The organism is Ruegeria sp. BB6 (assembly GCF_056539385.1).
Map to the genome: position 1 here is coordinate 112,397 of NZ_JBQFUW010000007.1, position 112,453 is coordinate 224,849.

The window sequence follows — 112,453 nt, forward strand, 5'->3', positions numbered from 1 at the left end:
ACTGTCGCGCTTGCAAGATCGCTGAGTGACCAATCGCGAAATGCGCCGCCGCTGGCCGTGATGATGACCCGTTCAACGGCACTCATGTCCTCGCCAACCAAAGCCTGAAAAACGGCTGAATGTTCACTGTCAACCGGTAGCAACCGCGCTCCGTTCTTGCGGGCGGTTTCCAGTACCAGCTCACCTGCGCAGACCAGTGTTTCTTTGTTGGCCAGCGCTAGCGTTGCACCCTGTTTCAAGGTTTCTAACCCCGGAGGGAGGCCAGCAGCACCAACAATGGCGGACATGACCCAGTCAGTTGGGCGCGTCGCAGCCTCTTTGATCGCCTGCGATCCCGCAGCGACTTCGATTCCGGTTCCTGCCAAGGCATCCCGAAGATCATTCAGGCGATCTTCATGGGCAGTGACGGCCAATTCAGCACGCAGACGTCGGGCATCCTTGGCCAGTTGTTCAATGTTGGAGCCACCAGTCAGCGCCACGACATCGTATTTGCCAGGATCGCGGTCAATCAGATCAATTGTGTTCTGTCCGATTGAACCCGTCGCACCAAAAATGGAAATTTTGCGCATTACATTGCACCCGGAGCGTATATCAGTCCGGCAATCAGCACGAACAGAGCGGCCCCCATCATCCCGTCAAACCGATCAAGGAATCCTCCGTGCCCGGGGATCAGGTTCGAGCTGTCCTTGACGCCGAACTTCCGCTTGGTCGCGCTTTCGACAATATCACCGGCCTGGCTTGCCATGGACGCAAGTACGGACACTGCGACAAACAAAGCTCCAAAACCGGCGTGCAGCGCGAAAATAATACCGACCAAAGCGGCAGCGGCCCAACCGCCAGCGGTTCCAGACCAAGTTTTCTTTGGGCTAACTTTCGGCCAGAACTTAGGACCACCAAAGGTTTTTCCGACGAAGTAACCAGCCACATCCGTCGCTACGACGACCGAGATCAGCCACACCATCCAGCCAAACCCCATGTTTTCGCGTATGGAAATAAAGCCAAGACCCGCTGCCGCAATCCAGGCGGCAAACAAGGCGTATGTTCCCTTGGCGCGGCTCACCTGCCCTGCGCCGACTAAAGCAGGCGCCAACAGCAGCGGCAACTTGTAGAGAGGTGGCACGTGATAGCTGAGGACAACGGCAACGCCAGTCAGTATTGCCAATTGCACCGCGACTGCGATCCGATCCGGGTCGATCATCCGGACCAGTTCCCACGTCATCAGGCCGCACGCTATGGCGATAAAACTTTCAAACCAGAGACCGCCCAGCCAAACCTCGACCGAGCCAATAGCAACGAGAACCGCTGCTGACAGAACGCGCGCTGTCAGGTCAGACCATCGGCCTTCACTCATGCCGAAATTGCTCCGAACCGACGCTCTCGTGTTCCAAAGTTCCGGCAAAGCCGCTCAAGTTCGGCAGCCGTGAAATCGGGCCAGAGCGTATCGATGAACTCGTATTCGGAATATGCGGACTGCCACAACAGAAAGTTGGAAATCCTCGCTTCGCCGCTTGTTCGGATGACGAGGTCAGGGTCAGGAAGAACGTGCGTGTCCAGATACTTGGGCAGGGTTTCTTCATCCACATCTTCGGGTTTCAAACGACCCTCTGCGACGTCTCGTGCCAGCCGTTTTGTGGCGCGCGCGACCTCGTCCCGGCCGCCATAGTTGATGGCGATGGTCAAGTGCACCAGATCGTTGTCCTTGGTGGCATCTTCCAGCGTATCCATCAGATCGATCAACTTGGCGTCCAGACGAACACGATCACCGATAAAGCGAACGCGCACACCGTTGCTGGTGAGATTCCGCGTTTCCTTGATGATATAGCGCCTAAACAGGCTCATCAGCCCGGCGACTTCGGCCTGTGTGCGTTTCCAGTTTTCGGTCGAGAACGCAAAGACGGTCAGATATTTGATGCCGAGGCTCGGGCACGCCTCTACCACGTCGCGTACGCGGCGCGCGCCTGCCTGGTGTCCGAACAGGCGTGGCCTGCCCCGCGCTTGCGCCCAGCGGCCGTTACCATCCATGATTATGGCGACGTGGCGAGGGCCATCAACTGGCGCGGTATGAGCGGTGTCGGGCATTATAGCGTCAAACCTGCATGATTTCTGACTGTTTCGTCTCAAGCGCGGCGTCGACGGTCTTGATCATCTCGTCGGTCAGGTCCTGAACTTCACTTTCCCAGAATTTCTGGTCGTCCTCGGACATGCCGTCAGCTTTGGCTTTCTTAATCTGATCCATACCGTCCCGTCGCACATTGCGGATCGAGACCCGCGCGTGTTCGGCATATTGCCCCGCGACCTTGCCAAGCTCGCGACGGCGTTCTTCGTTCAGCTCGGGGATCGGCAGCATGATGATCGTGCCGTTTAGCTGAGGGTTGATCCCCAACCCGCTTTCACGAATGGCTTTTTCGACTTTGCCGACCAGCCCTTTGTCCCACACGTTTACCGTGACCATACGCGGTTCGGGAACATTCACCGTACCAACTTGGTTAATCGGGGTCATCGAGCCGTAGGCGTCCACCATCACCGGCTCGAGCATCGACGCCGACGCGCGCCCGGTGCGCAGCGACGCAAACTCGGTTTTGAGGTTGGACATTGCGCCCTCCATGCGGCGCTTCAGATCGTCTGTGTCCAGTTCGAAATCGTCAGACATGCTGCTCACTCCCCGTCTTCAGGTGCTGTTTGCTAGGCTCATAAGCCATCGCAGTTGGGATGTATAGCAATGATGATGGGGAATTGCGCCAATGACCAGAGTTGTTTCCGGCATTTTGGGGTTCTTTAAAGGGCAAAAGGACCGGTCAACCTTATGGCTGGCCGGTCCCCTGAAAATCTTTGAGGTCAGGCGTTTACGTCAACGACCACACGACCCTTTACCTGTCCTTTAAGGATTTCAGTGCCCAATTGTGGCAGATCACCCAAGGTTGCGGGCTGAATCATCGCTTCGAGCTTGTCCATCGGTAGGTCTGTCGCCACCCTCTGCCACGCGCGCACGCGGTTGTCATATGGCTGCATGACACTGTCGATGCCCAGAAGGTTCACTCCGCGCAGCAGGAACGGAATAATTGACGCGGGCAGACCTGCGCCTCCGGCCAGACCAACCGCGGCGACGGAAGCGCCATATTTCATCTGCCCCAAGACGCGGGCCAGCATCTCGCCGCCAACCGCGTCGATGCATCCGGCCCATGTTTCGCTTTCCAGCGGGCGCTTAACCGTCTCGTTCAAATCTTCACGGGGCACGATGGTGGTCGCGCCCAGTGATTTGAGGTACTCGCCTGCTTCGGGGCGCCCGGTAACGGCTGCGACTTCATAGCCAAGGTTGGCTAGAATCGCTGTCGCGACGGACCCAACACCGCCCGCAGCGCCGGTCACCAATACAGGGCCGCTATTCGGTTTCAGACCGTGATCCTCCAGCGCCATCACGGATAGCATCGCAGTGAATCCCGCCGTTCCAACCGCCATTGCCTGACGCGTGTCCAACCCGTCTGGCAAGGGCACCAGCCAGTCCGCCAATGCGCTGGCCTTTTGCGCGTACCCGCCCCAATGAGCCTCGCCAACGCGCCAGCCTGTTGAAACGACCTTGTCACCGGGCTTGTACCGATCGTCCGTTGAAGCCTCGACCGTGCCGCTATAGTCCACGCCGGGCACATGAGGATAGTTACGGACCAGCCCGCCGCCTTTGGGTGACATGCAAAGACCGTCCTTGTAGTTCACCGTCGAATACTCCACCGCGATTGTAACTTCGCCGTGCGGCAAGTCTTCGACGGAAAGCTGCTTTAGCGAGGCGCTCGCCAGGCCGCTATCCTCGTCCTTTTCCATGACCAAGGCATTGAACATCTAACTTTCCTTTCATTTACAACAGGTCATAGATCGGTCTTGATCCGATCAAATCCAAAATTTTTCCTGCACCACAGCCCTTCGCATGCCTGTAGGCGTTTCGACTTCGACTTCGGTTCCGGCGTCCCAATGACTCAATCTCAACATCCCAATGGAAACGTTGGTTGAGAAATCAGGCGACCATGCTGACGAGGTGACCTGCCCAACGCGTTTGCCGCTGGCAAAAACCGGCCAGGGGCGGTCGCAGGCTGGCACGGGTTCCCCATCAATCGCGATTGGACGTATCTGCTGAACCGGACCTTCCTTTGCCACGCGCAGCAAGGCGTCGCGTCCGATACAGCCGATAGCAGTATGTGTGTTGCAGAACTTACCCAATCCACATTCATGAGGAGTATTGTCGTCGGTCATGTCATTGCCGTACGACAGTAACCCCCCTTCGATCCTTTCGATCAGGTTCGGGCACCCTGCACGGACATCAAGATCCTTGCCTGCCTCAAAAAGCTCATTCCAAAGCGGCATTCCAATATCTGTGCCTTCGACATAGATTTCAAAGCCGCCCTGCTTTGAGTAGCCCGACCGTGCAACGGCCAGATCTCGCCCCTGAAACTCGAACATGTCGAATTTGAAGAAACGAATATCCTTAACACGATCACCGAAGACTCTGGACATCAACTCGTCCGACTTTGGCCCTTGAACGGCAAGCGGAGATACGTCGGGTTCGTCAACCAGTACGTCCAGCCGGTACCCATTGGCTATTCCTTTAACCCACAGCAACAAGTCACTGTCCGCAATGGAAATCCACCAACGATCATCTGAAAGTTTGACGGCCACGGGATCGTTCAACATGCCGCCCGTCTCATCGACAATCGGCACGTAGTAACATTGCCCCGGTAGCATGCCCCGCAGGTCACGCGGTGTCAGCATCTGCATAAGTCGTGTGGCATCCGGCCCGCGCAATTCCACTTGCCGTTCACACGAAACGTCCCACACCTGAACATGAGACTTCAGATGCCGATAGTCGGCCTCGACAGATTCAAAAACGGTGGGCAATAACATACGGTTATAGACCGTAAATGCCTTGGCTCCGGCAGCCTCTACGCCTTCGGAAAATGGGGTGCGGCGCAAACGGCGGGAAAACGATATCTGAGCCATCAGATGTCCTCGCTACTTGGGGCCGTGCCAGTCGATTGGGCAAATTTCGGCAGATTTTCCGCCAAAGTCCCAGACACGGCCATAGTCGCGAACCTTGGATTTTGTTCCGCGCGCAACGATGATGTCCGGCCCCATCCAGTACTTGGAGTTGGAAACCATGACCGGGTGATCAGCATCTTTGCCAGCCATCATTTCAATTTCGCCCTGAATTTTGCGGCCAATCATGATGCGGCGCTTGTTCCCGTCACGCTCGATCTGGACCGGAGCACGCTCGGCACCGATGATTTCGCTGACCAGCATGGTGAAAAGACCCGTTGTGCCCCCGGCCTGTCCGCTGAATATCTGCAGCAAACCGTTGTAGGCTTTGCCGCTTGAGCGTTCGTCCACATACGCAGCGACCTTCCACTGGCCTTCACCCATCCGCCCTGGAATATCGACCAACAGCCCGACATTCAGGCCCGAAAGGTCTTCGCCTTCGTAGTGACCTTCGTCGATGATGACGCCCATCCAAGCATGGCAGTGCCCTTCCGTCGGAGGGTGCGCCCCCAATGAAACGACGCACGGGCAGAACACATCGCACGAGCAGTTTAGGATCAGCTCACCCTTGATTGCCCAGTCTGTCGGGCTCATTTCGCGCCGTTTCGGATTGGGCATACGGCTGTCGATGCGCTGACTGATCGGCAAGCGGTCCGATTCCGGTTTTCTGTTTTTTGCCATAGGCTTATCCTCCGTAAGCAAAGGGATACACGAGCAGCACAAGACCGCCCGCGATAAGAGCAAACCCCAGCGGCCGCGTCACCGCGTGCCCGATCTGAGGGAGTTTTTCGAGAACCATGAACAGGGTCGCCAGACCCATCCACAAAAGGCTCATCACGCCGCCAACAAACCCAAGCGCCATGAAGCCCCAGCAGCAGCCCACGCAAAACGCGCCAAGACCCAGACCCATGCGTAAACCGCCCGAAAACCCAGTTTTCCAGTGTCCAAGGAAATAGGTCATCGGGGCTTGGCAGACACCGTGGCAGACTTCCTTCGCGCGGGTGAACTGAAACGCGCCGACGGCGATCAGGAGCCCTGCGGCAAGTATATTGGACTTGGAAATGCCCAGCATATCGACCACGCCACCATACAGAAGCACAAGCTGCACGCCGGTAATGATTGCCGCGAAGCCGACCCAGACCAGAAAATAGCCGCTCAGAACACCAACCCACCCCGCACGTGTTCCATCGGCGCTGCGGATCAGGTCATCGTAACTGCGCAAGGTTGGAACTAGCGTGGGCAACATCATGGCTGCCATCATAATTGCCCACATCCAAAACAGAGGGCCAAACTCGGCCATGGGCATGTACATGTCCATGCGTGGGTCCATAGCCGCCATCGCCTGACCCATCGGACCCGGACGGCCAATCCAATCAACATCCATGTTTTGACTCATGGTGAACATCATCCACCACGCCCACAGGATCAAAGCATAAAAGCCCAGCCAAAAGCCGTTACGTAGAACTGCGCGACTCACTTGTTCCTCCCGACTCAGTCCTTGCTTTTCAAATGTCAGACTTTTAAATGTCAGACAAATAAAAATTCGCCAATGGTCCCCGATTATGAAAATCGACCCCCAAAAACCTGCAGATCTGTCCGCGCAGATCGCTCAGGCTATCCGTGACGCAATCATCTCAGGGCAGTTGATCGTGGATGAGCGTTTGCCGTCCGAAGCCGAACTTGCGGATCAATTCCAAGTCTCACGCCCGACCGTTCGCGAAGCCTTGAAACGCCTTGCAGCTCAATCGCTTATCCGAACGCAGCGAGGTGCGACTGGCGGGGCATTTGTCAATCGGTTGAGCTTTGAAGACGCTTACACTCAGCAAATCACAACATCGACCCTATTGCTATCCATGAACGCCGTGGCCTTCGATACGGCTTGTGAGGCGCGCTATGCGCTGGAACGCGCCTGTGCGCCTTTGTCGGCGCAGCGCCGAACTGCGGATCAATTGGCAACAATGCGGGCTGAAATATTCAGGCAAGCGCAGCCCGGCCTTACGGATGAGGCGTTCTGCGCGTCGGACGTTGCTTTCCACCGTGCGCTGGTCGACGGCGCGGGAAACCCGGTCCTGTCCTATCAATTGGCTGGTGCAGTCGAGGCGATGCAGCCCTTGATGAACATGATCACCTTTTCGGCCAGATCGCGCGAGGAGATTATCTCACTCCACAATCAGATAGTGGATGCCTTGCAGGACAGAGATTCCGAAGCTGTTGATGAAACGCTTGTTAAGTTGGAAAACTACACTCGAAAACTGGCGCAGGATGTTGCGGACCAGCGCAGAAAAACTGTTTGATGAGGGCATGATGACCACAGGACTTAATGTAATTGCAGCCATCCTGACCATTGGTTTTGGCTTGTTTGGGTTCCTGGCCCCCGCCTTCACCGCCGCCTCGCTGGATCTGGCGCCAACCGACAGTACTATGGGGCTGAGCGAAATGCGCGCCTCGGTCGGAGGGTTGTTTGTCGTGACCGGAGCCGTGGTTCTGCTGCTGAATAATCCGATGGGTTATGTGATGCTGGGCGTTGTCTATGCCGGTGCCGCGCTGGGACGGTTTGTGTCGGTCGCGCTGGACAATCCACCGCTGGTCAAAGCGCTGACCTTTGGTGGAATCGAATTGGTTTTGGCGTTGTGGTTGATACTCGCGAACTTCAATAAAGCCACTTAAATCTTTAAAAATAAATGATAAGATTGCGAGCGTTTCCCCGTTTGCATCCGCGCGTTTGCTCACCTATATAGAGAGTGTCCTTCGGGACTATGGACATAAACGCGCTCGTAATAAGCGGATCGGACCCGGGGGCGGTACCCGGCGGCTCCACCAATATCTCTCGTTTGGGGATCATGGGGCCGAAACAGGATCGACGAACGTCTAAAGGGGTTAGCTTTGTCTCGGCTGTCTGCCACCGTTATCGGCGAAACTAGTACAATTGCAAACGACAATCGTGCTCCGGTTGCAGTTGCTGCGTAAGCAGTAACAAGACCGAAACTTAAGCCCTTGCGCCTAGCCGCGTAAGGCGGGGTTCGCAGGTACCTGGCAACAGAAACCTGCATTTTCCCCGCGTCATACCGAAAATCTCCTGCTGGAATTTTCAGAGTTTGTTCACTCATTGCGTCCATGTTCTGTCCACGAAGACAGGAGAACTGAGATGTCACACGCAGAAGTGCTCAGAGAGTGGTATTCCGAGGTCTGGGAAAACGGCAATACCGATGCAATCGACAAGTATTTTGCCCCTGAAGGCATGGCCGAAGGGCTTATCCCCGAAATGCAGGTTGGTGCGGATGAATTTCGCGATCTGGTCATGGCATTCCGGCATATTCTTGGCGACATCAAAGTCGAAATCCCGAAAATAATTGAAGAAGGTGACTGGGTTTCCGCGATCCTTCACGTGAGAACAACCCGCGCCGACAATGGCGCACCCCTTCAGGCCACAGGCAGCCTGATCGGGCGCATAAAGGATGGCCGCGTTGTCGAGGCGTATAATCAGTTCGACTTCGTTTCCCTGTTCGAGCAACTCGGCCAATTTCCACAAGACACCCTGCCCGTCTGCATGACGGGCCAACGGCTGGATTGGGCCTGAGCTACTCATGAAATCTTGACCCCCTTGTCCCATGCGCTGTAGCAAGGGGCATGGGGTAAGATTGCGAACGCCCCGTGAGGCGCAAGCCCAAGTTTCGCATGTATCCGCTTGAGACAGGAAACATGCTATGCCCGCGCCGAACTCGATAACGCCCAAACAACTTTCACGACTCATCGGAACTCCAACCGCGCCTTTGTTGGTCGATGTGTGTCTAGACGCAGACTTCGACGCGGACCCTTACCTTATTCCGGGTTCGTGCCGACATCCCGCAAATGATCTTGCCGGTCTAAGGAAAATGATCGGAGATCAAGCCGCGGTCATTATTTGCCAAAAAGGAAGGAAACTTAGTCAAGGTGTGGTTTCATGGCTGCGTAGTGACGGTGTGCAGGCCGAATACCTAGAGGGCGGGATGTTCGCGTGGAAGGAAACGCCGGATGCACCCCGCATACCTGCAGCAACCCTTTCCGCGTTGGGGTCGCAAGGATCCCTATGGGTAACACGCCACCGGCCAAAGATAGATCGCATCGCTTGCCCCTGGCTGATACGCCGGTTCGTGGACCCCAAAGCACAATTTCTTTTCGTCGCTCCGGGCGAGGTTGAAAATACAGCCGAAGCCTTCAGCGCGACGCCCTTTGACGTAGAAAACGTGTTCTGGAGCCATCGCGGGGATCGCTGTACTTTTGACACGATGCTGGATGAGTTCGCCCTGCACTCTCCTCCTCTTGATCGGTTGGCGACTGTTATTCGCGCTGCGGATACCAATCGTCACGACTTGTCGCCCGAGGCAGCGGGGCTTTTGGCGGTGTCCGTCGGCCTATCGCGGCAATACCGAGACGACCATGAAAACCTGGAGGCAGGGTTGCACCTTTACGACGCTCTTTATCGATGGGCGCGTGATGGGTTCGAGGAACAGCACGATTGGCCTACAGGTCGCAAATCATGATCCCAACATTTGCAGAGTTGTTCCGCGTTTTCGGGCGCATCGGATTGCTGTCTTTTGGCGGTCCTGCGGCTCAAATCTCGCTCATGCACCAGGAGTTGGTCGAAAAACGTTCCTGGCTGGACGAACAGACATACCTCAGAGCCTTGTCCCTGTGCATGATGCTTCCTGGACCAGAGGCGATGCAGTTGGCGACCTTTGCGGGCTGGCGGATTCGCGGGGTGCCCGGCGGCCTCATCGCTGGTGGACTGTTTGTCCTGCCGGGCGCAATCGTGATTTCGGTTCTGGTCGGACTTTACGCGGCCTACGGCGACTTGCCTCTTGTTCAGGCGGGGTTTCTGGGGGTCAAGGCAACGGTGATTGTCATCGTGTTACAGGCGCTATTCAGGTTGTCGCACAAGGCGCTCACGGATATTGAGCACCGCATCGTCGCGGGATTGGGGTTCCTGTCGATATTCGCACTGAACCTGCCCTTTCCCCTTATTATTCTGGCAGCAGCGGCCTGGGGTTTCGCTCGGTTCAATCAGGTGGGCGTGCCCCCTCTGCCATCCCCGCCTCCGCCGGCCATTAAACCAGTCAGAACCTGCGCGCTTTGGCTGATCCTTTGGCTAGGGCCATTGTTCATCTTAGGGGCTGCAGGACAAAAAAAACTGCTGAGTGATCTGGGCTGGTTTTTTGCGCGACTTGCGGTCGTCACTTTTGGCGGTGCCTACGCTGTGCTGGCCTATATGACGCAGACCGTTGTTGAAAAGTACCACTGGATCACTACGGATCAGATGATCGACGCGCTTGGGTTGGCGGAAACGACACCGGGGCCGCTTATTCTGGTTACACAGTTTGTTGCCATGCTGACAGGTCAATCAGAGGGAGGAGCTGGCCTGGCAATCGCGGCCGGAGCGGTCGCTCTTTGGGCGACGTTCGTACCGTGCTTTTTGTGGATTTTCCTTGCCGCACCGTATTTAGAGCATTTGGCGGCGCGCCCAAGGCTTTCGGCAGCACTGCAAGGCATAACCGCAGCAGTCGTCGGTGTGATTCTCAACCTGTCAGTCTGGTTTGGTCTTAACGTTCTTTTCACCAACATCCCTGACAAACACTGGTGGATCATTTCCGTGCCGTGGCCTAACTTTTCTTCGCTGAATCTGGCGGCGGCAATGCTGACTTTGCTGGCTGGGGTGTTGATATTTAAGTTGAAATTTGGCATGGGGCTGACGCTGGCTGTTATGGCCGTCGCCGGTATCGGGCTTCAATATCTTTGAACAATCATGGTGCGCCCGGCCTTTCGTTTCCGAGGGAATCCCTTATGCTTGGGGCAACCACTTTTGAGGATGACAAATGTCGCAGGACATCGACTATGGGAACTTGATGCACACAGCCATGCGTGGCCTAATCAAGACCGTTTTGACAAATGTTTCCGAAAATGGCCTGCCTGGGGCGCATCATTTTTTCATCACCTTTGACATCGGCCATGACGGAGTCGAAATCGCCGATTGGCTGCGCGAGCGGTACCCGGATGAAATGACAATCGTCATGCAGCATTGGTTTGAAAACCTTGAAGTGGGCGACAACGGCTTTGCCATCACGCTCAATTTCGGAGATGCGCCAGAACCGCTCTATATCCCTTACGGTTCGATTAAGACTTTCGTGGACCCTTCGGTCGAATTTGGCCTTCGATTTGAAAGCCCAGATGACGACGAAGAACCCGCCCAGATCGTCGAAGAAACGATCGAGGTGGACGAGCAAGAAGACCAGCATGATGCTGATGTCGTCTCGTTGGATAGTTTCAGAAAATAGCCCTTACGGGATCACTGTTTTTCCAGGAAAGTTTCCACGGAACGGGATTTTATTCCGTTTCGGAATCTTGAGAAAGACAGGTTCAATCCGCCCTCGGCAAGTGTGCGATCGAACTGCTGCAATTCATAGCCCCCGTCCTCGTCTATGAACAACGAGAAAACAGTCAGCGTGTCGCCGACAATTCTACCCCAGACAAAAGGCTCACCCCGCATGGGATCCAAAGGAACTTCGTGACCGAAGACATTCCGCTTCATTGCAGCGGAATACACGTCTGACCGCTCAGATTCCTTAAAATCTATCGAGAATGACTGCTCTTTCACCCGACCATCCAGTTTGTAGGTCGTGGTTTTCCAACTGACATTGAAACCGTCTTTGGTCTCTTGGATCGAGACGCTCATGTCCCGAGGGGTTTCAGTTCCATCCTGATCTATAACTTTGGCCGAGCCTACGTAGTCGCCGACAAAAGAGCCAATATCTGCGGCGTGGGCCGAAACGTTTGAAAGAGCCACACAAAAGAGTACACCCATTGATAAGGCGAACAGTTTTAGTGGGTTAATCCTTGCAGATTGGGGCACGTTAGCCTCCAAATTGATGACCCTCGCAGTTTAGCCAAGCCGTCGTCACTGACAATGGTGCGAATTGTCATTCGATCAAGAAAAATGACGCAGCTACTTATCTATACCTTTCCAGTCGGTGAGTTTAAGGTGCGCGAAACTGGCCGATTGCACGGCAGCAATGCTGCAGGTAAACGGCAAACGACTGCTTATACGACGGAGTGACCGATGTCTCAGACCCGCACCGAATCCGACAGCTTTGGCCCGCTGGAGGTTCCTTCCGACAAATATTGGGGCGCGCAAACTCAGCGTTCGATTATGAACTTTCCGATTGGGTGGGAAAAGCAACCTGTCGCCATCGTTCGTGCGCTTGGTGTGATCAAAAAAGCCTGTGCGATGGAAAACAAGGCGATCGGCAAGCTGGACGCCAAGATCGCCGACGCAGTTATTCAGGCCGCTGGCGAAGTTATCGAGGGCAAGTTTGACGACAACTTCCCGCTGGTCGTCTGGCAAACCGGATCGGGCACACAGTCCAACATGAACTCGAACGAGGTGATCGCGAACCGCGCGATTGAGATTCTGGGCGGTGTGATCGGATCAAAAGACCCGGTTCACCCCAACGATCATTGCAATATGGGTCAATCGTCCAACGACACCTTCCCGACCGCGATGCACATTGCCACCGCCATGAGCGTCCGCGATGTTCTGCTGCCCGGGCTGGAAAAACTGGCGTCGGGGCTCGAAAAGAAATCCGAAGAATTTGGCGACATCATCAAGATCGGGCGCACGCATACACAAGATGCCACGCCTCTGACACTGGGTCAGGAATTCAGTGGGTATGCGCATCAGATCCGTCAGGGCATTGAACGGGTCAAGGCGGCGATGCCCGGAATTTACGAGCTGGCCCAAGGCGGTACGGCCGTTGGAACCGGCCTGAACACGCATGACGGCTGGAGCGAGGCCGTCGCCGCAAACATGGCGGAAATTACCGGCCTGCCCTTCGTCACCGCCCCCAACAAGTTCGAGGCTTTGGCGTCGCATGATGCGATGGTTTTCCTGTCCGGCGCTTTGGCGACCATTGCGGGAAGCTGCTATAAAATCGCGAATGACATCCGCCTGCTGGGGTCCGGTCCCCGCTCGGGTCTTGGGGAACTGATCCTGCCGGAAAATGAGCCGGGATCTTCGATCATGCCGGGCAAGGTAAACCCGACCCAAGCCGAAGCGATTACCCAAGTTGCCGCCCATGTGATGGGCAACGACGCCGCGATCAAATTCGCGGGCAGCCAGGGCCATTTTGAGCTGAACGTTTATAACCCGATGATGTCCTATAATCTGCTGCAGTCCATTCAGTTGTTGGGCGACGCCGCCGACAGCTTTACCGAGCGCATGTTGATGGGCATTCAGGCCAACGAGCCGCGGATCGAAAAGCTGATGAAAGAATCTCTGATGCTGGTGACCGCTCTGGCCCCCACGATCGGGTATGACAACGCGACGACCGTCGCGAAAACGGCCCACAAGAATGGGACGACCCTCAAAGAAGAAGCGATCGCTCTTGGGTTTGTCGATGAAGAAACCTTTGACGCCGTGGTTCGTCCTGAACACATGATCGGACCCAAAAGCTGATGGGCAAACCGGTTAACCTCAACCGGTATCGAAAAGAAAAAGCGCGGGCTGAGAAAAAAGCCCGCGCGGATCAGAACTCTGTCGCTTTCGGGCGCAGCAAGGCTGAGAAAGAAGTCCTGCAAAAACAACAGGACAAGCAACGCTCTGACCTCGACAATCACGAGTTGGACAAATGAGCGGCCGCCCTGTCAAACGGTCACTGACACTCAAAGGGCATCGAACCTCCGTTTCGTTGGAGGATGAGTTTTGGCAGGCATTTAGGGATATTGCCAAGTCAAAGAATACTCCGATCAACGCGTTAGCAGCAGAAATTGATGTGGCGCGTGATCCAGATGTGGGGCTTGCTTCGGCCATCCGCGTTTTCATTCTGAATTGGTATCGGTCCTAACGGAAAACAGTTGTGTTTTTCGTGCAAACTTTACTAAAGTTTATGAGAACAAATGGGGTACAAGTGATGAGCAAAACCGTAGTTGGACCAGACGGAAAACCACGCTGCGCATGGTGCAGTTCTGCTCCAGAGTTTTTTGATTACCATGATCAGGAATGGGGTTACCCGGTGGCGGATGACCAGCGGTTGTTTGAAAAACTGTGTCTTGAGAGTTTTCAGTCCGGCCTAAGCTGGCGCACGATCTTGTCCAAACGCGAGAACTTTCGGAAAGCGTTTAAGCACTTTGATTTCAATCAGGTGGCCGAGTTTGATGAGGCTGACGTCGAACGCTTGCTTAAGGACGAAGGGATCGTTCGCCATCGCGGAAAAATCGAGGCGGTCATCAACAATGCCCGGCGTGTTCAAGAGTTGGTTGCCGCCGAAGGGTCCCTTGCTGCTTACGTCTGGGGGTTTGAGGCTGAAATGCCTGAAAATCCGCAGACGGCTTCAACTTCCCCGGAATCCATTGCGATGTCCAAAGACCTCAAGAAACGCGGATGGAAATTCGTAGGGCCAACAACGGTATTTGCCTTCATGCAGGCGATGGGTCTGGTAAACGACCACGCTGTTGATTGCGTCATGCGCGAAAAAGCGGCGCAACTGCGCCGCGATTTCACGAAGCCAGTAAGTTAGCGAACCTTAGACGGACGCCTTGAAAATCTTGTCGATGTTCCCACCCAAAGCGGTGTTGAACTCTGCGTCAGACTGTTGTTTTGACAGACCTTCGGTCAACGCGCGTGAGAAAGACGCGATCATCTTGTCGTTCTGATCCAGCAGGTCGCAGGCTTGTTCGGTCGAGTATCCGCCCGACAAGGCCACAACACGGACCACCCGCGGATGATCGGCCACTTCGTCATACAGGTTAGCCTGGCTGGGAATGGTCAGCTTCAGCATCACATCCTGCCCGTCCTGCAGTTGATCCAGGTTCTTCAGGATTTCAGCTTTCAGAATGTCTTCGGCTTCGGCTTTGGTTGCAGAGTTAATGTTCACCTCAGGTTCAACAATCGGAACCATCCCGGCGGCGACAACCTCGCGGGCGACGTCGAACTGTTGGGCGACGACTGCCGCGATGCCTTCGGCGTTTGCTTCGTGAATGACCGAGCGTTCTTTGGTGCCAAAAACACCCTCAGCCTTGGCCAACGTATCAGCAAGGCCCGGGATCGGCTTCATCATCTGAACGCCGTTCGCTTCGTCTTCCAAGCCTTTGTCAATCTTGAGGAAAGGAACGATGCCTTTGACTGACCAAAGGTAGTCGGCCACGGTTCGACCGTCGATTTGTTCGGAAAGTGTACGTTCAAACAGGATTGCGCCTATCACCTTGTCCTTGGTGAAGTCAGCGCCCAAAATGATCCGCGCGCGCATCTTCTGAATCTCACCGAACATTTCTTCATCCGAGGAATAGTCCGATGCCTCTACCCCATAAAGCGCCAGTGCCTTGGGGGTTGAACCGCCACTTTGATCCAGCGCAGCAATGAAGCCCGCACCGTTAGACATTTGTTCGCGCTGTTCAGATTTGGACATAAGGTTTTCCCGTTTGAAATGATTCCGCTGTTTTGAACCGCATACATCATGGCGCAAGGCGATGGTAGTTGTTTAGCGCTCACCCACGCGCAACCAAATGCCATCTTTCGACCGGACGGTAAGATGTGCAACTGGAACAGGCACTCGGTCCTTCACCAACTCAAAGCGAAATGACCGCAGCAACACGGACAGCAACAACGGACCTTCTGCCATCGCGAATCCAGCCCCGGTGCAAACACGTGGCCCAGTGGAGAATGGAATAAACGCATTGCGTTGGCACGACTTGCCGTTCTCGGTCTCCCACCGAGATGGGTCGAATGCGTCGGGCTGATCCCAAAGGCGCTCGTGCCGGTGCAAATGCCAAGGGCTGATCACGATCTGCGAACCCCTATCGATTTTTCGATCTCGAAACGTTTCTGGGCAGGTGTTTTCGCGGACCATCATTGGCACTGGTGGGTAAAGCCTCAGCGCTTCTCGATACACATCCCGGCTTATCTTTAATCGGGACAATGACGAGAAACTCCGCTCATCAAACGTTTGCGCCTCAGCCGCCACTTTGTCTTGCCATTCCGGATACAGCGCCATCAAATAAAGCGTCCACGCCAAAGCGGAAGCACTGGTTTCGTGACCTGCCAAAAAGAAAATAGCGACCTGATCGACCATCTCGCTGGTATCAAAACACTTTCCGGTCTCTGGATCAGGCGTCGTCATGATCTTGGTGGCAAGGTCATCCGGCGCTTTGTTCTGGGCTAGCTGTGATGCGCGATCCGCGGTTAAGCGTTCAATTAAAGATCGAATTTCTCTGGCATTTCTTCGAGTCTCGGCCGAATGAAAACGCGGGAACCATCTTGGCAATGGTACGAACGCAGCGATGTTCAGCAATGGCTGAGCGCGCTGATAACTTTTAAATTTTTCAAATACTTGCGCGGCGATCCTGTGTTCTATTGGAACGGAAAACAGGGTTCTGAAAATCACATCCGCCGCGGCGTGGCTGGTGAATTCCTCAATTTCAACGCAGGTGCCCGAAAGTGGCCGCATGCGTTCGACTGCAGCGTTAGAAGCATCCAACATTGCGGGATACGTGTCCTTCAGGCGACCGCCTTCAAATGCAGGGTCAATGATACGGCGTTGCCGTTTCCAGGTTTCTCCGTTCGTCAGGAACACTGACTCGCCCAATAAGGGGCGCAACCCTTCGCTGATCCGGTTTGATTTTGGGAAGTCGCTGGCCTTGTTTTTCAGCACCTTCTCAATGAGATCGGGCTGATTGATCAAGTATGACCTGAAGTAAAACGTTCTGAATTCGGCCATCCAAGCCCGGTAGAGGCGTTGTGGCTGCGCTGACAGGATGTCCTTGCGGAATAGCTTGAGATACTGCCACAGCGATACTTTGTCCGGTCGCGCAGCGGGCTTTGGTGGCGTCATGCCTGCACCGAACGAAACTTGGATACGGGTTCGGCAATCCGAGACTTGGAGGGCGCGCGTCCCTCGAACCTATCGCCCAAGGTCAGCGGCCCCGCCGTGATGCGGAAATAGTCATACGTTCCTACTTGATCAAAAGCACACAAGTATTGGAAATGTAGTCGAAAAAAGCGCCACCTCAGCTCTTTCCAGCGATTGGCTGAAAGGGTCCGGGTGAAAGCTGCCGATAGAACAAGGGGCCATTTTGACCCCTCGGAACTGACCCCGGAAACCGCCACTGGATCGCACAAAGCGAATGAGCATCCGTCTCCTGGGGCGGAAACGTCAACCCACGTCAATTCGTTCTGCTGGGATAGATAACGTAAATCCGCGCGTAGGTCATGCGCGTTGGGTAGGAACGATACCATGGGAATGACCTGGCCCAGCGTCAGAAAAGACAGCACGGGTCGGTTTGCGGTGCCAGGGCCGGACCGAAGAACCTCGGCCAAGACACTCACCCCAAGATGCGCGCCAGAACTGTGGCCAACGATCAGGACTTCGTCTGTATCGCTCTTAAGCGCGTCGAGAACTTGTTTAGTGAAATCTGAAAGGCGATGCCCTAGTGGTTCAGGAATTTTCCCCTTATTTTCAGCAGAATACGCATAATCATGCATCAGGTAATACGCAAAAAACCTGCTATCAGCCCGTCGAAACCAGCGCAGGGTAAAATACGCGACAATCGCCGCAGGCAGGATGGAAGACCAGCCAACAACCGCATACAGCAAAGCAGCCACACTCCAGCCCAGAAACATGGCAATCAACAGTTGAGCAAGCAACATCGCAACAGGATAAAGCGCTGCAATAACGGGCCCTTTTCGCAGTTTCATCAACCTCCAAAGAGTGCCGGTCGAAATGTATATCCAAGCGGTTTGGATCAGTTGCCGATACGTAGCGATGATAGAGTTGGACATACTGTCGCGAACAATATCCGACCAGTGAAGAACCTCTATGTCGCTAGTAACCTCGGTTCCGTCCTGAATCGAGCGCACGTGCCATCCATACGGACCGTCACCTGATTTGGCCGAGACCGAAATTTCATATCCCGAGATCTCGGCCTGTGCGCGACTTTCCTTGCGGTACAGCTCGCGATACCTGCGGGGATGGATCGGATCGTAGCCGGGAATGTAAAACACCCGGCGGCGTCGCACCTTGGACTGACTTGTGTGACTGCTCATAACCCCACCTTTTACCACGCAAGTTAACGCAGCATTTCCGACAAGGTAAGCCAGTTCTGGAGGCTATCCAAAATTCGCCAGCATGGGAAAGGTTTCCAGTAACCACCAGCTAAACTCTGTAAACAGGCCAGTAATCAGCATTATGCCGACGAACAAAAGCAGGCCGCCCATCACTTTCTCGATTGCGCCCATATGGGGCTTGATCCGGTTCATCAAAGTCATTGAGCGATTCAGGAACATCGCAGCCAGTAGAAACGGAATACCCAGACCTGCGGCGTAAACACCCAGCAGCAATGTTCCTCGTGCCACTGATGCCTCAGACGCTGCGAGAGACAGGATTGCGCCCAGCTGTGGGCCGATACATGGCGTCCACCCAAAGGCAAAGGCCAGCCCCAGAATGTAAGCGCCGAAAACCGAGCCTCCGGTTTCACCAGTGTCGATACGAGCTTCGCGATCAAGGAACGGAATTCGGAAAACGTTCAGAAAATGCAGCCCAAAAACAATTACAACCGCGCCCGACAGTTTCGCAAACAGCACCTGGTTTTTCAGCACAAATGCGCCAAAGGCCGAGGCTGTAAATCCCAACAACAGGAAAACGGTCGACAAACCCAGTACAAAGAATAGCGCCGTCAGAGTCGCCTTGCGCCGCGCCTGCGCCTGATCCTGCATGTCGTTGATCGAAACGCCGCTCATATAAGCCAGATATGGCGGCACGATTGGTAGGACGCAGGGCGAAAGAAAACTGATCAATCCACCAAGCAGAGCGATGAACATGGCAGGCAAAAGGCCCGCGTCTATGATGTCAATTCCGAACATGACTCAGCACATATGATATGACTCTGTCCGCGTCACGGGGCCATTCGGTCACATCCTCGTGGTTGCAAGCTGGACACTTCTCCAAACTGGAAATATTTGGTCCTTATGTCAGATTCATCCGAAACCCTTGATGCGCTGGGGCTTCTGTGCCCCCTGCCCGTTTTGAAGGCGCGCAAACGCCTAAAGTCTATGCCCGCAGGCGCGTTGCTGCGCGTTTTGGCGGATGATCCCGCTGCAATCATAGATGTACCGCATTTTTGTGCCGAGAGTGGCCATTTGCTGATTTCCCAAGAGGATGCCGACGGGCACCAAGTCTACGTTATTCAAAAAACGGGGTGAAACCGGACGCCGTTGAACAACAAAAAAAGGCGGGCTGAGTTGACCGCCTTTACTTTTATTGTCCCAACGACCACCAGCCGCGTCTTTTTGGTTTGGCCGGTTCGCTTGGCTTCTCGGGTTCTTCAGCCACCGCTTCCAGAACAGGTTCCGGGACAGATTGTTCCGCTTCCACTTCTGGCGCAGGTTCTGGCTCTGCAACTGGTTCGTCCACTTGTTCAGTTTCTTCAGGCGAAATTGCTTCTGAAACTTCCTCGGCAACAGGTTCCGCTTCAGGTTCGACTTCGACAACAGGTTCGGCTTCCTCGGCGGCCACGGTTTCGCTGGCCTCAGATACCGTTGCTTCGGGTTCCGCAGCCTCTTGTGTGGTTTCCGTCTCTACCGCGTCGCTGGTCGCTTCGACCACTTCGGCATCTTTTTTCTTGCGGCGCGGAGACCGGCGGCGTTTTGGCTTGACCGGCTTTTCTTCTTCGGTCGTGTCATTGCCTTCGGTTTCTACAATCGGCTCGTCTGCTGTCTCAACAGCGGTAGCTTCGCTTTCCTCGGTGCTAACTTCGGTCGCCTCACCCGAACCATTGTTCTTCTTGCGGCGACGACGGCGACGCTTGCGTTTGGGTTTATCTTCTTCCTCGGACTGAGGGGCGTCTTCCTCAACCTGCACGTCTTCATCAGCATCCACCAAATCCATCAGCGAAGCATCTACCGACACGACCGGGGCGCTGGCTTCGGGAACGATCCGACTTGCTGTCTTGAACTTCTCCAACGAGAAGTCCGGGCTGACCAAGTGCACGTCACCTTCGATCCGCACGGACAAACCATACCGAGCTTCAATCTGCGCGATATGCTCACGCTTTTGGTTCATCAGGAAGTTGGCAATGCTTACAGGGCACCGCACAAGAACTTCGCGCGACCGGCGGCGCGTGCCTTCTTCCTCGATCTGGCGCAGGATTGTAAGCGCCATGTTGTCGTCAGACCGGATCAGACCAGTTCCGTGGCAGGACGGACACGGCTGCGTCGTCGCCTCAAGCATGCCTGGGCGCAGGCGCTGGCGGCTCATTTCAAGCAGTCCAAAGCCCGAAATACGACCCACCTGGATACGTGCGCGGTCCGTTTTCAGCTTATCCTTCAGACGCTTTTCTACGGCGGAATTGTTCTTCCGCTCATCCATGTCGATAAAGTCGATAACAATCAAACCCGCAAGATCCCTCAGACGAAGCTGACGCGCAACTTCCTCGGCGGCCTCAAGGTTGGTCTTGAGCGCGGTTTCCTCGATCGAGCCTTCCTTGGTCGCTCGGCCCGAGTTCACATCGATCGCAACCAACGCCTCGGTCACGCCAATCACGATATAACCGCCGGACTTGAGCTGCACGGTCGGGTTGAACATCCCGGCCAGGTAGCTTTCGACTTGATAGCGCGCGAACAGAGGCAACGCGTCCTCATACCGTTTCACGTTCTTGGCGTGCGACGGCATGATCATCTTCATGAAGTCCTTGGCGATGCGATAGCCCGCCTCGCCTTCAACCAGAACCTCATCAATATCACGGTTATAAAGATCGCGGATCGACCGTTTGATCAGGTCGCCTTCTTCGTAAATCTTGGCGGGCGCAATGGACTTGAGCGTCAACTCGCGAATCTGCTCCCACATGCGCTGTAGATATTCATAGTCGCGCTTGATTTCGGACTTGGTGCGCTTGGCTCCGGCCGTCCGAATAATCAGACCAGCGCCGGTCGGCACGTCTATGTCGGCTGCAATTTCCTTCAGCTTCTTTCGGTCCGGCGCATTGGTAATCTTGCGGCTGATCCCGCCACCGCGCGCCGTGTTTGGCATCAGAACGCAATAACGACCAGCCAAAGACAGGTATGTCGTCAAAGCAGCGCCCTTGTTCCCGCGTTCCTCTTTTACGACTTGAACCAGCAGAACTTGGCGAACCTTGATGACTTCTTGAATCTTGTACCGACGCGGGCGCGGCTTACGCGGAGGACGGATATCTTCGCTGTCATCCTCATCTGCGACAGATTCGATCGAGTCGTCTTTGGCCGCCGCATCTGCGCGGGCTTCCGCCTCGTCCGTATCTTCCTTGGCCTCACCTTCAGCCGACGCGTCCTCGGATTCTGCGGCTGCAGCCTCAGCGACGTCACCGTCAGAGCTTTCTTCGACGGCACTTACTTCGTCCGGCGTTTCGATGGTCGCATCTGTTTCCTCGGCCTCCGAAGTCTCATCAGATTTGGTTTCAACGCCTTCGTCCACAGTGTCTTCGGATGCTTCAGGCGCGTCGTCAATGGGTTCCTCGACAGGCGTCTCGGCTACGCGATCCGCAGGAGATGTCCCTTCCGGTACTTCAAGATCGGGATTTTCGTCACTGTCGTCCAGATCAATTGTTTCCATGCCGGTGGGTTCCGACGACACTTCGACCGACTCGACTGCATCATCAGATTTTACATCCGCAGCCTTGGTGCGCGAGCGTGAGCGACGCTTCTTGGGCTTGGTTTCCTCGGCCTCGTCTCGCGCTTTCATCGCCTCGGCGTAAGCGCGCTCCTCCTCCATCAGCGCCTCACGGTCAGCTACCGGAATCTGGTAGTAGTCCGGATGGATTTCCGAAAACGCAAGAAACCCGTGACGGTTGCCACCGTAGTCTACGAAAGCAGCCTGAAGGGACGGTTCGACCCGCGTTACTTTTGCCAGGTAGATGTTGCCAGCAAGCTGGCGTTTGTTTTCGGATTCAAAATCGAACTCCTCGACCTTGTTTCCGTCGACCACCACAACGCGGGTTTCCTCCGCGTGGGTGGCATCGATAAGCATTTTCTTAGCCATGTGTCCTTGGTGCACCGCGCCAAACGCGTTTTCCTTACCCGTCCGGGGGGACAGGCGCTTTTGGGGTGGTGTCTTGTCAGGGCGATTTCGGACGGCGCGCGGCAGGGTTTGGCGCTTTGGCCCCCTGCCCGTAAAGTCAATCGTTGCGCGCGCGTCATCGCGGTTCTTCTCCGACAGGCGCGACCTTGCGCTGCCTGCCCATTTATTCCTTTCGCCCGCAACCACGGGCTCAGGCGTTCAACTGCCCCAAAAAGGGGCACAATCGGTCTGCGCAGCCTGCGTGGGAGTAGGTCACCACCTGCGGCATTGCAGCGAAACTCAAAGATTCGGGTCTTAAAAGCGCAATAACGGCTCGGCCCGCTCGGTTACAATAAAAGCAGTCCTGTGGAAAAGACAATGGGCAAACTGCACGACAGCGCCTCTAGGCACGCATCAACACCTTCTTCTGTTCAAAAATACTTCGGGGGTGAATTGAGCCAAAGGCTCAAGAGGGGGCTGGCCCCCTCCTCGCCCCTACAGGTAATCGGAACGCTGAAGGCCGTACTTGGCCATTTTCTCATTCAGAGTCCGACGTGGCAGACACAATTCATCCATTACCGAAGCGATCGAGCCCTTGTGACGCCGCATGGTGTTGTCGATCAGCATACGCTCGAACGCTTCGACATATTCCTTCAAAGGTTTCCCTTCGGTCGTCATGACTGGCTGCATTTCTTCATGGTCCGACATCAGCAACGACGCGATGGTTCCCGACCCACGACGCGACTGCAGCACCGCGCGCTCAGCAATATTGATCAACTGACGTACATTGCCCGGCCAAGGAGCTTGCAGCAACTGTGCTGCTTCCTGAGCACTGACTTGCGGCGCATCACATCCATATTCTTCGGCAAATTGTTCGCTCAGGCGAGTGAACAGGGTCAGGATATCCTCACCACGCTGCCGCAGCGGAGGCATGGTTATCCGCAACGCCGCCAAACGGTAGAACAAGTCAGGGCGCAGCACGTCCTCGCTCGTTTTACCTGCTTCCTGAAGGTTTGAAATCGCTATGATCCGCGTTTCGGCCGGCGTCCCCTGATCGTTCATCACGCTCAGCAGCCGCGCCTGCAGCGTGTCACTCAGGGCTTCTATATCTTCCAAAACCAAAGTCCCGCCACGCGCTTCTTCGATCGCAGGCAGTTGAGCGTCTTCTGGCATCATCGGCCCGAACAGACGTTTCGACAGCGCCTCCTCCTCCAGCGCTGCGCAAGAGACCAAAACGAACTTCTTTCCTGCCCGGCTGCCAACGGCATGCAGGGCATGGGCCACAAGCGTCTTTCCCGTTCCTGTTTCGCCGTCAATCAGGACGTGACCATCGGCCTGCCCCAGATCCAGAATATCTTCGCGCAGACGGTCCATCACCGGGCTAGCGCCGATCAGCTTGTTCATGATCTGCGTGCCGTCCGACAGTTCCCGTCGCAGGGCACGGTTGTCAAGCGTCAGGCGTCGCGCGTTGCTGGCGCGCTTGGCCAGTTCAGACATCCGATCCGGATTGAACGGCTTCTCAAGGAAATCGAAGGCTCCGACCCGCATGGCCTCGACCGCCATCGGCACATCGCCGTGGCCGGTGATCATGATCACAGGCAGAGTGCTGTCCGCCCCCATCAGTTTTTTGAGCAACTGAATACCATCCATGCCCGGCATCTTGATGTCTGATATGACGATCCCGGGGTATTCAGGCCCAAGAACCTTAAGCGCATCTTCGGCGCTGGAAAAAGTTTCCGTGTCATATCCAGACAATGCCAACCACTGACTGATCGACTGGCGCATGTCCTGTTCGTCGTCCACAATGGCAATTTTCATGGCTTGTGCCATAGTCTTTCCCCGTTATTCCGCGGCCTCAAGGCCGTCGCTTCCTAGTGTCGGCAGCTTCATCTCAAACACGGCACCCCCGTTCGGGCTGTTGCGCGCGGTCAGCCGACCTCCATGGTCGTTTACGATCCCGGACGAGATGGCAAGCCCCAGACCTACACCGTCGCCGGGCTGTTTGGTGGTGTAGAAGGGCTCGAACAGATTTTCGATGTCCTCGATCCCATGACCGTTATCCCTTACAGTCAACACCGCCATGTCGCCCACGGCCAGAATTATTTCGACGTCCGGCTCAGTTACAGATTTGGTGGCATCGAGCGCATTCCGCAAGAGGTTCACCATGACCTGTTCGATCCGCATCCGATCCCCCATCACAAACACGGGTTCTTCCGGCAGAATCTGAGTGATCTTAACATGGCGCTGACGCAATTGCGGCTCCATCATCGACAGGGCCGAGGCCAGCGCTTCGCCAAGGTTTACAGGGGAAAACGCATCCGCGCCCTTGCGCGCGTAGGACTTGAGCTGCCGGGTGATGGCCCCCATCCGCTCAATCAGGCCATCGATGCGGCCAAAGCTGGCCAAAGCCTCCTCGGGGCGGTTTCGACGCAACAGCAGCCGTGCGCCCGCCAGATAGGTTTTCATTGCAGCCAAGGGTTGATTCAGCTCGTGACTAACGGCCGCCGACATTTCACCCAAGGCCGCCAGTTTCGAGCTTTGCGCAAGTGTCTGTTCGGCCACTTCCAGTGTCTTTTCAACCCGCTCGCGTTCAGCAATTTCCCGCTGCAGCCGGGTGTTCAGTGCGCGAAGCTCTGCCGACTCGCGCTGGAACAGGGCCATGCGCAACGTCGCCCGGCGGCTGAGCGCGTAGAATGCAAGCGCCAGAAGAATCGCAAAACCCATAATTTCCAGCGCAATGACGCTGTTCACCTTGTCCCGGATCGACGCGTAGGTCGTGAACGAGGTCATTTGCCAACCCCTAAACGGAATCCGCGTATCCATGCGCATGACACCTTCGCCCTGCAAATAGGCATCCGGCGGCAAGGCCGTCCAATCCGTGGTCGCGCGAATGGCGCGCTCGATTGCGCCTTCCGGCGGTTGGCGAACCAGCGCGGCGCTCTCCTCTAGACCGCGCCATTTTGGTTCCGTTGACAGGATGATCGTGCCCGTGCTGTCCGCCACCATCACAGCATCGGAAATCCCGGCCCAAGCCCGCTCAAATTTATGAAGGTCGACCTCAACGACGATTACCCCGAGAATATCCGAGCCTGCGTCCATGCGTCTGGAGTACACAAAGCTATATCCACCGGATTCGTTCTGGATGACCGTGAAAATCGTAGAGTTCGCGCGAACCGCATCAACGTAATACGCCGAGTTCCGATGCGCTTCGCCCAGGCGGTTCCGGTCGGTGGCGGCAACGGTTCGCCCATCACTGTCCAACAACATCAACGAAGCAGCGCCGATTTCTTCGACAAACGAGATAAGACGCTGCGTGGAAAGTGAAAAATCACTGGATTGCAAGGCCGAGATCAGAGTGGGATCGCGTGCCAAAAGTTGCGGTACAATGGCGTTCCGCCGCAATTCGCTCAGCAAGTTGCCCGAGTATAATGCAAGGCGCAGCTCAGCCCTGTTCCGCGTGGATTCAGTGAAACGATCCGTAAGCAGCCGGTTGGTGACCCAAATCGTTGCCACCGTCGCAATCAGCAGGATCGAGACGGCAACACGCAGGCGCCAACCCAATGGCGCGCCGCGGAATGGTTTTTTCAAAGAAGACCAGCCAGAACGGTTGTCGGAACTCATACCCGGAAACTACGCGGGCTTGGCATCGACCTCAAGTCATGCGGGTGTCAGCACACCTGACAATGCGCGGAACAATGCCGTTCCATCAGTCCCGCCGTGACCTTCATCGGCCGCGCGCTCGGGGTGCGGCATCATTCCAAGTACTCTGCGGTTTTCGGAAAGGATACCAGCTATGTCACCGACCGACCCATTGGGATTCTCGGTATAGGTGAACGCAACGCGGTCTTGGTCTTTCAGCGTCGCAAGAGTGTTTTCATCCGCGAAATAGTTGCCGTCGTGATGGGCTATGGGAATACCGATCACGTCGCCTGCATTGTAGCCTTCGGTAAAGGCGCTATCGCTGGTTTCAACCTTTAGGCCAACGGTGCGGCAGATGTATTTCAGACCGGCATTTCGCAGCAGCGCGCCCGGAAGAATTCCGGTTTCGGTCAGAATCTGGAAACCGTTGCAAATTCCCAAGGCATAGCCGCCGCGCTGCGTGTGATCCACGACTGCCTTGCAGATAGGCGATTGCGCGGCAATTGCACCGCAGCGCAGGTAGTCGCCGTAAGAGAAACCGCCGGGCACACCAACGATGTCCACCCCATCGGGCAGAGCGGCGTCCTTGTGCCAAACCATATCGACCTGAAAACCCGCCTGCTCAAAGGCTACGGCAAGATCCCGGTCGCAGTTTGATCCGGGGAAAACGATGACTGCTGCGCGCATGGCGGGCCTCCGGATAAAGGGTCAGACCAGTTCGATTTCGTAGCGCTCGATGACCGTGTTGGCCAACAGCTTTTCGCACATCTCGGTGATGTCGGCTTCGGTCGCGCCGTCGGCCAGCTCAAGGTCGATCACCTTGCCTTGGCGAACGCCTTCGACCTGATCAAAGCCCAGGGCGCCCAATGCGTGACGTACCGCTTCACCCTGCGGGTCCAGAACCCCGTTCTTGAGCATCACATGCACCCGTGCTTTCATTCCTGCAACTCCAGTTGAGGGCCAGCGCGTGCGGCCCGTTCCGTTGCGCGGGGGGATAACGCGCTCAGAGCCGTTCGACAACCCTTGTCCGCAAGCAGTTTGCCGCAGGATCGTCGATAAACAAAAAACGCCGCAATAAGGTGCGGCGTTTCATGGTCAAGTGCAGAGCTGACAAATCAATTGATGAGCGTCGGTTTGGTCACATTGCTTTTGGGTAGAACCCCAAGGCGTCGGGCAACTTCGGAGTACGCATCTGTCAGATTGCCCAGATCACGACGGAACACGTCTTTGTCCAGCTTCTGACCTGTTTCGATGTCCCAAAGACGGCAACTGTCTGGGCTGATTTCGTCAGCGACGATCAGGCGCTGGTAGTCACCTTCAAACACGCGGCCAATCTCGATTTTGAAGTCGACCAGACGAATGCCAACCGCCAGCATGAGACCGCTCATGAAGTCATTCACACGCAGCGCCAGGCTCAGGATATCGTCCATGTCCTGCTGACTGGCCCATCCGAAGGCAGCGATATGTTCTTCGGTGACCAGCGGGTCGCCCAGAGAATCGTCTTTGTAGCTGTACTCAACGATGGGTCGCGGCAGTTGCGTGCCCTCGTCTATGCCAAGTCGCTTGGACATCGATCCGGCAGCATAGTTCCGCACGATCACTTCCAGCGGCACGATCTCGCAGCTACGCACCAGCTGCTCGCGCATGTTGAGGCGGCGAATGAAATGGGTCGGAACGCCGATCTGGTTGAGGCCGTTCATGAAAAACTCGCTCAGGCGGTTGTTCAGAACACCCTTACCGTCGATGACATCCTTCTTTTCCGCGTTGAAGGCCGTGGCATCATCCTTGAAATACTGCACGATGGTGCCCGGCTCTGGGCCTTCATACAGAATCTTGGCCTTGCCTTCGTAGATTTTCTTGCGACGCGCCATAAGCGACCCTTCCAGACTGTTGAGCCGGGGATTTCCCCTGCTTCTTGGCGCTCTCATAGTCCAAGCCCCCCTTTCCCGCAAGTTCGACGACCCGAGGGGCTTTGACGCAGCGCAAATACCTTGCGTCCGGGCGCGGCTATAGTCATATCATCAATTAAGAAGATGTAATCCAAGGGGTCCCCAACCAATGACCACGTTTGACGAACGCGAAAACGCCTTTGAAGCCAAGTTTGCGCATGATGAAGAAATGCAGTTCAAGGCTCAGGCGCGCTGTAACAAGCTTTTGGGCCTCTGGGCCGCGGAAAAGCTGGGTAAGTCCGGTGCAGAGGCAGACGAATACGCGAAAACCGTAGTCATCGCTGATTTTGAAGAAGCTGGCCACGAAGACGTTGTTCGCAAAGTTTCCGGCGATCTGGGTTCGCTTTCCTCTGATGAGGAAATCCGCGCGAAAATGGCGGAACTTTTGCCCGAAGCCAAAGCACAGGTTCTGAGCGAGACTCAGTAAGGGCAATGCCCTCCTCATGATCTTCATGAGATTTATGGATTTGATTTGATGCCCCGCCCATGAGAGACGGGGCATCTTAGTTTTTCTCGGCCTTGCCGACTTTTGGGAAGCCCCAATGACAAACGCGCTCAACAAACTTCTGGAAACCAAAGACGCGATTCTGGCCGACGGTGCCACGGGAACGAACCTGTTCAACATGGGTTTGCAATCTGGCGACGCGCCCGAGCTGTGGAACGTGGACGCGCCTGAAAAGATCATCGCGCTGTATCAAGGCTCGGTCGATGCAGGCAGTGATCTGTTTCTGACCAACACTTTCGGTGGAACGTCGGCGCGGCTGAAACTGCACGATGCCCAAAACCGTGTGGCCGAACTGAACCGCGCAGGCGCTGAATTGGGTCGCGAGGTCGCGGACAAGGCTGGACGCCCCGTAATCGTTGCCGGTTCGGTCGGTCCGACTGGTGAGATTATGGAACCCGTCGGCAGCCTGTCTCACGCTGGCGCTGTTGAGATGTTCCACGAACAGGCCGAAGCGCTCAAAGAAGGCGGTGCCGATGTTCTGTGGCTCGAGACGATCAGTGCTCCAGAGGAATTCCGGGCCGCAGCCGAAGCCTTTGCAATGGCTGACATGCCTTGGTGTGGCACCATGAGCTTTGATACCGCCGGGCGGACCATGATGGGTGTCACTTCGGCTGATCTGGCTCAATTGGTCGAGACACTGCCGAACCCGCCTGTAGCCTTCGGCGCGAATTGCGGCACCGGTGCATCTGACATTCTACGCACCGTTCTTGGCTTTGTGGCTCAAGGGACCGAGCGTCCGGTAATCTCAAAAGGTAATGCGGGCATCCCGAAATATGTTGATGGCCACATCCACTATGACGGTACGCCCGAATTGATGGGTCACTACGCCGCGATGGCGCGCGACTCGGGTGCGACCATTATCGGCGGCTGCTGTGGGACAATGCCTGCGCACCTACGCAAAATGCGCGAAGCGCTGGACAGTACGCCGCGCGGATCTCGCCCGACATTGGATCAGATCACCGATGCATTGGGCCCGTTCTCCTCAGCCTCGGACGGCACCGGAGAAGACGCCGCGCCCGAACGCAGGACGCGCCGCCGCCGCCGCGCTTGAGATTCAGCGCCCCTCGAATTTCGGGGGGCGTTTTTCCAGAAAGGCCACTACGCCTTCGGCAAAGTCGCGTGAGCGCCCACATTCACCTTGCAGATGTGCCTCAATCTCTAATTGCTGGCTTAGCGACTTGTCGTAGGTTCCTCGGATAGCCTGTTTGATAGCACCGAACCCTGCGGTCGGACCCTTTGCAAGATACATCGCACGCTTGCGCCAATGTGCCTCGAACGCGTCGTCCGGCACTGCCTCCCAGATCAGCCCCCAGTCGTCGGCTTGCCGTGCGCTGATCTTGTCGGCGAAAAGGGCCGCGCCCATAGCCTTTGCAAACCCCATTTGGCGCGGAGTGAACCAGGTTCCTCCGGCATCCGGCAGCAGGCCGATACGCGCAAAAGCCTGAAGGAAATACGCACTTTCGGCTGCAATCACTACGTCGGCGCAAAGGGCAAGGTTTGCTCCGGCACCCGCAGCCGCGCCGTTTACGGCCGCAATGGTCGGGACCGGGCAGTTGTAAATCGTTTCAAGCATCGGCTCGTATTCGTCCCGCAACGTGCGCTCTAGGTCGATTTTGCCAGTGCTCGACGAGTCACCCAGATCCTGACCGGAACAAAATGCACCGCCCGCTCCGGTCAAAACGATTGCTCGAGCGTTGCGCGCCGAATGTTTCATCGCATGGGTGACCTCTGCGCGCATCTGCGCGGTCATTGCGTTCATCTTGTCCGGCCGGTTCAAAATAACCACTGCCAAATCATCGGCGATGTCCAGCAACAGAGTTTCGTAGTCCATATATTCCCCCCAAAAAAGCGCAGTGCTCGTCAGAACCCTGACTCAAATGCGCAACGAGGAAAAGGCCAACGAAAGATCAGTCTTTAAGAATCTGTTTCAACCGCTCTTTTTCAGCGTCGGTCAGGGTATCGCTACCCCCGGCCGGTTGTGCTTGGGACCGTTTTCGCAAAAAACTCCACCCCATACCTGCAGCGATCAGCAACATGACAGGTCCGGCGAGCCACAGCATCAAGTTTGCACCTGATGTTGTCGGCTTTAGCAACACATACTCACCATAACGCTCTACGATAAAATCGATCGCTTCGTCATCGGTATCACCGGCGACAAGCCGCTCTCGTAGCAAGATACGCAAGTCCCGCGCAAGTTCGGCATTGCTTTCATCAATGCTCTCGTTGCGGCAGACAAGGCAGCGTAAACCGGTGCTCAGATCGCGCGCGCGCTGCTCAAGCGCGGGATCATCAAGAACTTCGTCCGGTTGGACCGCCCAAAGCGGAGACGCGCAAACCATGAGGATCAGAAGTAGCCGCTTCATTCTGCTGGCACCCCGCCTGCTGGTGCCTTGCGCGCGCCTGCCGCGACGCGGAACCGCCGGTCTGACAGGCTGAGCAACCCGCCAAGAGCCATGAGAATGCACCCGCCCCAGATCCAGTTGGCCAGCGGTTTGATGTAAGTCCGCATGACCCAGCCGCCATCCTCCTGCCGGTCTCCGATCACGACGTAGACGTCACGCAAAAAGCGATAGTCGATCGCAGCTTCGGTGGTCGGCATTCTGGCCACCGGATAGTCTCGTTTTTCAGGGTTCAGAGTGGCGATTGGTTGTCCGTCCCTTTCCACCAAGACATCCGCCATCGTGGAAAAGTAGTTCGGCCCCTGAACGCGTCGGACGTTCTCCAGTGTGAAGGTAAACTGCCCAACGTCAAAGGGTTCACCGGGTTGGGCGACGCGAATGTCTTCGACCTCCCACGCGGTCAATCCAGCGATTGCAAACATCGTTACGCCAAGCCCTGCGTGAGCCGTCGCCTTACCCCAGTCGGCTCTTGGAAGGCGAACCAGCCGCGCAAAGCTGCGCTTGCGTCCGGTGCGGCTCCACAAATCCATGGCAGCGCCAAAGGTAATCCACGCGCCAAGAAACAGACCAACCGGCCCCAAGGCGCTGCGTCCTGTCTGCATCGCCCAGACCGCCAAGGCCAACGCCACGGCCAGCACAAAGGCATAGCGCAGAGAATACGCCGTTTTTCCCAGTTTCCCGCGTTTCCACGGAAGCATGGACCCAACAGGTAGGGCTATTCCCAAAGCGATCATGAACGGCGTGAAGGCCGCATTGAAGAACGGAGGTCCAACCGAAAGTTTCCGGTCGAATGCCATTTCCGCCACCATTGGCCACATGGTTCCGAAGAAAACAACAAAGCAGCTAACAGCCAGCAAAATGTTGTTTAAGATCAAAACGCTTTCTCGGCTAACCATGCCAAAGACGCCCTTTGCCTCCATCGCTTGGGCACGGGCAGCAAAAAGGGTCAGTGCTCCGCCGATAAAAATCACTAGAATGAACAGGATGAATACCCCGCGTTCCGGGTCGTTCGCGAAAGCGTGGACTGATGTCAGCAGGCCGGACCGAACGATAAATGTACCGATAAGCGAAAACCCAAAAGCGATGATGGCCAGCAGAATGGTCCAGCTCTTGAGGGCTTCTCGTTTTTCGACAACGATGGCTGAATGTAGCAGCGCGGCAGCCAGCAGCCACGGCATGAACGAGGCATTTTCCACCGGGTCCCAGAACCAGAAACCACCCCAGCCCAGCTCATAGTAGGCCCACCACGATCCCAGCGCGATACCAATGGTCAGGAAAATCCACGCTGCCAAAGTCCAAGGTCGGACCCAACGGCCCCAGGCTGCGTCAACCCGCCCCTCAATCAATGCGGCCACGGCAAAACTGAACGCCATGCTCAGGCCCACATAGCCCAGATACAAGAACGGAGGGTGAAACGCGAGGCCCGGATCTTGCAGCAATGGGTTCAGGTCTTGCCCGTCGAAGGGCGCGATTGCCAGCCGGTCGAACGGGTTAGATGTGAACAGGATGAACGCATAAAACGCGACACCAATCGCGGCTTGAACAGCCAAAACGCGCGCCTTCAGCGTCGGCGGCAACCCGGCGCCGAAAAACGCGGCCATTGCTCCGAAAATCGCAACGATGAGAACCCACAGCAGCATCGAACCCTCGTGGTTGCCCCAAGTCCCGCTGATTTTGTAGAGCATCGGCTTCAGAGAATGGCTGTTTTCTACCACGATGCGCAGGGAAAAATCCGATGTTGCAAAGGACCAGACCAGCGCACCAAAAGAAAACACGACCAGCGCAAATTGTGCGACTGCGGCCGTTTCGCCAAACTTCATCCAACCAATCCATCGGTTGGCAGCGCCGATCAGAGGGAAAACCGTCTGAACGATCGCAACGAGAAACGCAAGGATTAGAGCGAAATGGCCGAGTTCTGTAATCATGACGTCGCATATAATCCTGATGCGAGACAATCACCAATCACTTTCATGGCCCAGAGCCGAACATAGTGTCGCGGTCAGCGCATATTCTGGCGTCTCCAATCCTCAAGTGCGCGGTTGGGTTCGGGAACCAGCGAACTTTCAGTTAATGTGGCATCGGTGCCGGGGTCTGCTGCACCAAGCTGCTTGCTACGCAAATCACCAAGAAGCGTCAGGTTGTCGACGACCTTCGGAGCGCGGAGCACCGTGGCCGAAATCTCTCGCTGCAGATCCTGTGATTTGGCCTGATGACGTGCGCCAAAGTAGAAGGACACAATGACCCCTAGCAGCCACCACAACGGTTCGGGGACAAGCGCGATCCCCTGCATTCGCGCTGCGAACCAAAGGGGATCGGCCATCGCAGAAATAAACAGGCCAAGCGTGCCAAACGCCAAAGCCGGCCTTGGCAGGCGATTGAGGCCATCAATAAACTTATCGTATGCGCCCTTCCGAGAAGGGGCGAACTCGGAACCGAATTGAATCATCGCCTGTTTTTGCAGGGTTAAATCCCTTGCTGCACCGTTTTCAGCATTCTCGCGAAACACCTCGGCAGTTTCGCGCACGACATTCCGGCCACTTCCAAACAAGAATGTCAAAATCTCCGAGATCAGCCCCATGACGACACCCTTTCCTGGAATTCCCGTTCACTCAGGTGGTATCTCGGCGAGAGAAATTCCTCGGCCCGACGTATCCACCCGCCTTTTCCTCCCGCTCGGGTCTGCGCGTATTTTCTGGCAGATGGTCGTTGGTCCGCCACACGGAAGTAATAGTTGCGCCGGGCGACGCCATGGGCATCTCTCAGCGCAAGGGGTGACGGGTCCGCTGCCTTGTGGCACGCTTGCGCGGTTTGAGGGCCAATCACGCCGTCAATAGATATGGTGAACCCCATTTCCCTTAGCAAAATCTGTAGAATCTTAACGGCTTGAGAGCCTGCGTTTACGTACATATCGAATACCGACGACTGCAAGTCCGAGGGCAACAAGGCCAGCCTAGGCTGGTCAAAGTAGTGAGCAACGAAGATATCGATGGCCTTGGATTTAGTCAGCATTTTGACATCCATCCGGTTCACCATCCCATCACCGGACACATCCAACCCAAGGCGACGCAGGGTATGTATTGTCACGCCATACTTGGTTGCTCCGCCCGGGTCGTCTGGGTCGTCAACAAATCCACCCTCCCGGGCCACGATTTCTGTTGCAATCTCTCGAACTGTCTGCACTGAACCCTCCGCGTTTGGATGGGGAAACGGTCAGACAAAATCGTTAAAGCAGTAAAACGAGAAAGGACGCTGCCTGCATACTACAGGCAACGCCCCGTGGGAAAATCAGCATTGGATAGGGGTTCACCCCTCGTCGGCGTGTTGGTAAACGCCTTGCTCCTTGAGCGCGTCTACAACCTCTTTCGGCATATATGTTTCGTCATGTTTTGCCAAAATTTCAGTGGCTTCAAAGACACCGTTCACGTAGCTGCCGGTGCCGACCATGCCTTGGTTTTCAGAGAACAGATCAGGCAAAACGCCCGTAAAGGCGACTGGAACGCTTTCACCGCCATCGGTGACGACAAAGCGCACGGTTTCACCCTGTCCCCGCACGATCGAGCCTTCCTCAACCAAACCACCGATCCGAAAAACCTCGGTCGGCTTCGGGGGCTCTGCGATCACTTGGCTGGGAGACCGAAAAAAGTTGATGCCATCCCGCATCGCGTATCCAATCAATACCGTCGACAGAGTCAGAGCAACAACCGTCAGCAGTAAGATTTGAACGCGACGACGTTTCTTGAGCGTTTTCATGTCATCCTCACGGGAACAACGGGGCCATCAACAGGCCAGAGGTTTCGTCTTCACCTAACATCAGGTTGGCGTTCTGCAAGGCTTGGCCGCTGCTACCTTTTGTCAGGTTATCCAAAGCACCAATAACGATTGCGCGACGCTCAATCCGGTCGGCCACTACCCCGATATGGCAATAGTTCGACCCCCGCACGTGATGGGTCGATGGCGTTTCGCCAAAGGGCAGCATCTGGATGAACGGCTCGTCCGCATAAGCCTTGACCAATGCCTCATAGACACTGGCCGGATCGCCCTTGACGTAAGTGGTCGCCAGAATTCCCCGGTTCGCCGGTATCAGGTGAGGCGTGAACTGCACGTGCACAGGACGTCCTGCCAAGGCTGAAAACTCTTGGTCGAATTCGCCCAGATGCCGGTGCGTACCGCCAACAGCGTAGGCGTTGTACCCTTCGCTGAGTTCCGCGTGCAGCAGATTTTCCTTGAGCGACCGCCCTGCCCCCGAAACGGCGCATTTGAGGTCCAGAACGATGTCGTCCAGATCAATCACCCCGGCCGAAATCAGCGGACGCAACACATATTGTCCCGTTGCCGCATTACAGCCGGTGCCTGCCACCAAACGGGCACTGCGAATGTCATCGCGGTAGAACTCGGTCAGACCATAGACCGCTTCGTCTTGCTGTTCCAAAGCCGCATGCGGATTGCCGTACCACTTTTCGTATTCGTCGGGGTCACGCAGACGGAAATCTGCGGACAGATCAATGATCTTCAAATCCTTTGGGAGATCGCGAATGACCTCCTGACTGGTTTTGTGCGGCAGTGCGCAAAAACACAGGTCGATCTGCGAAAAGTCGATTTCCGATATTTTGCACAAATCCGGCAGGTTCATGTGGCGCAGATGAGGAAAGACCTGCGCCATAGACTGCCCAGCCTTTCGCTCGGCTGCGAGTGCCGTGATTTCCATATTCGGATGTTCGGCGATCAACCGAACCAGTTCAGCGCCGGTATATCCCGAAGCGCCCAGAATTGCGATTTTATGGGTCATCTGAGACCTCTTGTTTCTGAATGTCACATATCATGACCGCCGATGCGACGGCCTTTGAACTAAGGCAGTAGCCTGGAACAGTCCTTGACCTAAGTCAGACAGACTCGAAGGTGATTTGTCGTCGGAGGAATTGAGTCGCCCGATCACTGACGAAATCCGGTTTGCCTGTGGTCAGGAACCCGCCCTTGCCCCCTCCCATCATATTGGGATGACGATGAAGGTAGTCGGCCAGACTTTCGGCAACCAGATCACCTTGGCTATAGACCTGCACGTCAGAACCCAGAGCTTGCTGAAACGTTTCGGCCATCAACGGATAGTGTGTGCAACCAAGGATAGCGGCTTGCGGTTCCGGCATTTTGCGTTTCAGCGCGTCGACATGGCTGCGTACCAGTGCTTCGGCCAGGATCATGTCGCCATCCTCGATCGCGTCTACAACCCCGCCACACGCCTGAGCCTCGACGTCTACGCCGATCGCCCGGAATGCCAGTTCGCGCTGAAACGCCCGACTGGACACGGTTGCAGGCGTTGCAAACAGGGCAACATGTTTCACGGCGACCTCGCGCGGGGGGCTGTTGTCGCCCCACTGACGTTCTGTCAGCGCCTCAATCAAGGGAACAAAAACGCCAAGAACCCGCTTGCCTTCCGGTACGCCCTCTTCCTGCATCCGGCGCAGCGCGGCAGCGCTTGCCGTGTTGCAGGCCAGAATCACCAGATCGCAGCCGCGATCCCACAGATCGTTCACGGCACCGCGTGTCAGATCATAGATGTTTTCGGCATCCCGCACACCGTAAGGCGCATGCGCGCTGTCTGCGTAATACAGAAAATCCACGTCGGGCAGACGTTTCTGCGCGGCGTCCAGAACGGTAAGACCGCCCAAACCAGAATCAAAAATACCTACTGCCATTTGCCCCTTCAGGCGCGATGCCGTTCCTCGAATTCATAGCCGTAGTCATAGGACTTTAACGGCTTCGGAGACAGCTCATACGTGGCTTTGCGCAGGAAATCCATCATCTTGCGCGTATCCTTTGCCAAAGGGTCCAGAACGTCGCGGCCAATCGGCTCTCCGACGACGACTTTGACCGGTGTATCCACGCGTTTTTTGAACTCTTTGATCAGCAAACCCATGCGCAAGGTGCTGTGCAGATGGCTGGCGATCTGGAACAGACGCGAGGTGTGGCCGTCGAAAAAAACAGGCACCACGGTGGCATTCGACTTGGCAACCATCCGCGCGGTAAACCCGCGCCATCCCGGATCTATCGGGTAAGAGAACGGCTTTGCGCCCGTGCTGACGGTGCCACCGGGAAAAATGCCGATTGCGCCACCCTCACCCAGATAGTTCAACGCCGTCTTCCGTGTTTCGAGGTTTAGCTTCATTGCCTCCTTCGTTGCATCGAACGAAATCGGCAGGACGATGCGGTTCAGGTCCTCTGCCTTGCGAAACACTCTGTTGGCAAGAATGCGGAAATCGCCCCGCGTTTGGGAGAGGATATGGCCCATCATCATCCCGTCCAGAATGCCATAGGGATGATTGGCAATCAGGATCAGCGGCCCCGTCTTTGGAATATGCGACAGCGATCCGCCGACCACATCCAGAGAAAGCCCGTACCGATCCACCATAACCGACCAGAAGTCGCGCCCGTTGGCGACGTCCCTTTCGTACCCGTCGGCCCGCTTGATCAGCCGCATCCGGCCTGTGGTATTTTCCATCAACCTGATGACCATGCGTCCGCTTTTGGTTTCCGCGGAATAGGCATAAGAAATGTCACGAGCGACATGGCGGCGCGAGGGCATGGACGTCTCCGGGGTTTGTTGCCTGCTATTTATGTGCAGGCGACAAGTTTGCCTAGAGATCGTGACAGGGCTGTGACGATTTACTCGGCTGCTGCGCGTAAGTCTGGCCCTCCGCTGCGGATCGTTGCCAACAGTTCTTCGCGGCGCTTGGCGGCCTTGGCCTCATTTTCCTTCAATACCGGCCCGAACCCCCGAATATCCAATGGCAATTGGGCCAGCGCAACAACGGCGTCTTTTGTCTGCGGTGTTATCAGCGAAGACACCTCTTTGAAATCGCGCTCATATTGCTTGATCAAGGCACGCTCCATACGACGTTCCGCGCTATAGCCGAAAAAATCCAAAGGCGTACCGCGCAGGAACTTGAGCTTGCTCATCATCTTTAGCGGACCCAGCATCCACTCGCCAAAATCCCGTTTGCGCGGGCGTCCGTCAGGTCCGGTACCACCCAGCAACGGAGGGGCCAGATGGAACGTCATCTTGAAATCCCCGTCGAATTCTGCAGCGGCCTTTTCGCGGCTTGACAACAACACGCGGGCAACCTCGTATTCATCCTTATATGACAACAGCTTGTGATAGCCTTTTGCGGCGGCCTCTTTGATTTCCGCATCGTCAAGCGAGTCAATCAGTTTCCGATATCGTTTTGCCAGCCGAGCACTTTGGTACTCGGATAGATGGTTTGCCCTGAACTCGATGAGTTGATCCAGGGTTTTAGGCAGTTCAGCGACCTTCGGACGTAGAATTTCACTGACCTTTTCTGGATGTAAAACGGCCCAGCGTCCGATGTCGAACGCCCGTTTGTTACGCTCGACCGCTGTTCCATTCAGCTTGATGGCCGTCAAAACGGCCTCATGGCTGATTGGCAACAACCCGCGCTGCCACGCAGCCCCAAACACCATCATGTTGGAATAGATCGAATTCCCCATCACCGCACGCGCCAGTTCCGTGGCATCAAACAAGGAAACGTCGTCTTTCAACCGCGCCTGCAATGCCAGTTCCAGCCTGTCCCCCGGGATGCGGAACTTGGTGTCTCGGGTGAAATCACCCGTGACCGTTTCGTGGCTGTTTACCACCGCCCCTGTCTGGCCTGCGCGGGTCAGGCCAAGTGTCTTGGACCCGGCGGACACAACAAGGTCACCGCCGATCAATGCATGCGCTTCACCTGTGGCCACGCGGATTGCGCTGATGTCTTCGGGTCGATCGGCGAGACGACAGTGAATGTGGACTGCGCCACCTTTTTGCGCCAGCCCTGCCATCTCCATCATTCCGGCCCCTTTGCCATCGACCTGAGCTGCCTGTGCCAGCACAGCGCCCAAGGTAACGACGCCAGTTCCGCCAATACCGGTGATCACCACATTATGGGTGCCGTGGATCGTTGGCAGAGTGGGCAACGGAAGGTCGGGAAGATCAATCTCAGTTGTGGCTTCCTTACGGATTTCCGCACCTTCCAAGGTAACAAAAGACGGGCAAAACCCTATTAGGCAGGAAAAGTCCTTGTTGCAGCTGGATTGGTCAATCGCGCGCTTGCGCCCCAGTTCCGTCTCTTGGGGCACAATCGACACACAGTTCGACTGAACGCCGCAATCCCCGCAGCCCTCGCAGATATCGGTGTTGATGAAGACCCGCTTGTCCGGGTCGGGGAAAGTACCGCGCTTGCGACGCCGACGTTTTTCGGCAGCGCAAGTCTGTACGTAGACGATGACGGAAACGCCTTCTATGTCACGGAACCGTTCCTGAACCTGCATCAGTTCCGCGCGTTCAAATGTCTCTACCCCGGCAGGCAGAGCTTTTAAGTTCACGTCCTCTTTCTCATCATAGACCAAAGCGACATCTTTCACGCCCATCGCTTTGACTTCGGCCACGATCCGTTCGGCGGTCAGGTCGCCTTCATTTCCTTGCCCGCCGGTCATGGCAACGGCGTCATTGAACAGGATCTTGAAGGTGATATTCGTTCCCGCAGACAATGCCGCACGAATGGCCTGCACCCCGGAATGGTTATAGGTGCCATCACCAAGGTTCTGGAAAACGTGCTGCGTGGTCGAGAACGGTTCTTCGCCGATCCAATTCGCGCCCTCTCCGCCCATTTGGGTAAAGCCGGATGTATTCCGATCCATCCACTGAACCATATAGTGGCACCCGATACCGGCATAAGCACGGCTGCCGTCAGGCACTTTGGTCGAGCTGTTATGCGGACAGCCCGAGCAGAAATACGGAAGGCGGGTCGCGATCTCTTCGGCGTTGTCGGCGCGGCGCGCTTCGGACAGCTTGGCGAGGCCACCGCGAATGCCGTCTGTCTCACGACCTTCCTCAATCAGAATCTCACCCAGTTTCTCGGCGATCATGATCGGGTCAAGCGCGCCACGGGTCGGGAAAAGCTCCTCCCGATGCAGCGTACCTGCCCCACCCTTGTACCAACCGTAAACGCGGCGTCCCCGGCGATCGTCGAAAATGGCCTCTTTGACCTGTACTTCGATCAGCTTGCGCTTTTCCTCGACGATCACGATCAGGTCCAGCCCCTCGGCCCATTCGTGGAACCCGGTCATGTCCAGAGGGAAAGTCTGCCCCACCTTATAGGTTGTAATCCCAAGCCGTTCGGCCTCGGCCGCGTCGATATTCAAAAGCGACATGGCGTGAACGAGGTCGAGCCAGTTCTTGCCCGCCGCGACAAAACCGATCTTGGCACCCGGCTTGCCCCACACCCGCTTGTCCATCTTGTTCGCGCGCGAGAATGTTTCCGCCGCAAACCGTTTATAGTCGATGATCCGCGCTTCTTGCAGGTGGGGCGTGTCGCCCAACCGGATGTTCAAGCCGCCTTCAGGCATCTCAAACTCCGGTGTCACCACTTTCATTCGGTCTGCACTGCCATCCACGACCGATGTGACTTCGATCGTGTCCTTCATCGTCTTCAGACCAACCCAGACACCGGCAAACCGGCTGAGTGCAAATCCGTAGACGCCATAATCCAGTATTTCCTGAACTCCGGCCGGGCTAACCACGGGCATATAAGTATCGACCAGCGACCATTCAGATTGATGCAATACGGTCGAGCTTTCGCCTGTGTGGTCGTCCCCCATCGCCATCAGAACGCCGCCGTGCTTGGCCGTCCCAGCCATATTCGCATGGCGCATCACGTCGCCCGACCGGTCAACCCCAGGCCCCTTGCCGTACCACAACCCGAATACACCGTCGTATTTACCGTCACCGCGCAGCCCAGCTTGCTGGCTCCCCCACAGCGCAGTAGCCGCGAGGTCTTCGTTCAAGCCGTATTGAAATGTGACGTCGCTTTCGGCCAGTTGTTTTTGCGCGCGGACCATCTGTTGATCCACTGCGCCAAGCGGAGAACCCCGATACCCGGTCACCAAACCCGCGGTATTTAGCCCGGCCTCTTTGTCCCGTGCCTTTTGAATCAGCATCAAGCGAACCAACGCCTGAGTGCCGTTTAGCAATACGGGATTTTTCTCCAGATCGAACCGGTCGTGTAGCGATATCTGTGGCTGACTCATCAGACGCCTCCCCTCGTCAGATCAGTGTGCTTCATTTATATTCATTTTAGGTCACTATTTCTGACCTGTATAGTGTTTATCCTCTGAAACATAAGGATTTCACCGTTTGAATGTGGAAGTTGTTACCTATTTCATATAGTCATTCCGAAGGATAACGAAAGTTGCGGTAATGGACTGGGATAAGCTTAGGATATTTCATGCGGTCGCCGACGCAGGCAGCCTGACCCATGCGGGTGACAGGTTAAATCTATCGCAATCGGCCGTCAGTCGGCAAATTCGGGCACTGGAAGAAACACTTGATTCGACCCTGTTTCACCGTCACGCCCGCGGTCTGATCCTGACCGAACAAGGTGAGCTGCTGTTCGATGCGACCTCGGCCATGTCCAAACGCCTCGACGCCGCAGCTGCGCGTATCCGGGACAGTGAAGAAGAAGTCTTTGGCGTGCTTCGCGTTACAACGACATTTGGGTTCGGAACGCTCTGGCTGGCGCCGCGTCTTCCAAAGCTCTACGAGCAATATCCTGACCTGAATATCGACCTGATGCTTGAGGAACGCGTTCTAGACCTGCCAATGCGCGAGGCAGACGTTGCCATCCGAATGAAAGAACCCAGCCAGGCCGACCTTGTGCGCAAACGCCTGATGACCGTGCAAATGCAGCTTTATGCGACAAAGGAATACCTGGCCGAAAACGGCCGACCCGAAACGCTTGAGGATATTTCCACCCACCGGCTGATCTGCCAAACGCCAGCAGCCCCGCAAGTTGGTGCAAGCGCTTCTATGGTTCGGCATCTTATGACCTACAACCCCGGTTCATTGCTTACGGTGAACAACTATTTCGGCGTATTGCAGGGTGTCTTGCACAATCTTGGTATCGGCGTGCTGCCGGACTACGTGACCCAGGATTTTCCGCATCTGGTTCCGATTTTGTCGGACATTGATGCCGCCGACGTGCCTGTCTATCTCGCCTACCCCGAGGAATTGCGCCACTCAAAACGCGTGGCTGCGTTCCGCGACTTTGTGCAGGATGAAATTATTGAACAACGCAAGCAGTTGAAGCAGATGGGAAAACTGTAGGTATGCGCGGCGATCATAGCGGACATTCCCGAAATCACACCGAAAAATCTTGATCGTTCACAAACTGATCCCTAAATGAGCACTCGAAGGCGGTGATGCTGAAACGCTCATCACCTTCATACCTCCCTGTTGGACTTCGGCCGAGCTTAGTGCTCGGCCTTTTTTTTTGCTTTCCGCAATGAGGGCTGCGTCGAACCGGCAAAACATCTGGGAAAGCCGGGCACTTAAACCTATGATCACAAAAAAATATCAAGACTTGTGTTCGAGGACAGATTCGATGTTTCACCCTTTTCGTCTTTTGCTGGCGATACTTTCAGTTTTAGTGCTTTCAGGGCCAATCGCCGCGCAGGAAATTGGGGCCAATGGTTCCTCTGCAACAATCTCAATTCCCGAGGATTTAACCCCCGAGCAGGTCGACGACCTTGTTGCGCGCATGTCAGACGATCAGGTCCGCGCGATCCTTCTAGAGCGATTGGATGCCGTGGCTACGCAACAAGCTGAAACCACCGCCTCGAGAAAAGGTTTGATCGAAACCATTTCCGATACCGTGACGACCATGACCGCTTCATGGATGGACGTTATCCGTAAGGTTCCATTGCTGGTGACAGCTCAGACCGAAGCATTTTCAAATTTCGGAGCGACTTTTGGCTCGAATGGGCTGATCACCCTCTTTGGGTATACCTTCCTTGCGTTGGCCATCGGCTATGCCGCAGAAAAACTGGTTGGTTTGTGGACACGTCGTTGGATCAAGGTCGTAGACGGGGACGCTTCGTCCAACTTGCGTGGCGCCTTGACTTATCTTTTCAAACGGTTCTGCGGTGAGTTTCTGGGCCTTCTGGTCTTTTACTACACCCTGGTTTTTGTTGGTCGCCAGCTATTGGACGAACAGCAGATCGCGCAAGCTGCCCCGTTCGTATTCTACTTGATCTGGTTCCCGCGTCTGGGCGCGGCGATTTCGCGGTTCATACTTGCTCCGAACCAACACAATCTTAGACTGGTCAACGTTGACGATCACTGGGCAAAGTACCTTCATCGCAACCTGATTGGCCTGTTTCTGTTGATCGGGTTGACGATGTTCATTCTGGACTTCAACGCCCTTAACGGAGTGCCGCCGGGCGAATCCCGCCTTGGTTTCTGGCTGAACACCGCGATCCACATCTATATCGGCCTGATTGCATGGCGCGCGCGCGATGGCCTTTCCGATATGATGCGGGGTTCTGACCCCGATAGAACCCGTTTCGATGAGGAAGTAGCGCGGCTATATCCATATATGGCCATTGGCGTCTCGGCGGGCACTTGGCTGCTGGTCGAATACCTTGCTGCGCAAGGCAGCCCGGTCATCTTTGACCTGCTAGCACATGGAGCGCATTTCACAACAATGTTCTGGCTGCTGATTGCACCGGCACTGGATACACTGATCCGGGGGCTTGTCCGTCACTTGCAGCCGCCAATGCTAGGCGATGGACCCGTTGCCGAACGCGCGTACAAATCCACCAAACGCAGCTACATTCGTATCGGACGTGTTCTGGCCGGTATCCTGATCATTTTGTTGATCGCGAACGCCTGGGATCTTGATCTGCAAGAGATCGCTGGGGGCGGAACGGAATCCGGTAGCAAGGTCATCCAGTTCTTCATCATTATTGCGATTGGCTACATCCTGAACGAGGTTGTCTCGCTCTGGATCAACCGCCGATTGGCGAAGGAACAGACTGCTGCCGAACAAAGTCCGGACGAAGAAGCAGGCGAAGGCGGAGGGTCTGGAGGCTCGCGCCTGGCGACAGTCCTGCCTTTGCTACGTGTCACTGCACAGGTCGCGATCGCGGTTATTTTTACCCTTCTCGCGTTGGGTGCATTGGGGCTGGATATCACGCCGCTGCTGGCTGGTGCTGGTATCCTTGGTCTTGCCATCGGTTTTGGTGCTCAAAAACTGGTATCGGATATTGTTGGCGGTATCTTCTTCCTGATCGACGACGCCTTCCGCGTTGGTGAATATGTAGATGTTGGCGGCACGACCGGCACGGTCGAAAAAATCTCGATCCGTTCGATGCAGTTGCGCCACCATCGTGGGCCAGTCCACACCATTCCTTACGGCGAAATCCAGAAGCTAACGAACTATAGCCGTGACTGGGTGATCATGAAGCTCAAGTTCACGGTTCCGTTCGACACCGACCCAAACAAGGTCAAGAAAATCTTCAAGAAGATTGGCGCCGAGATGATGGAGGACGAAACCCACAAAGATGGGTTCCTGCAGCCGTTCAAATCTCAGGGTGTTTTTGACTTTGACGATGTCGGCATGATCATCCGCGGCAAGTTCATGGCAAAGCCCGGCAAGCAGTTCACGCTGCGCAAAGAGATATTCAATCGCGTCAAGGCCGCGTTTAAGGAAAATGGTATTGATTTTGCGCGCCGCGAGGTTCGCGTTGCAATTCCGGGCCTCGAAGAAGCCGAGCATCTGACCGACGACCAGAAAGCTGCTATCGGCGCGGCGGCCGGGGATGCGGTTGCGCAACAGGCCCAAGAACAACAGGAACAACAGGAACAGAAGAAATAGTTCTACTCTGGTGCGCGGCTCGATCGGGCCGCGCGCCGCCTTTCCTTTAAACACGGCGAACCACGTACCTTGGGTTCAAAGAATGCGATCGTGGCAAGAGTACGCACCGGTCAATTCGCCTTTCCTCTTTCCCCCGGCGGCCCCTTCCCCTAAAAGGCGCCAACCATTGCCATCTCGGGGACTGAAACAGGATGCAAGAGCCAGCCATCACACCGGATCTGATTGCCGCCCACGGGTTGAAACCCGATGAGTATGACATGATCCTTGAGATCATAGGGCGCGAACCGACGTTCACCGAGCTAGGCATCTTTTCCGCCATGTGGAACGAGCATTGTTCTTACAAGTCATCTAAGAAATGGCTGCGCACCCTGCCCACCTCAGGGCCACAGGTGATCTGCGGTCCCGGCGAAAACGCGGGCGTTGTCGATATCGGCGATGGACAGGCTGTGGTGTTCAAGATGGAAAGCCACAATCACCCGTCCTACATCGAGCCCTACCAAGGCGCAGCGACCGGTGTCGGGGGCATCCTGCGCGACGTCTTTACAATGGGCGCACGTCCGATCGCCTCGATGAATGCGCTGTCCTTTGGCGAGCCGGGTCACCACAAAACCCGCCAACTGGTGAATGGTGTGGTCGAAGGTATCGGCGGCTATGGTAACTGTTTTGGCGTTCCCTGCGTGGGCGGAGAGGTCCGTTTTCATCCCGCCTACAACGGCAACTGCCTTGTGAACGCCTTTGCCGCTGGTCTGGCTGACAGCGACAAGATTTTTTATTCGGCTGCGTCCGGCGTTGGGATGCCCGTTGTCTATCTGGGCGCGAAAACCGGGCGTGACGGTGTTGGCGGCGCAACGATGGCCTCGGCCGAGTTCGACGACACGATCGAAGAAAAGCGCCCCACCGTTCAGGTCGGTGACCCCTTCACCGAAAAGCGCCTGATGGAAGCGACGCTAGAGTTGATGCAGACCGGTGCCGTGATCTCGATTCAGGATATGGGCGCGGCTGGCCTGACGTGTTCGGCTGTTGAGATGGGCGACAAGGGCGGCCTTGGCGTGCGTCTGGATCTGGAAAACGTCCCCCAGCGCGAAGAGAACATGACCGCGTATGAGATGATGCTGTCGGAATCTCAGGAACGGATGCTGATGGTTCTCAAGCCCGAGCTTGAAGCCGAAGCCCGCGCGGTGTTCGAGAAATGGGATCTGGATTTTGCCATCGTTGGCGAAACGATTGCCGAGGACCGTTTCCTGATCGTCCACAATGGAGAAGTCAAAGCTGATCTGGTCCTGTCGAAGCTGTCTTCGACCGCGCCGGAATATGACCGCCCGTGGGTTGCAACGCCCGAGGCTGAGGAATTGACCGAGGTGCCTCAGATTGACCCGATTGACGGTCTGCGCGCCCTGCTCTCCTCGCCCAACTATGCAGGCAAGCAATGGGTTTATGAACAATATGACACAATGGTCATGGCCGACACTGCCCGGACGCCGGGCCTGGGTGCAGGTATGGTGCGTATCCACGGCACTGACAAGGCACTGGCCTTCACCAGCGACGTGACCCCGCGCTATGTGCGGGCCAACCCGATAGAGGGCGGCAAGCAGGCCGTCGCCGAGGCATACCGCAACCTGACCGCCGTGGGTGCCAAACCCTTGGCGACCACTGATAACCTTAACTTCGGCAACCCTGAAAAGCCCGAAATCATGGGCCAGTTCGTCGGCGCGATCCAAGGTATTGGTGAGGCTGTAGCTGCGCTGGACATGCCTATCGTCTCGGGCAATGTCTCGCTTTACAATGAAACCGACGGTCAGGCGATCCTGCCGACCCCGACCATCGGCGCGGTGGGCCTTTTGGCCCATACCGACGAGATCATAGGAAATGAGGTCCGCGAGGGCCACGTCGCGCTGGTCATCGGCGACACCAACGGTCATCTGGGTCAATCGGCTCTGCTGGCCGAGGTCTTTAACCGCGAAGACGGTGACGCGCCGCATGTTGATCTGGACGCAGAAAAGCGTAACGGAGATTTCATCCGCGCCAATCGTGAATTGATCAAAGCCTGCACCGATCTGGGCGATGGTGGCCTTGCGCTGGCCGCGTTTGAACTGGCCGAGGCCGCCGGCGTGGGCGTCTGCCTCGACGATGCCTCGACCGAGTTCCTGTTTGGCGAGGATCAGGCCCGCTATCTGGTCGCCTGCAACTTTGATCAGGCTGAGGCGCTTATGATCGCAGCGGGTCAGGCCGGCGTGTCCTTGGTCTCGGTCGGTCGTTTCACCGGTGACACCGTTCGCATCGGAAGTTCCGAAGCCGCGCTGGATGACCTTACCGCTACGTTCCGCAGCAGCTTCGCAGCCGCGGTCGCTTAAATTTCAGGTATTGTTTGTCACGAAAACCTGCGCTTTGGCTAGCGCAGGTTTTGTGTGTTTTATGCCGTCACCTCACCCTTGCACGCTTGGTCCCGGCACTCTACATCTTGGGAAAGACCTTATGGAGATACCTACATGCCGATGAGCGCCCACGAAATTGAACACCTGCTGCGCGAAGCCTTTCCAGATGCGGAAATTCAGGTCGGCGGCAGCGATGGCGTGCACATGTCGGCCATGGTTGTAGATGAAAGTTTTCGCGGGAAAAACCGGGTCCAGCAGCAGCGCGCCGTCTATGCCGCGTTAAAAGGCAAGATGGATGGCCCTGACGGTGAACTGCACGCACTGGCGTTGACGACGAAGGCGCCTGAATGAACTATTTCGCCTGCTCACCCCACTGCCCGAGTGAGGCACTGAAGTGAGCGGTTGGCTGTTCTGGGTCTGCGCTATCGCGCTGTTGGTGGTTGCCGCAGCCCTAGTCGAAGCCTATGTGAAGCGAAACAGAAAGCGTAAGCTAGCCGATATGCGCCCCGACCCGGACAAGATCAGTAGAGTCGGAGGTATTGAACGCTATGGGCTGGACCCATGGGCACTGGCCCAGGCCGAACACCGACGGCTAGAGGAAGAAGGATGGGCACCCGGCCTGTCACAAGATGAAACCAATGCCCCGGAGTCGGGTGAAAAGGAAACGCAAGATGAGCGACGTTAAGACCCAGATCGACGAGACCGTCAAAGCCAATGACGTGGTGCTATACATGAAGGGCACCAAAGAGATGCCGCAATGCGGGTTCTCATCACGTGTGGCCGGTGTCTTGAACTATATGGGTGTCGAATACACTGACGTGAACGTACTGGCAGACGAAGAAGTACGTCAGGGCATTAAGGACTATTCCGATTGGCCCACGGTTCCTCAGCTTTATGTCAAAGGCGAATTTGTCGGCGGTTGCGACATCATCACCGAGATGACCCTGTCTGGTGAACTGGACACTCTGTTTGACGACAACGGGGTCGGCTACGACAAAGATGCAGCCGACAAGATCCGCGAAGCAAACGCTTAATCAGCGGCTGACGCAATCTTTCAACACAACTTGCTCGCTGGCGGCGTCATCCGTCGCCAGAAAGCTGACTGTCGCGTCCCATCCTTTGGACCGGAGAATATAGGTTCCGGTTTCGTCTATGGATTCATAACGAATTCCCGAACCGCTCGGAGTTTGGTTCATCGCTATCAGTCGCCCGTCAAGCATCATCGCCGCCGCACTAGACCCATCAGGGGCGTTGAAATAGGCCACTTGCAATGGAATGCCGTTCTCGCAGGTGAATGTAACCGGAAGAATATCAATTTCGGCCCAAGCTAAACTGCCCGACACGGTCGTCGCGGCAGCAAGAAATAACGTCCTAAGCATCTGTTATCCGGCGTTTTTCTCTTCGATTACTGACGCCAGCGCCTCGGCTCGTGCAGCTAACTCGGCCAGGGTATCTGTTACCGAGGGCGGCACAACGGCGACTTCTACTCTCTCAGGCTCTGGTTTGGGCTTGTTCCGCAGTGAGCTTAGCTCGGCCTCAGCCTCGGCCAGCTTTGCCTCAAGCGCCTTGATCCTGTCGTCAGTTGCAGCAGTTTTGTCGGCCAGCATTAGACCTGCCATCAACAGCATCCGAGATTCCGGCATACGGCCAATCTGATCGGACAAGATTTGCGCCTCGTCATCAAGCATCTTGGCTGCCGCCTGCAAAAATACTTCTTCACCCTGCTGGCACGAGACTTCAAAGCCACGCCCGCCGATTTGAATGGTCACTTCGGGCATTACTCTACCTCTCCATCAGCCAGTTTCGCTCGCGACAGCAAGGGCTCCAATCGCGCCAAGACCGCATGTGCCTCGGCCGCGTCCGTGGCCTGAGCCGCACGGGTCGCTTCCAGTTCGGCCACAGTCGCGCGGTTCAGCAGCTCGGCGTCTGGCAGTCCACTTTCAGAAGCGGCACGAAGTTCATCCACCGACTTTCGCAACTGCTCATTGGCTTTGCGCATACGCTGCAGGTCATCATCCAGCCGCGACATCGCCGCCCCGTGGCTGCTACGTTCGGCACGCAACATTTCAAGCTCGGCACTCAGCTCTGCAACACGCTCGCTGTCGGCCAACTCCGAACGCAACTTGGCGTTCTCGGCCTCGATATCCTGCGCATTTTTTGCAGCCGACCTGAGTTGTTCGTTCTCGGCCCGCAGGGTCTCAACCTCATCCTGATTTTCCAAAGCAGCCTTGGCATCGGCAAGTTCTGCCCTGGCCGCTTCCACGGCAGCCAGTTTTGCCGTTGCTTCGGCCAACTGCTCGCGCAAAGCACCGTTTTCAGGATGATCCGAAGGCGCAGACCGCAGGCTTTCCATGTCGGCACGCATGGCATCAACTTCTTGTTCATGCCGATGTTTCAACGCCTTGAGCCGTTCTTCAAGCTGCGCATTGGCCACGCGTTCGTCATCCAAAGCCGAGCGCAAAGTTTCGTCTTGGGCGCCTTCCACCGGTGCTGCGTCACGCAAGGCATCGACCCCGGTGCCAATCCGCTCCATCGCGGCGACGATACGGCGCTGTAATTCTTCGATTTGGCTCATGCCCCTGCCACCTCTTTACCAAGGTTCCTTGTGTTGCGGTTCATCCGAATCAACATAATCCGCATCTTGCTCTAGTCTAACCCAACGGCGCAGAAAATACCCACTGTTTGCTTTCAACAGGTTGGACTGCGTTCTTGATCCTCTGGGCGACCCCAACTCCCGGTTATGCTTGCACTTTGACGACTGAATGGTATTGAGCGGCCAATCTGCCTGTAATCCAAAGGAACAACGCCCGTGGACCTGACTGCGCTGCGCAATGCAAACCCCGAACACTGGGACAAAGCTGCGGCCATCCGCACACTGACCCTTGACGCCGTCGCTGCCGCCAATTCCGGCCATTCCGGTATGCCGATGGGCATGGCCGACGTTGCGACCGTGCTGTTCGAGAAACACCTCAAGTTTGACGCCTCTGCCCCGAATTGGCCGGATCGCGACCGGTTTATTCTTTCGGCGGGTCATGGCTCTATGTTGATCTACTCGCTGCTGTATCTGACAGGCCACAGCGATGTGACACTGGAAGAAATCAAGAATTTCCGTCAGTTGGGCGCGAAAACCGCAGGTCACCCGGAGAACTTTCTGGTCGACGGGATCGAAACGACCACCGGACCTCTGGGTCAGGGCATCTCGAACGCCGTTGGCTTTGCCATGGCCGAAGAAATCCAGCGCGCACATTACGGCAAAAAGGTCGTTGATCACTACACCTATGTCATCGCAGGCGACGGCTGCCTGATGGAAGGCGTTAGCCAAGAGGCGATTACGCTGGCCGGGCGTCACGAGCTGAGCAAGCTGATCGTGTTCTGGGATAACAACAACATCACTATCGACGGCACCGTTGATATGGCCGACCGCACGGATCAAGTGCGCCGTTTCGCGGCCTCGGGCTGGCATGTGATCGAGATCGACGGTCATGATCCGCAAGCCATTGACGCGGCCATCGTTCAGGCGAAAAAGTCGAGCAAGCCGACCATGATCGCCTGCGAAAGTCACATCGCTTTGGGTCACGCGGCGCAGGACACCTCGAAAGGCCACGGCGCACTGACCGATCAAGAGCAACTGAAGGCTGCCAAGGAAGGCTATGGCTGGCCGCATGATGCGTTTGAAATCCCCGCTGACGTGAAATCCGCGTGGGAAGCCATCGGTGCACGCGGCGCAGCCGAACGCGCGGCATGGGAAGAGCGTTTCGCGCAAATCTCAGAACGCAAACAGGCCGAGTTCAACCGTGCCTACGCGTTTGAAACACCCAAGAAACTGGCCGGTGCAATCCGTGCGTTCAAGAAGCAGGCCTCGGAAGATCAACCGAAACTGGCCACCCGCGCCTCGTCGGAAAAGGTTCTGAACGTCGTCAACCCGATCATGACCGAGACCGTGGGCGGCTCGGCCGACCTGACCGGCTCGAACAACACCAAATCCGCCGATATGGGCGTATTCCTGCCGGAAAACCGTAAGGGTCGTTACATCCACTACGGTATCCGCGAGCACGGCATGGCCGCTGCCATCAACGGCATGGCGTTGCACGGCGGCATCCGGCCTTATGGCGGCACGTTCATGGCCTTCACCGACTACGCTCGTCCGTCCATGCGTCTGGCCGCGCTGATGAAAGTGCCGTCGGTCTTCGTGATGACACACGATTCCATCGGTCTGGGCGAAGACGGTCCCACCCACCAGCCGGTCGAGCATCTGGCCATCAGCCGCGCGACGCCAAACACCTATGTGTTCCGTCCCGCCGACACGGTTGAAACGGCCGAAGCCTGGGAACTGGCGCTGACCTTCAAGGAAAGCCCCTCGGTCCTGTCGCTGACCCGTCAGGGCGTTCCGACCGTGCGCACCCAGCACAAGACCAAGAACCTGACCGCGCAAGGCGCTTACGTTCTGGCCGAAGCCGAGGGCAAACGTCAGGCCATCCTGATCGCCACCGGATCCGAGGTGTCGCTGGCGATGGAAGCCAAGGCAATGCTCGAGGCCGAAGGTATCGGCACCCGCGTCGTTTCGATGCCATGCATGGAGCTGTTTGCACACCAGGACGAAGCCTATCGCAAGCGCGTGCTGCCTGCTGGCCCCGTCCGTGTGGGCATCGAAGCCGCTGTTCGTGCGGGTGGCTGGGATCGCTGGCTGCTGGGTGAACGCGGACGCGAAGCCAAGGCTGGCTTCATCGGCATGTCCAGCTTTGGAGCCTCGGCCCCTGCTGGTGAGCTATACAAGCATTTCGGCATCACTGCCGAAGCGACCGCTGCCAAGGTCAAAGAACTTCTCGGGCTGTAAGTCAGCCAAAGAGACAAAGCAAAGGGCGGCTCTGGCCGCCCTTTTCAATTTGACATCAGTGGCTTTCGGCCTTCTTGGACAGCAGCGGCGAGATGATTTTTGTTGCCACGGGGATCAGTACCATGCCCCAGACCAACCCGAACACGCCGTCCATTGCCGCTTTGGACACCCATTCAACGACACCTGTCCACGACGACGAAACTGAGTGTCCCAGCGCATACGCCCAATCATGAATGTGATGGCCCAACCAGCCAAAGCCCAACTCCTCCATACCGTGGATCATGATTGATCCGCCGACCCACAGCATTGCCGCTGTACCGACAATTGAAAGAACCTTCATGACGATAGGCATAGCCTTGACCAGCCCTCGCCCTGCCCCGCGACCAACCGGGGTCATCGCATTTTGGGCCAGAAACAATCCGACATCGTCCATTTTCACAATCAAAGCGACCGAACCGTAAACGGCAACGGTCACACCCACACCAACAACGGCCAGAGTTGCCGCCTGCATCCAAAGGTTTGGCGCTTCGATGGCCGCAAGCGCGATGGTCATGATCTCAGCCGACAGGATAAAATCGGTCTTTATTGCTCCCTTAACCTTCTGTTCCTCAAGGTGGCCGGGGTCACGTATTTTCATGTCTTCGTCGATAGCGTGGCTGCCGTGTGGAAACAGGACATGAAAAATCTTCTCAGCCCCCTCAAAACACAAATATGAGCCCCCCAACATCAACAGGGGTGTGATCATCCACGGCGCGAAATTCGCAAGCAGCAAGGCGACGGGCAACAACAATACGATCTTGTTAAATACTGAACCCCGCGCGATGCGCCAGATTATCGGCAACTCGCGCGCCGGAGCGAAGCCTTGGACGTATTTTGGAGTAACTGCCGCGTCGTCGATAATCACCCCTGCGGTTTTTGCCCCAGCCTTGCCCGCTGCAGCGACCACATCGTCAACCGAAGCCGCCGCAACTTTCGCGATCCCCGCTACATCGTCCAACAACGCTAAAAGACCGCTCATACCGCTTCCTTTCCAATCACCTGCCGCAAACTGACCCTACCCGATCCAAAGGCTAGCGCAAGCGTTAGCGCAATCGTTTGAGGTTTGCGCTAACACACTCAGAATGTGACGTTTTTACTCTTTTGGGAGGACGCATAGACCGCTATATGGCCCTCAACGCAAGCGCATTTTGGAGACGTCTGATGACCATAAAGGTCGGCATCAATGGTTTTGGCCGTATCGGCCGCTGTACCCTGTCGCACATTGCGGCATCGGCCCGCAACGACATCGAAGTGATCAAGGTCAATGCGACCGGTCCACTGGAAACCACTGCGCATCTGCTGAAATACGACAGCGTTCATGGCCGGTTCCCTCGTGACGTAGCGATCAACGGCAATACCATGGATCTGGGCCGTGGTCCGATGCAGATGTTCTCGACCTACGACATGAACGAACTGGACTGGGAAGGCTGCGACGTCGTTCTGGAATGCACCGGTAAGTTCAATGACGGCCTGAAGGCCAAGACGCACCTTGAGCGCGGCGCGCAAAAGGTTCTGCTGTCTGCGCCTGGCAAGAATGTCGACAAAACCATCGTGTATGGCGTGAACCACAACAGCCTGGCGGCCGAAGACAAGATGGTCTCGAACGGTTCGTGCACCACGAACTGCCTTGCTCCGCTTGCCAAGGTTCTGGACGAAGGCATCGGGATCGAGCATGGCATCATGACCACGATCCACGCCTATACCGGCGACCAGCCCACACTGGACCGTCGCCACAGTGACCTGTACCGGGCCCGTGCCGCCGCAATGTCGATGATCCCGACCTCGACCGGCGCAGCCAAAGCGTTGGGTGAGGTGCTGCCGAACCTCAAAGGCCGTCTGGATGGCTCGGCGATCCGGGTTCCGACACCGAATGTTTCTGCCGTGGACCTGACCTTCCGCGCAGCGCGCGACGTGACCGTGGACGAGGTGAACGCCATTGTCCGCGAAGCTTCGCAAGGTCATATGCAGCGCGTTCTGGGCTATGAACCCGCGCCGCTGGTTTCGACAGACTTCAACCACACCGAAGAAAGCTCGATCTTCGCGCCGGACCAGACCCGTGTCGTAAATGACCGGATGGTGCGTGTTCTGGCATGGTACGACAATGAATGGGCCTTCTCGGTCCGAATGGCGGATGTCGCCGTTGCAATGGGTCGTCTTAACTAAGACGCCGTTGAAATCTTGAACATATTTGCCCGCTCAGGTTATCTGGGCGGGCATTTTCGTTCGGGGCCACGATGACCAATCAAATCGCAATCTGGCTGTGCCTACTGATACTTGGCGCGATCATTCTGGATTACGCGCTATTCGGCCCCGAACATTTGGTTTTCCTCGGAAAGAAACTTTACGCCTTTCTGGACTGGCTCGCCTTCTGGCGCTGAGGGAGGTTTTACTTGACATTTACTGCGATCTGCCTTTGTTAGCGCTAACTGGATAAAGCCGAGACTCGGACGGAGCAGAACATGACACTAAAGCTAGCAATCAATGGATTTGGACGAATTGGCCGAGGCGTTTTGCGTGCCATTATGGAAACTGGGCGCACCGACGTTGAAATCGTTGCCATTAATGACCTCGCCAAGCCCGAAATGAACGCTCACTTGTTCGAGTTCGACAGCGTCCACGGCCGTTACAACAAACCTGTGAAACTCACCGAGGCTGGCTTGGATGTCGGCAACGGACCCATCCGTCTCACCAGCGAGCGTGAGCCGGAAAAGCTGGACTGGTCTGATGTGGACGTTGTTCTTGAATGTACTGGCGTATTCCGCACCAAAGAAGCGGCGTCGCGCCATTTTGAGAACGGAGCCAAAAAGGTTCTGATTTCAGCGCCCGCCCGCGGCGAAGGTGGGGTCAAGACCGTGGTTTTCGGCGTTAACGACCACGAGCTGACGTCTGAAGACACGGTTGTTTCAAATGCGTCTTGCACCACGAACTGTCTGTCTCCGGTTGCTGCAGCTCTGGATGCTGGGCTTGGCATTGTCCACGGCAACATGACCACGGTACACGCTTATACCGCCAGTCAGCCCGTGCACGACACAGCGGGCAAGGATCCCTATCTGGCGCGTGCAGCCGCCCTGTCGATGATACCCACGACAACGGGCGCGGCCTCGGCAGTTGGCCTTGTTTTGCCACAACTGGCAGGAAAGCTCACCGGTCAGGCAATCCGGGTCCCAACTCCGAACGTGTCAGTCGTTGATCTGGTCGCAGAGGTTTCACGCCCGACCACAGAAGAAGAAGTGAACGCTTTGTTTGTCGAAGCTGCAGCCAAAATCCCAGGTGTTCTGGCGGCCGAGAGCCGTCCGCTGATTTCAGTCGACTTCAACCACGATTCTCACAGCTCGACCGTGTCCTTGCCCGAAACGAAAGTTACCGACGGCACACTGGTCCGTGTGCTTGCGTGGTATGACAATGAATGGGGCTTCTCGAACCGGATGCTGGATACCGCTGCAGCGATGGGCGCCCTAGCCTAACCGCTCGGTCAGCGCAGTATTTACGCGGGGCGTGACGAATTTCGACACGTCCCCTCCCAACCGCGCGATCTCTTTGACCAATTTCGAGGCGATCGCCTGGTGGCGGGCTTCGGCCATCAGGAACACTGTCTCGATCGAGTCGTCCAGTGCGCGATTCATTCCAACCATTTGAAATTCATACTCGAAATCTGCCACGGCGCGCAGCCCACGTACAATAATCTGTGCCCCCACATCGCGGGCACAATCGATCAGCAGGTTTTCAAACGGATGCGCAACGATTTCAGTGCCGGTTTGCTCGGTCAGATGCGCGCACTCAGCCTCGATCATGGCCACACGTTCTTCGAGTGAAAACAGCGGACCTTTATCGCGGTTAATCGCAACGCCGATGACGAGTTTATCAACCAATGCGGCAGCGCGGCGAATGATGTCGATGTGACCCAGTGTGATCGGATCAAAAGTTCCGGGATATAATCCAACCCTCATTGCCGCCTCCTACGCAACAAAATTTCTGCGCAAGCAAACATAACTCTGCCGCAGGTGCAATAGGAAGGATGGTCTCGGGTGGGGATTAATGCCCCATGATCATTGTTTCCAGCGCCTCTTTTTCCATAGCTAATTCGGATAGCTGCGCTTTGACCACATCGCCCAGCGTCACGATTCCGATCAGTTTGCCTTCTTCTACAATGGGCATGTGACGAAAACGGCCTTCGGTCATGCGCATTAGCACATCCTTAACGCTATCCTGACGTGTCGCGGTCTCTAGGTCGCTTGTCATGTAGGCACTGACTGACTTTGAAAGACACCCACTGCCGCTCGCGGCCAGTTCACGCACAATATCGCGCTCTGACAGGATACCAGATGCTGTCTCTCCGCCATCTTCCGAGACCACAACCGTACCGATCCGCTTTTCCGCCAGTATTTTTGAAGCCTCGGAAACAGTGATCGACGGGCTTACCGTTTCAACCCCTTCTGTCGCCTTGGATTTCAGAATGGCCTGAACAAGCATATGCATAACCTCCGAAATAACTTCCTGTTTTACAAAGCGTTGCCGGAATGTATGAACCTGTCAAGGTGAAGCTATGGCTTCCAGCCTCTCGACTTCGTCGCGGATGCCCTGTGTCAACGCCTGTGCAAAGCGGTTTAATCGCTCATTCCTTTGATCCCCCTGATGGCGAACAAGATGGAAACTACGTGTCAAACTGACCTGATCCGTCAGGATTTTCTGCAAGTTTGGATGGAACGGCAGAGTGAAATCATGAGCAACGCAAACTCCTGATCCCAGCGAAACCTGGCGAAGCTGGACCGAGACGGAATTCGATGCAAGCGCGACACGGTCAACACCGATATCGACCAAATAGTCCAGCTCTCGGTCAAAGATCATATCTGGAATATAGCCAATCATCCGGTGCCCTTTCAGAGTCTCAAGTGAGCTGATCTGGGGGTTTGCATTCAGGTATTCGTGTGTTGCAACAAGATGCAGCCGATAATCACTGATTTTTTGCACCAATAGCTTGCCGGCTGTAGGTGCACTGACTGTCACGGCCATGTCTGCTTCGCGTCGAGACAGGTTTATGACGCGCGGCAAGGCCAAAATCTGAATATCCAGTTCTGGGTTGTCATCGCAGATTTTCGCACAGACCTGCGGCAACAAGTAGTTGGCACATCCATCCGGCGCTCCGATGCGTATCTGGCCGCTTAGAGTTTTTGATGACCCGGCCATTGCACCAGCGGCGGCGCGCATCGCTTCTTCCGCCTTCAAGCCATGATCCAATAGGCGTTCTCCGGCGGAGGTCAGGATGTAGCCTTGTTGCGACTTGGTAAACAGAGGCGCGTCAAGCGAGGTTTCAAGCCGAGCGATCCTCCGCCCCACCGTGGCCGGATCAATTTTCAACAATCGGCCAGCGGCAGACAGGCTTTCTTCACGCGCGACCGCCAGAAACACCCTCATATCGTCCCAATTCGGCGTCATGACCTGCCCTTTGCATTTTTGCAAAACATATTTGGGAGATTGCCTCTGTTCACGCGATTTATGCAAGCCTATTCTGCGCGCAAATTTACCGGAGGAATTGGCAATGACCGAACTGTCTCACTTCATCAATGGCGAGAATGTCGCTGGTACGTCTGGCCGCTTTGACGACGTCTTCAACCCTGCAACGGGCGAGGTTCAGTACAAATGCCCGATGGCGAGCGTTGCTGAAACCACCGCAGCAATCGAAAGCGCGGCCGCCGCGCAACCCGCATGGGGTGCGACCAACCCACAGAAACGGGCACGGGTAATGATGGCGATGGTTCACCTGATGAACCGCGACATGGATAAGTTGGCCGAGGCGCTCAGCCGTGAACACGGAAAAACCATTCCTGATGCTAAGGGTGATCTTCAGCGCGGGCTGGAAGTGATCGAGTACTGCATTGGCGCGCCGCAGATGCTGAAAGGTGAGTTCACCGATAGCGCGGGTCCGGGCATCGACATGTATTCGATGCGTCAACCGCTGGGCGTTGTGGCCTCGATCATGCCGTTTAACTTCCCGGCCATGATGCCCCTGTGGCATGTCGGTCCCGCACTGGCCTGCGGCAATGCCGTGGTACTGAAACCGTCCGAGCGCGACCCCTCGGTCCCGCTTATGCTGGCGGAATTGTTTGTCGAGGCCGGTTTGCCCGCAGGCGTCTTCCAAGTCGTGAACGGCGATAAAGAAGCCGTGGATACCCTACTGGATAGTGAGATCATTCAAGGCGTGTCCTTCGTCGGCTCGACGCCGATTGCGCAGTACATCTATTCCCGCGCCACGGCGAACGGCAAACGGGCCCAGTGTTTCGGCGGCGCCAAGAACCACATGATCGTCATGCCCGACGCCGATCTGGATCAAGCGGCGGACGCACTGGTCGGTGCCGGTTTTGGCGCAGCAGGTGAACGCTGCATGGCCGTGTCGGTTGCTGTCCCGGTTGGCGAAGAAACCGCCGACGCGCTGATCGAAAAGCTGGTGCCACGCATCGAAAAGCTGAAAGTCGGTCCCTATACGGCAGGTGACGACGTGGATATGGGCCCGGTTGTGACCGGTGCCGCCAAAGAGCGCATCCTCGGCCTGATCAACTCGGGCGTTGAGCAAGGCGCGAAACTGGTCGTCGATAACCGCGACTTCAGCCTTCAGGGATACGAGGACGGCTTCTTCGTCGGCCCTCACCTATTCGACCACGTGACGCCCGAGATGGACATCTACAAGCAGGAAATCTTTGGCCCCGTCTTGTCCACCGTCCGCGCCGGTTCCTATGAAGAAGCGCTGAAACTGGCGATGGATCATGAGTATGGCAACGGCACGGCGATCTTCACTCGTGACGGGGACACCGCGCGTGATTTTGCCAGCCGGGTGAATATCGGCATGGTTGGCATCAACGTCCCGATCCCGGTGCCGCTGGCCTATCACACGTTTGGCGGCTGGAAGAAATCCATGTTCGGTGACCTCAACCAGCACGGCCCGGACAGCTTCAAGTTCTACACCCGCACCAAAACCGTCACGGCCCGCTGGCCCTCGGGCATCAAGGAAGGTGGCGAGTTCAACTTCAAAGCCATGGACTAATCAGAACTGTCCTGAACTTTAACAACAAACCCGGCCCCAATCGGCCGGGTTTTTCGGCAAAGCTCTGCCGAAACCCAAGTTTTTGGCGTACTCACGATAAATTCAATCGGGCACCACTGGCAAAACAATGGTGTCAGCAATATTTTAACCCGAACTTTTTCGAGCAGCCCTTGATCCGGAGGCAACATTGTCAAATCCCCGTATGACCCGCCGCACAGCTTTGTTGGGCGCTGCGTCCCTGCTGGCGACGCCTGCACTCGTGCGCGCCCAAAGCACGGATGCGTTTCCCGAAACCGAGGACGCGATCAGCACGCAGTTGCCTGTCCGTCGGAATGTATCCTCGTTCTCGCAGCAGAACTGGCAGGATCACTTCGACTCATTAGGGGTTGGCTGCCTGTTGGCCGATATCACCAGCCGTGCCGTTCATTACTGGGGATCGGACGGTACTTACAAACTGTACCCAAGTTCCGTACCGATGAGCGAAGAACTGACCAAGCGTGGCTACACCGAAGTGGTGCGCAAGCGCGAAAACCCAAGCTGGACGCCAACCGCATCCATGCGCGAACGCGACCCATCGCTGCCGGTCCGTATAGAAGGTGGGGAACCCGGAAACCCGCTGGGCACCCGCGCGATGTATCTGGGCTGGCCTGCCTATCTGGTGCACGGAACACACGACACGCGTAAAATCGGGCGTCAAAGCTCGTCGGGGTGTATCGGTCTCTATAACCAGCACGTCGAGGAATTGTATCCTCTGGTTCAAGTCGGAACCCAAGTTCGACTGGTCTGACAAAAAAGCCCCGGCCACATGGACCGGGGCTTTTTTGATCTAGTGAGTGGTTACTCAGGCAGGATCACTGCGTCCACGACATGGATGACACCGTTGCTTGCTTCGATGTCTGCTTGCACGACCTCGGCGCCGTTCACTTTTACACCATTCTTGGCATTCACGCTAAGACGATCGCCCTGAACGGTCAGAACCTTGGCGCGCTTGCCGGCAATATCACCCGACATCACTTTGGCCGGAACAACATGGTAGGTCAGGATTTCAACGAGCTGATCCTTGTTCTCAGGCAGCAGCAAGGTTTCTACGGTGCCTTCAGGCAGGGCGGCAAAGGCTTCGTCGGTCGGCGCGAAAACCGTGTAGGGTCCGTTCCCTTTAAGCGTATCGACGAGACCGGCAGCTTGCACGGCTGCGACCAGCGTATTGAACGACCCAGCGGACACAGCGGTATCTACAATGTCAGCGGCCTGAGCCTTTACGGGCAGTGTCAGTGCGATTGCGGCGGCAGCGCCCATGAAAGTGCGGCGGAACATGGCTGTTAACTCCTCTCCAGCGTTGTATGGAAAGGGGTACGGGCCTCTGCGGAAGCCGGATCACAATGAGATCAATTTTCTTTTAGCTGCACCCAGATGCTTTGCGCCCGACCGTCCTTTAAGAAAGGCAGGGATTCCACAGCGTCCGGGCGATCCTGTTGCAGGTAATATCCCGGCCAAAGCATTGAAAAGGCGTTAGATTGCAGCAGGGCGTGCAGCATATACTGCTCGCCCCAACCCGGACAATCGTAGAAGAACCGCTTGGGATATTCGTAGGGCAAAAAAACATCGTGCACGTGGATGACGACGCCGGGTTTCAAGTTTGGAATGATCCGGCAGAACAAATGCGCGACGTCGTTGCTCATGCGGACAACATGGCTAGAGTCGATGAACAATACGTCGCCGGGTTCAAGTTGATCGAATACCGACGGATCAACGTCTTCCAAACGTTTTTGCTCGAACTGGTCCACCACATGCGCAATGTCTGCGCGCGGAAATGGGTCAATCGCGGTGATCTGCGTTTCCAGCCCCCCATCGATGATCGCTTGCCGGGTAACGCGCGTCGAATTCCCACAGCCGACCTCAATCACCCGTTTGGGCTGAAACCTGCGGATCATCAGATACAGCGCGTCTGCGTCGGGGCTGTCGTAATACCCGTTTCCAACACGATACCCAGTCTGATTGCGCGCGGGGTCTTTCAAAGCGTCCAGCGCGCCCGCGTGCAGACGGTATTCTTCGACCAACTGGGTGATGTCGAACGTATCCATCCCGGGTGAAAGCGCATAGGCAGGACGGGTCAGCCCCCCTGCCCGTTCAAACGCTTCGAGACGGGCGCGTTCTTCGCGCTCTATCACCTTGTCGATCAGTTTCACTCCAAACCGGTCAAGCACCGCATTCAGCCGAAGGAATTTCCTGGGTTTCAATCGAAGACTCCGGGTTTGGATTTCATTTGATCCTGTCCTTACATTTTGAGACAGGCAGTCCGCAAGCGCCTCGCGGGTAAACACTTGGCAAAAATCCAATTTCCGTATTCACTGGTCCGACAATCAACCACGAGGGCCGCCATGCAGCAGGAATTCACACTGGGCATCGAGGAAGAGTATCTGCTGGTTGACCGTGACAGTCTTGAACTTGCCGAAGCCCCCGAAGCCCTGATGGAAGCGTGTCAGGCGGATTTTGAGGGGCAAGTTAGCCCGGAATTCCTGCAATGTCAGATCGAGGTCGGCACCCGCCCCCACACGACGATCAGCTCGGCCCGTGAAGACCTGAGGCGGCTGCGGACCTGCGTCGCAAGCCGGGCCGCGGAATACAATCTGGCGCCAATCGCGGTGTCTTGCCATCCCTTCGCCGACTGGAAGAAACAGCATCACACGCGCAAGGATCGATATGACGCCTTGCACCATGCGCTGGGCGGTGTCGCCCGCCGTATGCTCATTTGCGGGATGCACGTGCATGTTGGCGTCGAGGACCCGGCTTTGCGGGCCGACCTGATGCCGCAGCTTTCATATTTCCTGCCACACCTTTTGGCCCTGTCCACGTCTTCGCCCTATTGGAACGGCGAGGATACCGGTCTGTCGTCCTATCGCTTGACCGTTTTCGACAACCTGCCCCGCACGGGTCTGCCACCAGTGCTGGCAAGCTGGGCGGATTACGAGCGGACCACCGGGATACTGGTAGAACTTGGTATTATCGAGGACACCTCGAAAATCTGGTGGGACTTGCGGCCGTCCCATCGCTTTCCAACGCTTGAGACCCGAATTATGGACGTTCAACCACGCTTGGAGCACACCCTATCCCTGGCCGCGATGGTGCAAGCATTGACGCGTATGCTGTGCCGTTTGAAGGATCGTAACCTTCGGTGGCGTCAATACGACCGCTTTCTGATCGGAGAAAACCGTTGGCGCGCGCAGCGATACGGCGTTGGTGAAGGGATGATAGATTTTGGCGATCGCTCCATCAAACCGATGCCGGAACTGATGGGTGAGTTGATGGGATTGCTTGCCGAAGACGCCGAGGCGCTGGGAACCATGACCGAACTGGCCCGCCTTCAGCAGATCGCCCAGAACGGGACATCGGCCACCCGCCAACGCCGTGTTTATGCAGAAGCCACAGCCCGAGACGAAGATCCCGGAAAAGCCGTCGTCCGGCACCTGATCGAGGAATACCACGCGGATCTCTGACTGTACGTTCCGCGAATTTATCCCAAAATGTTGGCACCCCATTGGGTAATTGCTGACCGTGCAAAATTTCTGTAAGAATTCGGAAATAAACACTTGTTCAATTCATCCGGCGGCGTGGGAGGCAAGCCATGGATTTCGCAATGACCGAAGAGCAAACAGCGATCTTCGATATGGCCTACGACTTTGGCCAGGAACACATCGCCCCATACGCGCGGCAGTGGGAGGCCGACGGGACGATCCCCAAAGACCTTTGGCCCCGCATAGGCGAACTGGGGTTCGGAGCGCTCTATGTCTCGGAAGACGGTGGTGGATCGGGCCTCAGCCGATTGGACGCCACTTTGGTTTTCGAGGCACTGTCCATGGCCTGCCCCTCAGTCGCGGCCTTTTTGTCGATCCACAACATGTGCGCCAAAATGCTGGACAGCTTTGCCAGTGACGAGTTGAAGTCGCGCATCATGCCAGAGGTTCTAAGCCTGAACACCGTCCTAAGCTATTGCCTGACAGAACCGGGTTCGGGATCAGACGCCGCCGCGCTCAAGACAAGGGCCGCCCGCACGAATGAAGGCTATACTCTGAACGGAACCAAGGCTTTCATTTCAGGCGGCGGCTATTCCGACGCCTATGTCTGCATGGTTCGCACGGGTGAGGACGGGCCAAAGGGCATTTCGACCGTTTATGTCGAAGACGGAACGCCCGGCCTTAGCTTTGGTGCGCTGGAACAAAAAATGGGATGGAAAAGCCAACCCACCGCTCAGGTCCAGTTTGATGACTGTAAGATTCCTGCTGGGAACCTTGTCGGTGTTGAAGGCGACGGGTTCAAATATGCCATGATGGGGCTGGACGGCGGTCGCTTGAATATTGCGTCATGTTCTTTGGGCGCGGCGCAAACCGGGTTGAACATGACCTTGCAGTACATGTCCGAACGCAAAGCCTTTGGGCAATCCATCGACCAGTTTCAAGCATTGCAGTTCCGCCTTGCCGATATGGAGATTGAACTGCAAGCCGCCCGCACATTCCTGCGTCAGGCCGCATGGAAACTGGATCAGGGCGCGCCCGACGCGACAAAGTTCTGCGCAATGGCAAAGAAATTCGTGACCGAAACGGGCTCAAAAGTCGTGGACCAATGCCTGCAGCTTCATGGCGGTTATGGTTATCTGGCAGATTACGGGATCGAAAAGCTAGTCCGCGACCTGCGCGTCCATCAGATTCTGGAAGGGACAAACGAGATCATGCGCGTGATCGTTTCGCGCCAAATGCTGGCCCAACGCTGAGGATCGTATGTCTGACATCGAAATCCGTACAGAAGGCCGCGCCGGGCGCATTACGTTGACCCGGCCTCAAGCCCTCAACGCACTTAGCTACGACATGTGCATGGCCATTGATGCCGCAATGCGGAACTGGCGTGAGGATGACGCAGTCGATCTGGTCATATTGGACGCCGAGGGGGAAAAGGCATTTTGCGCAGGCGGTGATATTGCCGAACTGTACGACACCGGCACAAAAGGCGACTTCGACTACGGGCGGAAATTCTGGCGGGATGAGTACCGCCTCAATGCCCTGATCTTTGAATACCCGAAACCGGTAGTCAGCTTCTTGCAAAGCTTCACGATGGGTGGCGGGGTCGGAATTGGGTGCCACGGCAGCCACAGGATCGTTTGCGAATCCAGTCAGATCGCTTTGCCGGAGTGTGGTATTGGACTGGTTCCAGACGTCGGCAGCTCGTTGATGCTGTCACTGGCTCCGGGACGATTGGGCGAATATCTGGGCACTACTGGCTATCGGATGGGGGCCGGTGACGCGATTTACGCCGGGTTTGCAGACACGTTCATTCCCTATTCCCAATGGCGAGACGTCATTGAGCTTCTTGAGGCTTCGGGTGACCCCGAGGTGCTGACCAATCACACAGAATCTCCACCAGAAAGCAATTTGACGAAACTCCAAGCTGAGATCGATATTGCTTTTGCAGGTGAAGGGCTGGGCGATGTTCTGAACACATTGGGCACTTTGGACACAACCTTCTCCGCCAGCGCATCGAAACTCATGAACCGCTGCTCGCCGCTGTCAATGGCCTGCACGATCGAGTTGATCCATCGTCTGCGCAGTCCCAGTCTGACAATCAGAAAAGCACTCGAGCACGAATATCGGTTCACCTTTCGCGCGATGGAACACGGTGACTTTCTCGAAGGGATCCGGGCCCAGATTATCGACAAGGACCGAAACCCGCGCTGGCGGCATCAGGATCAAGCCGTCCCAGCCGTTGACGTGTCGAGGATGCTACAGCCTTTAGGCGGTGATACACTGACATTCGAGGAGGAGTAACGAATGAAAATCGGATTTATTGGCCTCGGAAACATGGGGAATCCGATGGCGGCCAATTTGGTGGCAGCCGGACACGACGTAGCTGGTTTTGACACCGCCCAGGTTAGTATTCCGGGTGTCGAAATGGTGGATTCAGGGGCCAATGCCGCCTCTGGTGTCGAAATTGTAATCACCATGCTTCCCAACGGTCAGATTCTTCGTGCCGTCGCAGACGAGATCATCCCGGCGATGAGCCCGGGGTCCGTTTGGATTGATTGCTCGACAGTGGATGTGGACAGCGCGCGTGCCGTAGCAGATCAGGCTGCCGCGGCCGACGTTTTGGCCGTTGACGCGCCGGTTTCGGGCGGCATAGGAGGCGCGGCCGCAGGTACTCTGACCTTCATGGCCGGAGGCAGTGACTCAGCGTTCGAGAAGGCCAAGCCGTTATTCGACATTATGGGACAGAAGGCCGTTCATTGCGGAGAATCCGGCGCAGGCCAAGCCGCCAAGATCTGCAACAACATGATCCTCGGTGTCACCATGATCGCAACATGCGAGGCATTTGCACTGGCCGATAAACTCGGACTGGATCGCCAAAAGATGTTTGATGTGGTCAGCACGTCGTCTGGATATAGCTGGACAATGAATGCGTATTGCCCCGCTCCGGGTGTAGGCCCGGCCAGCCCGGCAGACAATGATTACCTGCCCGGCTTTGCTGCGGAATTGATGCTAAAGGACTTGCGCCTCAGCCAGCAAGCGGCTGAAAGCTCGGATGCAGACACGCCTATGGGACAGGTCGCAACCGCAATCTATGAGAAGTTTGTCGAGGACGAAGATGGGCTTGGTAAGGACTTCTCTGCCATGTTGCCGCGATTTGAAAAGCGAGGGCGAAAGTAGTCTGTCCCCATGGGCAGCTTCTTGCGCATCGGGTTGACCTGCCGCTTTCCGGCGGCCATCTATCTCTGAGAGCAGTCAGTCCAAGGGGAATAAGATGCGGCAACGAATTGCGGTAATTGCTACAGTATCGGCCCTTGCCTGTAGTCCGACCATCGTTTTTGCCGGTAATGGCAATAACGGACACGGTGACAACGTGTTCCGCGTGCCCGGCCAACCGATTGTCTTGGCCAAGGGGAAAGCGGGGCATTGCCCCCCGGGTCTTGCGAAAAAGGCCGTGCCATGTGTGCCGCCGGGACAAGTGAAAAAGCTGTACCGCACGGGAGACTACATTGATCGCGACTATCGTTGGGTCAATGATCCTTACCGCTATGGCTTGAACCGCAATTGGTCCTATGTTCGCGCCGGAGACTACGTCTATCGCGTAGACCCCGAAACACGCAAGGTACTGAACCTGATTGGAGCGGTGGCTGACATTCTCTATTGAATGCCAGCTTCCTGCTATTCTGCTGCGACGCGCGCACCCTCAAGCATCTGTTTAAGGTATCGTCCAGTGTGACTGCGGGCGACGTCAGCGACGTCTTCCGGGGTGCCTGTAGCCACGATTTCACCGCCCCCATCGCCCCCCTCGGGACCGATATCAATTATGTGATCCGCCGTTTTCACCACATCCAGATTATGTTCGATCACGACAACAGTGTTTCCTTGATCCACCAATTCATGAAGCACTTCTAGCAACTTACGCACATCTTCAAAGTGCAGTCCGGTCGTCGGTTCGTCCAAGATATACAAAGTCCGCCCGGTCGAGCGTTTCGACAGTTCTTTCGACAGTTTCACACGCTGCGCTTCGCCACCGGACAAAGTCGTGGCTTGCTGACCCACCTTGATATAACCCAACCCAACACGCGCCAACGCATCCATCTTGTCGCGGATTGAAGGTACCGCTTTAAAAAATTCCTGCGCATCCTCCACGGTCATATCAAGCACATCCGCGATGGATTTACCCTTGAACTTGATCTCCAGCGTCTCGCGGTTGTAGCGCGCGCCTTTACAGGTTTCGCAGGTCACATAGACATCGGGCAGAAAGTGCATCTCGATCTTGATAACGCCATCGCCCTGACACGCTTCGCAGCGACCACCTTTGACATTGAAACTGAACCGGCCGGGCTTGTACCCACGAGCCTTCGCCTCGGGCAGTCCGGCAAACCAGTCACGAATTGGGGTGAACGCACCGGTATATGTCGCGGGGTTTGAACGTGGTGTTCGTCCGATCGGGCGTTGATCAATGTCGATGACCTTGTCGAGGTGTTCCAGACCCTTGATCGTTTCGCAGGGCGCTGGGGTCTGCCTTGCTCCGTTCAGGCGCATCGAGGCCGTTTTGAACAAAGTCTCAATCGTCAGAGTTGACTTACCACCCCCGGACACACCCGTCACGCAAACGAACTTACCCAATGGAAACTCGGCCGTCACATTCTTGAGGTTATTTCCAGTGGCGTTAACGACAGTGACCTTCTTCTTGTTTCCTTTCCGCCGCTCTGTCGGAACCGAAATCTCGCGAGTTCCCGCCAGATACTGACCGGTCATCGACGCCGCGTCCGCTGCGATTTCGTCGGGCGTTCCCCTGCTGACCACTTGGCCGCCGTGAACGCCAGCCCCGGGGCCGATGTCGAACACATAGTCAGCCTCTCGTATGGCTTCCTCGTCATGCTCGACGACGATCACAGTATTTCCCTGATCCCGTAGGTTCTTGAGCGTTCCCAGCAACCTGTCATTGTCCCGCTGATGCAGCCCGATGGACGGTTCGTCCAACACATACAAAACCCCGGTCAGGCCCGATCCAATCTGGCTGGCCAGACGGATACGCTGGCTTTCTCCGCCAGAAAGTGTTCCGCTGGAACGTGACAGCGTCAGATACTCCAACCCCACATTGTTCAAGAATCCCAGACGCTCGCGAATTTCTTTTAGAATAGCGCGGGCAATTTCATTTTTTTGCACAGTCAGATGGTTCGGCGCATCTTCGATCCACGCCAAGGCTTCCCTGATCGACATCTGCACCACTTCACCTACATGAAGCCCGGCAATCTTAACTGCCAGAGCTTCGGGGCGCAGACGATACCCGTGGCAGGCCCCGCAAGGGCGGTTGTTCTGATACCGCTCAAATTCTTCACGAATCCATGCGCTGTCGGTTTCCCGATAGCGGCGTTCCATATTCGGAATCACACCCTCAAAGCTGCGGGTGACCTGGTAAACACGCCCGCCTTCATCATAGCGAAACTGGATTTCCTCATCCCCGGATCCGCGCAGAAATACCTGCTGCACCTTTTCGGGCAAATCCTTCCAAGGCGTGTTCTTGTCGAATTCATAGTGACGCGCGATTGCTTCGATAGTCTGCAGGAAATACGGAGATTTTCCTTTTCGCCACGGCGCTAGCGCCCCATCGTAGAGCTTTAGCGTCTGGTCAGGGACTACGAGGCGTTCATCAAAGAACAGCTCGACTCCCAAACCATCGCAGTCCGGGCACGCACCAAACGGAGCGTTGAACGAGAACAATCGTGGCTCGATCTCAGGGATCGTGAACCCGCTGACTGGGCAAGCAAAGTTTTCACTGAACGTGATCCGCTCGGGGTCGCCCTCACGCGGGGCGGTTTCCAAAATCGCGATGCCATCGGCCAGATCCAATGCGGTTCGCAGACTATCAGCCAGCCGCGTTTCCATACCCTCACGAACGACGAGGCGGTCAACCACCACGTCAATGTCATGTCGGAATTTCTTGTCCAATGTCGGAGGCTCATCCAATTCATAGAACTCACCGTCCACTTTGACGCGCTGGAAACCCTGCTTTCGCAGTTCAAGGAATTCTTTCTTGTACTCGCCCTTTCGGTCCCGAACGATCGGCGCCAAAAGGTATCCACGCGTACCTTCGTCCATCGTCATAATACGATCGACCATGTCCTGAACCTGTTGGGCCTCGATCGGAAGGCCGGTTGCGGGGCTGTACGGCGTCCCTGCCCGAGCGAACAAAAGTCGCAGATAATCATAAATCTCGGTTACAGTTCCCACGGTCGAGCGTGGGTTTTTCGAGGTCGTTTTCTGCTCGATGGAAATTGCCGGCGACAAGCCGCTAATGTGATCAACGTCGGGCTTTTCCATCATGTCGAGGAACTGGCGCGCATAAGCTGACAGGCTTTCGACATACCGCCGCTGTCCTTCGGCATAGATGGTGTCAAACGCCAAGGAAGACTTGCCCGACCCGGACAGCCCGGTAATCACCACAAGCTGATCCCGTGGAATATCCACGTCGATGTTTTTGAGGTTGTGTTCGCGCGCGCCGCGCACCTCGATATTCTTCAGCTCAGCCATATTCGGCCCCCAACAGACAAGTGTCCTAGAAATAGGCGAGCGGCACTGAGTCTCCAACAGAAAAGTTAGAACAAAAAGAGAACCGTCGGATTATTGCCGATCACATCAGACAAAATCCACGACAGCGCGTCGACCGGACATGAAGTTTAATCATCGAAGATTGTTATTGAGAATAAATGGCGCGGTTGACGGGGCTCGAACCCGCGACCCCCGGCGTGACAGGCCGGTACTCTAACCAACTGAGCTACAACCGCGCATCTATTTTCGTGGCCTTTGACCTGGACCAAGGATGGCAGCTATGGCGCGGTTGACGGGGCTCGAACCCGCGACCCCCGGCGTGACAGGCCGGTACTCTAACCAACTGAGCTACAACCGCCCGCTGCCCGTTCGTTGCTGAACGTTGGGGTGTATTATGGCTAGGCTCGGACATCGTCAAGCGGCGTTTTGAAGTTTTTTCCGAAATCCAGAATTTTCCTGATCCTAACATCGACCTCCCCACTGATGAAGGGTGTCGTCTGCGGTTTGGACGAGCGTTTGAAAGGCCGCGCGAACTAGTCGAAGGCGAATCTACCCATAGGTGTGTCCAGCACGCAACAACGGCACGATTTTCGACCGAGTCAGTACACATTCCCGAACCCTAAGAATACAGCAGCGCCTATCGCAGAAGTCTCAATTAGACTTCTGCGATAACAAAAAACATAACGGAGCAGAGCAATGAAAAAATTGTTCATTATTAGCGCATTATCAGCGACAATTGCAGCAAGCCACGCCCAAGCGATTGAGGTCACTGGCGGCTATCTTGATTTGGGATATAGAACTTTTACCGACACCGATCTGGGTGATGCTTTCAACCTGAACGGTTCTGGTGAGCTGGCATTCAATCGTGCTTTCAGCGCGCAACTGGATCTGGGCGGCTATCGCTTTCAGGACCTGGGTGAAAACACGACGAACTGGACGCTGCACGCAAACTGGCATACCAGCAAAAACGCCTCGTTCGGTGCGTTTTTTGGACAGGAGAGCATCGATTCTCTTGATGTCGAATTCTACGGTCTGGAAACTGGCTTCGACGCAGGTCCGGCCGAGGTCGAAGGCTATATCGCGCGTCAACAGCTAAGCGATTTTTCAGACATCGACGGCAATATGTTCGGCGTTTCGGTTACCGCTGATCTGAACGACAAATGGGAGTTCACTGCCAGCTATGATCTGTTGAACGATGTGGTTGGTGCGCTGGATTTCGATCTCTTTGCGCTTGGTGCTAACTATGCAGCCAGTGACAACGCAGAAGTATACGGGATCCTTGGGGTTGCCCATATCTCATCTCCTATCGTCTCAGGCAGCTCAAACGAAGCCTATATCGGCGTTGGCGTTCGTATGAACTTTGGTAACGAACGTGGTACGACGTTCGGCCGCCGCGGAGTGTTCGACAAGCTTCCCGGACTGCCCGGTCTGTAAGAATAATCGCCCCGGAGTTCACCTTCGGGGCGTTTTGACTTAAAGCGGCTTTGTAAAACAGATTTGGCCCCTCTTGCGGACATCAAAGACTCGCTGTAAGACGCCGCCCTACGGGTGATTAGCTCAGTGGTAGAGCGCTTCGTTCACATCGAAGATGTCAGGAGTTCAAATCTCTTATCACCCACCACCTTCCCCTTTTCAGGATCACGTTTAAACCATTGGCGTCGTTGCCCTGAGAAAAGAAAAAGGGCGAGGTCGAAACCCTGCCCAATCCATTAAGATCAAAGCTTAGTGCGTCGTTGCAGACGCCCCGGAACTATCCGTCGACTTGGCCGCTGCAGCCGCTGCTTCTTCTGCAGCTTCGTCCCATTCGATCGGCTCGGGCTTGCGCACCAGCGCTTGTTTCAGAACTTCGGACACGTGGGTTACGGGAATGATTTCCAGCCCCTCTTTCACATTGTCCGGAATATCCGCCAAGTCTTTCTCATTCTCCTCAGGGATCAGGACCGTCTTGATGCCACCGCGCAGAGCCGCCAGCAGCTTTTCCTTCAAACCCCCGATCGGCATTGCGTTACCGCGCAACGACACTTCGCCCGTCATGGCGATGTCTTTGCGCACAGGAATACCAGTCAGCACAGACACAATCGACGTCACCATTGCCAGACCAGCCGACGGACCATCCTTGGGCGTCGCGCCATCCGGCACGTGCACGTGGATGTCGAGCGTATCGAACTTCGGCGGCTTCACCCCGATCTGCGGCGAAATCGAACGGACGTAGGACGATGCGGCGTCGATCGATTCCTTCATCACGTCGCCCAGCTTACCAGTGGTTTTCATACGACCCTTGCCCGGCAGTTTCAGCGCCTCGATATGCAGCAGATCGCCACCAACCGACGTCCAGGCCAGACCGGTCACGACACCTACCTGATCGTCCTGTTCAGCCAGACCGTAACGGAACTTGGGCACGCCAAGGAAGTCATCCAGATTATCGGGCGTCACCGTGACGGAATCGGCCTCTTTCTTGATGATCTTGGTCAGCGATTTCCGCGCGACTTTGGCGATCTCACGCTCAAGATTCCGCACGCCCGCCTCGCGGGTATAGGTGCGGATGATCGACTGAAGCGCCTCATCGGTCAGTTCAAACTCCTTGGCCTTGAGGCCGTGGTTCTTGACCTGCTTGCTGATCAGGTGCTGCTTCGCGATTTCGGATTTTTCTTCCTCGGTATAGCCGGCCAGAGGAATAATCTCCATCCGGTCCAGCAGAGGCCCGGGCATGTTGTAGCTGTTCGACGTGGTCAGGAACATCACGTTGGACAGGTCATATTCGACCTCAAGGTAGTGGTCCATGAACGTGCTGTTCTGTTCCGGGTCCAGCACCTCGAGCATGGCCGAGGCCGGGTCGCCACGGAAATCCTGCCCCATCTTGTCGATCTCATCGAGCAGGATTAGCGGGTTCGTGGTTTTCGCCTTTTTCAGCGCCTGAATGATCTTACCGGGCATGGACCCGATGTAAGTCCGGCGGTGGCCGCGAATTTCGGATTCGTCGCGCACGCCGCCCAGCGAGATGCGAATGAACTCGCGTCCCGTTGCCTTGGCGACCGACTTACCCAAGCTGGTCTTACCCACACCCGGAGGGCCAACAAGACACAGGATCGGGCCTTTCAGCTTTTTCGACCGCTGCTGAACCGCCAGATACTCGACGATCCGCTCTTTGACCTTCTCAAGCCCATAGTGATCGGCATCCAGAATATCCTGCGCACGGCCCAAGTCCTTTTTGACGCGGGATTTGGTGCCCCACGGCAGCGACAGAATCCAGTCCAGATAGTTGCGCACGACTGTGGCCTCAGCCGACATGGGCGACATGTTCTTGAGCTTCTTCAGCTCACCCTCGGCCTTTTCGCGCGCTTCTTTTGACAGCTTGGTCTCGGCGATTTTGGCTTCCAGTTCAGCAACTTCGTTACTGCCATCCTCACCATCGCCCAGTTCCTTCTGAATGGCCTTCATTTGCTCATTCAGGTAGTACTCGCGCTGGGTCTTCTCCATCTGAGACTTCACGCGGGTCTTGATCTTTTTCTCGACCTGCAGAACCGACATCTCGCCCTGCATCAGGCCATAGACTTTCTCAAGCCGCTCACTGACGCTGAGGGTTTCCAGCAGTTCTTGCTTCTGTTCGACCTCGATGCCCAAGTGACCCGACACAAGGTCAGCCAGTTTCGCCGGCTCGGCCGTCTCGCCAACTGCGGTCAGAGCTTCTTCGGGGATATTCTTGCGCACTTTGGCGTAACGCTCGAATTCATCGGCAACGGTGCGCAACAACGCTTCGGTTGTGGTCACGTCACCGGGAATTTCGGTCAGGTATTCCGCGCGGGCTTCAAAGAACTCATCATTTGTCAGGAATTCGTTGATCTGAACACGCGCCTGCCCTTCAACCAGCACTTTTACAGTACCGTCAGGCAGTTTCAGCAGTTGCAGAACATTCGCCAAAACACCAGAGCGGTAGATGCCGTCTTCCGAAGGATCATCATCGCTGGGGTCAATCTGGCTGGACAACAGAATCTGCTTGTCGTCCTGCATCACTTCTTCCAGCGCGCGGACGGATTTTTCCCGACCCACAAACAGCGGCACGATCATGTGTGGGAACACAACGATGTCGCGCAGCGGAAGTACGGGGTACGAGGAATTCAGAGGCTCTTGCATGCTCAATCCTTATCATTGGCAAGACGGCACCGGTCCCTCATCGAGGCAACGCCCGACCGTCTCCTGTTTGGACGATTAAGGTGGGGCTTCACCGCCCGTTTTCAACCTCACCGTCATTTGTCTCAATCAGAATGACCCGAGGTTTTTCGGACTGCAAGGCGTCGTGCCGATATATCCACGGATTTTACCACATGAAGGTGGCTCCGCGTCATTAAATCGGCTCAATATCCCCCTGCGCGCGCTGCGCGTGGAATTCGGACTGCCACGCCTGAAATGTTCCCGCCGCGATAGCGTCGCGCATGCCCTGCATGATTTCCTGAAAATAGTGGAGGTTATGCCAGGTCAGAAGCATCCCAGAAATCATCTCATTCGACCGGAACACGTGGTGCAGATATGCCCGGGAATAGTTTGAGCAGGCCGGGCACGTGCATTTCTCGTCCAACGGGCGCGGATCATCTGCGTGACGTGCATTCTTAATGTTTACAACGCCATAGCGCGTGAACACCTGCCCCGTGCGCCCGGACCGAGAGGGAAGGACACAGTCCATCATATCGATTCCACGTGCCACGGCGCCCACGATATCGTCGGGCTTTCCGACACCCATCAGATACCGAGGCTTATCAACTGGCAGCATGTCAGGGGCAAACTCCAGAACGTCGAACATGGCCTCTTGACCCTCGCCAACAGCCAATCCGCCAACCGCATAGCCCTCGAAGCCGATTTCTTTCAACGCTTCCGCCGATTCCTCGCGAAAGTCCTGTTCCAACCCCCCTTGCTGGATGCCGAACAAGGCATGGCCCGGACGATCGCCAAACGCTTCGCGCGACCGTTCGGCCCAACGCATCGACAGGCGCATCGACTCCGCTATTCGATCACGGTCAGCAGGCAGCGCCGGACATTCATCGAAACACATGACAATGTCGGAGCCCAGCAACCGTTGAATTTCCATCGACCGTTCAGGTGTCAGTTCGTGCCTGGACCCATCGATATGAGATTTGAAGGTCACACCCTTTTCAGTCAGCTTGCGAAGGCCGGCCAGCGACATGACCTGAAACCCGCCCGAATCCGTCAGAATGGGACGCTCCCAATTCATGAACTTGTGCAGCCCACCCAAGCGGTCGATACGCTCGGCAGTCGGTCGAAGCATCAGGTGATAGGTATTGCCCAGTAAAATGTCGGCGCCGGTCGCACGCACGCTTTCCGGCATCATTGCCTTAACGGTCGCCGCAGTGCCAACAGGCATGAAAGCGGGTGTTCGCACCTCTCCCCGAGGTGTATTGATCACGCCGGTTCTGGCCTTGCCGTCGGTGGCCGAAAGTTTGAATGAAAATCGCTGGGTCATGACTTCGCCCTCGGGGTCGCTGAACCGGGCAGCATTTGCCCGATCTGCCGCGCGTTTGCAACCCGTCAGGGCAAGGACGCAACCCTTTCGGTAAACAACCTGACGACACCAGACCCGTCAACATTGTGGCAAACACGAACGGCTGGTCGGTCTTTGGCCGGGCTGGTTTTTCCCAGTTCCGCCCCGTCCACGGCCACTTGCAATCCGGTTTCGACCATCTCGAACATCGGTGCATGAGTACACGCGATGACAGCGGTGGAATCGTGCAAACCGCACCCTTCTAGCCCTCCGACGTCCCGATAGAACCGCAGATAGAATTTCGAGATGTCACGCAGGAACGATCCCATGTCCCGAGAGCGCTGCGCCAAATCCTCGAAATCTGCGCTCGCGTATAATGTCTTTAGCGTTACATCCAAACCAACGACAACGGTTTCAGGCGGCGACGCGAAAACCTCATCCGCAGCAATGGCATCGTGATAGATGTTGGCTTCGGCGTGCTCTGTGATGTTGCCGGGGCAGTAAACAGCACCGCCCATGATGACGAGTTGCTTGATATTGTGCCGGAATCCCGGATCAAGCTGCATTGCCGCGGCGATATTCGTCAATGGCCCAACAGCACAGACCACCAGCTCACCCTGATGCGCGCGCGCCATTTCAACCAAAAACTCAGCGGCGGTTGACGCGTGATTTGCCCCAATCTGGGGAATTTCGGTTAAGTCACCAAACCCTTCCGGGCCATGCACATGTTCTGATGGCGTATGACCGTCAGCGCCTAGCGCACAGGGCGCACCCTCTGCAACTGGCGCGTTCAATCCAAGTTTATGCAGCAAAAACCGGGCGTTGCGACTGGATTGATGGACATGAGTATTACCGAATACTGTCGTTAGACCGACAAGTTCGATCTCGGGCGCGGCTGCGGCATAGGCAATAGCCATCGCGTCGTCTATGCCGGGGTCTGTGTCAATAATCAGCTTCATCCCTGCCCGATAGCGCACTCACGGCAGGATGCAAAGCGGCCACATATGGAAAATTCTCCCCCGCATCCCGGTCGTCAAAGATTTGCAAGAACGGCTGTTCGCTTCATACCAGAGTTGAAAATGTGCGATTCAATCCCCAAATGTATACTATCGTACACAATAGTAGAGGACAGATATGGCCGAAGACCAGATTATCGGATTAATTTCGTCAAACATCATTTACCTGCTCGCCGCAGTTCTAATAGTTGTCATCATTTTCAAGGGCATAAAGATCGTGCCTCAATCCGAGAAATACGTGGTCGAAAGGTTCGGACGGCTGCACTCTGTTTTAGGTCCGGGAATCAACTTTATCGTTCCTTTACTGGATGTTGCGCGTCATAAGATATCCATTCTTGAACGCCAACTTCCCAATGCGACCCAAGACGCGATCACCAAGGACAACGTGTTGGTGCAGATCGACACTTCGGTCTTTTATCGCATTCTGGAACCCGAAAAGACGGTTTACCGTATCCGCGACGTAGACGGCGCGATTGCGACGACGGTTGCCGGTATTGTGCGTGCTGAAATTGGTAAGATGGACCTTGATGAGGTGCAGTCGAACCGAGCACAACTGATCACGCGAATTCAGGAAAGCGTCGAAACCGCCGTGGATGATTGGGGAATTGAAGTGACCCGTGCCGAGATTCTAGACGTTAACCTGGATCAGGCAACCCGTGATGCGATGCTGCAGCAGCTAAACGCTGAACGCGCACGTCGTGCTCAGGTGACCGAAGCTGAGGGTCAGAAACGGTCGGTCGAGTTGCAGGCTGATGCCGAGCTTTATGCGGCCGAGCAATCCGCCAAGGCACGTCGCATCCAGGCCGAGGCCGAGGCTTATGCTACCGGCGTGGTCGCCAAGGCCATTCAGGACAACGGAATAGAAGCTGCGCAATATCAGGTAGCCTTGAAACAGGTCGAAGCCCTGAATGCCTTGGGGAATGGCACCGGTTCACAGACCATCGTTGTTCCTGCCAATGCCATGGATGCCTTTGGTGACGCCTTCAAGATGCTGAAAGGAGGCCGGTAATGGCCGACCCGTTTTGGATGACATGGTGGATATGGCTTGCCGGAGCGCTCGCCCTTGGAATCCTCGAAATTGTCCTGCCGGGTTTCATCTTTCTTGGATTTGCGATCGGGGCAGCGATAACCGGGATTTTGCTGGCAATTCCCGGGATCTCGCCTTCGCTTCCCATCCTGTTGTTAATCTTTGCAGTATTGTCCCTGGTGGCTTGGCTGATTTTGCGGCGCTTGTTCGCCCTGCCCCACGGACAAGTGAAGACCTTCAACCACGACATCAACGACTGACAATCGTGGCGCCCGTTTGGGCGCTACGGCACTACTGGACGCTGCCCTTGGCTTTCCCTATATAAATTATCAGGAAACAGACCCGAGGCACACATGACTCATCCGAGTGAACAGTTTGAAGGCACCCCATTGATTGCGCCTTCAACCATCGAACATCCCCTGTACGAAGCAGTGGTCGAGGCATGTCGGACGGTCTATGACCCTGAAATTCCAGTGAACATCTATGACTTGGGGCTGATTTACACGATCGACATCACCACGGAAAACGCGGTGAAAGTGATCATGACACTGACCGCTCCGGGCTGTCCTGTTGCCGGTGACATGCCTGGGTGGATTGTTGAGGCCATTGAGCCGGTTGCAGGTGTAAAAGAAGTCGACGTCGAACTGACATGGGAACCGCCCTGGGGCATGGAAATGATGTCCGACGAAGCGCGTCTGGAACTTGGCTTCATGTAAACACATAACCGACGGTGTTTAGCAACGGCTGACGCGCTACGCGTCGGGCTGCCTACTGCGTATTGCAAGTCGCCTTAATCTCGTCCGCACGCTGGTCCAACTGTTTGACGTAGTCGCCTGACAGCATTGTCAGCCTCTTTTTCTCTGTGCCTGTAACCAGCCCCAAAAGCGCCCCGGCGGGCGTAATGGCTATGGCGCTTTCCACTTGTTGATCTTCTGCGTGTTTTCTTTCAGCGGCGATCGCTCTGAGATCACCTTCGGCGGTGGCGCAATTCACAGGGTGACGCGCCGTTTCGTCGGCGACGGACGCATCGCAGACCGCAAACGTTGCGGCAATCACAGATAAGGCAAGGTACTTCTTTTGACCTGTTTTACTGGGATTTTTCATGTTGCTTCGCCCTCTGAAATTCTTCCTAAAAACTTTGTTGAGGCTAAATCCAACACCCTGAGCAAAGCAACAGCAGACATCGAGAATTGCCATACCAACCGGAAAAGTTAGGTAAGCATGACTGCTATGTCTTGAGACTGGTACGACTCACCACTAGATTAGACACATCGTTGAAAGACGGAGATCACGATGTTCGGTATTCCCGGCAAACAAGCCGTGACCATAACGCCAAAAGCTGCTGCGCAGATCGTGCGCCTGATGGAATCAGGCGGGCACGCTGGCTTGCGCATTGGCGTCAAGAAAGGTGGTTGTGCCGGTATGGAATACACAATGGACTATGTTGACCAAGCCGACAGCAACGATGAGATTGTCGAGCAAGACGGCGCACGGGTCATGATCGCACCGATGGCGCAGATGTTCCTGTTTGGAACCGAAATCGACTACGAAGTCTCTTTGCTTGAATCCGGTTTCAAGTTCCGCAATCCGAATGTTGTCGATGCCTGCGGGTGCGGTGAGTCGATCAAGTTCGACGAAACGATCTCGGCCGAGCGGTAATCCTCCGCATTGGAATTCCCGGAATGATCGCTCGCGAAGCGGGTTAGTCATTCACTCGAACGCCTACTGACGCAAGCTGTTTTCGCGGGCAGTTTTGCGCCCTATCGTGCACCCTTAGCTTTGGATTTGCCAAACCTTCCGTAACCGGAATTGTCAGGGTGCGCTGGCGGTGCTATCCGATGTTCAAACAACGATTTAATTTGGGGGAACGTGCTATGCGGCGCAAACTGGCGGCAGGAAACTGGAAGATGAATGGAACCTCGGCAGCGCTGGGCGAGCTTGAGGTTTTGTCTTCTACGCACCCTGCCCCTACAGTCGACGTTCTGATCTGCCCCCCGTCCACATTGCTGCACCGCGCGGCAGGTTCCGTCAACGGATCGGAAATCCTGATTGGTGGACAGGATTGTCATGCCGCGACTTCGGGTGCGCATACCGGTGATGTCAGCGCCGAGATGCTGGTAGACGCAGGTGCCACCGCCGTCATTCTTGGTCATTCAGAGCGGCGCGTGGATCATGGTGAGCAGAACGAAGATGTACGTGCCAAAGCGCGGGTCGCAATGGATGCGGGGCTGAAGGTGATTATCTGCGTCGGGGAAAGCCTTGAACAGCGCGAGGCGGCCAACACGCTTGATATTATTGGTGGTCAAATGTCCGGTTCGATACCGGATCAATCTACTGGCGAAAACCTAATCGTTGCCTACGAACCGATCTGGGCGATTGGCACAGGGAAAGTGCCAACGCTAAACGAAATCGGTGAGGTCCATGACTTCATGCGCGCCGGGCTAGAGCGTCGCTTCGGTGAAGGCGTTGGGCGCTCGGTCCGGTTGCTGTACGGCGGATCAGTCAAGCCGAGCAACGCCAAGGAGATTTTTGGTGTCTCCAATGTGGATGGTGCTCTGGTCGGAGGGGCCAGCCTCAAAGCTCAGGACTTTGGCGGTATTATCGACGCCTTGCAGTCCGTCTAAGATCAGGACGGCTTTTTAGAAACTTCCCAGACAGATTCCTGACGTCCTAGAAAGACTTGGAAATCCAACAATTCGCAAGATTGTGGGGAACCGACGCCTGAAAATCAGGTATCAAGGCGGGTCAGAAAAGAAAAAGCCGGACCGCTGCGGTCCGGCTTTCTCGTTGAGTTCGGCTAGTTCGTTATGATCTCCGGCCCCATAAACGTGTTGGGCAGGAAGGTCGATATCCACGGGATATACGTCACCATGATCAGGAAGACGAACAGAACCGCAAGGAACGGCAGGGCTGCGCGGACCACGCCCATCATCGGCATGCCAGCCACACCGGACGTAACGAACAGGTTCAACCCGACCGGCGGAGTGATCATCCCGATCTCCATATTGACCACCATGATGATGCCCAGATGGATCGGGTCGATGCCCAGCTCGATGGCGATCGGGAACACCAAAGGTGCGACGATGACCAGCAGGCCCGAGGGCTCCATGAACTGACCACCGATCAGCAGGATCACGTTTACCACGATCAGGAACGTCACCGGACCAAGGCCCGCCGACAGCATGGCGCTGGCGATATGCTGCGGCACCTGCTCGTCGGTCAGCACATGTTTCAGGATCAGCGCGTTGGCAATCACGAACAGAAGCGTGACGGTCAGTTTCCCAGCCTCAAACAGCGTGTGCTTGGTGTCGGGATGAATAAAGGCCGTAACAAGAGCATAGGGCTTCTTGATCAGTGGCAGGTTCGGTTGGCCTTCTTCCGTGCTGAGCGGACCCATATCTTTGTAAACAAAGCTGGCGATCAGGAAGGCATAGACGGCTGCCACAGCAGCGGCCTCGGTCGGGGTGAAGATACCGCCATAGATGCCACCCAAAATGATCACGATCAGGAACAGGCCCCACCCGGCCTCACGCGCCGAGGTGAAGATCTCGCCCCAACCCTTCCACTCGCCCTTAGGCAGGTTCTTGACCTTGGCCATGACATAGATGGTGATCATCAGCATCAGACCGGCCATCAGGCCTGGAATAACTCCGGCAAGAAACATGCGCCCAACCGATACCTCGACGGCGGCGGCATAGACCACCATCACGATCGACGGCGGAATCAGGATGCCGAGCGTACCGGCGTTACAGATCACACCAGCGGCGAATTCTTTGGAATACCCCACCTGACGCATGCCCGCGATCACGATGGAACCGATAGCAACCACGGTTGCAGGGGAAGACCCTGACAAAGCGGCGAACAGCATACAGGCGAACACACCCGCAATCGCCAGACCGCCGGGCAAGTGCCCTACACAGGCAATCGAGAACCGGATGATCCGACGTGCCACCCCGCCCGTCGTCATGAAGGACGACGCCAGAATGAAGAATGGGATCGCCAGCAGGGTAAAGTGCCCCTCGAACGCCTCGAACAGCGTACCCGCGACTGAGGCCAACGAACTGTCGGAATAGATCAGCAGAAACAGCGTCGAGCTGAGGCCAAGCGCCACCGCAATCGGAACCCCGATCAGCAGCAGGCCGATGACCATAGAGAAAAGAAGAACGACGTCCATTAGTCATGCACCCCTTGTTGTGCGCGGACTTCTTCGATCTCGTCCTCGACTTCGTGGCTGGCGACAAGGCGGTCAGTTTCACCGCGCCAGATTTGTACTGCGACCTGCGAGAACCGGATCACCAGCAGCAGCATCGACACAGGCAGCACCAGATAGGGTACGACCTTGGGCAGCTTCTCGTAGCCCTCGCCATAGTTGATCAGGTCTTCCAGAAAGCGCAGAGGTGCGACCATTGGGATATCGTCAACCTCGTAGAAGCTCTGACTGCGCGCGCTTGTGTCGAACCCGGTCGGGAACCAGCGGCCCGAGGTGGGCGGCAGGTCAGCAAACACGGCCCAATAGTCATATGATCCCTTCAGCAACAGCAGCGAGAAGACCAGACAACACGCCACCGAGATCAGCGCCAGAATACGACGCGGCGCAGGGGCCAGCATGTTCAGGATCGCGTCCACGCCCAGGTGCGCGTGCTTTTTGACTGCATAGGATGCGCCCAACAAAACAAGCCAGCCGAACATGAACACAGTCAGTTCAAGCGCCCACAGGATATTGGAATTAAAGGCAAACCGAGCGATCACATTGGCAAACGTCACGGCCGTCATCAGGCCCAGCAACACTGCGATCAGGGTTTCCTCGATATGGTCGATCAGCCCGCCTTGGCCGGGATTCGCACCAGACATCTTTCTGTCCCCACATTTTTTGTGATGAGTAATATTGGGGCGGGCACATTAAGGCCCGCCCGGGCCACGCGTCGATAACTCCCCAGTCCCCCGACGCGTGGCCTGAACCGAGGTTTAAAACCCGGCGTTGATCGCCTGTGCCGCGTCGATCTTGTCCTGACCCACGTCGTCGGCGAACTTGTCCCAGACGGGTTTCATCGCGTCGACCCATGCCTGACGCTGTTCGGGGTTCAGCTCACGAATGATGCCGCCCGCGTCGGTGATCGAGGCTTTGGCCGCTTCGTTCACAGCAAAGGCTTCCTTGTTCCGAGTCGCGGTCACTTCGTCCAGAATGGTCAGGAATTGTTCACGCACTTCCGGCTCGAGGCTGTCCAACCAGTCAACCGACGTCACGACCAGATAGTCGATGATGCCGTGATTGGTCTCGGTGATGCCGTCCTGCACCTCAAAGAACTTCTTGCCGTAGATGTTGGACCAGGTGTTTTCCTGCCCGTCCACAACGCCCTGTTGCAGCGCGCCATAGACTTCCGAGAACGCCATTTTCTGCGGGCTGCCACCAATGGCTTCCATCTGCGCCACCAGCACGTCTGAGGACTGCACGCGGAACTTCAGACCATCGGCATCTGCCGGGCTTTCCAGCGGTTTATTGGCCGACATCTGCTTCATGCCGTTGTGCCAGAACGCAAGCCCCTGCAGGCCGCGGCGCTGCATGCTGTCCTTCATGGCCTGACCGTCAGCCGACGCTTGGAACGCATCGACCGCATCGATGTTCTTGAACATGAACGGCAGGTCAAACAGGCGGAACTGCTTGGTGAATTTCTCGAATTTCGACAGCGAGGGCGCGGCCAGTTGCACGTCGCCCTGCAACATCGCCTCAAGCACCTTGTCGTCGTTATAGAGGGTCGAGTTCGGATAGACCTCCATGCACATGACGCCGTTCATCTCGTCATTGACGCGCTGTTCCAGCAGCGAGGCTGCGATGCCCTTGGGGTGTTTGTCCGTGTTCGTCACATGGGCGAACTTTACTACGATTTCACCGTCGTCGCAGGCCGCCATACCAGCGGTCGCGGTCACGGTCAGTGCAACAGCGGTTGCAGCCGTTGTCAGGAATTTCATCTGTATCTTCCTCCCAGACTTCCTTGATACTTCAAAGGACGCACAGTTGGCGTCGCATGGCGGCGAGTGAACCGAATCGTCACTCACTGCTCAACTTTTTGTTCAAAGGCCAAAGTCGCTCGGATTTATTGTTTTATTACAGACACTAACGGATGTGTGTGCCCTGAAACCATCCGCACGCACATTTTCATGTGCGAAATTTCGCACAGGTTTATTCGGTTTTGTGCGAGTTTCCGCACAACTTGCGAATCAACCGGAAGGAATCAGTTGGTTTTGACCAAGTGCCAACCGCAGTCCCCGCAAGGGGACTGCCACGCCCAACGCCTTTAACTGCATGACTATGCAGGGAAAGGGGGCGGGAGCTTCAAGTTACCTCCGGTAGTCCTCGGGCCGAATCTGGTAGCGTGCGAGTTTGTCGTAAAATGTCTTGCGCGGCAGCTTTAAAGCCTTGGCTGCGTCTGCGGCCTTTCCATTGTGCCGACCCAATGCAGCGATAAGCAAAGAACGCTCTACTTGCGCCATTTGTTCGCTCAAACCCAAATCAGTGGCGCGTGTTACTTCTTCTGGCATACCAAGGACAAAGCGCATCGCAGCCGACATGAGAGAGCGCGCATTTCCCGGCCAATCGCTAGCCATAAGCGAAGCCAAGTGCTCGGAGGTGACTTCCGGCGCGGCGATCCCCGCCTGTTCTGCAGCCTGCCCTACATAGTGCCGAAAAATCACCGGAATATCTTCGGGACGCTCCGCAAGCGACGGAATTCTGACCCGCATCACATCCAATCTATAGAAAAGATCGGCGTGGAACTGGCCTTCGGCTGACAAACCAGCCAAATCAGCCGTTGTTCCCGCCAGTATTCTCGCGCCGACCCCCTGTTCAATCATCTCAAGCGCAGCATATTGAGTCGCTTCAGGCATCGTTCCGATTTCGTCCAGAAACAGTGATCCTCCAGCAGCGTCTTCACACGCGCGCGCCAAATCTTCTGTTGTCAGCCCCGAGGCGGGTCGTTTCACAAATGCGCCCTGCACCTGAGGCGACATCATGTGAATGACCTCGGCAACCTTGGCGATTCCGCTACCAGCAGGTCCAGTTACAAGCACTTCGGCGTTGGTCGGGCCGACGGTGCGCACGCGATTTCGCAACGCCTCGGCCTGCTTGGAATGACCGAAAAGTAAACGCGCCGCCGGATCACCGCGCTCAAGCTCTCGCTTTACCGCGCGCTGTTCGAGAATCTGCGACCGTGCACCCATCGCGCGGCCGAGCACGTCCAACAATTCGGCAGCCGCACATGGTTTTTCCAGGAAATCGAACGCTCCTTTCCCCATCGCCTGAACCGCCATTGGAATATCACCTTCTCCGGTCAGAAGAATGACGGGAAGATCGGGATCAACCTCGTGGGCATATGATAGCAGGTGAAACCCGTCTCGACCGGGCATACGGATATCTGAAACAATGACGCCCGGAAAATCGGCCCGGATATGATCCTTGGCGGCAACGAATGATCCTGCGGTCACTGGCGCGTAGTCCGCCAATTCAAGCGTCTGCGCCAGTGCCTCACGCACGGCGGCATCATCATCGACCAGCAAAACCTTCCGGGTCATATCACTTCTTTTTCCCTGAAATGCTCAAGTTCAACAGTAAACACAGCGCCCCTCTCGGTGTTTGAGCCACTAATGTTTCCACCAAAACTCTGAACCAGACCATAAGAAATCGAAAGCCCCAGTCCCATGCCTTCGGATGACCCAACGGTTTTGGTCGTATAAAACGGCTCGAACAGCTTTTCCGAGTTTTCTATACCGGGGCCAATATCCCGAACAGTAACAGACAGTTTAGAGCCAGTCCCCATGCGAATACGAATACTCACAAGCCGTTCGTCCTGATGGCTCATGGCGTCGGCTGCATTGTTGATGAGATTTACGAACACCTGAACCAACCGAACTTCACCACCCCACGCAAAAACAGGCTCGGCTGGTGAGACCCAATCCATCTCGACCTTTTCGGCTCGTAACCGCGCTTCGGTCAGTTCCACTGCGGTATTGATGACCTGCACCAGATTGACCTTGCCCATTGGCTCACTTTCGTTTCGCGCAAAAGCCCGAAGATTCTTGATGATCCGAGCCATTCGAGCCGCCATATCGGAAATACGGGTCAGGTTTTCAGCAGCCCTTTCCTCGCGCCCTCGCGACAGAAACGCGGCCCCGTTATCTGCAAATTGTTGAATCGCCATTAATGGCTGGTTTAATTCGTGGCTGATACCGGCCGACATTTGCCCCAGCGCACTGAGCTTACCGGCCTGAATAAGTTCTTCCTGTGCGTGCTTGAGTGCCGATTCTGCTTCTTGTCTTTCGTACACCTCGCGGCGCAACGCAGTGTTGGCCGCGGTCAGTGCATGGGTTCTTTGCGCCACACGGCTTTCCAAGACTGCATTGGCCTGAGCCAGCGTGCGTCTGCGCTCGGTTGCCAGAAAAAGCAGGGCACCGAAGGCCAGGCAAATCGCTGCCACGGTCGCTGCCTGCAAACCCGCCAGACGGCGGGCCGGAGCGATATCCATCACGACCTCTCCGGTCATCCCGATAACGGGCAGATCGCGACTTAGATGCAGGGCGCGAGACGGCAAATACGGCCCCCACCCCAAGTCCCACACCTCAAAGGGGCCAACCTGATGCGCCGCAAAGGTGAAAGTTTCACCGTTTTTTGGCGGCGTAAGCCCCGACTGACCCACATCGCGTTTCCAGAACAGCAGGTCGGTCCGGTTTGAAATAAACACGTCGCCATCGCGATCCACAAAGAATACGGCTTCGGTGCTGCCTCTCCATTCCTGTTCAATGTCCTCGACATCCGCAATGACGACAAGCGCGCCAGAGACCGTACCGTCGGGCGCAAAATCCGGGGCGGCATAGGAAAAGAAGCGATCACCCTGATCGCGCAGAATTCCATGCTCGCTTCCCAAAGCCCCCTGCATTGCGCGCTCGAACGCTGGTTGCCCGGCGACACTACCGCCAACTACATCATGAGCAGCAGCCAGTACGCGACCCGTTGGATCGGCATACAATACGTCCACTGCTGCCGTCTTGTCAGCGACTTCCAACAAAAGCGCGCGCGCCCGTGAAGGGTCATCTGAACTTTGCAGGTTTCGCAGGTGTGGGTGGCCCGTCATTAAAACAGCCAATTCCTGATAGACCTGCAGTTGCGTGCTCAATCGATCGGATGCAAGTTCCAGATCCGCTTCGGCCTTTTCACTAAGTTGCGAAAGAGCCTGCCGATAGCCGTAAGACCACACGCCAGTCGACAAGAGTGCGACAGCAAACAAAAATCCCAGAACGATCCAAACCCTTTGCATGCCATAGGGTCTTGCATCCGACGGGCCGCATGGCAAGTGTGCTGGGCATGAAGACGTTGTTCCAATCGCCAGTCGAGCCGGGGTTTGTTCAAAACCCCTACCCTTTTTATGACAGGGCCAGAGCACACGGAGATATGGTCTTTTGGGATGACTACAAAATGCCTGCCACCACGCACACAAGACTGCGCGCCTTGGTGATGCGTGCTTTTACGTCGCGTGCGGTGTCCTCGCTTGAGGCAACAATCCATGACCTCAGCAACTCTCTGATAGACAGGTTTCCCACCTCGTCATTTGATTTGCTGGACGCATTTTGCACACAGATACCGGTTATCACGATCTGTCGGCTTCTTGGTGTTCCCGAAGACGAGTCGCCAAACCTGTTGCGCTGGTCTCATAAAATGGTGGCTATGTATCAGGCCGGAAGAACCCGCCAAACCGAAGACGACGCAGCCGCTGCCTCGCAGGAGTTCACAGATTTCCTGACCTCATATATCGAGCTTCGCCGCGACGATCCGCGCGATGACCTGATAACGCGCCTTATCGCCGCCGAGGAAGACGGTGAAAAACTTTCGCGGGATGAGCTGGTGGCGACGTGTATCCTGCTTTTGAACGCGGGGCATGAGGCCACCGTTCATTCGCTGGGCAATGGGATCAAAACAGTTTTGCAACAAGGTGTTAGCAAAAACGCGTTTTACCCGGACACAATCGACAAAACGGTCGAAGAAATCCTGCGTTTTGATCCTCCTCTGCATATGTTTACCCGCTACGCCTATGAGGAGGTTGAGGTTTTCGGGCACCAATTCAAACGCGGAGATGAAGTGGCGCTGTTGCTAGGTGCCGCCAATCGAGATCCACTGGTTTGGACAGACCCAAACGTGTTCAACCCAAACCGGCCGATCGTCACCAACTCCAGCTTCGGCGGAGGCTTGCATTTCTGCGTGGGTGCTCCTCTTGCGCGACTGGAGATGCGCATCGCTTTATCGACCTTGTTTGAACGCTGTCCAAATCTGCGCCTCAGCGCGTCGCCAGAATATTCAAACAGCTACCATTTTCACGGGCTGACCGGTCTGATGGTCGAGGCGTGAGGAACTCAACCCTCAATCAACGCATTCAACGGCAGCATAGTGGTGGACTTGATTTCCTCCATCGACAGCAACGCCGTGACGTTGTGAACACGCACCTCAGAGATCAGTGTCTGGTAAAACTCATCATACGCACGGGCGTTTTTAACCCGGACTTTCAATATATAATCGATGTCGCCCGCCAGCCTGTGCGCCTCTTGCACCTCTGGGCGATCCCGCAGTGCTTTGAGGAACCTGCGTTGCCAGTCGGCCTCATGTTCAGAGGTGCGAATAAGAACGAAAAATGTGGCCTCGAATCCTAGCGCCTCGGCGTCCAGCAAAACGGTCTGCTGACCAATGACACCTGCCCCTTTGAGCTTGCGGATTCGATTCCAGACCGGCGTTTTGGAACTGCCGACCCGCGCCGCAATTTCGTCCAGAGATTGACTGGCATCGCGCTGAAGCTCTACTAGAATTTTCCGATCCGTATCGTCAATCCGCACTGACATTCCAATTTTTCCTTCGATTTAAAACCCGCGTCCCGTTTGGGGCTACTCACGGAACGTATGTTCTTATTTATGCGCACATATGGCGCAATACCGGGAATATTTCCTATATTGCACTCCAAGTCAAACCACGCGGAACTGAACATGCAGTCTAGGCAATCACATGATGGCGCAGGTCACGTCGACTTTGTCGGCGCCGGTCCGGGCGACCCGGAATTGCTGACGCTCAAGGCGCTGAAAGCTTTTGAGCGCGCGGACGTTGTGCTGCATGACCGTCTGATCAGCGCCGATGTCTTGAAGCTGGCTGGCAAGAAGGCAACGCTTGTCGATGTTGGCAAGGCAGGGTTCGGCCCGTCTTGGAAGCAAGAAGACATAGACGCGCTTCTGGTCGACCATGCTCTGAAAGGCCAGCGTGTCGTTCGCCTGAAGTCTGGCGACCCAACCGTATTTGGTCGCCTGGACGAAGAAATCGAAGCGCTGGAAGCAGCCGGGATTGCGTGGCGCATTGTTCCTGGCATCACCGCGGCCTCTGCTGCCGTCGCCGGGATCGGCCAAAGCCTGACGCGGCGCGGTCGGAATTCGTCTGTGCGATTTTTGACAGGCCACGACATGAAAGGTTTCGCTGATCACGACTGGAGCGCACTGGCGCGTCCCGGTTCCGTTGCGGCGATCTACATGGGCAAAAAATCCGCGCGTTTCATTCAAGGTCGCCTGATCATGCACGGCGCGGACCGTGCCACCCCTGTGACTTTGATCGAGAACGCCTCGCGCCCCGACCAACGCATTCTGGCGTCGACGCTGGATCAACTAACAAAAGACCTGACGGCCGCCAATATGGACGGCCCAACCCTCACTTTTTATGGCCTCGAACCGCGCAAGTCGGTCGACGCCCTGACCGAATTCAAGAAGGAGCACGCCTGATGGCCCGCGCTTTTACCCCCAAAGTGGTGACCGCCAATGACCTGCTGGAAGGCGATGTCATCTACCTCACCGAAGATGATCGCTGGTCGCGTGAACTGGCGGACGCTGAGCTGATAACTGACGAAGCGCATGCACAGGTTCGCCTTTTGGACGCCGAACGTCAGGCCAACAAGATCGTTGGCGCATATCTTGCGGATGCGGTTGCAGGCGAAAACGGTCCTGAACCCTCTCATTTTCGGGAAGATTTCCGTCGGACTGGCCCGTCCAACTATGCCCACGGCAAACAGGAAACTTCCCCGCAGCCCCGGACCTGAGCACAGGCCCTCTCTCTCCCCTTCAAGGCCCCCAGGTTTCGGGGCTGCAACTAAGGACAGCTAATCATGTATCGCTACTCCGAGTTCGACACAGCATTTTTGGCAGAACGCAACAAACAGTTCCGCGCTCAGGTTGAGCGTCGTATCGACGGCTCATTGACCGAGGATGAGTTCAAGCCCCTTCGCCTGATGAACGGCCTGTATCTGCAGCTGCACGCCTATATGCTGCGGGTCGCCATCCCTTATGGCACGCTCTCCAGTGCGCAGATGCGTCAACTGGCTCTGCTTGCCGAGAAGTGGGACAAAGGCTACGGCCATTTCACCACCCGTCAGAACATCCAGTACAACTGGCCGAAGCTAAAAGACGTGCCGGATATGCTGGACGCGCTGGGCGAGGTTGGCATGCACGCCATTCAAACCTCGGGCAACACGATCCGCAACGTGACCGCCGACCATTTCGCCGGTGCCGCCGCAGATGAGATCGCCGACCCGCGCCCCTATGCCGAACTGCTGCGCCAGTGGTCGACCGACCACCCGGAATTCCAGTTCATGCCGCGCAAGTTCAAGATCGCCATCACCGGTTCGGAAAATGACCGCGCCGTGATCAAGGCGCACGATATCGGCCTGCAACTGGTTGAACATGAAGGCGTTCTGGGCGCGCGCGTCATCGTGGGCGGCGGCCTGGGCCGCACACCGATGATCGGCAAAGAGCTTTCTGAATTCGTCGCCTTCGACGACCTGCTGGCGTATCTTGAGGCCACCGTGTCCGTCTGGAACCAGATCGGCCGCCGTGACAACAAGTACAAAGCGCGCATCAAGATCACCGTGCACGAAAACGGCATCGACACCATTCGCGCCAAAGTTAACGAGCGTTTCCTGCAGGTTCGCCCGCAATTCAAGGGTGCCGACATGGACATGCTGGAAGAGATCAAGGGCCACTTTGCGGCCCCGGCCTTCCGCGAAGCCTCGGTTGCGTCGTTTGAAAGTGCCTACACCAATGATCCGGTTTTCCGTTCGTGGGTCGATACAAACATTGCGCCGCACAAGAACGCGGACCACGCGATTGTCACGATCTCGATCAAAAAGCACGGCGCCACGCCGGGTGATGCGACTGCCGAGCAGATGCGTGTGATGGCTGATCTGGCCGAAGAGTTCGCCTATGACGAGCTGCGCATCAGCCACGAGCAGAACGTGATCCTGCCGCATGTCCACAAGTCGGACCTGCCCGCGATCCACGCGAAGCTGAAAGAATACGAGCTGGCCACCGCCAATATCGGCCTGATCAGCGATATCATCGCCTGCCCCGGCATGGATTACTGTGCGCTGGCCACGGCGCGTTCGATCCCGGTTGCTCAGGAAATCGCAACCCGTTTCGACGACCTGAAGCTCGAACATGATATCGGCCACCTGAAGATCAAAATCTCGGGCTGCATCAACGCCTGTGGGCATCACCACGTTGGGCATATCGGCATTCTGGGTCTGGATCGCGCAGGCGTTGAGAACTACCAGATCACGCTGGGTGGCGACGGCACCGAGACGGCCGCCATTGGCGACCGCACTGGTCCGGGTTTTGCCTATGATGAGATCGTTCCCGCCGTCGAGCGGATCGTGAACACGTATCTGGAACAGCGTGAGAGCGCCGAGGAGGAATTCCTGCAAACCTACCGTCGTGTGGGCATGGCTCCGTTCAAGGCAGCTCTTTACCCCGAGGCTCAGGCGAATGCCGCTTGATCTAATCCAGACGGAACTGGGCAAAGACCGCAGCGAACTGACCGAAAAGGTCGAAGCGCTGAACGCCCGGTTCCGGCACCACAGCGCACATGACGTGATGCACGGTGCCATAGAAGAAATTGACGACCTTGCCCTAGTCTCCAGCTTTGGGGCAGAGTCAGTCGTGTTGCTGCACATGGCGGCGGTGGTCGACAAGATGACCCCGGTGCTGTTCATCGACACCCAGATGCTGTTCACCGAAACGCTGGAATACCAGCAAGAGGTGAGCGAACGGCTGGGTCTGAAGAACGTGAAAATCATTCGCGCGGATGAAGACGATGTTCAGCGCGATGATCCCTACGGTGCGCTGCGCCTGCGGGACACGGATGCGTGCTGCAACCTGCGCAAAACGTTTCCGCTGCAACAAGCCCTGTCCGGCTATTGTGGCTGGATCACCGGGCGCAAACGGTTTCAGGCTGGCACTCGTGCGGCGCTCGACTTCTTTGAGGTCGAGGATGGCACTGGCCGGATCAAGGTGAACCCGCTGGCGCATTGGGCGCCCGAGGACGTGCGCGCCTATATGGATGAAAACAACCTGCCCCGGCATCCGCTGGTGGCCAAAGGATACCCTTCGATCGGCTGTGCGCCCTGCACCTCGCCGGTCAAAGAGGGCGAAGACCCCCGCGCCGGACGTTGGCGCGACCAGAACAAGGAAGAATGCGGCATCCATTTTGTCGATGGCAAGATGGTGCGCGCCGGAGAGAAAACATGAATGTAATCGTAACAGATGAGGGGTTCGCCCCCGATGACTGGACCGATGGCTTTGTCGCGCTTGAAGACACAGCCAATGACGTAGTCGCGCTGGACGTACCTTCCGACGCGGACCCGGACGAGCTGGCTGAGCGGCTCGGCGGCGCCAAGATGGTGCGGATCGACTTTCCTTCCTTTGCGGACGGTCGCGGGTTCACCATCGCGCGGACACTGCGTTTGAAAGGCTATACAGGGCGTTTGCGTGCCAAGGGCCATATTTTGGCTGACCAGTACGCAATGGCGCGCCGCAGTGGTTTTGACGAAGTCGAGATCGACCAAACCCTTGCCAACCGCCAGCCCGAAGATCAGTGGCTGGCTCGCTCTGACTGGCACGAAAACAACTATCAGGCCCGACTGCGCGGTTGATTTCGCCAAATGGACGCTTGTGACAGGACGTGGGGGCAACTGCCCCCTTTTCCTGACTTGGATCAAAGATTAAACGGAGATGTCGGTTTACCCAGCCGGCAGTGAAAACGATGACAGAGATGAAGCCCGTGACCGAAGCAACCGCCGTAAAGGCCCCCGTTCTGCCGGACGCCCAGACTGTAACTGACGTCAAACACTGGACCGATAGCCTGTTCTCTTTCAAGGTGTCGCGCCCTGCCTCGCTGCGGTTCCGCTCGGGCGAGTTCGTGATGATCGGTTTGTTGGGTGACAACGGCAAACCGCTGCTGCGCGCCTATTCGATCGCTTCGCCGTCATGGGATGAAGAACTGGAGTTCTACTCGATCAAGGTGCAGGACGGTCCTCTGACCTCGAAACTGCAACACATCAAGCCGGGCGATCAGATCATCCTGCGCCCCAAGCCAGTTGGCACGCTGGTCCATGACGCCCTGCTGCCAGGCAAACGCCTTTGGTTCTTTGCAACCGGCACCGGCTTTGCACCTTTCGCCTCGTTGCTGCGCGAACCGCAGACCTATGAGGACTATGACGAAGTCATCATCACCCACACCTGCCGCGAAGTGGCCGAGCTGGAATATGGCCGCCAACTGATCGAAAACATCCGACAGGATGAGATGCTGGCAGAGCTGATGGGCGAAGGTTTTGCCGACAAGATTCGCTATTACCCGACCACGACTCGGGAGGAGAGCCCCAAGATGGGCCGCATCACCAATCTGTTGAAAGACGGAACCGTGTTCGCGGATCTTGGCATCCAAGGCGGCATCAATCCGGAAACCGACCGTGCGATGGTGTGCGGCTCGCTGGCCTTCAACCTTGATATTAAGGAAATCCTTGAAGAATTCGGGCTGCGCGAAGGCGCAAACTCCGAGCCCAAGGAATTTGTGATCGAAAAAGCCTTTGTTGGCTAATCAGACCGCGCCGGTCACTGTCCAGACTGTGACCGGCACACAAACCTGCCGTGAATCCTGTGAATTTCAATCGTTTCAGCGCTGTTGGCGCTTGAATCAGGGCGCGTGGCAGTCTAAATTTCGGGCTCGAAATTCTGCAATCATCAAAGGAATGAACCCATAGCCCGCAGACCTCACAACGCGCCGCCGCAACGAGAAACTGGCCCGCGCGTCAATGAAAAGATCCGTGCCCCCGAAATTCGCCTGATTGGTGCTGATGGAGAAAACGTCGGGGTGGTTCATCCCGCTAGAGCCATGCAACTTGCCGCTGATGCCGGCCTCGACCTGGTTGAGATTTCGCCGAACGCGAACCCTCCGGTCTGCAAGATCATGGATTTTGGCAAGTTCAAGTACGAACAGCAGAAACGCGAAAGTGAAGCGCGCAAGAAGCAAAAAGTCATTGAGGTGAAAGAGGTCAAGTTCCGGCCCAACACCGACACACATGACTATGACGTCAAGATGAAGAACGTCTTCAAGTTTCTGGAAAAGGGCGACAAAGTCAAAGTTACCCTGCGCTTCCGTGGCCGTGAAATGGCGCACCAAAATCTGGGGCGTGAGCTGCTGGAACGTGTGGCCGAGGACATCAAGGAATTGGGCAAGGTCGAGAACATGCCCAAGATGGAAGGCCGTCAGATGATCATGATGATCGGTCCTCTTCCACAGAAATAAACCAACACACCGTTGCGATCCAAAGCCCCCTTTCAGGGGGCTTTATTGGACACAAAACACACCTTACCAGACCCGACCTGAACGATAACAATCGCCATAAAATAAAGGCGTTTGCATCCCCCAAGTAATCCCCCTATGTATTTACATGGCACGGTCCGACCGGGTGCGGTTGGAAGCGGTATTCGGGACACAATCGGACGCGTGCGGGACACAACAACGGAAGGTGGATGCGATGGGCAAGGCCCAATCAACTAGCTATGTGGCGCGTCACCTGCCCAAAGAAGGGCGGGGAACGTGGCGCGATAAGGAATTCCGCGGTCTGGAATGCGTGGGGCGTTCTGACAAGGGCGCATGGTATTTGCGGCACACAATCGACGGAAACCGTTTTCGGGTTCGTCTGGGTGACTTTCCAGAAACCACGCCCGCCAAGGCGCGCGAACTGGCGCAAACAAAACTGGGTGCGGTTAATGCGAAGGTTGCCGCCACGGATAAGACAGCGGTTGCCCGCGAACTACGCCAGCAACAGGCCCAACGACGGAACCGGGCCGAAGCGCCAACGCTGGGCGATGCAATAGACTTCTATGCAGATATTCGGCTGGCGGGCACGCGGTCCAAGGATAAGACCGTCAAAGCCATGAAACGGCTATTTGCGAAATATCTGCACATGCGCCCTGACGCCCTGCCCCCCGAAGCCGTGCGGCTGTGGATTGAAAAGGAACGTGTTCGCGCCCCCTCAAGCATTAATACGACGCTACGCCGTTCAAAGCCGCTGTTTCGCTGGATGTTTGAACAGGGATGGACCACGCAAGACATACTGGCCCCGCTCAAGGTGAAGGTCGAGAAGGAACGCAACGTTTCCCCAACGAAAGAACAAGTAGCGCAAATCCTGATTGCGTTGGAAGGGGAAGAAAGCGCATCCGCCCGCGGGTTTGTGACTGCGTTAATATACACCGCGCAAAGGCGGTCAAACGTGGCGCAGATGCAGGCGGGCGAAATCGACTTTGAAAACCGCGTTTGGACTATCCCCGCCGAGAAAGCAAAAACGGATGAGGACTACAAAACCCCGTTATCCGAAACCGCGCTAGAACATATCCAAGCCGCGGCCGAGGCGATTGGCGTTGACCTGAACGGCGACCCCGAGACTTACGTTTTCCAAGGCAAGCGCAATGGTCCTTATGGTGGCTTTGGTGCCATCAAACAGCGGTTGGACGATGCGCTGGGCGCGGACTTTCTGGACTGGACGTTTCACGACCTGCGCCGCGCGTTCTCTGACGGGACAATCAAGGCGGGTTCGGACGTGGCGATTGTTGACCGATGCCTAAACCATAGCGCCAGCGCCACGACGTCACCGCTTCAAAGACGGTATCAGCGTGACCAGCAAGTCGAACGCCAACGCGCCGTGTTTGAGGCGTGGGCGGCGTTGCTAGCCGATGCGCTGGCCGAAGCACGCGGCGAAGTACCTGCGGACAAAGTAATCAGTTTGAACCACGGAAGGGGTTGATGATGAGTAGCGAAATTGAAATGCCGATAGATGAGGAAACGGGTAAGCACGTAAATATTGGGATGCCGCGAACGGCTGAACGGGCACGCCCGATTGTTGAAGCCGTGAATGAGTGCGACGGCATTCGGCATCAAGCGACATGGACCTGTCCCGAATGGCACTATCAAACGCGCATCGGGTGCGTGGGGTTGGCCGTCTATCAAAAGGCATTGGAATTGTACTCCGCCACCGTGGGCGAAAGCATGGAAGGTCTGGCCGATTTGATGAAAGAAAAGCTTAAAGCCTTCCCCGACGACCCGAAGGTTGCGGCCGCTGTGCTGGAAACACTCATCAGCACGTTTGAAAAGTCGCATCTGGCCCCGAACAACAAGGGTGCCGCAATCGCAGAACATTGTCGCGCCGTAATCCACGACGCGCTTTTCCCTGATACCTTACCCGACAACTACAAACTGCAAGTTAAGCGCGGTTTGAAAAAGGTGCTTTGAAGCTGACCAAAAGCTGACCAAAAGCTGTCAGGCAGAAAATTTAGATTTGCCCACACTGAACCTCACTAGTCGTAAACCAGTGGGGTTTTTTTATGTTCAACAAACGCAACCGACTGCCGAAATGGATGGCCTGCACAGACCTTGCGCGTGCCATGTCCGAGACAGTCTTAGAAACCAGTCTCACTACGGCCCGCCGCTATCCCGGCCAGACCGACACCGGAAACGGCACCCGTGCCGCGCAACCAACCGATTGGTTGGGCTGGCGTCTGGCGTCGCAGGGTGACGCCATCGCTGAAAGCGCGCTGGAACTGATGCACCCAGACGACGCACGCGAAGTCCGCACCGCGCGGGAAGCGTGGCGGGCGCAGGGTGTTGGACCCAGCCGCCGCGGTTTTAACTTTCGTCACGACGACAACGGCCCCGACTTTCCAACGGCCGCTTAACCCGACATGAAAAAACACCCTGCACCGCGGGAACGGCGCAAGGCGTGAAGGTCGGGCAGTCGAAAATCCGTAATCCTGACTATCACAGTTTTTCATGTCTCAGAAATCCGAGGGGATTGAGACAATGAGTAAACTCAAAAAGACGTTCACCGTGAAGGATGAGGACGACGAAACGCGCCAGATTAGCGTCGGCGGCAATGATTGCCGGATGCTGGAACAGCTTCGCGCTGGCCCCGTTGAATGCCCGTCGCGGCGTCGCCATAGCGCCGAAGTTCACCGTCTGCGCAAAGACCACGGCGTCAACATCGAAACCGAACGCGTCAATGATGGCGGCGGTGCATGGCATGGCCGCTACCACCTGATTTCGGGAATCGGGGTTGTACGCGACGTCACCGATACGGGGGCGGCGTGATGCGTGTTCGTGAACAAAGCGACGGTTGTTTGACCGTCGCGATTACCGACGGCACGCACCGCATAATCCGCTGTCGCGACAATATTCAGTGGATTGTGCAAAAGCGTACTAGCCCGAACGGAAAGCGGCCTTGGTCGTCGCTGGCGTTCTGCGCAACAAAGCGCGGTCTCGAAATCACCGCAAACGCGCTTGATTTGGGCAATCCAATCGCCTGTTGGGTCGAATGGCTACCCGAACCCGAAACTGAGCCGTTTAACGACGTGACCCACCTTAGAAACGGGCGGGCGGCGTGATGAGTACGCACGAATTCCGTTCTGACAAACTGGACCGCCAGCGCATCGGGTCCGCCCTGTGCGCGCTGGCATGGGCCGTGACTGACAAAGCCATGTCACCCGAAGCGTTACGCCGGGGGCTGGCCGAAATTGACACAATGGCCCGCGGTGCAACGCCCGCAATGGATGCGCTGATTACGGCGCATCAAGACGAAATCTCAAATCAAAAGGATTTATTCCATGACTGAACAACCGAAACAAAACGGCCTGAACGCGCTGGGCAATGGGGCGACTAGTCCGGCTGGCCCGTCGTTGGCCGATGCGATGAAATCCGCGGCGAAGGCGCTGGAAGCGGGCCTTGCAAAACCGGGCCGTTACATCGCCGTTGTAACAGACACCAGCGTTGGCGAACGCACTGGCCCTGTGGGTTGGGGTGTTGTCCGCTTCGCACTGGAAGGCGTGGACGACGTGGACGAAATCGCCGCGTTTGTCCCCGTTTCCCATGGTGCGGACGCTTTGGTTGACGATGGCAACGGGGGCGTGACCTTAAACCCTGCTGTGTTTGAGCCGAAACAAGCCCGCGCTGTTCTGGGTGGCCTAAACCGCCTACACGCGCTGGTGACGGCCGCGGGGCTGGAAGCGGACGCAATCACGGATGGTGACGACCTGCCCATGTTGCTGGGCGCGCGGGTGGCTGTGATGGTGTCGAAAGGGAAGGACCGCGACGGGCTTCCGCAAAACGAAATCGCCAAAATCATCGGCCCCGCCCCTGTCGATGCAGACGCGCCAGCGCCAGCGCCCGAACCTGTCGAAAGCTACGACCCGACGGACGCGCCGTTTTAATCGAACGGCACCCTAAAATGGCACTCAGGCGGGACACAACCGCCTGATGCCGAAATTCCCTGTTGTTTTTTAATAAGTAATCCCAGCGAAAAGCCCCTCAGTGGGGGGCTGAGGTGGGGAAGGTCCGAACCTGATGAGATTTGCAGACGCGCCCGAACTTTTTGACAACGGATGGACAACCGTTGTCCCTGCCCATGGCAAAGCCTGCGGTAAGGGCTGGAACAGATGGCAGGCGGAAACACCGCCGCGCCACCTGATTGAAGCATGGGCCAACGTTCGCGCCGCCGAAAACGTCGCCCTGATAATGGACGGGACGATTGTTGCGGTGGACCTAGACCACGACGACGCCGAACGCGCTTTTGCAATCCGCGAAATTGCCGACGAACACCTTGGACAAACCGACCTGTGGCGCACCCGTAAACCGGGCCATAGGACTTTGCGCCTGTACCGCCCTGCCGATGAAAGCATAGCCACCCAGCATTTCCACGGCGTTGATATATCCGTCTATTGCACGACTGGCCTGATTATCTTGGGCGGCAAGCATCCCAACGGCAACGAATACACATGGCCCGAAACCAGCCCGTTGGATTGCGGCCCCGATGATTTGCCGTTGGTGGACCAAACCCGCGTGTTGGGTTTCATCGAAGCCGTCACATCGGCGTTTCCACCCCCCGAAGGCGTTACCCCACACGGCAACGGCTTCCGCGCGTCCACGCCGCACGGCGTCAACGCCGACGACGTTTTCGCGCATTTCATGGCTGGGCATGACCGCTTTATCAGCCTGCCCGCCGCCGCCAGCGACTTTATTCAGCGTTCCACCCAGCTACACCCCGCCATGGCCGCCGCCGTTTGGACGCTGGCGAACTACGGATATTCCGAAGCCGCAATAACGGGGTTCCTACGCGAAGCCGTGACAACGCACCCGCGCGCCATCTCGACCAGCCCAACGAACCGCGAGCGGGAATTAGAACGGTCTGCCCGCGGTGCTGTGGCTCGGATGGGTGGTTAACTGCGTTGGGTGTGCTGGATAGATATTCGCTGATTGTCGGGCTGGATGCGGAATATGTGTCTGCATCCGAACTGCCGAACCCGTCCGCGGATATGCTGGCCCGCCAATGTCCGACCTGCACACGGAAGGGGCCGGACATTCATTGCAAAAATCGCACCTGCCATCCTGTGAAAAACATAGTCCTGTCGCACCAACTGAGTTACCGCACCCCCAACAACCCAGCGACCCGCGACCATATCGTTTACACCGAAGGCCGCACGCGCCGCCCGTATTTCAGCCACATGATTGGCGGCGTGATAGAAGATGCCCGCGCCGCTGGGATGATTTCCGAAGCCGACATTTGCAACGATGCCATCAACATTATCGTTGCGGCGCATTTCAGCCGCGCAGAACTGGCGACGTTTGCCGATTTCAACAAACTGAAAAAGCGCGCGCAGAACGTCCGCGGCACATACGCCACGATTAACCATAGGGACGGCATTCGTGTTCCTTACCGGATGCCGGGCGTCGGACGGGTGAATATCCGTGTGCGTTTGCTGGATACGATGTTGTTGGCCCCCGGCCGCGCACCACTGGCGGCGCTGGGCGATTGGATGGGCGTTGAAAAGCTGAGTATGCCCCCGGTGATTGATGAACAGGGCCAGCGTGTGCCCGCTATCCGCCGCATGGATTTGTGTTTGCAACAACACCCCGCCCCGTTTGAGGCATACGCCCTGCGCGATGCGGTGATAGCGCGGGATTGGATATTTGAAGTCGCGACGCTGGCCGATGCGTGGGGATTGGAAACAATGCCCGCAACCGTCGCCAGCATGGGCATTGAAAAAATACGGTCCTGCATATCGGATTGCGATTTGGACCCATTACGCTTTTGCGGATGGCAGAAACCCCCTCGTGAACAGAAAACCATGTTGCCAGCCGTGGGCGATATAAAAACGCTGACGGCCGATTGCTTCCATGGCGGGCTGAATATCGCCTGCGAAATCGGCGTGCATGATGGGGATATAACCGACCTTGACCTTAAAGGGGCATACACGTCTGCCATGGCCGCCTTACGCCCCGCGGATTGGGACGCCATCCAATACACTAAGGACGTGGACACACTGGCCCGCCACGACGCTTTGACGTTTGCACGGGCCGAATTTGAATTCCCGCCAGACACGCGCTTTCCGTGCCTGCCAGTGGCAAACGGGGGTTATGGCCTTTGCTATCCGCTATCGGGGGAAACCTGCTGTTGCGGCCCCGAACTGGAGTTAGCGGTGCAGATGGGCGCGCGCATCACCGTTAAACACGGCGTCTATGTGCCGTGGGATGGAACGGCGCGGCCGTTGGTCGATTTCGCCAAATTCATCAACCATTGGCGCGCACGGTTTCCGAAGGGCACGCACCCCGGCCTGCACGCGCTGGTTAAGGAGGTTGGCAACAGTGGGTACGGCAAATTTGCGCAGGCTGTGGCAGGCTGGAAAACAAACCCTGTGACAGCTCGCGTGTTTGACACACGCAACGGCACATATCAGGACATGCCAGAAAGCGGCATAACCTGCGCGCCATATGCGGCCTACATCACGTCTATTGTCCGCGCGACACTGGCCGAAGCCGTTGCCGGATTGCCTGCCCACGTCACGATGATGAGCGCGACAACAGACGGTTTTCTGAGTGACGCGACGCTGGCAGAAGCGAAGGCCGCAACGTCGGGGGCAATCGGGACATGGTTTGCCGAACTGCGCGGCATGGTGGACCCAAACGGCGACACTGAAACGCTTGAGGTAAAGCATAGGGCGCAACGCGTGCTGGTGGTGAAAACCCGCGGGGGCATGGCGCTATTTGTCGAAGATGAAACAAACGTTTTTATTGCGCGCGCTGGGCACAAAATCCCCCACTGGGATAGGACAAAGCCGAAGATTGAGGAAGCGCACGCGTGGGAGGAAATCATACGGAACCGCGAATACGGTGACGTCATGACCAGAAAGTCGCTGGTGTCCCTGCCGAAGCAATACCGCCTTGGGTGCGACCTGATAGACGAAACCCGTGACGTTGCATCCAATCTAGACTTTGACTTCAAACGTATGCCCGTGGACGTGCGGGATTATGACGGGATTATCCGGTTTGGAACTGCCCCATTCGCCACGGTTGAGGATTGTTTGCACTGGCGGCGCGCGTGGGATGAATACAGGCATAAGGCCGAAGCGGTATTAAAAAGTGCTGACGATTGGTTGCGCTTTCACGGCTGGATGATGGATGGGCAACCGGGCGGTGTTGATTTGAAGCGGACGCAATTTGAACGCGCTGTGCTTGCGGCGTTTGCGCATCGCATACCCGGCTTTGACATTAAGTACCCCGACGCGGTGAAACTGCTGGATGGGTGCGGGGTGGCAGGCATAACCACCCGCACGTTGGACAACATACGCAGGCGCACCGAACAGCCACAACCGCGGGCCATAGCCATGACGTCCACCGACCTTGCGCTTGGCGGTAATCTGGCCACCGCCCTACCCCTCAACGCCCTGAAATCGGTGCTGTTATGACGGCTGTATCCACACAACTAGAAATAGGTTGTGCCCACTCAACCGGGGGCGACCAAACGCTAGGTTTTTCCGTCAGCGATTTTCAAAACCGCGTAAGTCGTTGTTTTCAGAGTGTTACCAACTGTCGAGATTTTCCGTCAGAATATACTAAGGGGGGGAGTAGGCACCTGACGGAAAAACGAAACCCGCCCAAAATCCCCTGCATGGAAGGAAGCGAAATATGCAACCCGAACATCCAGACGATAAGGAACGGGAATTCACGATAACCCTGATGGACCGCGGCACCCACTACCACGCCAAAGTGGTGGACGATTTGACCAGCGCCGACGTGTTTGACGGCGAAGCGCCCACGCAACGCGATATTGTCCACCGCGTGAACATGGCGATTGAACAGTTTCAGGATTGCGTCGCGGAACACGGGGAAAACTTTGCCGTTGCGGTTTGGGGCGCGAAGGGGCTTTCGGATGCCTAAGACGTCGCGTCGTGCTGGCGTAAAATGGCGCATTTTGCGTGAAAAAGGGCGTTTCAATCTATCCAACATCATGGCGCGTGTGGACCTTCCGTCCTGCCCGATATGCGCGATGGACCTTCAAAACCGCCGCGCGGTGGCAACCCTGCACTATGCGGGCCTGTCGAATGCGGACATTGCCGAACGTATTGGCGTGACGCCCGCGACCGTGTGGCGGCATGTCGTGCGGTGCATCCCTCAAATCATCGAAGCGACGCACCGATTGGAACGTCAACGCGACGTTGACCACATTGGCGACCTGCAAAAGCTGGTGCTGGACACACTGGAAACCATGAAGGTCGGGATTGAAACGCAGATGGGCGAAGGGAACACGGCGGCGGCCCTTCAAATCGGTGCGGACTTTCTGGACCATCTGGATATCTACATGGGGTTGCTGGACCGGGTGGACAAACACCGCCAGAGCCATTTGTCCGATACTATCCGCGCCCTATGCGCCGAAATCGTCAAATTGGACCCGGTTCGCGGTGCCGATGCGATTGATGCTATTATTGGCGGCAATCCCGCCGTGCAAAATGTTCTGGATGAGGAAAGCGAAAATGTCCGAGACAATACCGATACCGACTGAATGGACGGTTGAAAGCGCCGCCCGTGCTTTTAAACATGAAGATGATGCGGCCGAAGATATGAGCGCCGACGCGGTGGCAATCGCGGCCATGGTTGCCCCCACGTTTGACCTAAGCACCAGTGACATAACACAGGCCCGCGATGCCGCGTTTCAGGCGGTGGAACGGCTGATGGTGCTGGCCGAACTGCATGACATGGAATTCACGCATAAGCGGGCGTTGAAGGTCGGCTTTTGCCATCTGGTGAATTGCGCGACCGAAGCCGAATTTCGGGACTATGAACAGGGTGCGTTTGCGGCGCTGTGCGAAGGTTTTGGGGTGACATTGGAACAGGTACGCGGGGTTGCGGGCGATGAGTAAGACCACAAAGATTGTGAAGATGCCGAAGGAGAAGGCCACCGCGCCCCCTGCTGAGGAAAGCCCCGCCGTTGCGCTTCCGACTGCAAACGACTTTCTGGCAATCCTGACCGCCGTTACACGCGACGTTGCATCTATCGCGATGGACCCGAGCAACGACCCGATGGACCGGACACGGGCCGCGGCTGTGGCTGGCACGCTGGCCGTGCGGGGGATTGAAGCGGTGGACCGGGCCGCCGCAGTGCATAGCGCCCAACGCAACAACGCCATACACGACATGGAACCCGGCAGGCTGTGGTGTTCATACGACGGCAAACCGAAGTTTAATCCGTTTGCGACGATTGAATATCGGGAAGCTGTAAACCTGCTGACACGCGACGCAAAAGCGGTTGGGTTGGGCGTTACCCCCTCCAAAGGGGGAAGTGTCGAGAATAATTTAACTAATAATTAATAGGCATAGGCAAGATCAAACAAAGCTGTGTCCCTTTTATGTCCCGTAATGGCCGTTTTTGGGGGGTGATGGGGCGACGCGTTTGGAAGCCGCGAACGCCCCGGCACGGAAGGTGCCTGCTCCCTGATAAGTCCACAGCGAACATCGCGCAACCGCTCTACATTTGTTTTGGTAACAATTGCTGGATGCGTTTCAAGTGCTGTAGGTCGAGCCAAAACAAGTGCGACATGAACAATCTTCCTGCCGCCCTTGAATCACCACGGCGATTCCGATGGAAACGGCGAATGCAATGTCCGCTCGGAACGGCGAACCGGTCATACGACGAAATGCCCCAGATTTCGGCATTGAGCCCAAAGTGGACGTCAAGAACGGGCAAGTCCGCCACTTCATTGGCTAGCAGCCATCTCTCCGCTGGAAACAAAAGCGCAGTTTTTTACTTCGAGGACGGCTCTTTACTTCTGTTACAAAACTGTCATACGCACTTGCAAACCACTAAGCTATGAGGTGCAGCATGCTGACGCTGAGCAATAAGCCTGTGATTGCCAAGGGCAAGCGTCAGCATATCTATGAACACCCGAACGAACCGTCTCTTCTGGTGAAGTTACCGCAGCCGGGCACGTACGACGCACATGGACAACTTCCGGACGTCAGTTGGATCGAACGCCGCCTTCGCCGTGCGACCATGTACAATGGTTTTCTGCGCGAGTTTCGCGAGTATTTGGAACTAAAAGCTCGCAAACAAGAACCCGGTGCGCTACTGCCAATTTGTGAAGTGCATGGAACGATGCCAACTGATTTAGGTCTAGGACTGGTGTACGAGCGCATTTCAGATCCTGATGGTAATTTGTCACCGACCCTCAGGGACATGATCCGAGCAGGTCGCCTGAATACCCTGCACTTGAAATTGCTTAACGATTTTTTTGATGCGTTGATGGAAAACCACGTCGTGATCAGCAACAAGAACCTAAAGAACATCGTATTCCAAACGCAAGTAGATGGCCTGGGCAGGTTTGTCTGGATAGACAGTTTTGGCTGCAAACAGCTTGTTCCACTGCGAAAGTGGTTGAAATGGTTAAACACTCGCGGTTTGAACAAGGTGCGTGATCGTGTTGTCGGTCAAGCAGAAGCAGCTCTGGCGCATAGCAACGAAGCAAGTGGACATTCACACTCTATGTGACCGTAGATTGCATATGACCCCGACACGTGAGGTAGCCTCAGTGCGAGAACCCAGACAACTCCGCGTATCGCCTTCCAGCACTAAAACGGGCCGCAATCTTCTTAGGGAGGAGATTTTGTTGCGAACTAAGCCGACATCGAAATCATACTCGAAATTCTGAATGTCGAGGATGAATATCTCGCCAACTGCTTCGCTTCTTTGGGCGGAATATTATTCACGGTAACTCGGTACTAGTGTCTGTTATGTCCGAGTTACGGACAACCTGCGCGACTGTTTGCAGTGGATGCCACAGTACAGGAGTGAACTCGGTTTAGGGCCTGTCCCCGCCGTCCCAATAATCATGATCAGGCCTTTGATATCCAGCCCCTTGATAGCTGTCATAGCTGCACACCCTCACAACAACAATTACAAAGAGTGCTATGAGGATTGCCCTGGCAGTGGGGGTTTGGAGTAAGTACTTCATTATTCTTTTTTAATTTTGCGAGAGTGAAATGGCAAAGAAGTCCTGCGCCTCTTCATTCAGACCGCCAGTAGAACCGAACTAGACGAACGCGAACTTACACTGCTGGACGACGCGCTGAAGGTTTGGGGGGTGGCTTGGATATCGCTTGTTAGGCATCACATGCTGATGACTGTGTTAACGGCGGCTTCGTCCGCAGTGTGGTCGCTCGTACCAACTGCCGCGAATGACCGCTTCGAGCCCAAAGCGGCCGGTTTTGGAGACGCCCCAATTTCTTGGAGCGTCCATGTTCGCCATAAGACATTTGCTCGTCTAGCCTAAACTTCCAAGACTACTCCACGAGTTCCAAATCACCGGGCCGCCAGCTTTTGTCGAACCATGGTTCAAGCGGCCCGTAAAGGCGCATCATAACATTGAAGCTTCGACCGGGAACTGTTTGCGCCCAGTTGTTTTCCCAACCTTCCGGCGCTTCCGGTCCAAAATAGATGCTGAAGCTACCATCGTCGTTCGGCTTTATTCCGGGCCGGTTGGAGTCGATCCCTCCGGATTGTTGGTCTGTTTCCAAGATCGAACGAGTCTGCCCACTATAGAGCATGAATGACGCAAAGTTCTTGGCAGGGACCGGCGCGGGAAGCGTTACCTTATAGGTCTTTGAACCATCCAGATACTCCCCATCTTTGTCGCGGGCCGTCATTGCATACACCGACCCGGTGCCAACCGGCGGCGCAGTCATTGCAGGTGTGATACCTGTCGCCATGTAAAAGAAGTATGTCCGATCATCCAGAATACGCGCGCCATCCTCAAGGAACAGATAGCTCTGGCGTTGGAACGGCGAGTTCCATTGACGATCTTCATAGAAGTACACCCCCGGATCCCGTGAGGCATATGTGATCGCACGCGCTGTCGCGTTTGCGATGGCTGCTGCTTCTTTGAAGATTCCCTTCATTCTGGCGTCCGGTTCGAACGGTTCGCCTTTTTTGATGCCAATGGAAGCAAATGTCCCAACAATTTCTGGATCAAAAGCGCCGACCGGATTGTTATCCAAGGCTACATGAATCTCCTCGAAGAAGTCTTCGTTGTTGGCATGGACTGTGTTGTGCTGAACGCCGGAGATATTGATGAAGTTCTCCGATGGCGGATTGTCGGCTGCGCTGAGCGGATAGATGTTCAGCCCTGCCTTGATCTCTGCAACTGGTCCTGTTGTGTCACCATCTGCCCCGGGGGAGCGACGCAGCAGCAACCAGTGTTCATTTGTTCTTGTACGAAGTTCAAAATATCCTTCTGGCACTGCAGTTTCATCGTCGTGATGCATCAACAGGTATTTCCCGCCTTCGCCTTTGTCTGCACCAAGCGCGCCAATGTCTGCGACGTAGTCGAACCCTGCGTCGTCCAACAGGCCCAACATGCCAGCGGGCACCTCTATGACCATAGGACCTTCGGAGATATCAACGTTGGAACCAACGTAAATAGTCGTTGTATTAGGCGTCAGCCAGATTGATCTGGCATCCAGAAGATTTTCTGCAATGACGACATCATTGGGTTGTGCGCCTACATCTTCATAGCCTTGAAACATTCCACGCAGAGACGCGATTTTCATGCCATCAAGAAAAGCAGTCGTTGCGCGCATCAAGTCCAGATTGTCGAAGACTTTCTCAACCGTATCTGGTGAAGGCATGCCATCGAAAAACTCAAGTGTGCCAAGTGTCTCTGTTTTCACTCTGTCCGGTGTCAAAACGTTTTGCGGTACGATTGCGGCGAACTCTCTGTCTGATTGTGGAGGCAATGCAACTTGTTCGTTTGCGCCCTCGTTTTGTTGAATCATATCTTCGTTCAGCAAAACGAACTCCACGCGCCGGTTCAGCGCGCGTCCTTCCTCGGACAAGTTCGAGGCAACAGGCGCGATTGGACCTGCTCCCATGGCGACCAGACGTTCCGCCGCGACGTTGTAGGGTTCGCCCATCAGTGCATTGCGTACGGCCGCAGCACGGCGCTCAGCGAGGTCAATGTTGTATGCAAAGTCACCCACCGAGTCCGTATGGCCCACGATCGCCAGTCGCATTTCAGGCAGCGTCGCCATCGCGCTGGCAACTTTGAACAACACCTCGGGTGACGTGCCGGTTAGCGCGTCACTGTCGGTCTCAAAAAAACCGCCGCTCATTGAGACGCGACCATCTTCGCGCAGAGCGGACACAACCGCTTCATCTGTCAGTTCACCGACCGCTCGTGCTCTTTCTTGGCCAAATTGTTGCGCCTTAAGCGGTCCCGTGTTGACTGCGAGTGCAATCGCAATCGCTGTCATACAAGTCTTAATGTTTCTCATTTTGAAACTCCCATTTTCATTGCCTTTATGCGCTTGTCGCGACTTGGCACTTTGGTGTTTGTTGTGGAGAGACGGTGTCCCGAGGCATACACCGCCTCTCCAATTACTGACCAATTGGTTTGTGCCAATACCGGTCAGTGTCCGAATTCAATTGCGAAAAGTTTCAGCTACTCGACCTTCTTGAGATCTCCGAGCATCCAGCCGCTTTCCAGCCAGCCCTCTTCAGGGCCGTAGAGGCGGAACAGGAGGAAGTAGGGCTCGGTGGTTGGGATCCAGTTGCTTTCCATGCCCTCTGGCGCTTCAGGCCCGAAGTAGATGTCGTAAGAACCATCTTCGTTTGCTTGCATCGTGTCGGTGTCGCGCTCGGAAAGTCCCACAGGATCGACGTCGCGGATGAAACTCTTGGTCTCCATCGAATAGACAATGACTGACCAGAAATCCTCGGCGGGTGTGTCCGCTGGCACGTTCAGCTTGTAAGTCTGATTGTGGTCATACATCTCGCCTTCGCTGTCGCGCAGACCAGTTAGGTAGAACGTCCCGCCGCCAAGTTGTTTCGGCAAATAGGTAATCCAGAAGTAGCTGCCGCCGGCACGGGCATCGACAAGCACTTCGGTTTCAGTTTCGTAAGGAAACCCAAGCTCGGCCTGACCCTCTGCAAAGTCCCAGATAAGCCATTGGCTTTTCATGTCGCCGTTTTCGTCCACCCATAGCGGCAACATCGCTTTGCCTGGCGTCACAAAATAATGCTGCATGGATGCATAAGCCAGCAACAGACCTTCCTCCATTGCCTTCACCTGAAGTTCGGTTGGCTCGAACGGCTTACCCTTCTCAATCCCGAGATCCTTCAGAAAGTTCACCATGACTTTGTCTTGAGGACGGATTGGGTTGTTCTGGACGTAGTCGTTTAGGTCCTGAAAGAAGGTTTCGTTGTAGTACGGCAGGGAGTCGTAGGGAACCTCAGAGGCTTCATGATAGGTGTTCGGTGGTGGGTTGTCGGCTTCTGACAGGTAGTAGACTTTTATCGTCTGTGCGTATTCAGCCGCGTCCGCATCAGTCGCGCCGTTGGTCAGCTTTGGGCGGAATGAAAACCCGTATTCGTAAGTGTCTGTCTCGAACGGCAAGTATCCCGCGTCAGTCAGTTCCTCGATTGACATGTCGCCATCATAGTCGGGTGGCAGCATGAGATATTTACCACCTTCTCCTTCGTCGAACCCGTCCGGACCAACATCGGCAATCGGGACATCCCAGGCGTTTACAATCGTACCGAAGTAATTGACCTTGTCTGTTGCTGCCGGAACTTCGATCACCAAAGGCCCGGGCTCAGATGTCATGGACGCCCATGCGTAAGCTGTTACATCATTGGCCGTCAGAAACCCGTGTTTGGAGTCGAACGGTTTGTTGAGATACACAATGTCGTTGTAATCCCCGCCCAGATCTCGGCGAATACCTTTCAGGAAGTCGATCATGCCTGCAGCAGGCATGCCCCAAATCGCGGTTTGCGTCGCGCGCTGCACCATTATTTTGTATTCGATGTCTTCAACCTGCGCCGAGCGCGCGAGAATGTCGCCCGTGTCGTTAAATTCCTGCGCCTCGACCTGAGCAGCGGCGCCGCCGACGCAAATGGCCGCAACTAAACACTTGGTCGATAAGTCTGTGAACAATGTGCCCATCTGTTTCATTCGTGACTACTCCCTTGAGGTTTTCGCGAGACTTGCACATCCGAAACGCAGATGCGTATCATTTCACGACAGGCGCATTTCCGGAGAACTCAATGGCACTGCCACCGATGATTTCAGCGAAGGCGCTTGGTGCGATGCCGCAGTTTGTCCATGAGGTCGCTGGAGAAAAAAGATTAGCGAAGGCCATGGATGTCGCTGACCTTCCACATCACTTTATCGAAGAACGGTCGGGATACATTTCCGAGCATTCGCTGGCGACATTCGTCGAGGAGGCGGTTCGATTGGCGGGCCATCAAAACATTGGCTTGCTTTGGTCTCCTTACCTAACGGTCGCAGACTACGGGCTTTGGGGAGAGTATGTCCTGTCCGCGCCTACGTTGGGTAACGCGCTACGTCGCGCAACATCGGTTATGCCTTTGCACTCATCAGTTGATCGTGCATGGCTGGAAGCCTCTGGCCGACGTTCGCGCTATTGCTACAAATTCGGAATGCCGGAGCACCCCGCTTACGCCGATATAGCTTTTTCCGCGATCGGCGTTTTCCTAAGTATTTTTCGCGAGTACCTAGGTAAGGAATGGACGCCTACGGCAGTTCTCTTGGATTTTGCAAAAGTACCGAACTCGGTCGAAGTCGAAGACACATATGGGTGTCCCATAGTTTGGAACGCACCAAGGTTGGGTGTGGAATTCGAAAGCTCATTGCTTTTGGTCGAGAACAGAAGGCAATATCGCGTTCGCGGTTTTGTGACGGTTGACGATGTTGCGAGGGAACGCGTCGGCGGACCACCTGAAACAATGGCTGGTCGGGTTGCCGCAATAGCCCGACAGCAACTCCACCACAAAGAAATCTCGGTTGATGCAACCGCTCGCGCACTCGGGCTTGGTGTTCGCGCTCTTCAAAGGAAGCTCGAGGAAGAAGGCGCGCAATTCCGTCGCATAGTAACCGATGTTCGCGTAAGCCGGGCGAAAGAGTTACTTTCATTGCAGTCTGGCACCATCGCCGATATTGCTACTGCGCTTGGATACGAGACAGCCAACAACTTCAGCCGTGCATTTAAGACCGCCACTGGTGTCTCGCCATCTGAGCACCGAATTCTTGGGCGCGATAGGTTCTAAACCTTCTGAAACCGCTCCAGTACCACCGACTGCTTCGTCCGCAAAGCAGTCTTTACCGCGTTTTCAGCCAGCGTGCGCTGTCTGGAGAAGCGTTCGTTCGTTTCCTCCGTCTTTTATAGGTCCTGACTATAATATTATAGGCCGCCTAAGTTACCCGACAGCGTTCCGAAACGGCTTTCCGTGGCCCGACAACGCAGATTGACCGTCCCAAGATCGAAAAACTATTATCAAAACAGCATATTAGAATTATTTTGGCAAAAAATCACAAGTAGACATCGCTCGACTTGAATATATCGCGGGCATAAGGAGTTTCGGACATGAAAAAAATCATCATCCCCGCGTTGGCGGGTTCTTTGGCGTTGTCAGCCTGCGCACAAAAGGCAGAAAATGTAACGGCAAGTTACGTTCCAATGACGCTGTATACGGACCAGAACTGCAAACAACTTCGGCAGGAACAAGCACGAATTGTCGCTCAGGTGAACCATCTGACCGGTGAACAGAACAAGAAAGCAACCAATGACGCCGTGGCAATGGGCGTTGGCTTGGTGTTGTTCTGGCCCGCGCTATTCCTGCTTGCGAATGATAAAGACGAAAGCGCGCAACTGGCCCAAATGAAAGGCCAATACGACGCCATCCAAGCGGCTGGTGGACAAAAAGGATGTTGGACCTAAGTCCACCATCCTCGTCACAAAATTTTGGCCGATGCTAATGGAAGCCCAAATACTGATAACTTTATTGAATTTGCGGACACCGCAGATCTAAGGCTTATGAGATGAATACACGCGCCATGTGCGCCGAGAACCCACGCATTCTAATGGCTTGAGTTATTCGGACGCCTCAAGCCCATATTAATTTGGCAACGCGAATTTCGGGACACAAACAGGACACAGCGCAAAGACTGCGCAAAAACCTGTGTCCCGATATTCCGAATAATCATTCAATAACAATTTATTAAAGTTATTGCCTTTGCGGGGTTGTGTCCCGATAGACCACCCTTTCAGGGGGCTTTATTGTTCCGCCTGCCGCTCTCGTAGCCAGACGATCGAGTCGTTCAGGTCAAAGGCCAGGGAAATCAGGTCAACCACCAACAACAACAGCAAGAAACGTGCGTATTCTGGCGACAGCGCCGTGCCATCGGTCAGCAACATTATGATGATGGCGACCAATGGAACCCAGCATATGAGATGGGGCAACGCCATCGCCTTTGTCATCCCGCGCGCAGCTCGAATGATAGGAATATTCAGCGCCATGCCAGTCACCGACAAAGCGGCGATCAATGCGCCCTGTGGTTGATCAACAAATGCGAGCGGCGCCAAATTTACCGGGATTAGGACGAACACCATCCAAATCTGAACCCAAAGCGGTAAATTCCTAAAACTCATCCAAATATCGCGGATCATCACTCACCCAATCGCAATCATATTAATCAACTACTTTATTGATTGCACAGGATTAGTCAGTTCACAAACACGTTAAACGACTGCGGCTATCGCTTTGCTCAACTTTGTGACCATTTCGCCGATTTGGGCCTCTTGAATAACAAACGGAGGTGCCAAAAGAATGTGGTCCCCCAATCTACCATCCCGCGTCCCGGACATTGGATAGCAGATCAACCCTTCTGCCAACGCAGACTTCTTTATTTTCGCCGCGATCTCCAGCGAAGGGTCGAACGGCGTTTTCTCAGCCCGGTTGGAAACCAGCTCCAATCCACGGAACAAACCTCGGCCCCGGATATCGCCGACAAACGGATTCTGACCAAATTCGGCCTGTAGCGCATCTTGCAGCGTCTCGCCCATTTCCACGGTACGAGCCGGAAGGTCATGCCGGATCAACTCCTGGACGACCGCAAGCGCAGCGGCTGTCGCAACAGGATGCCCTATATAAGTGTGCCCGTGTTGGAAAAAGCCTGACCCATCCCGGATGGCGTCATATATTCTGCTGGTGCAAAGCATGGCACCGATCGGTTGGTACCCTGCGCCCAACCCTTTGGCGATGCACAAAATATCCGGGGCGACGCGGTCATGATCACAGGCGAACAAATGGCCTGTTCTCCCCATCCCGCACATCACCTCGTCCAGGATCAGCAGCACACCGTATTTGTCGCAAATCTCGCGAATACGTCTGAAATACCCATCAACCGCCGGAACCGCACCCAAAGTTGCGCCGACAACAGGCTCAGCCATGAATGCCATAACAGAGTCCGGCCCCAACCGCAGAATCTCGGCCTCCAGCTCGTTTGCAACGCGTTGGCCGTAGTCAAAACTACTCTCACCTTCCGGCTTTTCCGCGTATTCATAGCACGGAGAAATATGGCTCATCTCAATCAACATCGGAGCAAATTGCGCACGCCGCCACGCATTGCCCCCAGCGGAAAGAGCGCCCAGCGTATTGCCGTGATAGCTCTGCCGGCGCGCAATCACATGACGTCGTTCCGGTTCACCGACCTCGAGGAAATACTGACGCGCCAGTTTGATCGCGGCCTCCGTTGCCTCGGACCCTCCCGAGACGAAATACACGCGGTCAAGGTCGCCGGGCGCATGTTCGATCAGTAAATCTGCTAGTGCCTCGGCAGGTTCGGACGTCATAAACCCAGTGTGCGCAAAAGCTATTTTGCCAACTTGATCCTGAACCGCCTCAATAACGGTCTGGTTCGAGTGCCCCAGACAAGACACGGCAGCGTCCCCGCAATCCAGATAGCGCCGCCCATGATCATCAATCAAATAACATCCTTCCCCAGCAACGGCGACAGGTTGGTTTGACTTTGTATGTCTCGGGAAAACGTGGCTCATTGTTCTTCCTCGCGCAAAGTTGCAACAAGCGCCGACACCGAAGCGGCGTTGTCCCTCCAGGGGTTTCCATTTTGGTCTGTCATGCTGTTTTCAAATCCGACACGCACATCCCCGCCACGTCGAGCAGCCAAACGAAGGCAAGCGTGCTCCTGCCGACCGAAAGCGCACACCATCCAGTTGCCATTCTGGGTCGGAAAGTTATCAAGATCCGTCGGAGTGGATTGCTGACCATCCGCATAACGGCCCAGCACCAAGAGGCGGTCCGTTTGTTCGGGCTGCACAACCCCTTCCGTCATCCATCGCGACAAAAGCGCGGCGTCATCTGCATCGTACAATATGTGCTGCACCTCCGTTCCCTGCTCGGCACATACCGCGTAGACAGAATTGGCCAGCTCTGGCGATCTTGCGATCTCTCGGACTGCAATTGATGCCCATGAGGGTTGAACTTTCGTAAGACAATCAAGCTGAGCGGCTACGTCGAAAACTCCGGCGGCTTCAGTCGTAATCTGAATGTCCATCCCTGGCACACTCTGTCGCAGTTCAGCAATTGTTTCCAGATACTTGCCCGCATCCAAGGAATGTTTGCCGGCGTTGTCGCGTACATGCAAATGGATACCATGTGCACCGGCTCTGAAACAGGATTGCGCGGCCTCGACAATCTGTTCGGTAGAAACCGGAAGCTGCGCGTGGTCTTCCCGACCACGACGCGCACCATTCGGGGCGACCAGAATATAGTGCCC

The 112,453-nt window shown here is 56.0% G+C and carries 114 protein-coding genes, 3 tRNA genes and 1 other RNA gene (2 of these 118 cut by a window edge); 62 read left to right on the forward strand and 56 right to left on the reverse strand.

What is annotated here, in order from left to right; all coding sequences use genetic code 11:
- The 8 genes from dxr to ACR0B7_RS16180 all read right to left on the reverse strand — a co-directional run.
- A protein-coding gene (dxr, locus tag ACR0B7_RS16145; RefSeq protein WP_170576883.1) for a 1-deoxy-D-xylulose-5-phosphate reductoisomerase crosses the window boundary here: on the reverse strand, positions 1-569 show its start. Its footprint begins 604 nt before the window's first position; only the first 569 of its 1,173 coding nucleotides appear in the window; it begins with the start codon at positions 567-569; its stop codon lies off the left edge, out of view.
- Positions 569-1,351: a phosphatidate cytidylyltransferase gene (locus ACR0B7_RS16150; protein ID WP_170485473.1), complete on the reverse strand. Its 783-nt coding sequence runs from the start codon at positions 1,349-1,351 to the stop codon at positions 569-571. Before ACR0B7_RS16150 ends, dxr begins: the two co-directional genes overlap by 1 nt.
- Complete coding sequence (locus tag ACR0B7_RS16155; protein ID WP_170388443.1) at positions 1,348-2,079, reverse strand: isoprenyl transferase; 732 nt, start codon at positions 2,077-2,079, stop codon at positions 1,348-1,350. Before ACR0B7_RS16155 ends, ACR0B7_RS16150 begins: the two co-directional genes overlap by 4 nt.
- Positions 2,080-2,086: 7 nt before the next feature.
- Entirely contained in the window at positions 2,087-2,650 is a 564-nt protein-coding gene (frr, locus tag ACR0B7_RS16160; RefSeq protein ID WP_170388444.1) for a ribosome recycling factor, read from the reverse strand.
- Between the two features lie 185 nt (positions 2,651-2,835).
- Positions 2,836-3,831 carry an acryloyl-CoA reductase gene (acuI, locus tag ACR0B7_RS16165; protein ID WP_170485474.1) on the reverse strand — a complete coding sequence of 332 codons (996 nt, stop codon included), beginning with the start codon at positions 3,829-3,831 and terminating at the stop codon, positions 2,836-2,838.
- Positions 3,832-3,879: 48 nt separating this feature from the next.
- The gene (locus ACR0B7_RS16170) at positions 3,880-4,983 is read right to left on the reverse strand and encodes a dimethylsulfoniopropionate demethylase (RefSeq protein WP_170485475.1); all 1,104 of its coding nucleotides are present in this window, start codon (positions 4,981-4,983) and stop codon (positions 3,880-3,882) included.
- A gap of 12 nt (positions 4,984-4,995) precedes the next feature.
- Complete coding sequence (locus ACR0B7_RS16175) at positions 4,996-5,700, reverse strand: DUF1326 domain-containing protein (RefSeq protein ID WP_170485476.1); 705 nt, start codon at positions 5,698-5,700, stop codon at positions 4,996-4,998.
- 4 nt (positions 5,701-5,704) lie between these two features.
- Positions 5,705-6,496: a DUF2182 domain-containing protein gene (locus ACR0B7_RS16180; protein ID WP_480681992.1), complete on the reverse strand. Its 792-nt coding sequence runs from the start codon at positions 6,494-6,496 to the stop codon at positions 5,705-5,707.
- Positions 6,497-6,581: 85 nt separating this feature from the next.
- Between ACR0B7_RS16180 and ACR0B7_RS16185 the strand changes: the two genes are divergently transcribed.
- The 7 genes from ACR0B7_RS16185 to ACR0B7_RS16215 all read left to right on the forward strand — a co-directional run bounded on the left by ACR0B7_RS16185 (position 6,582) and on the right by ACR0B7_RS16215 (position 11,327).
- Positions 6,582-7,313, forward strand: a complete 732-nt coding sequence (locus ACR0B7_RS16185) for a FadR/GntR family transcriptional regulator (RefSeq protein WP_170485477.1) — start codon at positions 6,582-6,584, stop codon at positions 7,311-7,313.
- Between the two features lie 10 nt (positions 7,314-7,323).
- Complete coding sequence (locus ACR0B7_RS16190) at positions 7,324-7,686, forward strand: DUF4345 family protein (protein ID WP_170485478.1); 363 nt, start codon at positions 7,324-7,326, stop codon at positions 7,684-7,686.
- Positions 7,687-7,723: 37 nt separating this feature from the next.
- Positions 7,724-8,070, forward strand: a transfer-messenger RNA (tmRNA) gene (gene ssrA / locus ACR0B7_RS16195).
- Positions 8,071-8,164: 94 nt separating this feature from the next.
- Entirely contained in the window at positions 8,165-8,596 is a 432-nt protein-coding gene (locus ACR0B7_RS16200) for an ester cyclase (protein ID WP_170485479.1), read from the forward strand.
- Positions 8,597-8,951: 355 nt separating this feature from the next.
- Positions 8,952-9,539 (forward strand): chromate resistance protein ChrB domain-containing protein, encoded by a 588-nt coding sequence (locus tag ACR0B7_RS16205; protein ID WP_480681995.1) that lies wholly within the window; start codon positions 8,952-8,954, stop codon positions 9,537-9,539.
- On the forward strand, positions 9,536-10,792 hold the full coding sequence (gene chrA, locus ACR0B7_RS16210; protein WP_170485481.1) for a chromate efflux transporter: 1,257 nt from the start codon (positions 9,536-9,538) through the stop codon (positions 10,790-10,792). Before ACR0B7_RS16205 ends, chrA begins: the two co-directional genes overlap by 4 nt.
- Before the next feature lie 76 nt (positions 10,793-10,868).
- Positions 10,869-11,327, forward strand: a complete 459-nt coding sequence (locus ACR0B7_RS16215) for a ClpXP protease specificity-enhancing factor SspB (RefSeq protein WP_170388462.1) — start codon at positions 10,869-10,871, stop codon at positions 11,325-11,327.
- A gap of 11 nt (positions 11,328-11,338) precedes the next feature.
- Here the strand turns inward: ACR0B7_RS16215 and ACR0B7_RS16220 are convergent, their stop codons facing one another.
- Entirely contained in the window at positions 11,339-11,854 is a 516-nt protein-coding gene (locus ACR0B7_RS16220) for a hypothetical protein (protein WP_480682036.1), read from the reverse strand.
- A 255-nt stretch (positions 11,855-12,109) separates the two neighbouring features.
- Between ACR0B7_RS16220 and fumC the strand changes: the two genes are divergently transcribed.
- From fumC to ACR0B7_RS16240, 4 genes are all read left to right on the forward strand, one after another.
- Positions 12,110-13,504 (forward strand): class II fumarate hydratase, encoded by a 1,395-nt coding sequence (gene fumC / locus ACR0B7_RS16225; protein WP_170485482.1) that lies wholly within the window; start codon positions 12,110-12,112, stop codon positions 13,502-13,504.
- Positions 13,504-13,680 carry a DUF4169 family protein gene (locus tag ACR0B7_RS16230; RefSeq protein ID WP_170485483.1) on the forward strand — a complete coding sequence of 59 codons (177 nt, stop codon included), beginning with the start codon at positions 13,504-13,506 and terminating at the stop codon, positions 13,678-13,680. The genes fumC and ACR0B7_RS16230 overlap by 1 nt, the downstream gene beginning before the upstream one ends.
- Positions 13,677-13,892 carry a ribbon-helix-helix domain-containing protein gene (locus ACR0B7_RS16235; RefSeq protein ID WP_170388470.1) on the forward strand — a complete coding sequence of 72 codons (216 nt, stop codon included), beginning with the start codon at positions 13,677-13,679 and terminating at the stop codon, positions 13,890-13,892. The genes ACR0B7_RS16230 and ACR0B7_RS16235 overlap by 4 nt, the downstream gene beginning before the upstream one ends.
- Positions 13,893-13,958: 66 nt before the next feature.
- A complete protein-coding gene (locus ACR0B7_RS16240) occupies positions 13,959-14,564 on the forward strand; it encodes a DNA-3-methyladenine glycosylase I (RefSeq protein ID WP_170485484.1) in 606 nt (201 codons plus the stop codon).
- A 6-nt stretch (positions 14,565-14,570) separates the two neighbouring features.
- Here ACR0B7_RS16240 and ACR0B7_RS16245 read toward each other — a convergent pair whose 3' ends face one another.
- From ACR0B7_RS16245 to ACR0B7_RS16260, 4 genes are all read right to left on the reverse strand, one after another.
- Complete coding sequence (locus tag ACR0B7_RS16245; RefSeq protein WP_170485485.1) at positions 14,571-15,452, reverse strand: fructose bisphosphate aldolase; 882 nt, start codon at positions 15,450-15,452, stop codon at positions 14,571-14,573.
- 72 nt (positions 15,453-15,524) lie between these two features.
- Positions 15,525-16,874 (reverse strand): cytochrome P450, encoded by a 1,350-nt coding sequence (locus ACR0B7_RS16250; protein ID WP_170576884.1) that lies wholly within the window; start codon positions 16,872-16,874, stop codon positions 15,525-15,527.
- Positions 16,871-18,085 (reverse strand): hypothetical protein, encoded by a 1,215-nt coding sequence (locus ACR0B7_RS16255; RefSeq protein WP_170576885.1) that lies wholly within the window; start codon positions 18,083-18,085, stop codon positions 16,871-16,873. Before ACR0B7_RS16255 ends, ACR0B7_RS16250 begins: the two co-directional genes overlap by 4 nt.
- Before the next feature lie 63 nt (positions 18,086-18,148).
- A complete protein-coding gene (locus ACR0B7_RS16260) occupies positions 18,149-18,901 on the reverse strand; it encodes a cytochrome c biogenesis protein CcdA (RefSeq protein WP_170485488.1) in 753 nt (250 codons plus the stop codon).
- A 105-nt stretch (positions 18,902-19,006) separates the two neighbouring features.
- Between ACR0B7_RS16260 and ACR0B7_RS16265 the strand changes: the two genes are divergently transcribed.
- Positions 19,007-19,240 (forward strand): sulfurtransferase TusA family protein, encoded by a 234-nt coding sequence (locus ACR0B7_RS16265; protein WP_170388481.1) that lies wholly within the window; start codon positions 19,007-19,009, stop codon positions 19,238-19,240.
- 55 nt (positions 19,241-19,295) lie between these two features.
- On the opposite strand, the gene ACR0B7_RS16270 is transcribed toward ACR0B7_RS16265, so the two are convergent.
- The 6 genes from ACR0B7_RS16270 to purC all read right to left on the reverse strand — a co-directional run bounded on the left by ACR0B7_RS16270 (position 19,296) and on the right by purC (position 27,577).
- Entirely contained in the window at positions 19,296-22,049 is a 2,754-nt protein-coding gene (locus ACR0B7_RS16270; protein ID WP_170571106.1) for an Rne/Rng family ribonuclease, read from the reverse strand.
- A 513-nt stretch (positions 22,050-22,562) separates the two neighbouring features.
- Positions 22,563-23,897, reverse strand: a complete 1,335-nt coding sequence (locus ACR0B7_RS16275) for a sigma-54-dependent transcriptional regulator (RefSeq protein ID WP_170388484.1) — start codon at positions 23,895-23,897, stop codon at positions 22,563-22,565.
- 12 nt (positions 23,898-23,909) lie between these two features.
- A complete protein-coding gene (locus tag ACR0B7_RS16280) occupies positions 23,910-25,688 on the reverse strand; it encodes an ATP-binding protein (RefSeq protein WP_170485490.1) in 1,779 nt (592 codons plus the stop codon).
- 36 nt (positions 25,689-25,724) lie between these two features.
- Positions 25,725-26,393: a phosphoribosylformylglycinamidine synthase subunit PurQ gene (gene purQ, locus ACR0B7_RS16285; RefSeq protein ID WP_170388488.1), complete on the reverse strand. Its 669-nt coding sequence runs from the start codon at positions 26,391-26,393 to the stop codon at positions 25,725-25,727.
- Positions 26,394-26,414: 21 nt separating this feature from the next.
- Positions 26,415-26,645, reverse strand: coding sequence for a phosphoribosylformylglycinamidine synthase subunit PurS (purS, locus tag ACR0B7_RS16290; protein ID WP_170388490.1), 231 nt, complete (start codon positions 26,643-26,645; stop codon positions 26,415-26,417).
- A 176-nt stretch (positions 26,646-26,821) separates the two neighbouring features.
- Positions 26,822-27,577 carry a phosphoribosylaminoimidazolesuccinocarboxamide synthase gene (purC, locus tag ACR0B7_RS16295; RefSeq protein WP_170485491.1) on the reverse strand — a complete coding sequence of 252 codons (756 nt, stop codon included), beginning with the start codon at positions 27,575-27,577 and terminating at the stop codon, positions 26,822-26,824.
- A gap of 187 nt (positions 27,578-27,764) precedes the next feature.
- Between purC and ACR0B7_RS16300 the strand changes: the two genes are divergently transcribed.
- Complete coding sequence (locus ACR0B7_RS16300; protein ID WP_170388494.1) at positions 27,765-28,082, forward strand: DUF1476 domain-containing protein; 318 nt, start codon at positions 27,765-27,767, stop codon at positions 28,080-28,082.
- Between the two features lie 115 nt (positions 28,083-28,197).
- Positions 28,198-29,211: a betaine--homocysteine S-methyltransferase gene (gene bmt, locus ACR0B7_RS16305; protein ID WP_170485492.1), complete on the forward strand. Its 1,014-nt coding sequence runs from the start codon at positions 28,198-28,200 to the stop codon at positions 29,209-29,211.
- Positions 29,212-29,214: 3 nt separating this feature from the next.
- On the opposite strand, the gene ACR0B7_RS16310 is transcribed toward bmt, so the two are convergent.
- The 10 genes from ACR0B7_RS16310 to ACR0B7_RS16355 form a co-directional block, all read right to left on the reverse strand.
- The gene (locus ACR0B7_RS16310) at positions 29,215-29,991 is read right to left on the reverse strand and encodes an enoyl-CoA hydratase-related protein (RefSeq protein WP_170485493.1); all 777 of its coding nucleotides are present in this window, start codon (positions 29,989-29,991) and stop codon (positions 29,215-29,217) included.
- Positions 29,992-30,067: 76 nt separating this feature from the next.
- Positions 30,068-30,523: a cytochrome c-type biogenesis protein gene (locus tag ACR0B7_RS16315; protein WP_170485494.1), complete on the reverse strand. Its 456-nt coding sequence runs from the start codon at positions 30,521-30,523 to the stop codon at positions 30,068-30,070.
- A complete protein-coding gene (locus tag ACR0B7_RS16320) occupies positions 30,520-32,484 on the reverse strand; it encodes a heme lyase CcmF/NrfE family subunit (RefSeq protein WP_170576886.1) in 1,965 nt (654 codons plus the stop codon). Before ACR0B7_RS16320 ends, ACR0B7_RS16315 begins: the two co-directional genes overlap by 4 nt.
- Positions 32,485-32,558: 74 nt before the next feature.
- Positions 32,559-33,137, reverse strand: a complete 579-nt coding sequence (locus tag ACR0B7_RS16325; protein ID WP_170485496.1) for a holin family protein — start codon at positions 33,135-33,137, stop codon at positions 32,559-32,561.
- Complete coding sequence (locus ACR0B7_RS16330) at positions 33,128-33,739, reverse strand: holin-associated N-acetylmuramidase (RefSeq protein WP_170576887.1); 612 nt, start codon at positions 33,737-33,739, stop codon at positions 33,128-33,130. Before ACR0B7_RS16330 ends, ACR0B7_RS16325 begins: the two co-directional genes overlap by 10 nt.
- A gap of 123 nt (positions 33,740-33,862) precedes the next feature.
- Complete coding sequence (gene ccmE / locus ACR0B7_RS16335; protein WP_170485498.1) at positions 33,863-34,309, reverse strand: cytochrome c maturation protein CcmE; 447 nt, start codon at positions 34,307-34,309, stop codon at positions 33,863-33,865.
- Positions 34,310-34,316: 7 nt separating this feature from the next.
- Positions 34,317-35,345 carry an N-acetyl-gamma-glutamyl-phosphate reductase gene (argC, locus tag ACR0B7_RS16340; RefSeq protein ID WP_170485499.1) on the reverse strand — a complete coding sequence of 343 codons (1,029 nt, stop codon included), beginning with the start codon at positions 35,343-35,345 and terminating at the stop codon, positions 34,317-34,319.
- 94 nt (positions 35,346-35,439) lie between these two features.
- Positions 35,440-36,249: an aspartate/glutamate racemase family protein gene (locus ACR0B7_RS16345; RefSeq protein ID WP_170388512.1), complete on the reverse strand. Its 810-nt coding sequence runs from the start codon at positions 36,247-36,249 to the stop codon at positions 35,440-35,442.
- An 8-nt stretch (positions 36,250-36,257) separates the two neighbouring features.
- A complete protein-coding gene (locus ACR0B7_RS16350) occupies positions 36,258-37,136 on the reverse strand; it encodes a lysophospholipid acyltransferase family protein (RefSeq protein WP_170485500.1) in 879 nt (292 codons plus the stop codon).
- An 80-nt stretch (positions 37,137-37,216) separates the two neighbouring features.
- On the reverse strand, positions 37,217-40,636 hold the full coding sequence (locus ACR0B7_RS16355; protein WP_170576888.1) for an indolepyruvate ferredoxin oxidoreductase family protein: 3,420 nt from the start codon (positions 40,634-40,636) through the stop codon (positions 37,217-37,219).
- 169 nt (positions 40,637-40,805) lie between these two features.
- Between ACR0B7_RS16355 and ACR0B7_RS16360 the strand changes: the two genes are divergently transcribed.
- From ACR0B7_RS16360 to grxD, 6 genes are all read left to right on the forward strand, one after another.
- Positions 40,806-41,711 carry a LysR family transcriptional regulator gene (locus tag ACR0B7_RS16360; protein WP_170485502.1) on the forward strand — a complete coding sequence of 302 codons (906 nt, stop codon included), beginning with the start codon at positions 40,806-40,808 and terminating at the stop codon, positions 41,709-41,711.
- A 277-nt stretch (positions 41,712-41,988) separates the two neighbouring features.
- On the forward strand, positions 41,989-44,262 hold the full coding sequence (locus ACR0B7_RS16365) for a mechanosensitive ion channel family protein (RefSeq protein WP_170485503.1): 2,274 nt from the start codon (positions 41,989-41,991) through the stop codon (positions 44,260-44,262).
- 191 nt (positions 44,263-44,453) lie between these two features.
- The gene (purL, locus tag ACR0B7_RS16370; protein WP_170485504.1) at positions 44,454-46,613 is read left to right on the forward strand and encodes a phosphoribosylformylglycinamidine synthase subunit PurL; all 2,160 of its coding nucleotides are present in this window, start codon (positions 44,454-44,456) and stop codon (positions 46,611-46,613) included.
- A gap of 135 nt (positions 46,614-46,748) precedes the next feature.
- Positions 46,749-46,985: a BolA/IbaG family iron-sulfur metabolism protein gene (locus tag ACR0B7_RS16375; protein WP_170388523.1), complete on the forward strand. Its 237-nt coding sequence runs from the start codon at positions 46,749-46,751 to the stop codon at positions 46,983-46,985.
- A gap of 43 nt (positions 46,986-47,028) precedes the next feature.
- The gene (locus ACR0B7_RS16380; RefSeq protein WP_170485505.1) at positions 47,029-47,319 is read left to right on the forward strand and encodes a hypothetical protein; all 291 of its coding nucleotides are present in this window, start codon (positions 47,029-47,031) and stop codon (positions 47,317-47,319) included.
- Positions 47,306-47,668, forward strand: coding sequence for a Grx4 family monothiol glutaredoxin (gene grxD / locus ACR0B7_RS16385; protein ID WP_170388527.1), 363 nt, complete (start codon positions 47,306-47,308; stop codon positions 47,666-47,668). Before ACR0B7_RS16380 ends, grxD begins: the two co-directional genes overlap by 14 nt.
- Here grxD and ACR0B7_RS16390 read toward each other — a convergent pair whose 3' ends face one another.
- From ACR0B7_RS16390 to ACR0B7_RS16400, 3 genes are read right to left on the reverse strand one after another with little or no spacing between them, the layout of a single operon-like run.
- Positions 47,669-48,013 (reverse strand): MliC family protein, encoded by a 345-nt coding sequence (locus tag ACR0B7_RS16390; RefSeq protein WP_170485506.1) that lies wholly within the window; start codon positions 48,011-48,013, stop codon positions 47,669-47,671.
- Between the two features lie 3 nt (positions 48,014-48,016).
- A complete protein-coding gene (locus ACR0B7_RS16395) occupies positions 48,017-48,412 on the reverse strand; it encodes a cell division protein ZapA (RefSeq protein ID WP_170485507.1) in 396 nt (131 codons plus the stop codon).
- Positions 48,412-49,209 carry a coiled-coil domain-containing protein gene (locus ACR0B7_RS16400; RefSeq protein WP_170485508.1) on the reverse strand — a complete coding sequence of 266 codons (798 nt, stop codon included), beginning with the start codon at positions 49,207-49,209 and terminating at the stop codon, positions 48,412-48,414. Before ACR0B7_RS16400 ends, ACR0B7_RS16395 begins: the two co-directional genes overlap by 1 nt.
- Before the next feature lie 234 nt (positions 49,210-49,443).
- On the opposite strand from ACR0B7_RS16400, the gene tkt reads away from it, so the two are divergent.
- A complete protein-coding gene (tkt, locus tag ACR0B7_RS16405) occupies positions 49,444-51,468 on the forward strand; it encodes a transketolase (protein WP_170576889.1) in 2,025 nt (674 codons plus the stop codon).
- A 55-nt stretch (positions 51,469-51,523) separates the two neighbouring features.
- Here the strand turns inward: tkt and ACR0B7_RS16410 are convergent, their stop codons facing one another.
- A complete protein-coding gene (locus ACR0B7_RS16410; protein ID WP_170388536.1) occupies positions 51,524-52,486 on the reverse strand; it encodes a DUF808 domain-containing protein in 963 nt (320 codons plus the stop codon).
- A gap of 182 nt (positions 52,487-52,668) precedes the next feature.
- Between ACR0B7_RS16410 and gap (ACR0B7_RS16415) the strand changes: the two genes are divergently transcribed.
- The 3 genes from gap (ACR0B7_RS16415) to gap (ACR0B7_RS16425) all read left to right on the forward strand — a co-directional run bounded on the left by gap (ACR0B7_RS16415) (position 52,669) and on the right by gap (ACR0B7_RS16425) (position 54,971).
- Positions 52,669-53,670 carry a type I glyceraldehyde-3-phosphate dehydrogenase gene (gene gap / locus ACR0B7_RS16415; protein ID WP_170388538.1) on the forward strand — a complete coding sequence of 334 codons (1,002 nt, stop codon included), beginning with the start codon at positions 52,669-52,671 and terminating at the stop codon, positions 53,668-53,670.
- 71 nt (positions 53,671-53,741) lie between these two features.
- The gene (locus tag ACR0B7_RS16420) at positions 53,742-53,885 is read left to right on the forward strand and encodes a hypothetical protein (protein WP_170388540.1); all 144 of its coding nucleotides are present in this window, start codon (positions 53,742-53,744) and stop codon (positions 53,883-53,885) included.
- Between the two features lie 81 nt (positions 53,886-53,966).
- Positions 53,967-54,971, forward strand: a complete 1,005-nt coding sequence (gene gap, locus ACR0B7_RS16425; RefSeq protein ID WP_170416490.1) for a type I glyceraldehyde-3-phosphate dehydrogenase — start codon at positions 53,967-53,969, stop codon at positions 54,969-54,971.
- Here the strand turns inward: gap (ACR0B7_RS16425) and coaD are convergent.
- The 3 genes from coaD to ACR0B7_RS16440 all read right to left on the reverse strand — a co-directional run bounded on the left by coaD (position 54,963) and on the right by ACR0B7_RS16440 (position 56,940).
- Positions 54,963-55,454 carry a pantetheine-phosphate adenylyltransferase gene (gene coaD, locus ACR0B7_RS16430; RefSeq protein WP_170388543.1) on the reverse strand — a complete coding sequence of 164 codons (492 nt, stop codon included), beginning with the start codon at positions 55,452-55,454 and terminating at the stop codon, positions 54,963-54,965. The genes gap (ACR0B7_RS16425) and coaD overlap by 9 nt on opposite strands.
- A gap of 85 nt (positions 55,455-55,539) precedes the next feature.
- Positions 55,540-55,977, reverse strand: coding sequence for a CBS domain-containing protein (locus ACR0B7_RS16435; RefSeq protein ID WP_170388545.1), 438 nt, complete (start codon positions 55,975-55,977; stop codon positions 55,540-55,542).
- Positions 55,978-56,037: 60 nt separating this feature from the next.
- Positions 56,038-56,940, reverse strand: coding sequence for a LysR family transcriptional regulator (locus ACR0B7_RS16440; protein WP_170485511.1), 903 nt, complete (start codon positions 56,938-56,940; stop codon positions 56,038-56,040).
- A gap of 103 nt (positions 56,941-57,043) precedes the next feature.
- Between ACR0B7_RS16440 and ACR0B7_RS16445 the strand changes: the two genes are divergently transcribed.
- Positions 57,044-58,543 carry a CoA-acylating methylmalonate-semialdehyde dehydrogenase gene (locus tag ACR0B7_RS16445; RefSeq protein ID WP_170485512.1) on the forward strand — a complete coding sequence of 500 codons (1,500 nt, stop codon included), beginning with the start codon at positions 57,044-57,046 and terminating at the stop codon, positions 58,541-58,543.
- Between the two features lie 202 nt (positions 58,544-58,745).
- The gene (locus ACR0B7_RS16450) at positions 58,746-59,330 is read left to right on the forward strand and encodes a L,D-transpeptidase (protein ID WP_170485540.1); all 585 of its coding nucleotides are present in this window, start codon (positions 58,746-58,748) and stop codon (positions 59,328-59,330) included.
- A gap of 50 nt (positions 59,331-59,380) precedes the next feature.
- Here the strand turns inward: ACR0B7_RS16450 and ACR0B7_RS16455 are convergent, their stop codons facing one another.
- Together ACR0B7_RS16455 and ACR0B7_RS16460 are read right to left on the reverse strand one after the other, a co-directional pair.
- Complete coding sequence (locus ACR0B7_RS16455) at positions 59,381-59,857, reverse strand: fasciclin domain-containing protein (RefSeq protein WP_170485513.1); 477 nt, start codon at positions 59,855-59,857, stop codon at positions 59,381-59,383.
- A 71-nt stretch (positions 59,858-59,928) separates the two neighbouring features.
- Complete coding sequence (locus tag ACR0B7_RS16460) at positions 59,929-60,780, reverse strand: class I SAM-dependent methyltransferase (protein WP_170576890.1); 852 nt, start codon at positions 60,778-60,780, stop codon at positions 59,929-59,931.
- A 141-nt stretch (positions 60,781-60,921) separates the two neighbouring features.
- Here ACR0B7_RS16460 and ACR0B7_RS16465 point away from each other — a divergent pair, with 141 nt between their 5' ends.
- From ACR0B7_RS16465 to ACR0B7_RS16485, 5 genes are all read left to right on the forward strand, one after another.
- A complete protein-coding gene (locus tag ACR0B7_RS16465) occupies positions 60,922-62,037 on the forward strand; it encodes a carboxylate-amine ligase (protein WP_170388557.1) in 1,116 nt (371 codons plus the stop codon).
- A 128-nt stretch (positions 62,038-62,165) separates the two neighbouring features.
- A complete protein-coding gene (locus ACR0B7_RS16470; RefSeq protein ID WP_170485515.1) occupies positions 62,166-63,308 on the forward strand; it encodes an acyl-CoA dehydrogenase family protein in 1,143 nt (380 codons plus the stop codon).
- Between the two features lie 7 nt (positions 63,309-63,315).
- Positions 63,316-64,356: an enoyl-CoA hydratase/isomerase family protein gene (locus ACR0B7_RS16475; protein WP_170576891.1), complete on the forward strand. Its 1,041-nt coding sequence runs from the start codon at positions 63,316-63,318 to the stop codon at positions 64,354-64,356.
- A 3-nt stretch (positions 64,357-64,359) separates the two neighbouring features.
- Positions 64,360-65,232 (forward strand): 3-hydroxyisobutyrate dehydrogenase, encoded by an 873-nt coding sequence (gene mmsB, locus ACR0B7_RS16480; RefSeq protein ID WP_170485517.1) that lies wholly within the window; start codon positions 64,360-64,362, stop codon positions 65,230-65,232.
- Positions 65,233-65,326: 94 nt separating this feature from the next.
- Entirely contained in the window at positions 65,327-65,716 is a 390-nt protein-coding gene (locus ACR0B7_RS16485; protein ID WP_170485518.1) for a hypothetical protein, read from the forward strand.
- Between the two features lie 14 nt (positions 65,717-65,730).
- Here ACR0B7_RS16485 and uvrA read toward each other — a convergent pair whose 3' ends face one another.
- The 3 genes from uvrA to ACR0B7_RS16500 form a co-directional block, all read right to left on the reverse strand.
- The gene (gene uvrA, locus ACR0B7_RS16490; protein WP_170485519.1) at positions 65,731-68,589 is read right to left on the reverse strand and encodes an excinuclease ABC subunit UvrA; all 2,859 of its coding nucleotides are present in this window, start codon (positions 68,587-68,589) and stop codon (positions 65,731-65,733) included.
- 177 nt (positions 68,590-68,766) lie between these two features.
- Positions 68,767-68,843, reverse strand: a tRNA-Asp gene (locus ACR0B7_RS16495).
- Positions 68,844-68,888: 45 nt separating this feature from the next.
- Positions 68,889-68,965 (reverse strand) — tRNA-Asp (locus tag ACR0B7_RS16500).
- 338 nt (positions 68,966-69,303) lie between these two features.
- Here ACR0B7_RS16500 and ACR0B7_RS16505 point away from each other — a divergent pair.
- Both ACR0B7_RS16505 and ACR0B7_RS16510 read left to right on the forward strand, forming a co-directional pair.
- A complete protein-coding gene (locus tag ACR0B7_RS16505; protein WP_170485520.1) occupies positions 69,304-70,041 on the forward strand; it encodes a porin in 738 nt (245 codons plus the stop codon).
- Between the two features lie 112 nt (positions 70,042-70,153).
- Positions 70,154-70,228: transfer RNA gene (locus tag ACR0B7_RS16510), tRNA-Val, on the forward strand.
- A gap of 101 nt (positions 70,229-70,329) precedes the next feature.
- Here the strand turns inward: ACR0B7_RS16510 and lon are convergent.
- The 3 genes from lon to ACR0B7_RS16525 all read right to left on the reverse strand — a co-directional run bounded on the left by lon (position 70,330) and on the right by ACR0B7_RS16525 (position 75,057).
- Positions 70,330-72,738 (reverse strand): endopeptidase La, encoded by a 2,409-nt coding sequence (lon, locus tag ACR0B7_RS16515; RefSeq protein WP_170416468.1) that lies wholly within the window; start codon positions 72,736-72,738, stop codon positions 70,330-70,332.
- Between the two features lie 211 nt (positions 72,739-72,949).
- A complete protein-coding gene (gene tgt / locus ACR0B7_RS16520) occupies positions 72,950-74,080 on the reverse strand; it encodes a tRNA guanosine(34) transglycosylase Tgt (protein WP_170571133.1) in 1,131 nt (376 codons plus the stop codon).
- Positions 74,081-74,145: 65 nt separating this feature from the next.
- A complete protein-coding gene (locus tag ACR0B7_RS16525) occupies positions 74,146-75,057 on the reverse strand; it encodes a nucleoside hydrolase (RefSeq protein ID WP_170485522.1) in 912 nt (303 codons plus the stop codon).
- A gap of 175 nt (positions 75,058-75,232) precedes the next feature.
- Between ACR0B7_RS16525 and ACR0B7_RS16530 the strand changes: the two genes are divergently transcribed.
- The 3 genes from ACR0B7_RS16530 (at position 75,233) to ACR0B7_RS16540 (ending at position 76,857) form a co-directional block, all read left to right on the forward strand.
- Positions 75,233-76,123, forward strand: coding sequence for an SPFH domain-containing protein (locus ACR0B7_RS16530; protein ID WP_170485523.1), 891 nt, complete (start codon positions 75,233-75,235; stop codon positions 76,121-76,123).
- A complete protein-coding gene (locus tag ACR0B7_RS16535; protein ID WP_170388577.1) occupies positions 76,123-76,401 on the forward strand; it encodes an NfeD family protein in 279 nt (92 codons plus the stop codon). Before ACR0B7_RS16530 ends, ACR0B7_RS16535 begins: the two co-directional genes overlap by 1 nt.
- Before the next feature lie 93 nt (positions 76,402-76,494).
- Entirely contained in the window at positions 76,495-76,857 is a 363-nt protein-coding gene (locus ACR0B7_RS16540) for an SUF system Fe-S cluster assembly protein (protein WP_170388580.1), read from the forward strand.
- A 52-nt stretch (positions 76,858-76,909) separates the two neighbouring features.
- On the opposite strand, the gene ACR0B7_RS16545 is transcribed toward ACR0B7_RS16540, so the two are convergent.
- Positions 76,910-77,338 carry a hypothetical protein gene (locus tag ACR0B7_RS16545; protein WP_480682017.1) on the reverse strand — a complete coding sequence of 143 codons (429 nt, stop codon included), beginning with the start codon at positions 77,336-77,338 and terminating at the stop codon, positions 76,910-76,912.
- Positions 77,339-77,434: 96 nt separating this feature from the next.
- Between ACR0B7_RS16545 and ACR0B7_RS16550 the strand changes: the two genes are divergently transcribed.
- Together ACR0B7_RS16550 and tpiA are read left to right on the forward strand one after the other, a co-directional pair.
- Positions 77,435-77,800, forward strand: coding sequence for a HesB/IscA family protein (locus tag ACR0B7_RS16550; protein ID WP_170388582.1), 366 nt, complete (start codon positions 77,435-77,437; stop codon positions 77,798-77,800).
- A gap of 215 nt (positions 77,801-78,015) precedes the next feature.
- Entirely contained in the window at positions 78,016-78,765 is a 750-nt protein-coding gene (gene tpiA, locus ACR0B7_RS16555; protein WP_170485524.1) for a triose-phosphate isomerase, read from the forward strand.
- Positions 78,766-78,938: 173 nt separating this feature from the next.
- Here the strand turns inward: tpiA and ACR0B7_RS16560 are convergent, their stop codons facing one another.
- The 5 genes from ACR0B7_RS16560 to ACR0B7_RS16580 all read right to left on the reverse strand — a co-directional run bounded on the left by ACR0B7_RS16560 (position 78,939) and on the right by ACR0B7_RS16580 (position 85,446).
- On the reverse strand, positions 78,939-80,315 hold the full coding sequence (locus ACR0B7_RS16560; RefSeq protein WP_170388586.1) for a TRAP transporter large permease: 1,377 nt from the start codon (positions 80,313-80,315) through the stop codon (positions 78,939-78,941).
- A complete protein-coding gene (locus ACR0B7_RS16565) occupies positions 80,315-80,992 on the reverse strand; it encodes a TRAP transporter small permease (RefSeq protein ID WP_170485525.1) in 678 nt (225 codons plus the stop codon). The genes ACR0B7_RS16560 and ACR0B7_RS16565 overlap by 1 nt, the downstream gene beginning before the upstream one ends.
- Before the next feature lie 114 nt (positions 80,993-81,106).
- The gene (locus ACR0B7_RS16570; protein ID WP_170388590.1) at positions 81,107-82,108 is read right to left on the reverse strand and encodes a DctP family TRAP transporter solute-binding subunit; all 1,002 of its coding nucleotides are present in this window, start codon (positions 82,106-82,108) and stop codon (positions 81,107-81,109) included.
- A 369-nt stretch (positions 82,109-82,477) separates the two neighbouring features.
- The gene (locus ACR0B7_RS16575) at positions 82,478-83,707 is read right to left on the reverse strand and encodes a sigma-54-dependent transcriptional regulator (protein ID WP_170388592.1); all 1,230 of its coding nucleotides are present in this window, start codon (positions 83,705-83,707) and stop codon (positions 82,478-82,480) included.
- Positions 83,704-85,446, reverse strand: a complete 1,743-nt coding sequence (locus tag ACR0B7_RS16580) for an ATP-binding protein (RefSeq protein ID WP_170576893.1) — start codon at positions 85,444-85,446, stop codon at positions 83,704-83,706. The genes ACR0B7_RS16575 and ACR0B7_RS16580 overlap by 4 nt, the downstream gene beginning before the upstream one ends.
- 47 nt (positions 85,447-85,493) lie before the next feature.
- Between ACR0B7_RS16580 and ACR0B7_RS16585 the strand changes: the two genes are divergently transcribed.
- Complete coding sequence (locus ACR0B7_RS16585; protein WP_170576910.1) at positions 85,494-86,531, forward strand: cytochrome P450; 1,038 nt, start codon at positions 85,494-85,496, stop codon at positions 86,529-86,531.
- 5 nt (positions 86,532-86,536) lie between these two features.
- On the opposite strand, the gene ACR0B7_RS16590 is transcribed toward ACR0B7_RS16585, so the two are convergent.
- Positions 86,537-87,016 carry an Lrp/AsnC family transcriptional regulator gene (locus ACR0B7_RS16590; RefSeq protein WP_170388596.1) on the reverse strand — a complete coding sequence of 160 codons (480 nt, stop codon included), beginning with the start codon at positions 87,014-87,016 and terminating at the stop codon, positions 86,537-86,539.
- 141 nt (positions 87,017-87,157) lie between these two features.
- Here ACR0B7_RS16590 and cobA point away from each other — a divergent pair, with 141 nt between their 5' ends.
- From cobA to ACR0B7_RS16695, 21 genes are all read left to right on the forward strand, one after another.
- Positions 87,158-87,934 carry a uroporphyrinogen-III C-methyltransferase gene (cobA, locus tag ACR0B7_RS16595; RefSeq protein ID WP_170485528.1) on the forward strand — a complete coding sequence of 259 codons (777 nt, stop codon included), beginning with the start codon at positions 87,158-87,160 and terminating at the stop codon, positions 87,932-87,934.
- Positions 87,934-88,248, forward strand: coding sequence for a DUF2849 domain-containing protein (locus tag ACR0B7_RS16600; protein WP_170388600.1), 315 nt, complete (start codon positions 87,934-87,936; stop codon positions 88,246-88,248). Before cobA ends, ACR0B7_RS16600 begins: the two co-directional genes overlap by 1 nt.
- A gap of 66 nt (positions 88,249-88,314) precedes the next feature.
- The gene (locus ACR0B7_RS16605; protein ID WP_170485529.1) at positions 88,315-89,979 is read left to right on the forward strand and encodes a nitrite/sulfite reductase; all 1,665 of its coding nucleotides are present in this window, start codon (positions 88,315-88,317) and stop codon (positions 89,977-89,979) included.
- A complete protein-coding gene (locus tag ACR0B7_RS16610; RefSeq protein ID WP_170388604.1) occupies positions 89,969-90,730 on the forward strand; it encodes a phosphoadenylyl-sulfate reductase in 762 nt (253 codons plus the stop codon). Before ACR0B7_RS16605 ends, ACR0B7_RS16610 begins: the two co-directional genes overlap by 11 nt.
- Positions 90,727-91,134 (forward strand): DUF934 domain-containing protein, encoded by a 408-nt coding sequence (locus ACR0B7_RS16615; protein WP_170485530.1) that lies wholly within the window; start codon positions 90,727-90,729, stop codon positions 91,132-91,134. The genes ACR0B7_RS16610 and ACR0B7_RS16615 overlap by 4 nt, the downstream gene beginning before the upstream one ends.
- Before the next feature lie 110 nt (positions 91,135-91,244).
- Positions 91,245-92,078 (forward strand): ferredoxin--NADP reductase, encoded by an 834-nt coding sequence (locus tag ACR0B7_RS16620; protein ID WP_170485531.1) that lies wholly within the window; start codon positions 91,245-91,247, stop codon positions 92,076-92,078.
- A 246-nt stretch (positions 92,079-92,324) separates the two neighbouring features.
- A complete protein-coding gene (infC, locus tag ACR0B7_RS16625) occupies positions 92,325-92,786 on the forward strand; it encodes a translation initiation factor IF-3 (RefSeq protein ID WP_480682039.1) in 462 nt (153 codons plus the stop codon).
- A 145-nt stretch (positions 92,787-92,931) separates the two neighbouring features.
- Entirely contained in the window at positions 92,932-94,287 is a 1,356-nt protein-coding gene (locus tag ACR0B7_RS16630) for an integrase family protein (protein WP_170576894.1), read from the forward strand.
- 2 nt (positions 94,288-94,289) lie between these two features.
- On the forward strand, positions 94,290-94,772 hold the full coding sequence (locus ACR0B7_RS16635; protein WP_170576895.1) for a hypothetical protein: 483 nt from the start codon (positions 94,290-94,292) through the stop codon (positions 94,770-94,772).
- A gap of 92 nt (positions 94,773-94,864) precedes the next feature.
- On the forward strand, positions 94,865-95,215 hold the full coding sequence (locus ACR0B7_RS16640) for a hypothetical protein (RefSeq protein ID WP_170576896.1): 351 nt from the start codon (positions 94,865-94,867) through the stop codon (positions 95,213-95,215).
- A 124-nt stretch (positions 95,216-95,339) separates the two neighbouring features.
- The gene (locus tag ACR0B7_RS16645) at positions 95,340-95,627 is read left to right on the forward strand and encodes a winged helix domain-containing protein (RefSeq protein ID WP_170576897.1); all 288 of its coding nucleotides are present in this window, start codon (positions 95,340-95,342) and stop codon (positions 95,625-95,627) included.
- The gene (locus ACR0B7_RS16650) at positions 95,627-95,920 is read left to right on the forward strand and encodes a hypothetical protein (protein ID WP_170576898.1); all 294 of its coding nucleotides are present in this window, start codon (positions 95,627-95,629) and stop codon (positions 95,918-95,920) included. The genes ACR0B7_RS16645 and ACR0B7_RS16650 overlap by 1 nt, the downstream gene beginning before the upstream one ends.
- On the forward strand, positions 95,920-96,147 hold the full coding sequence (locus ACR0B7_RS16655; protein ID WP_170576899.1) for a hypothetical protein: 228 nt from the start codon (positions 95,920-95,922) through the stop codon (positions 96,145-96,147). Before ACR0B7_RS16650 ends, ACR0B7_RS16655 begins: the two co-directional genes overlap by 1 nt.
- On the forward strand, positions 96,140-96,742 hold the full coding sequence (locus ACR0B7_RS16660; RefSeq protein ID WP_170576900.1) for a hypothetical protein: 603 nt from the start codon (positions 96,140-96,142) through the stop codon (positions 96,740-96,742). Before ACR0B7_RS16655 ends, ACR0B7_RS16660 begins: the two co-directional genes overlap by 8 nt.
- A 133-nt stretch (positions 96,743-96,875) precedes the next feature.
- Complete coding sequence (locus ACR0B7_RS16665; protein WP_170576901.1) at positions 96,876-97,751, forward strand: bifunctional DNA primase/polymerase; 876 nt, start codon at positions 96,876-96,878, stop codon at positions 97,749-97,751.
- A gap of 11 nt (positions 97,752-97,762) precedes the next feature.
- The gene (locus tag ACR0B7_RS16670) at positions 97,763-100,273 is read left to right on the forward strand and encodes a hypothetical protein (RefSeq protein WP_170576902.1); all 2,511 of its coding nucleotides are present in this window, start codon (positions 97,763-97,765) and stop codon (positions 100,271-100,273) included.
- Positions 100,274-100,493: 220 nt separating this feature from the next.
- The gene (locus tag ACR0B7_RS16675; protein ID WP_170576903.1) at positions 100,494-100,745 is read left to right on the forward strand and encodes a hypothetical protein; all 252 of its coding nucleotides are present in this window, start codon (positions 100,494-100,496) and stop codon (positions 100,743-100,745) included.
- Complete coding sequence (locus ACR0B7_RS16680; RefSeq protein WP_170576904.1) at positions 100,738-101,367, forward strand: helix-turn-helix domain-containing protein; 630 nt, start codon at positions 100,738-100,740, stop codon at positions 101,365-101,367. The genes ACR0B7_RS16675 and ACR0B7_RS16680 overlap by 8 nt, the downstream gene beginning before the upstream one ends.
- Positions 101,339-101,725, forward strand: a complete 387-nt coding sequence (locus ACR0B7_RS16685) for a hypothetical protein (RefSeq protein WP_170576905.1) — start codon at positions 101,339-101,341, stop codon at positions 101,723-101,725. The genes ACR0B7_RS16680 and ACR0B7_RS16685 overlap by 29 nt, the downstream gene beginning before the upstream one ends.
- A gap of 19 nt (positions 101,726-101,744) precedes the next feature.
- Entirely contained in the window at positions 101,745-102,173 is a 429-nt protein-coding gene (locus ACR0B7_RS16690) for a hypothetical protein (RefSeq protein WP_480682027.1), read from the forward strand.
- A gap of 511 nt (positions 102,174-102,684) precedes the next feature.
- On the forward strand, positions 102,685-103,350 hold the full coding sequence (locus ACR0B7_RS16695; protein ID WP_170576907.1) for a YrbL family protein: 666 nt from the start codon (positions 102,685-102,687) through the stop codon (positions 103,348-103,350).
- Positions 103,351-104,141: 791 nt separating this feature from the next.
- Here ACR0B7_RS16695 and ACR0B7_RS16700 read toward each other — a convergent pair.
- Positions 104,142-106,130, reverse strand: coding sequence for a DUF1214 domain-containing protein (locus tag ACR0B7_RS16700; RefSeq protein WP_170388062.1), 1,989 nt, complete (start codon positions 106,128-106,130; stop codon positions 104,142-104,144).
- Between the two features lie 167 nt (positions 106,131-106,297).
- Entirely contained in the window at positions 106,298-107,809 is a 1,512-nt protein-coding gene (locus ACR0B7_RS16705) for a DUF1214 domain-containing protein (protein ID WP_217354419.1), read from the reverse strand.
- A 92-nt stretch (positions 107,810-107,901) separates the two neighbouring features.
- Between ACR0B7_RS16705 and ACR0B7_RS16710 the strand changes: the two genes are divergently transcribed.
- Together ACR0B7_RS16710 and ACR0B7_RS16715 are read left to right on the forward strand one after the other, a co-directional pair.
- On the forward strand, positions 107,902-108,924 hold the full coding sequence (locus ACR0B7_RS16710; protein ID WP_170353204.1) for an AraC family transcriptional regulator: 1,023 nt from the start codon (positions 107,902-107,904) through the stop codon (positions 108,922-108,924).
- A 317-nt stretch (positions 108,925-109,241) separates the two neighbouring features.
- Positions 109,242-109,595: a hypothetical protein gene (locus tag ACR0B7_RS16715; protein ID WP_170571144.1), complete on the forward strand. Its 354-nt coding sequence runs from the start codon at positions 109,242-109,244 to the stop codon at positions 109,593-109,595.
- A 336-nt stretch (positions 109,596-109,931) separates the two neighbouring features.
- Here the strand turns inward: ACR0B7_RS16715 and ACR0B7_RS16720 are convergent, their stop codons facing one another.
- The 3 genes from ACR0B7_RS16720 to ACR0B7_RS16730 form a co-directional block, all read right to left on the reverse strand.
- Positions 109,932-110,306: a hypothetical protein gene (locus ACR0B7_RS16720; protein ID WP_170576908.1), complete on the reverse strand. Its 375-nt coding sequence runs from the start codon at positions 110,304-110,306 to the stop codon at positions 109,932-109,934.
- 90 nt (positions 110,307-110,396) lie between these two features.
- Positions 110,397-111,713 carry an aspartate aminotransferase family protein gene (locus tag ACR0B7_RS16725; protein WP_480682030.1) on the reverse strand — a complete coding sequence of 439 codons (1,317 nt, stop codon included), beginning with the start codon at positions 111,711-111,713 and terminating at the stop codon, positions 110,397-110,399.
- Positions 111,710-112,453, reverse strand: partial view of a beta-keto acid cleavage family enzyme gene (locus ACR0B7_RS16730; RefSeq protein WP_170486646.1) — the 3' portion only. It continues 36 nt past the right edge of the window; the window shows 744 of its 780 coding nt (coding positions 37-780); its start codon lies beyond the right edge, outside the window — the gene reads right to left on this strand; its stop codon occupies positions 111,710-111,712. Before ACR0B7_RS16730 ends, ACR0B7_RS16725 begins: the two co-directional genes overlap by 4 nt.

What these genes read in the sequence shown, in the direction of transcription:
- ACR0B7_RS16150 (WP_170485473.1), bottom strand. Translation starts at nt 1,351, where the DNA reads ATGAGTGAAGGCCGATGGTCTGACCTGACAGCGCGCGTTCTGTCAGCA.
- ACR0B7_RS16155 (WP_170388443.1), bottom strand. Translation starts at nt 2,079, where the DNA reads ATGCCCGACACCGCTCATACCGCGCCAGTTGATGGCCCTCGCCACGTC.
- frr (WP_170388444.1), bottom strand. Translation starts at nt 2,650, where the DNA reads ATGTCTGACGATTTCGAACTGGACACAGACGATCTGAAGCGCCGCATG.
- acuI (WP_170485474.1), bottom strand. Translation starts at nt 3,831, where the DNA reads ATGTTCAATGCCTTGGTCATGGAAAAGGACGAGGATAGCGGCCTGGCG.
- ACR0B7_RS16170 (WP_170485475.1), bottom strand. Translation starts at nt 4,983, where the DNA reads ATGGCTCAGATATCGTTTTCCCGCCGTTTGCGCCGCACCCCATTTTCC.
- ACR0B7_RS16175 (WP_170485476.1), bottom strand. Translation starts at nt 5,700, where the DNA reads ATGGCAAAAAACAGAAAACCGGAATCGGACCGCTTGCCGATCAGTCAG.
- ACR0B7_RS16185 (WP_170485477.1), top strand. Translation starts at nt 6,582, where the DNA reads ATGAAAATCGACCCCCAAAAACCTGCAGATCTGTCCGCGCAGATCGCT.
- ACR0B7_RS16190 (WP_170485478.1), top strand. Translation starts at nt 7,324, where the DNA reads ATGACCACAGGACTTAATGTAATTGCAGCCATCCTGACCATTGGTTTT.
- ACR0B7_RS16200 (WP_170485479.1), top strand. Translation starts at nt 8,165, where the DNA reads ATGTCACACGCAGAAGTGCTCAGAGAGTGGTATTCCGAGGTCTGGGAA.
- chrA (WP_170485481.1), top strand. Translation starts at nt 9,536, where the DNA reads ATGATCCCAACATTTGCAGAGTTGTTCCGCGTTTTCGGGCGCATCGGA.
- ACR0B7_RS16215 (WP_170388462.1), top strand. Translation starts at nt 10,869, where the DNA reads ATGTCGCAGGACATCGACTATGGGAACTTGATGCACACAGCCATGCGT.
- ACR0B7_RS16220 (WP_480682036.1), bottom strand. Translation starts at nt 11,854, where the DNA reads ATGGGTGTACTCTTTTGTGTGGCTCTTTCAAACGTTTCGGCCCACGCC.
- fumC (WP_170485482.1), top strand. Translation starts at nt 12,110, where the DNA reads ATGTCTCAGACCCGCACCGAATCCGACAGCTTTGGCCCGCTGGAGGTT.
- ACR0B7_RS16230 (WP_170485483.1), top strand. Translation starts at nt 13,504, where the DNA reads ATGGGCAAACCGGTTAACCTCAACCGGTATCGAAAAGAAAAAGCGCGG.
- ACR0B7_RS16235 (WP_170388470.1), top strand. Translation starts at nt 13,677, where the DNA reads ATGAGCGGCCGCCCTGTCAAACGGTCACTGACACTCAAAGGGCATCGA.
- ACR0B7_RS16240 (WP_170485484.1), top strand. Translation starts at nt 13,959, where the DNA reads ATGAGCAAAACCGTAGTTGGACCAGACGGAAAACCACGCTGCGCATGG.
- ACR0B7_RS16245 (WP_170485485.1), bottom strand. Translation starts at nt 15,452, where the DNA reads ATGTCCAAATCTGAACAGCGCGAACAAATGTCTAACGGTGCGGGCTTC.
- ACR0B7_RS16250 (WP_170576884.1), bottom strand. Translation starts at nt 16,874, where the DNA reads ATGACGCCACCAAAGCCCGCTGCGCGACCGGACAAAGTATCGCTGTGG.
- ACR0B7_RS16255 (WP_170576885.1), bottom strand. Translation starts at nt 18,085, where the DNA reads ATGAGCAGTCACACAAGTCAGTCCAAGGTGCGACGCCGCCGGGTGTTT.
- ACR0B7_RS16260 (WP_170485488.1), bottom strand. Translation starts at nt 18,901, where the DNA reads ATGTTCGGAATTGACATCATAGACGCGGGCCTTTTGCCTGCCATGTTC.
- ACR0B7_RS16265 (WP_170388481.1), top strand. Translation starts at nt 19,007, where the DNA reads ATGTCAGATTCATCCGAAACCCTTGATGCGCTGGGGCTTCTGTGCCCC.
- ACR0B7_RS16270 (WP_170571106.1), bottom strand. Translation starts at nt 22,049, where the DNA reads ATGGCTAAGAAAATGCTTATCGATGCCACCCACGCGGAGGAAACCCGC.
- ACR0B7_RS16275 (WP_170388484.1), bottom strand. Translation starts at nt 23,897, where the DNA reads ATGGCACAAGCCATGAAAATTGCCATTGTGGACGACGAACAGGACATG.
- ACR0B7_RS16280 (WP_170485490.1), bottom strand. Translation starts at nt 25,688, where the DNA reads ATGAGTTCCGACAACCGTTCTGGCTGGTCTTCTTTGAAAAAACCATTC.
- purQ (WP_170388488.1), bottom strand. Translation starts at nt 26,393, where the DNA reads ATGCGCGCAGCAGTCATCGTTTTCCCCGGATCAAACTGCGACCGGGAT.
- purS (WP_170388490.1), bottom strand. Translation starts at nt 26,645, where the DNA reads ATGAAAGCACGGGTGCATGTGATGCTCAAGAACGGGGTTCTGGACCCG.
- purC (WP_170485491.1), bottom strand. Translation starts at nt 27,577, where the DNA reads ATGGCGCGTCGCAAGAAAATCTACGAAGGCAAGGCCAAGATTCTGTAT.
- ACR0B7_RS16300 (WP_170388494.1), top strand. Translation starts at nt 27,765, where the DNA reads ATGACCACGTTTGACGAACGCGAAAACGCCTTTGAAGCCAAGTTTGCG.
- bmt (WP_170485492.1), top strand. Translation starts at nt 28,198, where the DNA reads ATGACAAACGCGCTCAACAAACTTCTGGAAACCAAAGACGCGATTCTG.
- ACR0B7_RS16310 (WP_170485493.1), bottom strand. Translation starts at nt 29,991, where the DNA reads ATGGACTACGAAACTCTGTTGCTGGACATCGCCGATGATTTGGCAGTG.
- ACR0B7_RS16315 (WP_170485494.1), bottom strand. Translation starts at nt 30,523, where the DNA reads ATGAAGCGGCTACTTCTGATCCTCATGGTTTGCGCGTCTCCGCTTTGG.
- ACR0B7_RS16320 (WP_170576886.1), bottom strand. Translation starts at nt 32,484, where the DNA reads ATGATTACAGAACTCGGCCATTTCGCTCTAATCCTTGCGTTTCTCGTT.
- ACR0B7_RS16325 (WP_170485496.1), bottom strand. Translation starts at nt 33,137, where the DNA reads ATGGGGCTGATCTCGGAGATTTTGACATTCTTGTTTGGAAGTGGCCGG.
- ccmE (WP_170485498.1), bottom strand. Translation starts at nt 34,309, where the DNA reads ATGAAAACGCTCAAGAAACGTCGTCGCGTTCAAATCTTACTGCTGACG.
- argC (WP_170485499.1), bottom strand. Translation starts at nt 35,345, where the DNA reads ATGACCCATAAAATCGCAATTCTGGGCGCTTCGGGATATACCGGCGCT.
- ACR0B7_RS16345 (WP_170388512.1), bottom strand. Translation starts at nt 36,249, where the DNA reads ATGGCAGTAGGTATTTTTGATTCTGGTTTGGGCGGTCTTACCGTTCTG.
- ACR0B7_RS16350 (WP_170485500.1), bottom strand. Translation starts at nt 37,136, where the DNA reads ATGCCCTCGCGCCGCCATGTCGCTCGTGACATTTCTTATGCCTATTCC.
- ACR0B7_RS16355 (WP_170576888.1), bottom strand. Translation starts at nt 40,636, where the DNA reads ATGAGTCAGCCACAGATATCGCTACACGACCGGTTCGATCTGGAGAAA.
- ACR0B7_RS16360 (WP_170485502.1), top strand. Translation starts at nt 40,806, where the DNA reads ATGGACTGGGATAAGCTTAGGATATTTCATGCGGTCGCCGACGCAGGC.
- ACR0B7_RS16365 (WP_170485503.1), top strand. Translation starts at nt 41,989, where the DNA reads ATGTTTCACCCTTTTCGTCTTTTGCTGGCGATACTTTCAGTTTTAGTG.
- purL (WP_170485504.1), top strand. Translation starts at nt 44,454, where the DNA reads ATGCAAGAGCCAGCCATCACACCGGATCTGATTGCCGCCCACGGGTTG.
- ACR0B7_RS16375 (WP_170388523.1), top strand. Translation starts at nt 46,749, where the DNA reads ATGCCGATGAGCGCCCACGAAATTGAACACCTGCTGCGCGAAGCCTTT.
- grxD (WP_170388527.1), top strand. Translation starts at nt 47,306, where the DNA reads ATGAGCGACGTTAAGACCCAGATCGACGAGACCGTCAAAGCCAATGAC.
- ACR0B7_RS16390 (WP_170485506.1), bottom strand. Translation starts at nt 48,013, where the DNA reads ATGCTTAGGACGTTATTTCTTGCTGCCGCGACGACCGTGTCGGGCAGT.
- ACR0B7_RS16395 (WP_170485507.1), bottom strand. Translation starts at nt 48,412, where the DNA reads ATGCCCGAAGTGACCATTCAAATCGGCGGGCGTGGCTTTGAAGTCTCG.
- ACR0B7_RS16400 (WP_170485508.1), bottom strand. Translation starts at nt 49,209, where the DNA reads ATGAGCCAAATCGAAGAATTACAGCGCCGTATCGTCGCCGCGATGGAG.
- ACR0B7_RS16410 (WP_170388536.1), bottom strand. Translation starts at nt 52,486, where the DNA reads ATGAGCGGTCTTTTAGCGTTGTTGGACGATGTAGCGGGGATCGCGAAA.
- gap (WP_170388538.1), top strand. Translation starts at nt 52,669, where the DNA reads ATGACCATAAAGGTCGGCATCAATGGTTTTGGCCGTATCGGCCGCTGT.
- ACR0B7_RS16420 (WP_170388540.1), top strand. Translation starts at nt 53,742, where the DNA reads ATGACCAATCAAATCGCAATCTGGCTGTGCCTACTGATACTTGGCGCG.
- gap (WP_170416490.1), top strand. Translation starts at nt 53,967, where the DNA reads ATGACACTAAAGCTAGCAATCAATGGATTTGGACGAATTGGCCGAGGC.
- coaD (WP_170388543.1), bottom strand. Translation starts at nt 55,454, where the DNA reads ATGAGGGTTGGATTATATCCCGGAACTTTTGATCCGATCACACTGGGT.
- ACR0B7_RS16435 (WP_170388545.1), bottom strand. Translation starts at nt 55,977, where the DNA reads ATGCTTGTTCAGGCCATTCTGAAATCCAAGGCGACAGAAGGGGTTGAA.
- ACR0B7_RS16440 (WP_170485511.1), bottom strand. Translation starts at nt 56,940, where the DNA reads ATGACGCCGAATTGGGACGATATGAGGGTGTTTCTGGCGGTCGCGCGT.
- ACR0B7_RS16445 (WP_170485512.1), top strand. Translation starts at nt 57,044, where the DNA reads ATGACCGAACTGTCTCACTTCATCAATGGCGAGAATGTCGCTGGTACG.
- ACR0B7_RS16450 (WP_170485540.1), top strand. Translation starts at nt 58,746, where the DNA reads ATGACCCGCCGCACAGCTTTGTTGGGCGCTGCGTCCCTGCTGGCGACG.
- ACR0B7_RS16455 (WP_170485513.1), bottom strand. Translation starts at nt 59,857, where the DNA reads ATGTTCCGCCGCACTTTCATGGGCGCTGCCGCCGCAATCGCACTGACA.
- ACR0B7_RS16465 (WP_170388557.1), top strand. Translation starts at nt 60,922, where the DNA reads ATGCAGCAGGAATTCACACTGGGCATCGAGGAAGAGTATCTGCTGGTT.
- ACR0B7_RS16470 (WP_170485515.1), top strand. Translation starts at nt 62,166, where the DNA reads ATGGATTTCGCAATGACCGAAGAGCAAACAGCGATCTTCGATATGGCC.
- ACR0B7_RS16475 (WP_170576891.1), top strand. Translation starts at nt 63,316, where the DNA reads ATGTCTGACATCGAAATCCGTACAGAAGGCCGCGCCGGGCGCATTACG.
- mmsB (WP_170485517.1), top strand. Translation starts at nt 64,360, where the DNA reads ATGAAAATCGGATTTATTGGCCTCGGAAACATGGGGAATCCGATGGCG.
- ACR0B7_RS16485 (WP_170485518.1), top strand. Translation starts at nt 65,327, where the DNA reads ATGCGGCAACGAATTGCGGTAATTGCTACAGTATCGGCCCTTGCCTGT.
- uvrA (WP_170485519.1), bottom strand. Translation starts at nt 68,589, where the DNA reads ATGGCTGAGCTGAAGAATATCGAGGTGCGCGGCGCGCGCGAACACAAC.
- ACR0B7_RS16505 (WP_170485520.1), top strand. Translation starts at nt 69,304, where the DNA reads ATGAAAAAATTGTTCATTATTAGCGCATTATCAGCGACAATTGCAGCA.
- lon (WP_170416468.1), bottom strand. Translation starts at nt 72,738, where the DNA reads ATGCAAGAGCCTCTGAATTCCTCGTACCCCGTACTTCCGCTGCGCGAC.
- tgt (WP_170571133.1), bottom strand. Translation starts at nt 74,080, where the DNA reads ATGACCCAGCGATTTTCATTCAAACTTTCGGCCACCGACGGCAAGGCC.
- ACR0B7_RS16525 (WP_170485522.1), bottom strand. Translation starts at nt 75,057, where the DNA reads ATGAAGCTGATTATTGACACAGACCCCGGCATAGACGACGCGATGGCT.
- ACR0B7_RS16530 (WP_170485523.1), top strand. Translation starts at nt 75,233, where the DNA reads ATGGCCGAAGACCAGATTATCGGATTAATTTCGTCAAACATCATTTAC.
- ACR0B7_RS16535 (WP_170388577.1), top strand. Translation starts at nt 76,123, where the DNA reads ATGGCCGACCCGTTTTGGATGACATGGTGGATATGGCTTGCCGGAGCG.
- ACR0B7_RS16540 (WP_170388580.1), top strand. Translation starts at nt 76,495, where the DNA reads ATGACTCATCCGAGTGAACAGTTTGAAGGCACCCCATTGATTGCGCCT.
- ACR0B7_RS16545 (WP_480682017.1), bottom strand. Translation starts at nt 77,338, where the DNA reads ATGGCAATTCTCGATGTCTGCTGTTGCTTTGCTCAGGGTGTTGGATTT.
- ACR0B7_RS16550 (WP_170388582.1), top strand. Translation starts at nt 77,435, where the DNA reads ATGTTCGGTATTCCCGGCAAACAAGCCGTGACCATAACGCCAAAAGCT.
- tpiA (WP_170485524.1), top strand. Translation starts at nt 78,016, where the DNA reads ATGCGGCGCAAACTGGCGGCAGGAAACTGGAAGATGAATGGAACCTCG.
- ACR0B7_RS16560 (WP_170388586.1), bottom strand. Translation starts at nt 80,315, where the DNA reads ATGGACGTCGTTCTTCTTTTCTCTATGGTCATCGGCCTGCTGCTGATC.
- ACR0B7_RS16565 (WP_170485525.1), bottom strand. Translation starts at nt 80,992, where the DNA reads ATGTCTGGTGCGAATCCCGGCCAAGGCGGGCTGATCGACCATATCGAG.
- ACR0B7_RS16570 (WP_170388590.1), bottom strand. Translation starts at nt 82,108, where the DNA reads ATGAAATTCCTGACAACGGCTGCAACCGCTGTTGCACTGACCGTGACC.
- ACR0B7_RS16575 (WP_170388592.1), bottom strand. Translation starts at nt 83,707, where the DNA reads ATGACCCGGAAGGTTTTGCTGGTCGATGATGATGCCGCCGTGCGTGAG.
- ACR0B7_RS16580 (WP_170576893.1), bottom strand. Translation starts at nt 85,446, where the DNA reads ATGCAAAGGGTTTGGATCGTTCTGGGATTTTTGTTTGCTGTCGCACTC.
- ACR0B7_RS16585 (WP_170576910.1), top strand. Translation starts at nt 85,494, where the DNA reads ATGAAGACGTTGTTCCAATCGCCAGTCGAGCCGGGGTTTGTTCAAAAC.
- ACR0B7_RS16590 (WP_170388596.1), bottom strand. Translation starts at nt 87,016, where the DNA reads ATGTCAGTGCGGATTGACGATACGGATCGGAAAATTCTAGTAGAGCTT.
- cobA (WP_170485528.1), top strand. Translation starts at nt 87,158, where the DNA reads ATGCAGTCTAGGCAATCACATGATGGCGCAGGTCACGTCGACTTTGTC.
- ACR0B7_RS16600 (WP_170388600.1), top strand. Translation starts at nt 87,934, where the DNA reads ATGGCCCGCGCTTTTACCCCCAAAGTGGTGACCGCCAATGACCTGCTG.
- ACR0B7_RS16605 (WP_170485529.1), top strand. Translation starts at nt 88,315, where the DNA reads ATGTATCGCTACTCCGAGTTCGACACAGCATTTTTGGCAGAACGCAAC.
- ACR0B7_RS16610 (WP_170388604.1), top strand. Translation starts at nt 89,969, where the DNA reads ATGCCGCTTGATCTAATCCAGACGGAACTGGGCAAAGACCGCAGCGAA.
- ACR0B7_RS16615 (WP_170485530.1), top strand. Translation starts at nt 90,727, where the DNA reads ATGAATGTAATCGTAACAGATGAGGGGTTCGCCCCCGATGACTGGACC.
- ACR0B7_RS16620 (WP_170485531.1), top strand. Translation starts at nt 91,245, where the DNA reads ATGACAGAGATGAAGCCCGTGACCGAAGCAACCGCCGTAAAGGCCCCC.
- ACR0B7_RS16630 (WP_170576894.1), top strand. Translation starts at nt 92,932, where the DNA reads ATGGCACGGTCCGACCGGGTGCGGTTGGAAGCGGTATTCGGGACACAA.
- ACR0B7_RS16635 (WP_170576895.1), top strand. Translation starts at nt 94,290, where the DNA reads ATGAGTAGCGAAATTGAAATGCCGATAGATGAGGAAACGGGTAAGCAC.
- ACR0B7_RS16640 (WP_170576896.1), top strand. Translation starts at nt 94,865, where the DNA reads ATGTTCAACAAACGCAACCGACTGCCGAAATGGATGGCCTGCACAGAC.
- ACR0B7_RS16645 (WP_170576897.1), top strand. Translation starts at nt 95,340, where the DNA reads ATGAGTAAACTCAAAAAGACGTTCACCGTGAAGGATGAGGACGACGAA.
- ACR0B7_RS16650 (WP_170576898.1), top strand. Translation starts at nt 95,627, where the DNA reads ATGCGTGTTCGTGAACAAAGCGACGGTTGTTTGACCGTCGCGATTACC.
- ACR0B7_RS16655 (WP_170576899.1), top strand. Translation starts at nt 95,920, where the DNA reads ATGAGTACGCACGAATTCCGTTCTGACAAACTGGACCGCCAGCGCATC.
- ACR0B7_RS16660 (WP_170576900.1), top strand. Translation starts at nt 96,140, where the DNA reads ATGACTGAACAACCGAAACAAAACGGCCTGAACGCGCTGGGCAATGGG.
- ACR0B7_RS16665 (WP_170576901.1), top strand. Translation starts at nt 96,876, where the DNA reads ATGAGATTTGCAGACGCGCCCGAACTTTTTGACAACGGATGGACAACC.
- ACR0B7_RS16675 (WP_170576903.1), top strand. Translation starts at nt 100,494, where the DNA reads ATGCAACCCGAACATCCAGACGATAAGGAACGGGAATTCACGATAACC.
- ACR0B7_RS16680 (WP_170576904.1), top strand. Translation starts at nt 100,738, where the DNA reads ATGCCTAAGACGTCGCGTCGTGCTGGCGTAAAATGGCGCATTTTGCGT.
- ACR0B7_RS16685 (WP_170576905.1), top strand. Translation starts at nt 101,339, where the DNA reads ATGTCCGAGACAATACCGATACCGACTGAATGGACGGTTGAAAGCGCC.
- ACR0B7_RS16690 (WP_480682027.1), top strand. Translation starts at nt 101,745, where the DNA reads ATGCCGAAGGAGAAGGCCACCGCGCCCCCTGCTGAGGAAAGCCCCGCC.
- ACR0B7_RS16695 (WP_170576907.1), top strand. Translation starts at nt 102,685, where the DNA reads ATGCTGACGCTGAGCAATAAGCCTGTGATTGCCAAGGGCAAGCGTCAG.
- ACR0B7_RS16700 (WP_170388062.1), bottom strand. Translation starts at nt 106,130, where the DNA reads ATGAGAAACATTAAGACTTGTATGACAGCGATTGCGATTGCACTCGCA.
- ACR0B7_RS16705 (WP_217354419.1), bottom strand. Translation starts at nt 107,809, where the DNA reads ATGAAACAGATGGGCACATTGTTCACAGACTTATCGACCAAGTGTTTA.
- ACR0B7_RS16710 (WP_170353204.1), top strand. Translation starts at nt 107,902, where the DNA reads ATGGCACTGCCACCGATGATTTCAGCGAAGGCGCTTGGTGCGATGCCG.
- ACR0B7_RS16715 (WP_170571144.1), top strand. Translation starts at nt 109,242, where the DNA reads ATGAAAAAAATCATCATCCCCGCGTTGGCGGGTTCTTTGGCGTTGTCA.
- ACR0B7_RS16720 (WP_170576908.1), bottom strand. Translation starts at nt 110,306, where the DNA reads ATGAGTTTTAGGAATTTACCGCTTTGGGTTCAGATTTGGATGGTGTTC.
- ACR0B7_RS16725 (WP_480682030.1), bottom strand. Translation starts at nt 111,713, where the DNA reads ATGAGCCACGTTTTCCCGAGACATACAAAGTCAAACCAACCTGTCGCC.